122 protein-coding genes, 1 tRNA gene and 1 riboswitch (2 of these 124 cut by a window edge) are annotated in these 115,343 nt (G+C 41.7%); of the genes, 99 read left to right on the top strand and 24 right to left on the bottom strand.

Translation table 11 applies throughout. The features are described from left to right. Positions 1 to 494, top strand: the 3' end of a protein-coding gene (locus NR125_RS05530; RefSeq protein ID WP_019382851.1) for a DEAD/DEAH box helicase. The gene continues 817 nt to the left of window position 1, outside the view; only the last 494 of its 1,311 coding nucleotides appear in the window; the start codon falls outside the window, past its left edge; the stop codon is at positions 492 to 494. Positions 495 to 754: 260 nt separating this feature from the next. Next, positions 755 to 1,648, top strand: a complete 894-nt coding sequence (locus NR125_RS05525) for a deoxyribonuclease IV (RefSeq protein WP_009332979.1) — start codon at positions 755 to 757, stop codon at positions 1,646 to 1,648. Positions 1,649 to 1,718: 70 nt separating this feature from the next. Here NR125_RS05525 and NR125_RS05520 read toward each other — a convergent pair whose 3' ends face one another. Further along, positions 1,719 to 1,973, bottom strand: a complete 255-nt coding sequence (locus NR125_RS05520) for a DUF2624 domain-containing protein (RefSeq protein ID WP_019382849.1) — start codon at positions 1,971 to 1,973, stop codon at positions 1,719 to 1,721. A 159-nt stretch (positions 1,974 to 2,132) separates the two neighbouring features. On the opposite strand from NR125_RS05520, the gene NR125_RS05515 reads away from it, so the two are divergent. The 3 genes from NR125_RS05515 to zur are packed head-to-tail and all read left to right on the top strand — an operon-like array spanning position 2,133 to position 4,226. After that, positions 2,133 to 2,921, top strand: a complete 789-nt coding sequence (locus NR125_RS05515; protein ID WP_071156950.1) for a metal ABC transporter ATP-binding protein — start codon at positions 2,133 to 2,135, stop codon at positions 2,919 to 2,921. Next, positions 2,918 to 3,760, top strand: a complete 843-nt coding sequence (locus tag NR125_RS05510; RefSeq protein WP_256814794.1) for a metal ABC transporter permease — start codon at positions 2,918 to 2,920, stop codon at positions 3,758 to 3,760. Before NR125_RS05515 ends, NR125_RS05510 begins: the two co-directional genes overlap by 4 nt. Positions 3,761 to 3,812: 52 nt before the next feature. Beyond that, entirely contained in the window at positions 3,813 to 4,226 is a 414-nt protein-coding gene (zur, locus tag NR125_RS05505; RefSeq protein WP_009332975.1) for a zinc uptake transcriptional repressor Zur, read from the top strand. A gap of 331 nt (positions 4,227 to 4,557) precedes the next feature. On the opposite strand, the gene NR125_RS05500 is transcribed toward zur, so the two are convergent. Further along, complete coding sequence (locus NR125_RS05500; RefSeq protein WP_034296571.1) at positions 4,558 to 5,133, bottom strand: nucleotidase; 576 nt, start codon at positions 5,131 to 5,133, stop codon at positions 4,558 to 4,560. Positions 5,134 to 5,519: 386 nt separating this feature from the next. On the opposite strand from NR125_RS05500, the gene NR125_RS05495 reads away from it, so the two are divergent. Then, the gene (locus NR125_RS05495) at positions 5,520 to 5,879 is read left to right on the top strand and encodes a hypothetical protein (protein ID WP_157380206.1); all 360 of its coding nucleotides are present in this window, start codon (positions 5,520 to 5,522) and stop codon (positions 5,877 to 5,879) included. A gap of 76 nt (positions 5,880 to 5,955) precedes the next feature. On the opposite strand, the gene ispG is transcribed toward NR125_RS05495, so the two are convergent. From ispG to NR125_RS05480, 3 genes are all read right to left on the bottom strand, one after another. After that, positions 5,956 to 7,068, bottom strand: coding sequence for a flavodoxin-dependent (E)-4-hydroxy-3-methylbut-2-enyl-diphosphate synthase (gene ispG / locus NR125_RS05490; protein WP_180321107.1), 1,113 nt, complete (start codon positions 7,066 to 7,068; stop codon positions 5,956 to 5,958). A gap of 118 nt (positions 7,069 to 7,186) precedes the next feature. Further along, the gene (locus NR125_RS05485; RefSeq protein WP_009332971.1) at positions 7,187 to 7,513 is read right to left on the bottom strand and encodes a hypothetical protein; all 327 of its coding nucleotides are present in this window, start codon (positions 7,511 to 7,513) and stop codon (positions 7,187 to 7,189) included. Between the two features lie 171 nt (positions 7,514 to 7,684). Next, entirely contained in the window at positions 7,685 to 8,455 is a 771-nt protein-coding gene (locus tag NR125_RS05480; RefSeq protein WP_019380398.1) for a DUF1189 domain-containing protein, read from the bottom strand. Between the two features lie 234 nt (positions 8,456 to 8,689). Here NR125_RS05480 and NR125_RS05475 point away from each other — a divergent pair, with 234 nt between their 5' ends. The 10 genes from NR125_RS05475 (at position 8,690) to phoU (ending at position 20,203) form a co-directional block, all read left to right on the top strand. Then, positions 8,690 to 10,321, top strand: coding sequence for a Na/Pi cotransporter family protein (locus NR125_RS05475; protein WP_009332969.1), 1,632 nt, complete (start codon positions 8,690 to 8,692; stop codon positions 10,319 to 10,321). A gap of 152 nt (positions 10,322 to 10,473) precedes the next feature. After that, complete coding sequence (locus tag NR125_RS05470; protein WP_009332968.1) at positions 10,474 to 10,956, top strand: DUF456 domain-containing protein; 483 nt, start codon at positions 10,474 to 10,476, stop codon at positions 10,954 to 10,956. Positions 10,957 to 11,166: 210 nt separating this feature from the next. Further along, positions 11,167 to 11,775, top strand: coding sequence for a superoxide dismutase (locus NR125_RS05465; protein ID WP_009332967.1), 609 nt, complete (start codon positions 11,167 to 11,169; stop codon positions 11,773 to 11,775). A 141-nt stretch (positions 11,776 to 11,916) separates the two neighbouring features. After that, positions 11,917 to 13,134: an MFS transporter gene (locus NR125_RS05460; RefSeq protein ID WP_009332966.1), complete on the top strand. Its 1,218-nt coding sequence runs from the start codon at positions 11,917 to 11,919 to the stop codon at positions 13,132 to 13,134. A gap of 133 nt (positions 13,135 to 13,267) precedes the next feature. Beyond that, positions 13,268 to 15,448 carry a peptidoglycan D,D-transpeptidase FtsI family protein gene (locus tag NR125_RS05455; protein ID WP_009332965.1) on the top strand — a complete coding sequence of 727 codons (2,181 nt, stop codon included), beginning with the start codon at positions 13,268 to 13,270 and terminating at the stop codon, positions 15,446 to 15,448. Between the two features lie 239 nt (positions 15,449 to 15,687). Next, a complete protein-coding gene (locus tag NR125_RS05450) occupies positions 15,688 to 16,656 on the top strand; it encodes a PstS family phosphate ABC transporter substrate-binding protein (protein ID WP_071156954.1) in 969 nt (322 codons plus the stop codon). Between the two features lie 132 nt (positions 16,657 to 16,788). Further along, positions 16,789 to 17,745, top strand: coding sequence for a phosphate ABC transporter permease subunit PstC (gene pstC / locus NR125_RS05445; RefSeq protein WP_009332963.1), 957 nt, complete (start codon positions 16,789 to 16,791; stop codon positions 17,743 to 17,745). Position 17,746: 1 nt separating this feature from the next. Beyond that, a complete protein-coding gene (pstA, locus tag NR125_RS05440; protein ID WP_009332962.1) occupies positions 17,747 to 18,631 on the top strand; it encodes a phosphate ABC transporter permease PstA in 885 nt (294 codons plus the stop codon). An 18-nt stretch (positions 18,632 to 18,649) separates the two neighbouring features. Continuing rightward, entirely contained in the window at positions 18,650 to 19,477 is an 828-nt protein-coding gene (gene pstB / locus NR125_RS05435; RefSeq protein ID WP_071156956.1) for a phosphate ABC transporter ATP-binding protein PstB, read from the top strand. 66 nt (positions 19,478 to 19,543) lie between these two features. Further along, entirely contained in the window at positions 19,544 to 20,203 is a 660-nt protein-coding gene (gene phoU, locus NR125_RS05430) for a phosphate signaling complex protein PhoU (RefSeq protein ID WP_026041601.1), read from the top strand. Positions 20,204 to 20,272: 69 nt separating this feature from the next. Here phoU and NR125_RS05425 read toward each other — a convergent pair whose 3' ends face one another. Beyond that, positions 20,273 to 20,758 carry an MltG/YceG/YrrL family protein gene (locus NR125_RS05425; protein WP_019380401.1) on the bottom strand — a complete coding sequence of 162 codons (486 nt, stop codon included), beginning with the start codon at positions 20,756 to 20,758 and terminating at the stop codon, positions 20,273 to 20,275. Then, entirely contained in the window at positions 20,751 to 21,152 is a 402-nt protein-coding gene (locus tag NR125_RS05420) for a hypothetical protein (RefSeq protein WP_372675454.1), read from the bottom strand. The genes NR125_RS05425 and NR125_RS05420 overlap by 8 nt, the downstream gene beginning before the upstream one ends. Positions 21,153 to 21,466: 314 nt before the next feature. Between NR125_RS05420 and NR125_RS05415 the strand changes: the two genes are divergently transcribed. The 15 genes from NR125_RS05415 to NR125_RS05345 all read left to right on the top strand — a co-directional run bounded on the left by NR125_RS05415 (position 21,467) and on the right by NR125_RS05345 (position 34,975). Beyond that, on the top strand, positions 21,467 to 22,126 hold the full coding sequence (locus NR125_RS05415) for a DUF4912 domain-containing protein (protein WP_071156959.1): 660 nt from the start codon (positions 21,467 to 21,469) through the stop codon (positions 22,124 to 22,126). Then, entirely contained in the window at positions 22,104 to 23,339 is a 1,236-nt protein-coding gene (locus tag NR125_RS05410; protein WP_256814793.1) for a glycosyltransferase family 4 protein, read from the top strand. The genes NR125_RS05415 and NR125_RS05410 overlap by 23 nt, the downstream gene beginning before the upstream one ends. 223 nt (positions 23,340 to 23,562) lie before the next feature. Next, complete coding sequence (locus tag NR125_RS05405; RefSeq protein ID WP_071156963.1) at positions 23,563 to 24,204, top strand: hypothetical protein; 642 nt, start codon at positions 23,563 to 23,565, stop codon at positions 24,202 to 24,204. Between the two features lie 77 nt (positions 24,205 to 24,281). Beyond that, complete coding sequence (gene rpmG / locus NR125_RS05400) at positions 24,282 to 24,431, top strand: 50S ribosomal protein L33 (RefSeq protein WP_009332954.1); 150 nt, start codon at positions 24,282 to 24,284, stop codon at positions 24,429 to 24,431. Between the two features lie 118 nt (positions 24,432 to 24,549). Beyond that, entirely contained in the window at positions 24,550 to 25,125 is a 576-nt protein-coding gene (locus NR125_RS05395; RefSeq protein WP_071156965.1) for a 5-formyltetrahydrofolate cyclo-ligase, read from the top strand. Continuing rightward, positions 25,118 to 25,906, top strand: coding sequence for a DUF92 domain-containing protein (locus NR125_RS05390; protein WP_071156967.1), 789 nt, complete (start codon positions 25,118 to 25,120; stop codon positions 25,904 to 25,906). Before NR125_RS05395 ends, NR125_RS05390 begins: the two co-directional genes overlap by 8 nt. Before the next feature lie 50 nt (positions 25,907 to 25,956). Next, positions 25,957 to 26,907 carry an L-lactate dehydrogenase gene (locus NR125_RS05385; RefSeq protein ID WP_071156969.1) on the top strand — a complete coding sequence of 317 codons (951 nt, stop codon included), beginning with the start codon at positions 25,957 to 25,959 and terminating at the stop codon, positions 26,905 to 26,907. A gap of 93 nt (positions 26,908 to 27,000) precedes the next feature. Beyond that, positions 27,001 to 27,201, top strand: coding sequence for a hypothetical protein (locus NR125_RS05380; RefSeq protein ID WP_009332950.1), 201 nt, complete (start codon positions 27,001 to 27,003; stop codon positions 27,199 to 27,201). 226 nt (positions 27,202 to 27,427) lie between these two features. Then, positions 27,428 to 28,948 (top strand): rhomboid family protein, encoded by a 1,521-nt coding sequence (locus NR125_RS05375; RefSeq protein ID WP_071156971.1) that lies wholly within the window; start codon positions 27,428 to 27,430, stop codon positions 28,946 to 28,948. Between the two features lie 173 nt (positions 28,949 to 29,121). Beyond that, a complete protein-coding gene (locus NR125_RS05370) occupies positions 29,122 to 30,582 on the top strand; it encodes a spore germination protein (protein ID WP_009332948.1) in 1,461 nt (486 codons plus the stop codon). Positions 30,583 to 30,742: 160 nt separating this feature from the next. Then, positions 30,743 to 30,943, top strand: coding sequence for a YqgQ family protein (locus NR125_RS05365; RefSeq protein WP_071156973.1), 201 nt, complete (start codon positions 30,743 to 30,745; stop codon positions 30,941 to 30,943). 19 nt (positions 30,944 to 30,962) lie between these two features. Then, on the top strand, positions 30,963 to 31,925 hold the full coding sequence (locus tag NR125_RS05360) for an ROK family glucokinase (RefSeq protein WP_071156975.1): 963 nt from the start codon (positions 30,963 to 30,965) through the stop codon (positions 31,923 to 31,925). Between the two features lie 143 nt (positions 31,926 to 32,068). Continuing rightward, complete coding sequence (locus tag NR125_RS05355) at positions 32,069 to 33,256, top strand: M14 family metallopeptidase (RefSeq protein WP_071156977.1); 1,188 nt, start codon at positions 32,069 to 32,071, stop codon at positions 33,254 to 33,256. A gap of 224 nt (positions 33,257 to 33,480) precedes the next feature. Continuing rightward, a complete protein-coding gene (locus tag NR125_RS05350; RefSeq protein WP_019380410.1) occupies positions 33,481 to 34,644 on the top strand; it encodes a YqgU-like beta propeller domain-containing protein in 1,164 nt (387 codons plus the stop codon). 16 nt (positions 34,645 to 34,660) lie between these two features. Continuing rightward, the gene (locus tag NR125_RS05345) at positions 34,661 to 34,975 is read left to right on the top strand and encodes an MTH1187 family thiamine-binding protein (protein ID WP_256814792.1); all 315 of its coding nucleotides are present in this window, start codon (positions 34,661 to 34,663) and stop codon (positions 34,973 to 34,975) included. A gap of 98 nt (positions 34,976 to 35,073) precedes the next feature. Here NR125_RS05345 and NR125_RS05340 read toward each other — a convergent pair whose 3' ends face one another. Both NR125_RS05340 and NR125_RS05335 read right to left on the bottom strand, forming a co-directional pair. Further along, a complete protein-coding gene (locus NR125_RS05340) occupies positions 35,074 to 35,247 on the bottom strand; it encodes a DUF2759 domain-containing protein (RefSeq protein ID WP_009332942.1) in 174 nt (57 codons plus the stop codon). 125 nt (positions 35,248 to 35,372) lie between these two features. Further along, positions 35,373 to 35,852, bottom strand: a complete 480-nt coding sequence (locus tag NR125_RS05335; protein WP_009332941.1) for a hypothetical protein — start codon at positions 35,850 to 35,852, stop codon at positions 35,373 to 35,375. 88 nt (positions 35,853 to 35,940) lie between these two features. Between NR125_RS05335 and NR125_RS05330 the strand changes: the two genes are divergently transcribed. Both NR125_RS05330 and NR125_RS05325 read left to right on the top strand, forming a co-directional pair. Beyond that, positions 35,941 to 36,576: an MBL fold metallo-hydrolase gene (locus NR125_RS05330; RefSeq protein ID WP_009332940.1), complete on the top strand. Its 636-nt coding sequence runs from the start codon at positions 35,941 to 35,943 to the stop codon at positions 36,574 to 36,576. A gap of 206 nt (positions 36,577 to 36,782) precedes the next feature. After that, positions 36,783 to 37,844, top strand: a complete 1,062-nt coding sequence (locus NR125_RS05325) for a class I SAM-dependent methyltransferase (protein WP_256814791.1) — start codon at positions 36,783 to 36,785, stop codon at positions 37,842 to 37,844. 45 nt (positions 37,845 to 37,889) lie between these two features. On the opposite strand, the gene NR125_RS05320 is transcribed toward NR125_RS05325, so the two are convergent. Then, a complete protein-coding gene (locus NR125_RS05320) occupies positions 37,890 to 38,135 on the bottom strand; it encodes a DUF2626 domain-containing protein (RefSeq protein WP_009332938.1) in 246 nt (81 codons plus the stop codon). A 150-nt stretch (positions 38,136 to 38,285) separates the two neighbouring features. Further along, positions 38,286 to 38,984, bottom strand: a complete 699-nt coding sequence (locus NR125_RS05315; protein ID WP_071156981.1) for a helix-turn-helix transcriptional regulator — start codon at positions 38,982 to 38,984, stop codon at positions 38,286 to 38,288. A gap of 246 nt (positions 38,985 to 39,230) precedes the next feature. On the opposite strand from NR125_RS05315, the gene NR125_RS05310 reads away from it, so the two are divergent. Beyond that, entirely contained in the window at positions 39,231 to 39,584 is a 354-nt protein-coding gene (locus NR125_RS05310) for a Spx/MgsR family RNA polymerase-binding regulatory protein (protein ID WP_019380414.1), read from the top strand. 253 nt (positions 39,585 to 39,837) lie between these two features. On the opposite strand, the gene NR125_RS05305 is transcribed toward NR125_RS05310, so the two are convergent. Next, positions 39,838 to 39,909 (bottom strand) — tRNA-Gln (locus NR125_RS05305). Positions 39,910 to 40,074: 165 nt separating this feature from the next. On the opposite strand from NR125_RS05305, the gene comGA reads away from it, so the two are divergent. The 9 genes from comGA to NR125_RS05260 all read left to right on the top strand — a co-directional run bounded on the left by comGA (position 40,075) and on the right by NR125_RS05260 (position 44,794). Then, positions 40,075 to 41,127: a competence type IV pilus ATPase ComGA gene (gene comGA / locus NR125_RS05300; protein WP_071157083.1), complete on the top strand. Its 1,053-nt coding sequence runs from the start codon at positions 40,075 to 40,077 to the stop codon at positions 41,125 to 41,127. Then, the gene (gene comGB, locus NR125_RS05295) at positions 41,114 to 42,145 is read left to right on the top strand and encodes a competence type IV pilus assembly protein ComGB (RefSeq protein WP_071156986.1); all 1,032 of its coding nucleotides are present in this window, start codon (positions 41,114 to 41,116) and stop codon (positions 42,143 to 42,145) included. Before comGA ends, comGB begins: the two co-directional genes overlap by 14 nt. Next, complete coding sequence (gene comGC, locus NR125_RS05290; protein WP_009332932.1) at positions 42,145 to 42,468, top strand: competence type IV pilus major pilin ComGC; 324 nt, start codon at positions 42,145 to 42,147, stop codon at positions 42,466 to 42,468. The genes comGB and comGC overlap by 1 nt, the downstream gene beginning before the upstream one ends. Beyond that, positions 42,465 to 42,905 carry a competence type IV pilus minor pilin ComGD gene (comGD, locus tag NR125_RS05285; RefSeq protein ID WP_019380176.1) on the top strand — a complete coding sequence of 147 codons (441 nt, stop codon included), beginning with the start codon at positions 42,465 to 42,467 and terminating at the stop codon, positions 42,903 to 42,905. Before comGC ends, comGD begins: the two co-directional genes overlap by 4 nt. Next, a complete protein-coding gene (locus tag NR125_RS05280; RefSeq protein WP_009332930.1) occupies positions 42,889 to 43,218 on the top strand; it encodes a hypothetical protein in 330 nt (109 codons plus the stop codon). Before comGD ends, NR125_RS05280 begins: the two co-directional genes overlap by 17 nt. Continuing rightward, positions 43,169 to 43,648: a competence type IV pilus minor pilin ComGF gene (comGF, locus tag NR125_RS05275; protein ID WP_226280632.1), complete on the top strand. Its 480-nt coding sequence runs from the start codon at positions 43,169 to 43,171 to the stop codon at positions 43,646 to 43,648. The genes NR125_RS05280 and comGF overlap by 50 nt, the downstream gene beginning before the upstream one ends. Further along, positions 43,638 to 44,021, top strand: coding sequence for a competence type IV pilus minor pilin ComGG (gene comGG, locus NR125_RS05270; protein WP_019380177.1), 384 nt, complete (start codon positions 43,638 to 43,640; stop codon positions 44,019 to 44,021). The genes comGF and comGG overlap by 11 nt, the downstream gene beginning before the upstream one ends. A gap of 12 nt (positions 44,022 to 44,033) precedes the next feature. After that, positions 44,034 to 44,531 (top strand): shikimate kinase, encoded by a 498-nt coding sequence (locus NR125_RS05265; protein WP_009332927.1) that lies wholly within the window; start codon positions 44,034 to 44,036, stop codon positions 44,529 to 44,531. Between the two features lie 77 nt (positions 44,532 to 44,608). Then, on the top strand, positions 44,609 to 44,794 hold the full coding sequence (locus NR125_RS05260; protein WP_009332926.1) for a YqzE family protein: 186 nt from the start codon (positions 44,609 to 44,611) through the stop codon (positions 44,792 to 44,794). A 46-nt stretch (positions 44,795 to 44,840) separates the two neighbouring features. On the opposite strand, the gene NR125_RS05255 is transcribed toward NR125_RS05260, so the two are convergent. Beyond that, positions 44,841 to 45,635, bottom strand: a complete 795-nt coding sequence (locus NR125_RS05255) for a YqhG family protein (RefSeq protein ID WP_009332925.1) — start codon at positions 45,633 to 45,635, stop codon at positions 44,841 to 44,843. Further along, a complete protein-coding gene (locus NR125_RS05250; RefSeq protein WP_071156988.1) occupies positions 45,613 to 47,301 on the bottom strand; it encodes a DEAD/DEAH box helicase in 1,689 nt (562 codons plus the stop codon). The genes NR125_RS05255 and NR125_RS05250 overlap by 23 nt, the downstream gene beginning before the upstream one ends. Positions 47,302 to 47,481: 180 nt before the next feature. Continuing rightward, positions 47,482 to 47,569: riboswitch (glycine riboswitch) on the top strand. A 500-nt stretch (positions 47,570 to 48,069) separates the two neighbouring features. On the opposite strand from NR125_RS05250, the gene gcvT reads away from it, so the two are divergent. Genes gcvT through gcvPB form a run of 3 tightly spaced genes read left to right on the top strand, consistent with a single transcriptional unit; the run spans position 48,070 to position 51,989 of the window. After that, entirely contained in the window at positions 48,070 to 49,173 is a 1,104-nt protein-coding gene (gcvT, locus tag NR125_RS05245) for a glycine cleavage system aminomethyltransferase GcvT (protein ID WP_019380181.1), read from the top strand. Between the two features lie 16 nt (positions 49,174 to 49,189). Beyond that, a complete protein-coding gene (gene gcvPA / locus NR125_RS05240) occupies positions 49,190 to 50,536 on the top strand; it encodes an aminomethyl-transferring glycine dehydrogenase subunit GcvPA (RefSeq protein WP_019380182.1) in 1,347 nt (448 codons plus the stop codon). Then, positions 50,529 to 51,989, top strand: a complete 1,461-nt coding sequence (gcvPB, locus tag NR125_RS05235; protein WP_009332921.1) for an aminomethyl-transferring glycine dehydrogenase subunit GcvPB — start codon at positions 50,529 to 50,531, stop codon at positions 51,987 to 51,989. The genes gcvPA and gcvPB overlap by 8 nt, the downstream gene beginning before the upstream one ends. Before the next feature lie 254 nt (positions 51,990 to 52,243). Here gcvPB and NR125_RS05230 read toward each other — a convergent pair whose 3' ends face one another. After that, on the bottom strand, positions 52,244 to 52,627 hold the full coding sequence (locus tag NR125_RS05230) for a rhodanese-like domain-containing protein (RefSeq protein WP_009332920.1): 384 nt from the start codon (positions 52,625 to 52,627) through the stop codon (positions 52,244 to 52,246). Positions 52,628 to 52,809: 182 nt separating this feature from the next. Between NR125_RS05230 and NR125_RS05225 the strand changes: the two genes are divergently transcribed. From NR125_RS05225 to NR125_RS05210, 4 genes are all read left to right on the top strand, one after another. Then, positions 52,810 to 53,646 (top strand): lipoate--protein ligase family protein, encoded by an 837-nt coding sequence (locus NR125_RS05225; RefSeq protein WP_019380183.1) that lies wholly within the window; start codon positions 52,810 to 52,812, stop codon positions 53,644 to 53,646. Between the two features lie 344 nt (positions 53,647 to 53,990). Then, positions 53,991 to 56,552 carry a vitamin B12-dependent ribonucleotide reductase gene (locus NR125_RS05220; RefSeq protein WP_256814790.1) on the top strand — a complete coding sequence of 854 codons (2,562 nt, stop codon included), beginning with the start codon at positions 53,991 to 53,993 and terminating at the stop codon, positions 56,550 to 56,552. Between the two features lie 147 nt (positions 56,553 to 56,699). Continuing rightward, the gene (splB, locus tag NR125_RS05215) at positions 56,700 to 57,725 is read left to right on the top strand and encodes a spore photoproduct lyase (RefSeq protein ID WP_256814789.1); all 1,026 of its coding nucleotides are present in this window, start codon (positions 56,700 to 56,702) and stop codon (positions 57,723 to 57,725) included. A gap of 105 nt (positions 57,726 to 57,830) precedes the next feature. After that, the gene (locus NR125_RS05210; protein WP_217033148.1) at positions 57,831 to 58,715 is read left to right on the top strand and encodes a patatin-like phospholipase family protein; all 885 of its coding nucleotides are present in this window, start codon (positions 57,831 to 57,833) and stop codon (positions 58,713 to 58,715) included. An 80-nt stretch (positions 58,716 to 58,795) separates the two neighbouring features. Here NR125_RS05210 and NR125_RS05205 read toward each other — a convergent pair whose 3' ends face one another. Next, positions 58,796 to 59,182, bottom strand: coding sequence for an SA1362 family protein (locus NR125_RS05205; RefSeq protein ID WP_372675453.1), 387 nt, complete (start codon positions 59,180 to 59,182; stop codon positions 58,796 to 58,798). Positions 59,183 to 59,599: 417 nt separating this feature from the next. Here NR125_RS05205 and NR125_RS05200 point away from each other — a divergent pair, with 417 nt between their 5' ends. The 4 genes from NR125_RS05200 to efp all read left to right on the top strand — a co-directional run bounded on the left by NR125_RS05200 (position 59,600) and on the right by efp (position 62,433). After that, complete coding sequence (locus tag NR125_RS05200) at positions 59,600 to 60,130, top strand: YqhR family membrane protein (protein ID WP_009332914.1); 531 nt, start codon at positions 59,600 to 59,602, stop codon at positions 60,128 to 60,130. Between the two features lie 210 nt (positions 60,131 to 60,340). Continuing rightward, on the top strand, positions 60,341 to 60,787 hold the full coding sequence (aroQ, locus tag NR125_RS05195; protein ID WP_009332913.1) for a type II 3-dehydroquinate dehydratase: 447 nt from the start codon (positions 60,341 to 60,343) through the stop codon (positions 60,785 to 60,787). Between the two features lies 1 nt (position 60,788). After that, positions 60,789 to 61,850, top strand: coding sequence for a M24 family metallopeptidase (locus NR125_RS05190; protein ID WP_009332912.1), 1,062 nt, complete (start codon positions 60,789 to 60,791; stop codon positions 61,848 to 61,850). Positions 61,851 to 61,875: 25 nt separating this feature from the next. Next, positions 61,876 to 62,433, top strand: a complete 558-nt coding sequence (gene efp / locus NR125_RS05185) for an elongation factor P (protein WP_009332911.1) — start codon at positions 61,876 to 61,878, stop codon at positions 62,431 to 62,433. A gap of 35 nt (positions 62,434 to 62,468) precedes the next feature. On the opposite strand, the gene NR125_RS05180 is transcribed toward efp, so the two are convergent. From NR125_RS05180 to NR125_RS05170, 3 genes are all read right to left on the bottom strand, one after another. Then, complete coding sequence (locus tag NR125_RS05180; RefSeq protein ID WP_009332910.1) at positions 62,469 to 62,636, bottom strand: hypothetical protein; 168 nt, start codon at positions 62,634 to 62,636, stop codon at positions 62,469 to 62,471. A gap of 85 nt (positions 62,637 to 62,721) precedes the next feature. Continuing rightward, entirely contained in the window at positions 62,722 to 63,417 is a 696-nt protein-coding gene (locus tag NR125_RS05175) for an SIMPL domain-containing protein (protein ID WP_256814788.1), read from the bottom strand. 64 nt (positions 63,418 to 63,481) lie between these two features. After that, positions 63,482 to 64,864, bottom strand: coding sequence for an alkaline phosphatase (locus NR125_RS05170; RefSeq protein WP_019380188.1), 1,383 nt, complete (start codon positions 64,862 to 64,864; stop codon positions 63,482 to 63,484). A gap of 191 nt (positions 64,865 to 65,055) precedes the next feature. Between NR125_RS05170 and spoIIIAA the strand changes: the two genes are divergently transcribed. From spoIIIAA to NR125_RS05090, 16 genes are all read left to right on the top strand, one after another. Then, positions 65,056 to 65,979 (top strand): stage III sporulation protein AA, encoded by a 924-nt coding sequence (gene spoIIIAA, locus NR125_RS05165; RefSeq protein WP_019380189.1) that lies wholly within the window; start codon positions 65,056 to 65,058, stop codon positions 65,977 to 65,979. Then, positions 65,980 to 66,495, top strand: coding sequence for a stage III sporulation protein SpoIIIAB (gene spoIIIAB / locus NR125_RS05160; RefSeq protein WP_009332906.1), 516 nt, complete (start codon positions 65,980 to 65,982; stop codon positions 66,493 to 66,495). Positions 66,496 to 66,549: 54 nt separating this feature from the next. Then, complete coding sequence (spoIIIAC, locus tag NR125_RS05155; protein WP_009332905.1) at positions 66,550 to 66,756, top strand: stage III sporulation protein AC; 207 nt, start codon at positions 66,550 to 66,552, stop codon at positions 66,754 to 66,756. A gap of 15 nt (positions 66,757 to 66,771) precedes the next feature. Then, positions 66,772 to 67,161 carry a stage III sporulation protein AD gene (gene spoIIIAD / locus NR125_RS05150; RefSeq protein WP_172581968.1) on the top strand — a complete coding sequence of 130 codons (390 nt, stop codon included), beginning with the start codon at positions 66,772 to 66,774 and terminating at the stop codon, positions 67,159 to 67,161. A gap of 91 nt (positions 67,162 to 67,252) precedes the next feature. Then, positions 67,253 to 68,452: a stage III sporulation protein AE gene (gene spoIIIAE / locus NR125_RS05145; RefSeq protein WP_019380190.1), complete on the top strand. Its 1,200-nt coding sequence runs from the start codon at positions 67,253 to 67,255 to the stop codon at positions 68,450 to 68,452. A 12-nt stretch (positions 68,453 to 68,464) separates the two neighbouring features. Next, a complete protein-coding gene (gene spoIIIAF, locus NR125_RS05140) occupies positions 68,465 to 69,097 on the top strand; it encodes a stage III sporulation protein AF (RefSeq protein ID WP_009332902.1) in 633 nt (210 codons plus the stop codon). Further along, a complete protein-coding gene (gene spoIIIAG, locus NR125_RS05135; RefSeq protein WP_009332901.1) occupies positions 69,090 to 69,758 on the top strand; it encodes a stage III sporulation protein AG in 669 nt (222 codons plus the stop codon). Before spoIIIAF ends, spoIIIAG begins: the two co-directional genes overlap by 8 nt. A 3-nt stretch (positions 69,759 to 69,761) precedes the next feature. Beyond that, positions 69,762 to 70,301: a SpoIIIAH-like family protein gene (locus tag NR125_RS05130; protein WP_009332900.1), complete on the top strand. Its 540-nt coding sequence runs from the start codon at positions 69,762 to 69,764 to the stop codon at positions 70,299 to 70,301. Between the two features lie 378 nt (positions 70,302 to 70,679). Then, complete coding sequence (accB, locus tag NR125_RS05125) at positions 70,680 to 71,186, top strand: acetyl-CoA carboxylase biotin carboxyl carrier protein (protein WP_019380191.1); 507 nt, start codon at positions 70,680 to 70,682, stop codon at positions 71,184 to 71,186. A 13-nt stretch (positions 71,187 to 71,199) separates the two neighbouring features. Then, on the top strand, positions 71,200 to 72,552 hold the full coding sequence (accC, locus tag NR125_RS05120; RefSeq protein ID WP_009332898.1) for an acetyl-CoA carboxylase biotin carboxylase subunit: 1,353 nt from the start codon (positions 71,200 to 71,202) through the stop codon (positions 72,550 to 72,552). Between the two features lie 20 nt (positions 72,553 to 72,572). Then, positions 72,573 to 72,980, top strand: coding sequence for an Asp23/Gls24 family envelope stress response protein (locus tag NR125_RS05115; RefSeq protein WP_009332897.1), 408 nt, complete (start codon positions 72,573 to 72,575; stop codon positions 72,978 to 72,980). Between the two features lie 278 nt (positions 72,981 to 73,258). Beyond that, positions 73,259 to 73,648 (top strand): transcription antitermination factor NusB, encoded by a 390-nt coding sequence (nusB, locus tag NR125_RS05110; protein WP_019380192.1) that lies wholly within the window; start codon positions 73,259 to 73,261, stop codon positions 73,646 to 73,648. A gap of 107 nt (positions 73,649 to 73,755) precedes the next feature. Then, positions 73,756 to 74,631 (top strand): bifunctional methylenetetrahydrofolate dehydrogenase/methenyltetrahydrofolate cyclohydrolase FolD, encoded by an 876-nt coding sequence (gene folD, locus NR125_RS05105; RefSeq protein WP_256814787.1) that lies wholly within the window; start codon positions 73,756 to 73,758, stop codon positions 74,629 to 74,631. A 362-nt stretch (positions 74,632 to 74,993) separates the two neighbouring features. Beyond that, positions 74,994 to 76,334, top strand: coding sequence for an exodeoxyribonuclease VII large subunit (gene xseA / locus NR125_RS05100; protein WP_019380193.1), 1,341 nt, complete (start codon positions 74,994 to 74,996; stop codon positions 76,332 to 76,334). Between the two features lie 5 nt (positions 76,335 to 76,339). After that, the gene (xseB, locus tag NR125_RS05095) at positions 76,340 to 76,573 is read left to right on the top strand and encodes an exodeoxyribonuclease VII small subunit (protein ID WP_009332893.1); all 234 of its coding nucleotides are present in this window, start codon (positions 76,340 to 76,342) and stop codon (positions 76,571 to 76,573) included. Positions 76,574 to 76,575: 2 nt separating this feature from the next. After that, a complete protein-coding gene (locus tag NR125_RS05090; protein WP_009332892.1) occupies positions 76,576 to 77,466 on the top strand; it encodes a polyprenyl synthetase family protein in 891 nt (296 codons plus the stop codon). A gap of 63 nt (positions 77,467 to 77,529) precedes the next feature. On the opposite strand, the gene NR125_RS05085 is transcribed toward NR125_RS05090, so the two are convergent. Then, positions 77,530 to 77,688 (bottom strand): hypothetical protein, encoded by a 159-nt coding sequence (locus NR125_RS05085; protein ID WP_019380195.1) that lies wholly within the window; start codon positions 77,686 to 77,688, stop codon positions 77,530 to 77,532. Between the two features lie 162 nt (positions 77,689 to 77,850). Here NR125_RS05085 and dxs point away from each other — a divergent pair, with 162 nt between their 5' ends. The 6 genes from dxs (at position 77,851) to spo0A (ending at position 86,092) form a co-directional block, all read left to right on the top strand. After that, positions 77,851 to 79,743: a 1-deoxy-D-xylulose-5-phosphate synthase gene (gene dxs, locus NR125_RS05080; RefSeq protein ID WP_009332891.1), complete on the top strand. Its 1,893-nt coding sequence runs from the start codon at positions 77,851 to 77,853 to the stop codon at positions 79,741 to 79,743. Positions 79,744 to 79,746: 3 nt separating this feature from the next. After that, complete coding sequence (locus tag NR125_RS05075; RefSeq protein ID WP_009332890.1) at positions 79,747 to 80,589, top strand: TlyA family RNA methyltransferase; 843 nt, start codon at positions 79,747 to 79,749, stop codon at positions 80,587 to 80,589. A 268-nt stretch (positions 80,590 to 80,857) separates the two neighbouring features. Further along, positions 80,858 to 81,307, top strand: a complete 450-nt coding sequence (gene ahrC, locus NR125_RS05070; RefSeq protein WP_009332889.1) for a transcriptional regulator AhrC/ArgR — start codon at positions 80,858 to 80,860, stop codon at positions 81,305 to 81,307. 474 nt (positions 81,308 to 81,781) lie between these two features. Further along, positions 81,782 to 83,464, top strand: a complete 1,683-nt coding sequence (recN, locus tag NR125_RS05065; protein WP_019380198.1) for a DNA repair protein RecN — start codon at positions 81,782 to 81,784, stop codon at positions 83,462 to 83,464. Positions 83,465 to 83,646: 182 nt separating this feature from the next. After that, complete coding sequence (spoIVB, locus tag NR125_RS05060; protein WP_251175086.1) at positions 83,647 to 84,936, top strand: SpoIVB peptidase; 1,290 nt, start codon at positions 83,647 to 83,649, stop codon at positions 84,934 to 84,936. Positions 84,937 to 85,303: 367 nt separating this feature from the next. Next, on the top strand, positions 85,304 to 86,092 hold the full coding sequence (gene spo0A, locus NR125_RS05055; protein ID WP_019380201.1) for a sporulation transcription factor Spo0A: 789 nt from the start codon (positions 85,304 to 85,306) through the stop codon (positions 86,090 to 86,092). A gap of 132 nt (positions 86,093 to 86,224) precedes the next feature. Here spo0A and NR125_RS05050 read toward each other — a convergent pair whose 3' ends face one another. Beyond that, positions 86,225 to 86,365 carry a YycC family protein gene (locus NR125_RS05050; protein ID WP_009332885.1) on the bottom strand — a complete coding sequence of 47 codons (141 nt, stop codon included), beginning with the start codon at positions 86,363 to 86,365 and terminating at the stop codon, positions 86,225 to 86,227. Between the two features lie 19 nt (positions 86,366 to 86,384). Beyond that, entirely contained in the window at positions 86,385 to 86,621 is a 237-nt protein-coding gene (locus NR125_RS05045; RefSeq protein ID WP_019380202.1) for a DUF2627 domain-containing protein, read from the bottom strand. A 154-nt stretch (positions 86,622 to 86,775) separates the two neighbouring features. On the opposite strand from NR125_RS05045, the gene NR125_RS05040 reads away from it, so the two are divergent. The 17 genes from NR125_RS05040 to NR125_RS04960 all read left to right on the top strand — a co-directional run bounded on the left by NR125_RS05040 (position 86,776) and on the right by NR125_RS04960 (position 107,655). Next, complete coding sequence (locus NR125_RS05040; protein ID WP_019380203.1) at positions 86,776 to 88,842, top strand: sigma-54 interaction domain-containing protein; 2,067 nt, start codon at positions 86,776 to 86,778, stop codon at positions 88,840 to 88,842. A gap of 207 nt (positions 88,843 to 89,049) precedes the next feature. Next, positions 89,050 to 89,952 carry a phosphate butyryltransferase gene (gene yqiS / locus NR125_RS05035; protein ID WP_009332882.1) on the top strand — a complete coding sequence of 301 codons (903 nt, stop codon included), beginning with the start codon at positions 89,050 to 89,052 and terminating at the stop codon, positions 89,950 to 89,952. Between the two features lie 112 nt (positions 89,953 to 90,064). After that, complete coding sequence (gene bcd / locus NR125_RS05030) at positions 90,065 to 91,159, top strand: branched-chain amino acid dehydrogenase (RefSeq protein ID WP_009332881.1); 1,095 nt, start codon at positions 90,065 to 90,067, stop codon at positions 91,157 to 91,159. A gap of 163 nt (positions 91,160 to 91,322) precedes the next feature. Further along, positions 91,323 to 92,432, top strand: coding sequence for a butyrate kinase (gene buk, locus NR125_RS05025; RefSeq protein WP_009332880.1), 1,110 nt, complete (start codon positions 91,323 to 91,325; stop codon positions 92,430 to 92,432). 14 nt (positions 92,433 to 92,446) lie between these two features. Next, entirely contained in the window at positions 92,447 to 93,868 is a 1,422-nt protein-coding gene (gene lpdA, locus NR125_RS05020; protein WP_009332879.1) for a dihydrolipoyl dehydrogenase, read from the top strand. Between the two features lie 79 nt (positions 93,869 to 93,947). After that, complete coding sequence (locus NR125_RS05015) at positions 93,948 to 94,943, top strand: thiamine pyrophosphate-dependent dehydrogenase E1 component subunit alpha (RefSeq protein WP_009332878.1); 996 nt, start codon at positions 93,948 to 93,950, stop codon at positions 94,941 to 94,943. Positions 94,944 to 94,955: 12 nt separating this feature from the next. Beyond that, on the top strand, positions 94,956 to 95,939 hold the full coding sequence (locus NR125_RS05010; RefSeq protein ID WP_019380204.1) for an alpha-ketoacid dehydrogenase subunit beta: 984 nt from the start codon (positions 94,956 to 94,958) through the stop codon (positions 95,937 to 95,939). Between the two features lie 124 nt (positions 95,940 to 96,063). Further along, positions 96,064 to 97,383: a dihydrolipoamide acetyltransferase family protein gene (locus NR125_RS05005; protein WP_019380205.1), complete on the top strand. Its 1,320-nt coding sequence runs from the start codon at positions 96,064 to 96,066 to the stop codon at positions 97,381 to 97,383. Positions 97,384 to 97,582: 199 nt separating this feature from the next. Continuing rightward, on the top strand, positions 97,583 to 99,445 hold the full coding sequence (locus tag NR125_RS05000) for a methylmalonyl-CoA mutase subunit beta (protein WP_256814786.1): 1,863 nt from the start codon (positions 97,583 to 97,585) through the stop codon (positions 99,443 to 99,445). Continuing rightward, positions 99,435 to 101,627 (top strand): methylmalonyl-CoA mutase, encoded by a 2,193-nt coding sequence (gene scpA / locus NR125_RS04995; RefSeq protein ID WP_009332874.1) that lies wholly within the window; start codon positions 99,435 to 99,437, stop codon positions 101,625 to 101,627. The genes NR125_RS05000 and scpA overlap by 11 nt, the downstream gene beginning before the upstream one ends. Next, entirely contained in the window at positions 101,628 to 102,743 is a 1,116-nt protein-coding gene (gene meaB, locus NR125_RS04990) for a methylmalonyl Co-A mutase-associated GTPase MeaB (RefSeq protein ID WP_009332873.1), read from the top strand. A gap of 232 nt (positions 102,744 to 102,975) precedes the next feature. Continuing rightward, on the top strand, positions 102,976 to 103,413 hold the full coding sequence (locus tag NR125_RS04985) for a BrxA/BrxB family bacilliredoxin (protein ID WP_009332872.1): 438 nt from the start codon (positions 102,976 to 102,978) through the stop codon (positions 103,411 to 103,413). Between the two features lie 325 nt (positions 103,414 to 103,738). Next, positions 103,739 to 104,530, top strand: coding sequence for a transporter substrate-binding domain-containing protein (locus tag NR125_RS04980; RefSeq protein WP_009332871.1), 792 nt, complete (start codon positions 103,739 to 103,741; stop codon positions 104,528 to 104,530). Positions 104,531 to 104,627: 97 nt separating this feature from the next. Next, positions 104,628 to 105,287, top strand: a complete 660-nt coding sequence (locus NR125_RS04975) for an amino acid ABC transporter permease (RefSeq protein ID WP_009332870.1) — start codon at positions 104,628 to 104,630, stop codon at positions 105,285 to 105,287. Continuing rightward, on the top strand, positions 105,280 to 106,002 hold the full coding sequence (locus NR125_RS04970) for an amino acid ABC transporter ATP-binding protein (protein WP_009332869.1): 723 nt from the start codon (positions 105,280 to 105,282) through the stop codon (positions 106,000 to 106,002). Before NR125_RS04975 ends, NR125_RS04970 begins: the two co-directional genes overlap by 8 nt. A 117-nt stretch (positions 106,003 to 106,119) precedes the next feature. Beyond that, positions 106,120 to 107,112 (top strand): aromatic acid exporter family protein, encoded by a 993-nt coding sequence (locus tag NR125_RS04965; protein WP_019380207.1) that lies wholly within the window; start codon positions 106,120 to 106,122, stop codon positions 107,110 to 107,112. A 21-nt stretch (positions 107,113 to 107,133) separates the two neighbouring features. Further along, entirely contained in the window at positions 107,134 to 107,655 is a 522-nt protein-coding gene (locus NR125_RS04960; protein WP_256814784.1) for a L,D-transpeptidase, read from the top strand. Between the two features lie 208 nt (positions 107,656 to 107,863). Here NR125_RS04960 and prli42 read toward each other — a convergent pair whose 3' ends face one another. Further along, on the bottom strand, positions 107,864 to 107,959 hold the full coding sequence (gene prli42 / locus NR125_RS04955; protein ID WP_019380208.1) for a stressosome-associated protein Prli42: 96 nt from the start codon (positions 107,957 to 107,959) through the stop codon (positions 107,864 to 107,866). Between the two features lie 179 nt (positions 107,960 to 108,138). Between prli42 and mce the strand changes: the two genes are divergently transcribed. The 6 genes from mce (at position 108,139) to gndA (ending at position 114,902) form a co-directional block, all read left to right on the top strand. Beyond that, positions 108,139 to 108,549, top strand: a complete 411-nt coding sequence (gene mce / locus NR125_RS04950; protein WP_217033201.1) for a methylmalonyl-CoA epimerase — start codon at positions 108,139 to 108,141, stop codon at positions 108,547 to 108,549. Positions 108,550 to 108,552: 3 nt separating this feature from the next. After that, positions 108,553 to 110,103: an acyl-CoA carboxylase subunit beta gene (locus NR125_RS04945; protein WP_009332865.1), complete on the top strand. Its 1,551-nt coding sequence runs from the start codon at positions 108,553 to 108,555 to the stop codon at positions 110,101 to 110,103. 77 nt (positions 110,104 to 110,180) lie between these two features. Continuing rightward, positions 110,181 to 111,293 carry a tripeptidase T gene (locus NR125_RS04940; RefSeq protein WP_009332864.1) on the top strand — a complete coding sequence of 371 codons (1,113 nt, stop codon included), beginning with the start codon at positions 110,181 to 110,183 and terminating at the stop codon, positions 111,291 to 111,293. A gap of 137 nt (positions 111,294 to 111,430) precedes the next feature. Next, a complete protein-coding gene (locus tag NR125_RS04935; RefSeq protein WP_217033203.1) occupies positions 111,431 to 111,907 on the top strand; it encodes a chemotaxis protein CheW in 477 nt (158 codons plus the stop codon). Positions 111,908 to 112,028: 121 nt separating this feature from the next. Then, positions 112,029 to 113,321, top strand: a complete 1,293-nt coding sequence (locus NR125_RS04930; RefSeq protein WP_034296531.1) for a DNA polymerase IV — start codon at positions 112,029 to 112,031, stop codon at positions 113,319 to 113,321. Between the two features lie 171 nt (positions 113,322 to 113,492). Next, the gene (gndA, locus tag NR125_RS04925; protein ID WP_009332861.1) at positions 113,493 to 114,902 is read left to right on the top strand and encodes an NADP-dependent phosphogluconate dehydrogenase; all 1,410 of its coding nucleotides are present in this window, start codon (positions 113,493 to 113,495) and stop codon (positions 114,900 to 114,902) included. Between the two features lie 111 nt (positions 114,903 to 115,013). Here the strand turns inward: gndA and zwf are convergent, their stop codons facing one another. Next, positions 115,014 to 115,343, bottom strand: partial view of a glucose-6-phosphate dehydrogenase gene (gene zwf, locus NR125_RS04920; RefSeq protein WP_019380210.1) — the 3' portion only. 1,173 nt of this gene lie beyond the right edge of the window; the window shows 330 of its 1,503 coding nt (coding positions 1,174–1,503); its start codon lies beyond the right edge, outside the window; its stop codon occupies positions 115,014 to 115,016.

Genomic DNA, 115,343 nt, shown 5'->3' with positions numbered 1-115,343 from the left:
TCGGGCGGATTCACGGAGACCTTAACCCTCGTGAGCGAAAGAAAATGATGAAGCAGATTCTCGACCTTGAGTTTCAATATATTGTGGCAACAGACCTGGCAGCCCGGGGCATTGACATACAGGGAATCAGCCATGTAATCAACTATGAACTTCCGACAGATCTTGATTTTTATATACACCGGGTTGGCCGGACAGCGCGTGCAGGATTCTCGGGAATTGCTGTGACGGTGTATGAGACTTCCGATGAAGATGCATTAAACAGACTTGAAAAAATGGGATTGGAATTCCAGCACAAAGATCTGCAAAAAGGTGAATGGACAGACCTGGATAATCGCAATAAGCGAAAAACAAGACAGAAACAAACAGATGACATTGATAAAAAAGCTGCATCACTAGTGAAAAAACCAAAAAAAGTAAAACCAGGATATAAAAAGAAAATGAAATGGGAAATGGATAAAATTAAAAAACGCGAAAGAAGAATAAAGCGCAAATAAATTTTTGCAAGACTTTTGACCTGCTAACTCGTCTTAACCACTGAGTTGGTTGGGAGCTGATGGGATTTGATTCTTGAAAAGTTAATTCAAGGAAGCTTAGTCAAAGTCCTGCGGGAGGAGAGGGAGTGAGAGACCCTGCAGTCGAATCCGAGAAGGCTCTCATTCCTCCGGAAATCAAAATGCACGCAGTGGAAATCAACGGGCATGGTTTATAAGTAAAACAAATTTTTAAAAGAAATATTAAAGGGAGAGGTATCGTCATGCTGAAAATTGGATCACATGTGTCCATGAGCGGAAAAAAAATGCTTTTAGCAGCAAGTGAAGAAGCTGTTTCATATGGCTCCAATACATTTATGATCTATACAGGAGCCCCGCAAAACACAAGAAGAAAAAAAATCGAAGATCTGAACATTGAGGCCGGGCTGAAGCATATGGCAGAGCACGGGATTGCTGATATCGTTGTACATGCTCCTTATATTATCAATATCGGGAATACTTCAAACCCTTCAACATTTGAATTAGGCGTTAATTTCCTTCGCTCTGAAATCGACCGCACCGAAGCGATTGGTGCTAAGCAGATTGTTCTTCATCCAGGTGCACATGTAGGAGCTGGAACAGAGGCCGGCATCAAACAAATCGTGGAGGGCTTGAATGAAGTCTTAAATGGCGAAGAAAATGTGCAGATCGCACTAGAAACCATGGCCGGAAAAGGTTCGGAGTGCGGGAAATCCTTTGAAGAGCTGGCTATGATTATAGAGGGAGTCAATTATAACAACCATTTATCTGTATGCTTTGATACTTGTCATACGCATGATGCAGGATATGATATTGTAAATGATTTCGATGGTGTATTGGAAGAATTCGATAAGATTATTGGGCTTGACCGCCTGAAAGTGCTCCATATTAATGACAGTAAGAATGAGCGCGGAATGCGTAAAGACCGTCATGCGAATATCGGATTTGGCCACATTGGCTTCAGTGCGTTAAACTACATTGTTCATCATCCTCAATTACAGGATATCCCTAAAATTCTGGAGACTCCTTATGTTGGCGAAGATAAAAACAATAAAAAAGCGCCTTATAAGCAAGAAATTAATATGCTGCGCAGCCAGGAATTCAATGAAAATCTACTAGAAGCCATTACGGCTGGATAACTATAATAAAAAGCTGTGCCCGAGACTGCACAGCTTTTTGCATGAGTAATTAAGTATTATAAGCCAAGTCCTATTTTGTAAATTGCAAAAACAGCCTGTTTACTTCCCTTGCAGTTTCCGGACCCGCAATCCTGGCAATTTCTTTTATTATTTTTGTCCGTTCCCGATCATCAAAGATGTTTACTTGCTTTCCTCTCAAATGGTCTGCAATTTTCTGAGCCTGCGCTTTTGTAATTCTGATGTTGAACTGCTCTCCATATTTTAATAATTCATCTGCTGTAATATTGCTTAGTTTGTGATTAATGATGTTTTCGAATATTTTCATGTTCATCACTCCTCCTCAGTACTTTATGAGTTAAGAATATGAATAGTGACAATAAGTTTTGAAATTCCAATAAATAAGCATGTACCTTTACTTTGAATGCAGGTTCCTGTATACTGTGTTAGTAAATCGTAATGATTCTTAATATGTAAGGTGATAAAAATGGCACAGCCAATTATTGAAATAGATCATGTTTCTTATAGATATGAGAAAGACAATGTCCTGGAGGATATTAATCTGACTATTAATTCAGGAGATTTCCTTGGAATCGTCGGGCCAAATGGTTCGGGAAAATCAACCCTGCTAAAGCTTATCCTGAATTTGCTTAAAGTGCAGAAGGGGAGCGTCAAACTGTTTGGCAATGAAATAAGCCGCTTTAAGGATTGGCAGAACATTGGGTTTGTTTCTCAAAAGGCAAATTCATTTAACACAGGATTCCCGGCAACGGTCTTTGAAGTCGTTTCAAGCGGCCTTACAAAGAAGCTGGGGCTTTTTAAATTTATGGGCAAGGCCGATCAGGCAAAAGTTCTGCATGCTATTGAATCTGTTGGCATGCAAGAGTTTGCCGGACGCAATATAGGCGAGCTTTCAGGCGGGCAGCAGCAGCGGGTTTTCATTGCCCGGGCATTGGTAAGCGATCCAAAATTGCTAATATTGGATGAACCCACAGTAGGTGTAGATGTAAAAAATGTCCAGTCTTTCTACGAGATGCTTGATGATTTAAATAAGAAGCTTGGTATAACTCTATTGCTGGTTACACATGACATTGGCACAATTTCTGATAAAGTCACTCATGTGGCTTGCCTGAATAAGAATTTGCATTTCCATGGAAATACAGCAGAATTTGAAAGCTTAAATATAAATGAAATGTCAGAAATCTACGGGCATGATGTACATGTTCTGACACATAATCATGACCATCATCACCACGATAAAGGAGCAGGCAGATGATTGCAGGAATCCTTCAATATGAATTTTTACAAAATGCTTTTTTAACGGGAATCATCATCGGAATCATTGCTCCTCTACTGGGTGTGTTCATTGTTGTCAGGAGGCTGTCTTTAATTGCCGATGCTTTAAGTCATGTGACACTTGCTGGGATCGCTGCAAGCTTGCTGCTTGAAAAGAAATTTATCGGATTGAGCGGGTTGAATCCGTTATATATGGGGATGGCTTTTTCCGTAGCAGGGTCATTGTTTATTGAAAAACTGAGGGCTGTTTATAAACATTATCAGGAGCTTGCTATTCCTATTATTTTATCTGGAGGCATTGGGCTTGGAGTAATATTTATTTCACTCGCTGACGGGTTCAATACTGATTTATTCAGTTATCTCTTTGGCAGTGTCAGTGCGGTTAGCCGGCTGGATTTATGGACGATTTTAATCATCAGCGTGTTTGTTATTGTACTTGTGGTGCTGCTCTATAAAGAATTGTTTCTGCTGTCATTTGATGAAGAGCATGCCAAGGCATCTGGAATAGCTGCAAAAAGTGTCCACTTCATATTTATTGTCATGGTAGCTTTGGTCATAGCTGCTTCCATGAGAATAGTGGGTATTTTATTGGTTTCATCACTTATGACTTTGCCGGTTGCTGCCAGCATCAGAATCGCAAAAGGATTCAAACAGACGATTTTCCTGTCCATGCTTTTCGGTGAAATTTCAGTTTTAGGCGGGCTGACGATTTCCTACTATATAGATTTAGCTCCAGGCGGAACAATCGTCATGATTGCCGTGTTAATACTGATTGTGACAATCTTGTTTAAAAAAATTGCAGGCCTGAGGCCGGCATAATATAAAGGAATTCTATCCGAAGTTATTTCAGAGCAAACAATGAGGTGAAAGTATGAATGTTGATGAAGCCATGCAGCTTTTAAAGGATAAAGGCTATAAGCATACAGGGAAGAGGGAAGAAATGCTTCAGCTATTTGCTGATAGCGATAAATATTTAACGGCAAAAGATGTTCTGGAAAAAATGAAGGATAATTACCCTGGACTCAGCTTTGATACAATCTACAGAAACTTATCATTATTCGTGAACCTGGATATTTTTGAGATGACAGAGCTATCAGGGGAAAAACACTTCCGCTTTACTTGCTCACATGAACATCATCATCATCACTTTATATGTCTGGATTGCGGCAAAACGAAGGAAATCGAAGTCTGTCCCATGAAGCAGGTACAGGAAAATCTCAAGGGATATGATGTTTCTGGACATAAGTTCGAAATATATGGGAAGTGCCCGGAATGTTTTCAATAAATTAAATAAAAAAGAAGCATGGAGCTATTTATTATAGCCCCATGCTTCTTTTTGTAATCTAGGAAATAAAAAAATATAAAGATGTGAACTTTGTGGAGAAATAATAATCTGCATCCAGCTACAGCGCCTAGCCTCTTGGTTCATAAGCCAAATTACTCCAGAAATCAGAACAAGGAATGCTTCGGCAGCGATACATCGCCCGACCAAAGTAGCTTTGGGAGGTTTCCTGCGTGATTCGTCTTATGCCTGCCGGACTTGCGCAGGATGTGCTGGCTTCAAGGTTCGCCACAGGAGGTGGCGGTTTTTAGTTTGAGTTCATCTGATCAAGGCGCTACCGCTTTTGTTCCTGCAGCCAGTCTTCCACCCATGCATATGCTTCCTTCCAGTTTCTTACTCTAATGACGCCATTGGGAAGGGGTTCCTGGTTATAGGGTGTATCGAATAAGATGACAGGAATTCCACATGCCTCATGAATCATAACTGCATTATCATGTTTGTCTTCAAAAAATATATCCACTTCATATTTTTTTGCTGCTTCGATTTTATCATGGCTCCCGATCAGTTCAATATGATCGAACTCCAATGTGTTCTCTAGAAACCATTCCTCTGTTATTTGCTGAAGGTGAGAACCCCTGGCACTTATAAAATACAATTCATGCTTGCGTTTCCAGTTGGTCAAAGCTTCCTTTGCGCCTTTTGCAATGGGTGATTCTTTGTATATGATGGGCTCATTTTCATAAAACCAATCTGCAAATTGTTCTTCTGAAATCGTCACCAAAGGTGTTAAATCATATTGCTTAATATCATTTAAAGTAATATTCAGATTAAATGCTTCATTTAAATACGGAACCATGGCTTCAGGGCGCGTAACCGTTCCGTCTATATCAATGCCAAAACGCTTCTTCATCATTATGATCTCCTTTAATGCATATATCCCTTATCTTAACAAAAGTCCCGGCCTTGAAAAAGAGTGTTGCCTGAACAGGTATGAAAGTTAAACATTTACATCTTAAAAAGGGCTTATATCGCAAACACTATAAATGCTCCATTAAGCAATACTTTTTAGTAACACAGCAAAGGAAGCGAGGGATCATGATGGCAGACCAAGAGCGCAGTAATGAAGAGTATGACCTTCGATACAGTGAGCGGATTGGCGAAGCAGATCCAGATTATTCTGAAGAAGCTGCTGCAGAAATAGCAGCTCCAGGTATCTACGGCAGATCGCTGGATCGGGATGAGGAAAACGAAACAGCTGCAGTCCATGAAGATTATTCTGAAGAAGCTGCTGCAGAAATAGCAGCTCCAGGTGTCTACGGCAGATCGCTGGATCGGGATGAGGAAAACGAAACAGCTGCAATTCATGCAGATTATTCTGAGGAAACCTCTGCCGAAATAGCAGCGCCTGGTGTCTATAATAGATCAGCGAACAGGGATGAAGAAAATGAAACAGTTGCAGCCGGCAGAGGAGTCGGATATGCTGCCCTGGCACTTTCCATTTTATCTTTGTTTGTGCTGCCGGTTCTTTTTGGAGCAACAGGAATTGTCCTTGGTTTTATCGCACGCCGCAGGGGTTCAGAAAGCCTTGGGGGCTGGGCGATTGCAATAGGGGCTATATCCATTATTGTCGGTATGTTTATTCTGCCGTTTTTTTAGAAAAAGAAAAAAAAGCCTGGCTCCCAAAATTATTTGGTGCCAGGCTTTTTCTATTTCGGAAAGGGACAATATTGCCTTACGGCAGCAGGCTTTCTGCCTGTGCTTTTTCCTCTTCCTGTTTGGCAAAATACTCTTCAGCGATTTTGTCGATTTCAATCTTAAGTTCTTCAACCATTGTCTCTTCTGGAACTTTCCTTACAATCTGGCCTTTACGGAAAAGAAGCCCTTCACCGCGGGCACCTGCAATGCCGATATCAGCTTCCCTGGCTTCACCAGGCCCGTTAACGGCACAGCCTAATACAGCAACTTTAATTGGCGCTTTAATTTTTTGAATATAGTCTTCCACTTCATTTGCAATGCTGATTAAGTCAATCTCGATCCTTCCGCATGTTGGACAGGAAATTAATGTTGCTGCATTGGAAGATAACCCAAACACTTTAAGAAGTTCACGGGCAACCTTTACTTCTTCCACGGGATCTGCGCTAAGTGAAATTCTTAACGTATTTCCAATACCTTTGCTTAAGATTGCACCAAGTCCAGCGGCACTTTTTACAGTACCTGCAAAAAGTGTGCCTGATTCTGTTATACCTAAATGGAGAGGGTAGTCAAATGCTTGTGCTGCTTTCTCATAAGCCTCAATGGCCAAATTAACATCGGATGCTTTCATAGAAACGATGATGTCATGGAAATCAAGGTCTTCTAAAATTTTGATATGATGCAGGGCGCTTTCAACCATACCATCTGCAGTAGGATATCCATATTTCTCAAGGATTCTTTTTTCAAGAGAACCTGCATTTACACCAATGCGGATAGGGATGCCTTTTTCTTTTGCAGCCTTGACCACTGCTTCCACTTTTTCACGTTTACCAATATTTCCAGGATTAATTCGGATTTTATCTGCTCCGCCTTCGATTGCCTTCAATGCTAGCTTGTAGTCAAAGTGGATATCAACAACAAGCGGTATGTTAATTTGTCTTTTAATATCTGCTATGGCATTTGCAGCTCTTTCATCCGGGCAGGCAACACGCACGATTTGACATCCTGCTTCTTCCAGCCTTTTAATTTCAGCTACAGTCGCTTCAACGTCATGTGTTTTCGTAGTGGTCATACTCTGGATGAACAGCTCATTGCTTCCGCCAATTGTTAATGGCCCAACTTTAACAGGCCTTGTTTTAGTGCGATGTATAATTTCACTCAATGGAGATTCGCTCCTTTTTATCTTTTCATATAACAGCTGAGATGTATGCTGTTAGAGAAGGTTCCACTTTATTGTATCAATGAACCGCTGAAATTGACAAGAATGATGATTAGTTGTCCTGAGTATATTTTGGAAATTTATAGGTCGTCCCTGATTTAATGTCTTCAGGCTGCATTCCATTGTTTAATTCCGAGAAGTCTGACACAACCTGGTCTATGGCTACAGGAATGGGACCATCAAGGTTTAGTTCTATAATTGATAGAACTGTTTCTCCAGGATTGACCTTTTTTTCAAAATAGGGTTCACCTGTTTCTGTGGGGAGGGAACTTGCCTCCAATGCTTGCTTTTGTCCAGCGGGCAGTGTGCCATGATTAAGGTCATAAAAGATTACATATATAACTAGGATTGAAAGCAGTACTCCCGCAAGCTTCTTCATACTGGCCAAACCCCCTGCAAATAGCATGTTTACCCAATATGTATGCTTGTCCAAATATGATTAGACCAAAAAAAGTCCTCAATTTGTATTATTCTGCATTAATAACTGCTTTATTTATAAAATTACTCCTCTTTTTAATTGCAAAAATAAAAACGCGCCATTGGCACGTTTTTATTTAGAGCTATGAGATGGGACTTCCTTTATGGACAAGAGGAGGATGATAAGAGAAACAAACCAGTTAATAATCGCTCCGTTTTGCACTGCTGTCTGCAGGGCTGTCATGATAGTAAAGAAAATGGCTGGCAAAGTAATGCTGTAAGCAGACATGCGCCATAAATGACGATACTCCAATTTCTTGGCAAGAGCTTTTTTAATAAACAGACCTGCAAGTGCTAACAGGGAGATCTCGATAAATCGAATGCCCGCTGCAAAAATATAAATGACAATCGCTATTAAGGGAATAATAATCGGCATAAGCGATTCTGCAGATGCAAGGAAGTCTGATAAGTCATTTTTTGTTAGTGTGCCGCTTGTCAGTAATGTATATGGATATGTCTGTTCCTGTCCTTCGGCAAGTATGTAGACTTCATTTTTTAATAAGGCAATCGTATTGCCGCTTTCGGATAAAACAGAAGGGTCTACTGCTCCTGTCGAATCAATAATGATTGTAAAGTTATTTTTATTGAGGGTTACAGGTACTTCCTCCTCTGTGTGAAGCTGTCCTTCTGCAATTTCAAAATCCGGTAAATTACTGTCAATTGTTTCATCAATAGCATTTAAACCATTAATGATTGCCGAACCGGAATAAAACACGGTTGGCAGTGCTGATAGCAGGGTAAGGAAAAACACATACAAAATAGTCTTTCCTATGCCCTGATGACGAAATAAAGCGATATCTTTAGGAGAAAACAAGCTTTTATAAAACTGAAGAAAAATATTCATTTGGACACACCCTTTTTGAGATTCACTATTATATTTTAGCCAAATATCCAGATGTTACAAGTAAACGCGTTTGCAAGGTTTTTTTGGATTTTGTAACAAAAATGTAATATAAGCATGTAATGTTAAGGAATTGTAAATTTAATCCGCAACAGGTTTACATTTCTATAGGTTTCCATTAATAATTGTATGGGGTTTGATGAATCATGTCGAATAAACAGTTATAGGGGTTGGATAATGGTGGAACTTAATGTTCAGCAAATGCTTTTTGAGTTTTTGGGCGGGCTTGGTATTTTCCTTTATGGAATCAAGTTCATGGGTGATGGGCTCCAAAAATCAGCTGGTGACCGGCTGAGGGATTTATTAGATCGCTTTACTACAAATCCAATCATGGGTGTATTGGCGGGTGTTCTTGTCACCATTCTTATACAGAGCAGCTCTGCAACCACTGTTATTACAGTTGGATTAGTATCTGCCGGATTCATGACATTGCGCCAGGCAATAGGTGTTATTATGGGAGCAAATATCGGGACAACGGTAACTGCTTTCATCATCGGAATAGATATCGGGGAATACGCTTTGCCGATCATTGCTTTAGGCTCTATTCTATTGTTTTTCTTTAAAAGCAAAAAAGTTCACAATGCCGGTCAGATTGTATTTGGCTTTGGTGCATTATTCTATGGACTTGAATTAATGAGCGGGGGAATGAAGCCTCTTCGTACATTGGAAGCTTTTCATGACTTGACCGTAAGCATGAGTTCAAATCCAATTCTAGGTGTGGTTGTCGGAACAGTGTTTACTGTTATTGTTCAGAGCTCAAGTGCCACAATCGGTATTCTCCAAGGGCTGTTTTCTGAAGAGCTGATAAACCTGGATGCAGCATTGCCTGTTCTGTTTGGAGACAATATTGGAACGACCATCACAGCTGTTTTAGCCGCTATTGGAGCATCTGTTGCTGCAAGAAGAGCTGCAGCCGTGCATGTATTGTTTAACTTAATTGGTACTACTATCTTCTTGATTTTATTAAAGCCGTTTACATTATTGATTGAAACACTGCAGGGGAAAATGGATTTAAATCCTGAGATGACCATTGCCTTTGCGCATGGAATTTTTAATAGTACTAATACACTTATTCAACTGCCATTTGTAGCCGTGCTGGCATGGATTGTAACGAAGCTTATTCCGGGAGAAGATGCGGTTGCTGAATATAAAGCAAAACATTTGGATCCTGTTTTTATAGAACAATCCCCTTCGATTGCTCTTGGACAAGCTAAAGAAGAAGTGCTTCGCATGGGGGCATTCTCTTTACGGGGACTTGAAGAAACGGTTCAATATTTGAAAACCGGCAATCAAAAACATTCCGAAAGTGCATACCAGTTAGAGGACGCGATCAATAATCTTGACCGCAAAATTACGGATTACCTGATTAAGTTATCTACAAGTTCACTTTCAGCACATGAGTCGAACGAGCACACCGTGCTGATGGATACAGTAAGAGATATTGAGCGTATCGGTGACCATTTCGAAAATGTAATAGAATTGATTGATTATAAACAGGCAAATAAAGTGTCCATTACCGATTCAGCTATGGCTGATTTAGAACAAATGTTCAAATTGACCATTTCTACTGTAAAAGAAGCTCTTCAGGCACTGGACCACAATGATAAAATTGCTGCAGAGCATGTTGTAAAAAAAGAAGAAGAGATAGACAAGATGGAACGAAAGCTTCGCAAACAGCATATTCTTCGCCTGAATGAAGGAGTCTGCTCTGGCCAGGCGGGCATTGTCTATGTAGACATTGTCAGCAACCTTGAGCGTATCGGCGATCACGCGGTGAATATTGCTGAAGCTGTTTTAGGAGAAGAATAAATGGTAAAATAAGCAAGGGGAAATCCCTTGCTTATTTATTTTAAAATTAATAATGTAGAAATTTTGAAGTTAGATAAATGTCTAGCGCAAGCAGCCTGCCCCCTCGAGGTGTGGGCAAAGCGCTTTCATGTTTTCTAGAAAGGGTGCTGATCATGGAGATAATTTATTGGACGCTGATCATTCTGTTATTTATTATCGCTTTTGCGGGCTTGGTTTTTCCGATTATTCCAAGTGTGCTGTTTTTGCTTGGCGGTTTTATCCTGTATGGAATTCTTTTTTCTTTCGAACCTTTTAACTGGCTATTCTGGACGATTCAGGTGCTATTTGTCCTGCTGCTATTTGGTGCAGACTACGTAGCAAATATGATTGGGGTAAAAAAGTATGGCGGATCAAAAGCGGGTGTCTGGGGAAGTACAATCGGCCTACTGGCAGGTCCATTTGTCATCCCTGTATTAGGAATTTTAATTGGGCCTTTTTTGGGAGCGGTCATTGCTGAACTCGCAGTAAATAAGGCCAGTTTCAATGATGCATTGAAGATCGGTTTCGGATCTGTAATCGGTTTTGTCAGCAGTGCAGCAGCCAAAGCGGTGATACAAGGGGTAATGATTATTTATTTTCTAATTGTGGTCCTTTGATGACCCGCTCGGGTGATTTGAATTTAATGGAATAATAAAAACAAATTAGGATATTGTATATATGTAGTAAAGCATTTTGTTTGAAACAAAAAACCAACTTTGGTAATCTTAAACTAAAGACCTTAGAAATATTCTAAAATCAGAATTTTATAAATGATTGGAGTGTTTCAGGGGGCTTAATAAAACAGATACATAGGGAGGAATTTTATTATGGCATTCGAATTACCGCAATTACCTTACGCTTATGATGCATTGGAGCCAAACATCGACAAAGAAACGATGAATATTCATCATACAAAGCATCACAATACTTATGTAACAAACCTTAATAATGCTTTAGAAGGAAACGAAGAGCTTCTTTCTAAAACTGTTGAAGAAGTAGTTTCTAACTTGGATGCCGTACCTGAAGCTGTTCGCACTGCAGTACGCAACAACGGCGGCGGCCATGCAAACCATTCTCTATTCTGGCAGATCATTTCTCCAAATGGCGGCGGTGAGCCTACAGGTGAATTAGCAGACGCTATCAGCAGCAAATTCGGAAGCTATGACAGCTTCAAAGAAGAATTTGCTAAAGCAGCAACAACTCGCTTCGGTTCTGGCTGGGCTTGGCTGGCAGTAAACAATGGCGAATTGGAAGTTACAAGCACCCCTAACCAGGATTCTCCTTTAATGGAAGGTAAGACACCAATCCTTGGGCTTGATGTTTGGGAGCATGCTTATTACTTAAAATATCAAAACCGCCGTCCTGAATACATCAATTCTTTCTGGAATGTTGTTAACTGGGATGAGGTTTCTAAGCGTTACAGCGCTGCAAAGTAATAAATGAAACAGCACGGCAGATTACATCTGCCGTGTTTTTTTGCTCCAAATTCCGGAGGCTTTCCCCTAATTTCTAAATCATTGCATAACCGCACTGTCTTTGTAGGAGACTACCCTTAGAACCAAAGGGGAGTTTTTTTTATGAGCAGATTTAAAAAACTGATCGGTGATGTCGATTTAACCAAAGACTTAACATTGCTTTTATTTATAGGGGGGCTTTATTCTTTAAGTGCTGCCCTTTCAAACACATTTGTTAATATTTATCTCTGGAAGCAGTCTGGTGAGTTCAGCGATCTGGCTTTATATAACCTGGCCATAGTGGTGCTTCAGCCTTTGACGTTTATCCTGGCAGGGAGATGGGCGAAAAAAATTGACCGTGTCATTGTGCTGAGAATCGGCGTGATTTTTTTGGCTCTATTTTATCTGACAGTGCTTTTCATTGGAACGAATGCCTCTAAATTTCTATTGCTTCTCGGGGCTCTGCTGGGAGTCGGGTATGGGTTCTACTGGCTTGCATTCAATGTACTCACTTTTGAAATTACTGAGCCGGAGAATCGCGATTTCTTTAATGGATTCCTTGGAATACTAACATCCGTTGGGGGTATGATTGGACCGATAGCAGCGGGTTTCATTATTTCAAGGATGGAAAAGTTCACGGGCTATTCCGTTATCTTCGGCATCTCCCTGACACTTTTTTCAATAGCGGTATTTTTAAGCTTTTTTCTTAAAAGGCGGCCAGCTGACGGAAGGTATTTATTTGGAAGAATCCTTGCAGAACGAAAAAACAGCATGAACTGGCGTATGATTACAAATGCCCACTTTTTCCAGGGGCTCAGAGAGGGAACCTTTATCTTTGTCATATCAGTATATGTTTTTATTTCAACTGGCAGTGAACTGGCTCTTGGTACATACGGATTGGTCAACTCAAGTATATCTTTTTTGGGGTATTTTCTTGTATCAAGACTTTTAAAGAAGGAATATCGCAAAAGGGCCATTCTTATTGGCGGGTTATTACTGTATGGTGCCATCTTCTTTATCGTTTTTGAGGTTACGTATCAAAAGCTGCTGATGTATGCAGCCACTATTGCTATAGCGTATCCTCTCCTGCTTGTGCCATATATCTCATTAACATATGATGTCATTGGCAGAGGCTGGAAGGCTGCAGAGATGAGAATTGAGTATATCGTTGTAAGGGAAATCTTCTTAAATGCAGGACGTATAGTATCCATTTTAGGTTTTTTAGCTGCCGTATCTTTTTTCAATGAAGAAAAAAGCATCCCTATTCTTCTCTTAATCATTGGGGCCGGGCATTCGGTCATATATTTATTCGTCAGGAAAATACAATTTCAGTCTGCATGAGAGAGAGGAAAATTCTCTCTCTTTTTTTTACCAGTAAAAATATCTCTGTCGAAAAAGGGTTCTTTATAGTATTTATTGTTATTTTCTTTTAGAATGGGGTTATGAGAATTTTTTAAAGGAAGTGTGCGTAATTTTGAATAGGAAGAAAAAGAAGAAGACCCATGTTCCTTTCCGTCTGAATATGCTCTTCTTTGCTGTGTTCTTATTGTTTTCCATGCTGATCCTCAGGCTTGGAATGGTTCAGATAGTTTATGGTGATGATTATAAGCGGGAGATTGAAAGAACGGAAGATGTTACAGTCAACAGCCCGGTGCCGAGAGGAAAGATGTTTGACAGAAATGGCCAGGTGATTGTTGATAATACGCCGCAAAATGCCATCACATTTACTAATAATGGATACAAGCAGGACGAAATGCTTGAGGTGGCAGAAAGGCTGGCCAAGCTAATACACAAAGATACTGAAAAAGTTCAGGAACGAGATAAGAAGGATTACTGGATTATGAAAAATCCTGAAGAGGCTGAAAAAAAGATCTCTAAAAAAGACAAAGAGAAGCTTGAAAAAAAGTATGAAGGCGACCAGAAAGAATTGGACAAAGCCATCTATCAGCTCACATTGGATCGAATTACAGAAGATGAATTAAGCGAATTGACAAAAGATGACCTTGAAGTACTTGCCATCTACAGAGAGTTTACAAGCGGATATGCATTAACACCGCAAATTGTCAAAAATAAAGAAGTCACTCCTGAGGAATTCGCGGTTGTCAGCGAAAATCTTCAAATACTTCAGGGGGTTGATACAACAACCGACTGGGAAAGGTATTATGCCTTCGGAGATACATTAAAATCAGTGCTGGGTAATGTGACAAGCTCTGATGAAGGGCTGCCGGCTGAACAGCTTGAATACTATATGGCCCGTGATTACAGCCGTAATGACCGTGTAGGAAAGAGTTATATTGAGATGCAATACGAAGAGGTGCTTCACGGCCAAAAGGCAAAAGTGAAAAATGTTACAGATAAAGCCGGCAATGTCCTTGAAACGGTACCTATCACTGATGGACAAAGAGGAAAGGACCTTGTGCTTAGCATTGATATGGATCTTCAGAAGGAAGTAGAGAAAATCATTGAAGAGGAACTGCGTGAAGCTAAGGCATCAGCAGGGACTGGATTATTGGACAGAGCATACGTTGTGCTGATGGATCCTCATACCGGAGAGGTTCTTTCAATGGCCGGCAAAAAGATTGTGAAGGATAAAGAGACAGGAAAATCAGTCATGCAGGACGATGCATTGGGCAACATCACTACTACTTATAATGTAGGTTCTGCTGTGAAGGGTGCTACAATTCTTACCGGATATAAAACGGGTGCTATAACTCCAGGGACCGTATTTTACGACCGGCCTTTAAAAATTAAAGGAACACCTGTAAAAAAATCCTGGAGAAATTTTGGCCCTTTAAATGATATCAATGCATTAAAATTTTCTTCCAACGTTTATATGTTTGAAACTGTCATTAAGATTGGCGGGGGCAAATATGAATATGAACAGCCGTTATGGATAGATGATAAAGCTTTTAGTACTGTAAGGGAGTCCTTTGCTCAATTCGGCCTTGGGGTACGGACAGGAATTGATTTGCCTAATGAGCAAACGGGCTTTAAAGGGATGAGTACATTGCCAGGTTTCATGCTTGATCTTTCGATTGGCCAGTATGATACCTATTCCAACATGCAGCTTGCCCAATATGTTTCGGTCATAGCCAATGGCGGAAACAGGATGGAGCCTCATATAGTAAAGGAAATCCGCGAGCCATTAATGGAAAATGATGAACTTGGACCCATTGTCCAGGAAATGGAGCCAAAAGTCCTTAACCGGGTAGAGCTTGAAGATGGCTGGATGGACCGTGTTCAGGAAGGCTTCCGCAAAGTCATGCAGGAGAAAGGCGGAACAGCTTACGGATTGTTTGGCAGTAAGGACTATAAGCCGGCCGGAAAAACCGGTACTGCCGAGGCATTTTATGATGGACCGGAACGCAGCAAGTTTGGCAAAGAGCCGCCGGAAGTGATGAACCTTAGTCTTGTAAGCTATGCGCCGTCTGAAAACCCCGAGGTTGCTATGGCAGTATTAGTTCCATGGGCTTACCAGGGAAGCGTAGACCACGGTGCCAATAAAGAAATTGGAGAGCGTGTCCTTGATGCGTATTTTGATCTTAAAAAGGAACGTCATAAAAAGGGCGATGATAATGAAGAATCTGTTCAAAAAGTGGAAAATATAGATGATGTACTTGAAGGGCAGGAAGATGCCCGCAAAGAAGATGAATGAGCTTTTGAAAAACTGTCTCCTTATAAAAAGGGAGGCAGTTTTTCTTTTTCCTAAATATGAATTGCAAGCAGGCGATAATGGAAAGATAAATTAATGTTATACCTCTTATTCGACATATTTACACAAGAATCGTCCACATTTACAAAAGCTTTACAATCAGTTAAAACAGCGTTAACAGTAAACCCTTATTCTAATACTCGTAGGACAAAACAACCAATTTTCTTAGGGGGAATTCAGGAATGAAACGTCTTAAAAAAATGAGCCTTTTACTAATGCTGGCGGCTTTAATGGCATTCACTGCAGCTTGCGGAGGCGGAGATACAAATGAAGGTGCAAGCGGAAATGGCGAAAAAAGTGAAGAGCTGGAAGGCAGTGTAGTAATAGATGGTTCTGGGACTGTTTATCCATTTATGGCACGCATGGCTGAAAACTATATGGGAGAACAGGAAAATGTCTCTGTAGAAGTTAGCCGCTCCGGAACTTCAGCTGGCTTCAAGAAATTCCTTGCGGAAGACGGAACAGATTTTAACGATGCTTCCCGCCAAATCAAAGATGAAGAGAAAGCTTCTGCTGAAGATCTTGGCATTGATGTACAGGAAATGAAGGTTGCTTTGGATGGCATCACGATTGTCATCAATAAGGAAAATGACTGGGCTACAGAACTTACGCAGCAAGAAGTTGTTGATATCTTCCTTGCAAGTGCAGGAAAGAAAAAATGGTCAGATGTTCGTCCTGAATTCCCGGATGAAGAAATTCAGACATATGGCCCAAATGAAAACCACGGCACTTACGAATTTATGTTTGAGAATATTCTCGAAGAACAGGATCTTCCTGAAAATATCAACTTGCAGCAGGACTACTCAACTTTAGTGGATCTTGTCTCTAAAGATAAAAATGCCATCGGATTCTTTGGCTATGGATACTATGACAGCAACAAAGATAAATTGACTGCAGTAAAAGTAGACTTTGGCAGCGGACCTGTTGAACCATCATTAGATACAATCAAAGAAGACGGAGATTATGCTCCATTTACACGCCCGGTATTCACATACTTGAATACAAATATGGCTAAAGAAAAGCCGCAAGTGCTTGATTATGCTATCTATACAATGGAAAATGCACAGGATGTTGCAGCAGAAACTGGATTTGCTCCATTATCAGATGAAGATATCCAGGCTTCTCTAGATGCTTTGAACGGATTGAAGTAAGTGATTGAAAGTATTGTCATGGGAAGATGAGAAGTTTGCCTTCTCATCTTCTTGTGATGTTCCTTGTTTTTCCTTTGTAGTATGAGCTAAAGAGTACTTCTTTGGATGAGAAGGCTGAAAGGGGTTTTACACTTGGCAAAAAGTGCTGTTCAACACGATAACAAAAAGCTGAATGTACGTGAAATCATTCAGCAAAAGAAAAAATCACGAAGTGTTAATAATTACACTGAAAAATTAATACCAAAGATCTTATTTGGCATAGCCGCAATCTCGGTTTTTACGACTATTGGAATTGTACTTACCTTAATTACGGAAACAATCGCCTTTTTTAAAGACGTTCCTTTTATAGATTTCTTTACAGGCACTGAATTAAAGCCTTTAGGAGAAAATGCTGTCTTTGGTGTTCTTCCCTTACTGACGGGAACAATCATTTCCACACTAATCGCCATGCTTGTTGCGATTCCGGTGGGACTGATGACAGCGATATTTTTAAGTGAATACGCATCTGAAAAAACAAGAAAGGCATTAAAGCCTCTTCTTGAAATCCTGGCAGGTATCCCTACTATTGTCTATGGATTTTTTGCTTTTACATTTGTAACACCTTTACTGAGATCCTTTATTCCAGGACTTGAACCTACGAATATTTTGAGTCCAGGGATTGTAATGGGAATTATGATTATTCCGATGGTAGCATCACTTTCAGAAGATGCGATGAGTTCTGTGCCAAATGCAATGAGGGAAGGTGCCCTTGCATTAGGTGCTACTAAGCTTGAAGTAACCTGGAAAGTAGTTGTTCCGGCAGCTATTTCAGGTATCATTGCTTCTTTTGTGCTCGGTATATCAAGAGCAATCGGGGAAACGATGATCGTAACGATTGCAAGCGGAAGTTCAAAGAACTTTACATTTGACGTAACACAGTCCATGCAGACCATGACTGCTTATATCGTGGAAGTTACAGGAGGGGAAGCGGCAGCTGGAACAACATTATATTATAGTCTTTATGCTGTTGCTATGACATTGTTTGTGTTTACGCTGATTATGAACCTGCTCGCTCAGTATATCTCTCGCAAGTTCAGGGAGGAATATTAATATGAAATATGTGGATTCAGAACAAGTGCATAAAAAGATGGGCAGCCGCCTGCTAGCCAATAACCTTGCTAAAACACTCTTCTTTATGGCCACTTTATTCGGCCTTGTCGTATTAATTGTTTTGATCTATCGGGTTCTTGCTGATGGTTTAGGCTGGATCAACATGGATTTTCTGATGAATCGTTTATCGACGGATCCTGAAAGAGCCGGTATCTGGGGAGCAATTACAGGAACACTATGGCTGATGCTTGTTGTTGCACCTGTCACGATGATTTTAGGAGTAGGCACAGCGATTTATCTTGAAGAATATGCAGCCAAGGGACGCATTTCTTCATTTATTAAAACGAATATCTCCAACCTGGCGGGCGTTCCGTCAGTTGTTTTTGGAATCCTTGGTTTAACTGTTTTTGCAAGAGCATTGGATTTAGGTTCTGTAGTTCTCGCAGGAGGTCTTACGATGGCACTGCTGGTTCTTCCTGTTGTAGTAGTTGCCAGCCAGGAAGCTATTCGTGCAGTTCCTCAATTCTTAAGAGAAGCCTCTTACGGTATGGGAGCGACAAAGTGGCAGACTATTAAAAATGTGGTCCTTCCCGCAGCTCTGCCGGGAATTCTTACGGGTGTCATTCTTGCACTGTCCCGGGCAATCGGGGAAACTGCGCCATTGGTTGTTATCGGTATTCCGGCATTGTTAATTCCCGTTCCTGATGGAATTTTTGATAAATTTACGATTTTGCCGGTTCAGATTTACTATTGGACAATTGACTCTGCCCTTGTAGCGGAATATGCCAACCTGGCAGCTGCAACTATCGTTATATTATTGATTGTATTGTTTGCGATGAATTCAATCGCTATTTTGATCCGCAATAAATTCCAAAAAAGATTTTAGTCCGGGAGGTTTAATAAAATGCCTGTAGTTACAGAAAAAGCCAATCTGAATACTAAAACAGCTAATCTAAACCAAAAAGCAAAAGAGAATAAAAAAGTTGTTTATCATACAAAAGATCTTAACCTTTGGTACGGGGAAGGCCATGCGTTAAAAAATATAAATCTGGCCATTAATGAAAATGAAGTAACGGCCATTATCGGTCCATCCGGATGTGGAAAGTCCACATATATCAAAACCCTGAACCGCATGGTCGAACTTGTTCCTTCTGTGAAGATTTCCGGTGAAATTTTATACCGCGAGCGCAATATTCTTGATAAATCATTTAAAGTGGAGGATTTAAGAACAAGTGTAGGAATGGTTTTCCAAAAGCCTAATCCATTTCCAAAGTCCATTTATGAAAATGTGGCATATGGACCGAAAATACACGGAATCCGTGATAAAAAAATCCTGGATGAAATTGTTGAAAAAAGCTTAAGGGGAGCGGCAATCTGGGATGAAGTAAAAGATCGCCTGAACCAGAATGCGTACGGCTTATCAGGCGGGCAGCAGCAGCGTCTTTGCATTGCACGCTGTCTTGCAATTGAACCGGATGTCATTTTAATGGATGAGCCTACTTCTGCACTTGACCCCATTTCCACTTTAAAGGTAGAGGAGCTAGTGCAGGAGCTTAAGGAAGAATTCAGCATCATTATTGTTACGCATAATATGCAGCAGGCAGCCCGTATTTCTGATAAAACAGCCTTCTTTTTAAATGGTGAAGTAATCGAGTTTGCCGAAACTGATAAGATTTTCTCCACTCCTTCAGATAAGCGGACTGAAGATTATATCACAGGAAGATTCGGCTAATTATTGTGTGCAGGTTTAATGAAAGAATATAATCCATACTTGAATGGATGAAGGGGGATTACCATGATGGCAGTACGTGAAAGGTTTGAATATGATCTGCAGGAGCTTCAAAAGAAACTGATTGAAATTGGCAATTTTGCAGTAGAGGCCCTGCATAGATCGGTTGAAGCGCTTGAAACACAAAATATAGAATTGGCTCTTGAAATCATTGATGACGATAATCAGGCTGATATTTTATATGAGGAAATAAATGATTTAGCCATTCTGCTAATTGCCAAACAGCAGCCTGTGGCCATTGACCTTCGCCGTATCATTGTCGCTATAAAAATCGCAACAGACATTGAACGGATTGCTGACTTTGGAGTGAATATAGCGAAGTCTACTATACGCATTGGGTCAGAACCTCTTATTAAGCCGATTGAACATATAAAAGAAATGTACGAAATCTCTACAGAAATGCTGCGTCTATCCCTGGAGGCTTTCACTGAAGAAGATATTGCAAAGGCAAAAAAAGTTGCCGATATGGATGATCAGGTAGATGACCTATATGGTGAAACAATTAAAGAGCTGCTGCAGATCAACCTGCAGAAACCGGAATATCTCCCTCAGATCACTCAGCTGTCTTTTGTTTGCCGATATTTAGAAAGAGCAGCTGATCATGTAACCAATATCTCAGAACATATTTTTTACCTGGTTAAAGGACGTCAATATGATTTGAATAATTAAATTAGAAAAGCATAAGCGCCTTGCACGCTAATGCTGGACAGTAAAAAAGCTAAAAGGATTCAGCTCCTTTTAGCTTTTTGTTATGATTTTTGCGATTTCTTTATAGCTCATATCAGCGGTCAGTTTAAATGTGCCCAGCTGTATTTTTTTGCTGAACCCGTATTCTTCAAGGTAAATGCCGAAATCTGCTGCCTGATCGATTACATTCGCCTCTTCAAGCTGTGCTGCGATTTCCCCAGGTGTCATGCCGCTCTCAATTGTAAGCTGATAGACTTCCTGTGAACCTTCTTCCGGCTCGGTATCTTTCTCAGCAGGTTCTTCTTTTTCTTCCGTATTCTTATTTGCTGGATCCTCGGATTTAGTCTGCTGCAATAGAGTATATTCTTCCTCTGTTAAAACAGTATAGCCGTTTGCCTGAAGAAATTCTTTCGCACTGCTTACATCAATTTTTCTATTTTCAGACTGATTCGGCTTTATGAAAAAATAGGGTGTACTGAAGGCTATGACAGCTGTAAGGATGCCAAATGCAAATGCCCGGGTATTTCTTTTATTCATAGCCATGACCTCTAAATTTCATTTCTGTTTGAATGGTTCTTACTTCATCAGGAGAGAGTGATGATTGTCTGGCAATTTGCTCTACTGACAATCCTTGCCTGGTAAGCAGCATCACCTGATTTTTTATAATTTCGTGAACTTCCCTTTTCACTAAGGAATGAGCAGAAGACTCTGCAGGGACTTGCTGAATAAATGGTTCTTCACCCACCAGCAGTTCTTCTTCCAATACTTTTAATTTCTTTTTAATCTGATACATTTCCTGAATCTGCTGCATGGACATTTGGTCCATTTCTTCGCGCAGCTCTTTATAAGGATCTTTCAAGAACACTGAAAGAATAAATAGCCCTATAGACAAGATCAATAATGCCAGCATGATTGATTCCAAAAAAGTCACCTCATATTCATTGAACAGAAATATTTTACCATCAAAATTGACAAATTTCGATATGCAATCCATAAACAGGTGAAAATTAAAGATTTTTGTCGCTGGAACTCTGTCGAAATAGCTTCCCGGCATTTTTTAAAAATTTTTTTCTTATTCATTTTCAAGCAGGCATGTGCATTCGCAGGAAGCGACAATTTCCGTTCATTGTAGGCTATCCATATCAGTGATAACATTGGGTTATATAAATAGTCATAAAATTTTGCCTTTCGTCATATATATTCCTTTTTTATTTGCTTATGAAAAAAATCCAAGAGGTGCCGGGTATGATCGATGAAATTATTAAGCTTCGCCGCAGAGGGCTTTCATTTCGCAAAATTGCCAGTGAGCTTGATACAACAGTAGGAAAAGTGCAATATCAATGGACCAAACTTATCCAAAATAAAGCAAAACGCAACAGCGAGGAATCTGCCGTGAATAATATGACAGCTGAAGAAAATGACGTTCCTAAACAAACGAAAGATCAATTGATATTAACACGCTTAACATTTGATAAGGTAAAAGTATTATGGAAATTATCTAATCATAAAGAGAAAATGGCTTCATTTTACTTGGAAGAGCCTGTCTCTTCCAGGAGAAAATCTTTAAGAATATATGATGTTACCGGGATTTATTTTGATGGGGCCAATGCGGTCGCTGATCATGAAGTAATCCTGTCCCATCAATCAGAGTGGATCTTCAAAGGGCTCAAACCTGGCAAGGTGTATTGTGTAGAGCTGGGCATAAAATTGACGGAAACTCATTTTTTCCCATTGCTTCGCTCAGAAGCAATTCATACTTCTGAGGAAATGCCTTATCAAACATCGGGAATAGGCGAAGCTGAGAGGCAGCCTGCTGAATGGACTGTGAATGTGAGTACATACACTTATTATGAATCAATGAGTGAAGGGGAGAAGGTAAAGAATGATGGAAACGGTAACTGCTGAGCGAAATAAAAATACCTGCCATAAAGGTTTGCCTAAGATCCTTCTTCTTACGTGGGAATATCCTCCACATGTTGTAGGCGGCTTATCAAGACATGTGCATGGACTTGCAGGAGGCTTGAAACAGGATTATGAGGTCCATGTTCTGACAGCTAATCCGGGCGATTTTTCCAGCTCTGAACTTAAAGATGGTATCTATATACACCGAGTCAAACCCCTTAATGAAAAAGATCCTAACTTTTTGCATTGGATATTAGGATTGAATTTGGCAATGGAGCAAAAAGCCAATGAACTGACATCTTTCCACCACTTCGAGCTCATCCACGCACATGACTGGCTTGTAGGTGCATGCGGCCTGTCACTAAAGGAGAGGTTACAGTGTCCTTTAATCACGACCATACATGCAACCGAATATGGAAGGAATAATGGGATTTACACAGAATTGCAGAAGTTTATCCATAGAAAAGAAGAGCAGCTGATACTAGGGTCAGATCAGGTTATTGTCTGCAGTGAATATATGAAGGGAGAAGTACTTCAGCAATTTGCTGTCGAAAGCGAGAAAATGTCTGTTATCGCAAATGGAATCAGCAAGGAACCCCAGCTTGATGACCCTGACTCTTTATTGGAGGGGCTGCAGGTAAAAAAAGGAGGCAGGCTGATATTTTCCATTGGGAGGATGGTCAGGGAAAAAGGGTTTGATACCTTGATCGAGGCAGCGCCTATTATTAAAGAAAAGTACCCGGATACTTATATGATTATAGCCGGCAAAGGTCCTATGCTTGAAGCCCACAGAAAAAAAGCGAAAGAACTGAATGTTGACGATGTAATTCGTTTTCCGGGATTTATTAATGATATGCAAAGAGTAGCCCTCTTTCTAAAGTGCGAGTTCGCTGTTTTTCCAAGTCATTATGAGCCATTTGGCATTGTTGCCCTCGAAGCAATGATTGCAGGAAAACCGGCGATAGTATCTAATACTGGCGGGCTAAAGGGAATAGTAAAACATGGATTTTCCGGCTTGTTTATGACTCCTGGAGATCCTGGCAGTTTCGCAGAGCAGGCGTCCGCTCTCCTTGAAGATCCAAAAGCAGCCCTTACAATTGGCAGACAAGGTCAAAAGGTCGCAGAAAGCCTATTCAGCTGGGGACGCATTTCGGAGGAAACAAAAAGAGTATTCCAAGAAACCCTAATCAGCCAGAAGCTTGAAGACCTTGTTTAAAGCTTTTGCAGTATTAGCAGGCTGAAAATTTTTAAGCACTGAGTTTATTGTAGCGGAGGGCACTTGACTCCTGCTCAGAGGAGAGGGAGCGGGAGACCAGGCGAAGCCGAGCAGGCTCTCGTTCCTCCCCGCGAGCATGTGACTGTAGCGGAAATCAACGGGTAAAATATGACAAACCTTTTATTAAGATTCTTAAAAAATATAAAGAAAAAGGTGCATGAAGATGAATACATTAAATTGGATTCAATCTGATGTTTATGAAGAAATGGAGAAAGCGCCGATCGGGAAATTGAAAATGATTCCGGGTTTATGGATAGACGGGAAAACTTACTGGATGGAGAATGGCAGTAATGAGATATTTCCTGATGAAAATATTTCTGTTCAAATTAAGACAGAAAAAATACATTCTAAAATTTCATATTTTAAAAGCTATATCACTAACCATGTGGACGAGCCCAGAAAGATTAAGCTCTTATTGCAGCACAGACATGAGTATTCTTCCCGTGAACATCTCTCCTTCATTTCTCCCGCAGAAAATGTCATCTTTCATTTGGCTGATTCCAAGCTGTTTTTGGTCAATGGACAGCTAAACGGCAGAAAAATGAAAGAGTGTACGATTCAGCCTTACTGGAACGTATACAGTGACCAAATTTGGAACTGCAGAAAGAAAGGGACTTTAAAGTATCATCCTATGGTCCAGGGAAATGCAATAAGCGTCTTCTCGCTTAATGCAGTATTCAATGGCAGAGGGACAATAGAAGGGGGATCATGGATTATTAACGGGGACAGCAAATCAGAAATCCTTCGGTATAACAACCTGCTGATAGGCAGGGTTAAAGAGGGCACTTTTAAAAAAACGTACTAGCATTTCGAATTAAAAAGTGATATTATAGAAAAGTCGTATGAACGAACTAGTTTGAACATAGTTTGGAGGGAAATTACATGCGTGTAAACATTACGTTAGCTTGCACAGAATGTGGAGATCGTAACTATATTTCTAAAAAAAATAAACGAAATAATCCAGATCGTCTTGAGCTTAAAAAATATTGCCCAAGAGATAAGCGTTCGACTACACATCGTGAAACAAAATAAGCGGTAGGATCATTCCTACTGCTTTTTTTGTTGACTTTTTTTATGGGTATACTTCCCTTTTCTGGATAAATCATTGAGGGGATTTGCAGATGTCATCTTCTGTTGGAGGGGGTTTGGTATGGAAATGGATAAAAAAGCGTTTAGAAAGCAAATGCTGGATAGAATGAAGGAATTGAGTAAGCCTGAGTATGAACAGCTATCATATGAAATTGCCCGCAGCCTTTACAGCAGTCCTTTATGGCTTCAGGCTAAAACGATAGGTATAACGGTTTCAAAGCCGCCTGAGGCGGATACGTGGCAGATTATCAGAAAAGCATGGGAAGATGGAAAAAGGGTTGCTGTCCCGAAGTGCATTCCCCAAGCAAAGCAAATGGTGTTTCGTGAACTGAAAAGCTTCATGGAATTGGAGTCTGTGTACTATGGATTATGGGAGCCAAGTCCAGAAAAGACAGAAGAAGTTCTCAGTGAGGAAATCGAAACTTTAATCGTACCCGGGCTGGCATACATGAAAAACGGCTTCCGCCTGGGGGTTGGGGGAGGCTATTATGATCGTTTTCTCGAGCAATATAAAGGAAGAACCGTTTCACTGGCTTTTGAACTGCAGGTCATAAACGGTTTTCCAGTGGAAAACCATGACAAGCCGGTGGAAATGATTATTACCGATCAGCGGGTCTGGGCATCCGGAAATGCTTGAATCTATTGTTATTTTTATTTTTATATTAATCACGGCGCTTGCTGGATATTTTTTTCGATTACTGACCCTTTCAGGCAGTATAGCCGCATTCATTGTAGGTGCGGCAACAGGATGGGGATTTGGCTTTTACGGTCTCCTTGTGCTGGGGTTCTTTTTTGCGAGCTCCAGCTTTTGGTCAAAATTTAAAAGCCATAGAAAAGAGACATTCGAAAAAAAGCATGCAAAAGGGTCAAGAAGGGATTGGCAGCAGGTGGCAGCAAATGGAGGAATTGCAGCTATTGCCAGCATATTCCATCTCCTGATACCATCACCGGTTTGGCTGATAGCATTTCTAATTGGCCTGGCCGCAGCGAACTCGGACACCTGGGCATCAGAAATTGGCTCATTAAGTCAAAAACCTCCCATTTCGTTGAGGACCTGGAAGCCAGCAGAGACGGGAACTTCAGGTGCTGTCAGCATTCTGGGCACAATTGCAGCTTTGTCAGGTTCTTTTACAATAGCACTTCTTTCATTCATGCTGTTCAGCGTTTCACTTTATGAGGTTATGCTGATTGGGATCTTTGGATTTGCGGGAAATCTGATTGATTCCATATTGGGGGCCTTTTTTCAGGCTGAATACAAGTGCCTGGTGTGCAATGAAAGTGTTGAAAAAACCGAACATTGCGGGCAGCCGGCCTCATTGGTAAAAGGCAGGCGTTTTGCAGATAATGACTTTGTTAATTTTTGTTCAGGTTTAGCTTCTGCCTCGGTGGGAATTCTTCTATATATTCTATTGACATAGAGGGACTGAGATGCTGCTGTTCCTTACCTTAAGTGAAAAGGGGAGTTGTTATGAAAAATCGGGTGAACAGAGTCGTGCTGATTGGAACTGGCTTTGTAGGCTCAAGCTATGCCTTTGCACTATTAAATCAAGGTGTTACAGAGGAATTGGTTCTGATTGATTTAAATAAGGATAAATCTGAAGGAGATGCGATGGACTTGAATCATGGCATGCCATTTGCTCCTTCCCCAACATCGATCTGGTTTGGAGATTATTCAGATTGCAAAGAGGCTGATTTGGTTGTCATAACTGCTGGAGCAAATCAAAAGCCTGGAGAGACACGTCTGGATCTTGTGGAAAAAAATGCAAAAATCTTTAAAGGCATTGTGAATCATGTTATGGATAGCGGTTTTGATGGCATTTTCCTGGTTGCGACAAATCCAGTAGATATTCTGACCTATGCAGTCTGGAAATTCTCCGGACTGCCAAAGGAAAGAGTAATCGGATCCGGAACGATATTGGATACAGCCAGATTCAGGTTTCTGCTGGGGGAGTATTTCAAAGTCGATACGCGCAATGTTCATGCATATATTATAGGTGAACACGGGGATACTGAATTGCCTGTATGGAGCCATGCTGATATTGCAGGGAAAAACATTGATGACTGGATAGGGAAAGAAGAGAATTTTAGAAAGGAAGATCTTAATTCGATATTCCTTAATGTCAGAGATGCAGCTTATCAGATTATTGAGCGAAAAGGGGCGACTTATTATGGAATAGCCATGGGCCTGGTCAGACTGACGAAAGCCATCCTTCAGAACGAGAATTCGGTCCTTACGGTGTCAGCTTACTTAGATGGAAAGTATGGTCATGATGATGTTTACATTGGGGTACCTGCTATAGTCAATAGAAACGGCATTCGCGACATTGTTGAACTTGACTTAAACAGCGAAGAGATTGATCAGTTTACCCAATCAGTAAATGTTCTCAAGAAAACGCTGGAACCAATAAGGAAGGATTAGCCAGCTTGCATTGGGCTGCGGATTTTATTTTGTTCTGAAGCATGGATAAAAATTATTTCCTCTTCTCACAATAAGGAAGAGGAGGGATTTTTAATGTCTCGATTACTATCCATATTTATGATAGGGCTTGGTACTTATTTTGCCTATCATAACCGTTATCGATTGATTAATGTTATTTTTGGGAACGTCTTTTTGCGGAAACTGCTAGTCACTTCAGTAATGAGTTTTCCGCTTGTCCGCGACAGGATGATGAGCTCTGTTTTCTCTTCTGGGCAATCGGAAGGGCAGCAATAATGTAAAGAAAAGCTGCAGCGCCTCCCCCCGACACCTCAAGGGGGGAGGCGCTGCAGCTAGACAGTTGTCAACATTCAGGATTTTATTTTTTTAGTAATTAGACCGTAATGGTCTTTTTATTTTGGATAAATATTTAGGTGCTTTTTCTTTTACAAAAGGTTTCTTTTTTGCCTATAGTTAAATAAAGTATTGAAATCATTGCAACATATAGAGAGTGGGGGAAGAATTGGCCGTTCAAGAGGATTATTTATTTTGGAAACTTGCGGATTATTTCATATCTGATCAGGGGTACAGAATGATTCAGCTATCTGGTGATCAGGATGAATTATGGCTTGAAAAGATGGAGCATAAAACGATTAAGGCAATCAGGCTCTTAAAATATAATCTTGACTGGAGCAATTGGCTGCAGCGGGATATCGAAGTTACTGCCCAAAAAGCAGAATCTGTCAGGAAGCAGCTTGGCAAAAGGGAGATGCCGGTATTAAATATCTATGTCACTAAGTACCTGCCTGTAGATGACTATGAATTCCGCATCACAGTCCCCTTCATGCCTGAAAATGCGAAAACCTCTGTCCAAACCCTACTCATTGAGTCCGGCAAACCGGATAGCCTTAGTGCGATTGAGGCCATTTTTGAAAAACCGTTAACGTTTCTGTCCGGAAATTATACGGAAATGGATGTTGATGCACTGAAACATGCCGCTCTTTCTAAAGCAGTAAAAACAGCGAAGAAAGAAAAGGAAATGTTTAATTTTGGGAAGCCCTTCTTTACGTATATATTCATTTTTATTCAAGTTGCTGTTTTTCTAGTTTTGGAAGCAATGGGCGGGAGCACAGATACATCGACTTTAATCAAGTATGGAGCTAAATTCAACCCATTAATTCTTGATGGGGAATGGTGGAGATTTTTGACCCCGATTGTTCTCCATATTGGGCTGCTGCATTTATTAATGAATACACTTGCCTTATTTTATCTAGGTTCGGCAGTAGAACGCGTGTATGGAAATTTAAGGTTCCTATTCATCTATTTGGCTGCAGGTTTTGGCGGGACATTAGCCAGTTTCATTTTTAGTCCTACCCTTTCAGCTGGGGCAAGCGGAGCTATTTTTGGCTGCTTCGGTGCACTTTTATATTTTGGGCTCATTTATCCAAGTCTTTTCTTCCGTACAATAGGATTTAATATACTTGTCGTATTGGGGATCAACCTTGCATTTGGGTTTACCATTCCAGGAATTGATAACGCAGGCCATATCGGCGGGCTGATTGGCGGATTTCTTGCTACTGGCATTGTGCATTTTCCCAAGAAGAAACGGCCATTGCTCCAGTTCCTGTTTTTAGCAGCATCATTCTGTCTGGCGGCTGGATTGTTGAAATATGGTTTCAATGAACCAGGAAGGCTTTTAAATGAACAGACTGCAATGGTGATGGCCCAGGAGCATATTAATGCTGAAGAGTATGAAAAGGCTCGTTCAATGCTTGCTGATTTTGTTAAGGAAGGGAATGCCTCTCCAGAAGCTTATTTTCTGTTATCATATGCGGAAATAAAAGCGGGACAACTGGAAGAAGCAAAAGTGCATCTTCTCCATGTCGTTAAGGAAGAAGCCTCTTTCCACGAAGCACATTATAATCTGGCACTGATCTATTTAGAAGAAGATAACACGGAAAAAGCAAGGCATCATGCTCAAAAAGCCGCTGGTCTTAAATCGGAACAGGAAGAGTATCAAAAGCTATTAAACCAAATAGAATAAAAAAACAGCTGATATTTTACTGAATTTTCAGCTTACTCCCCAGGAAATAATATCTTCATTTCCGGTGAATTTTCATGAATCATGCCAATCATTGGTATGATTTTTTTTTTGCATGTCTATGATGTTGAATAGTATGCAAGGAAAAGAATGGAACAGAATGCTGAGGTGGGATTTTGGAGAAAGTCAGAAGAGAGCCTGTAAAGGTTTCGCTGAAAGAAAATATAGAATATCTTAGAGATGCACTTGGAGTTGAAAAAAGCTTTGATGTGATTCAGCTGGATGTTGAATATGCAGAAAGGGAAATGGCCCTATATCTTGTAGATGGCTTTGTAAAAGATGATATATTGCACTATCTGATGAAAATGCTTGCAGGATTGGATGCTGGTCAGCTGGAAGGGGATACGCTTTCCAGGTTAATAAAAACGTATATACCATATGTTGAGGTTGAAACCACTGATGATCTGAATAAAGTTGTGGATATGGTGCTGGCTGGTCCAACTGCATTAGTCGTGGATGGTGTCGATGAAGTGATTCTCATTGATGCCCGTACATATCCTGTAAGAGGCCCACAGGAGCCTGATATCGAACGTGTTGTCCGCGGTTCAAGGGATGGTTTTGTCGAAACACTCGTCTTTAATACAGCCTTAACGAGGAGAAGAATTAGAGACCGGACACTCCGCATGGAATATATGCAGGTGGGCAGGCGGTCTAAAACAGATGTTGTTGTCAGTTATATTGAAGACATTGCAGATCCTGAAATGGTCCAAAAAGTTAAGGATTCTATTTCTAAGATTGACACTGATGGGTTGCCAATGGCTGAAAAATCAATAGAGGAATTCATTTCTGGCCGGCATTGGAATCCATATCCGATGGTAAGATATACCGAGAGGCCTGATACAGCAGCAACCCATCTTTATGAAGGGCATGTCTGCATCATCGTCGATGGTTCGCCCAGTGTGATTATTACACCGACAACCTTCTGGCATCACCTGCAGCATGCTGAGGAATACCGGAATAAGCCCCTTGTGGGTGCATATTTGCGATTTGTCCGCTTTTTGGCTGTCTGGGCGTCCATTTTTCTTTTGCCTTTATGGTACTTATTTGCTATAGAGCCACAGCTGCTGCCTGATGCATTATCATATATCGGGCCGAATGAAACAGGACAGCTGCCATTAGTCATTCAGTTCCTTATGATAGAGCTCGGTTTGGATATGCTGAGGATGGCTGCAATCCATACTCCATCCGCACTGGCCACTGCACTCGGACTGGTGGCTGCCCTGATGATTGGCCAAGTAGCTGTTGAAGTTGGATTGTTCATTAATGAAGTAATTCTTTATTTAGCAATAGCAGCAATTGGAACTTTTTCAACACCAAGCTATGAAATGAGCCTGGCCAACAGGCTGATAAGAATCGCCCTGCTGATTGCAACAAGTATTTTCCATACTTATGGATATGTAGCTGGCATTATGCTGCTGATAATCATGCTGGCGAGAATGAAATCTTTTGGAGTGCCATACCTGTGGCCATTCATCCCTTTCAATCTGAGAGCATTCAGGGATGTATTGCTCAGATCGCCAATACCATTGAAGAACAGGCGGCCGCGTTTCCTGCATCCCAAAGATCCAGATCGCTAAATGTAAAAAAATCCCTTCCTGGCTGCTGTGCCAGGAAGGGATTTTTTACGTTAGTCCAGGAATCTTATTTATTTCCAGGAGCTTGTCCATCTTGAGAAGGATGGACATTTAGATTATACTTTATTGTGGTATAAACTTATCGATAAAGCAGAGGTACAGAATGAAAACCATTTATGATATACAGCAATTCCTGAAGAAATATGGGACAATTATCTACATAGGGAATCGTGAAGCTGACTTGGAGCTTATGGCTGCGGAATTAAAAGAGCTATATGATTCTCAGCTTATTGATGTGAAAGATTTCCAGAGCAGCATCTTGATTTTACGGACTGAAATTCAGAATCTTAAAGAGAAAAAATAGACAGAAAAGGTGATGGAGTTTGGCAGAGAAATGGCTGGTTGGGGTAGATTTAGGCGGAACAACTACAAAACTTGCTTTTATCAACTATTATGGGGAAATCATTCATAAATGGGAAATTCCCACTGACAATAGTGAAGAAGGAAAAAATATTACGATAAATATAGCTAAAGCCATCGATCATAAATTGGAGGAACTGGATATAAGCAAGGATAAAATCATCGGCATTGGCATGGGGGCTCCAGGTCCTGTAAATCTTGCAACAGGTGTTGTATATAACACTGTTAATTTAGGCTGGAAAGATAATTACCCGCTGAAGGATTTGCTTGAAGTGGAAACATCGCTTCCAGTCATCATTGATAATGATGCTAACTGCGCTGCTCTGGGCGAAATGTGGAAGGGAGCCGGAAATGGCGCTAAAGATCTTGTATGTGTAACACTTGGCACAGGTGTCGGCGGCGGAGTAATTGCCAACGGAGATATTGTGCAGGGAGTCAGCGGAGCTGCAGGTGAAATTGGCCACATTACTTCCGTTCCTTTTGGCGGTGCTCAGTGCAATTGCGGAAAAACGGGCTGCCTTGAAACAATAGCATCAGCTACAGGCATTGTCCGACAGGCTCTTGAAAACCTAAAATCGGGTGGAGAAGGGGTTCTTTCCAATTTATATAGGGAGAATGGGTTTATCACAGCAAAAGATGTTTTCGATTCAGCAAGGAATGGGGATGAAGCATCTCTTCTGGTAGTCAATGAAACAGCTATGCACCTGGGACTGGCATTGGCAAATATAGCAAATACCTTGAATCCGGAAAAAATAGTATTAGGCGGAGGAGTATCCAAAGCAGGTGATGTCCTGCTGAAGCCTGTTATTGAAAACTTCGCTAAATTTGCGTTTCCAGGAGTGAAGGAATCCACCGTCATAGATATTGCCACATTGGGCAATGATGCCGGCGTAATTGGAGCAGCCTGGCTTGCTAAAAATAAATAAATAAATTGAAAAAAGCGCCTGATTGCGTGCAGGTGCTTTTTTCTTTGCCCACTTTCGACACTGCGGATTCAAATTAACACAGGTAAACAGTCATCTTTTTTTCTTTTTCTCATAAAATTGAAATGATGGAAAGGGGGAGAAAGATGAAAGTCAAAGTCCGGTCCGGAGACTCCATCTGGTATTACAGTCAGCTCTTTATGGTGCCAATCAATCTCATTGCTGATTCCAATCCCGGCGTAAATCCTGCATTGCTGCAGATAGGCCAGGAAATTAATATTCCCGGCTTTACACTGCAAAATCATACGGTAAGACCAGGAGACACCTTTTGGAAGCTGAGTACTTCCAGAAACCTCTCTGTAGATGCTCTTCTCCTGGTTAATCAATCCCTTAATCCAAACAGTCTGGCCCCTGGTACAGCCATAAAGCTGCCAAGGCGGGTAATAACTCCCATTGTATCAGGCAGGAGAAGTTATGATTACAAAGCTTTAACAGCCGATATTACCATGCTGTCGGATATTTATCCGTTCATAAAGGTAAATTCAATTGGCCAAAGTGTCCTTGGAAAGCCAATTCAGGAGATACGTCTGGGAAAAGGGAATAAGAAAGTGCAAATTAATGCATCCTTTCATGCAAATGAATGGATTACAACCCCTATATTAATGGCTTTGCTGAACAGCTTTCTCTTATCCATAACAAATGTCCGGCCGATAAGAGGCGTGTCAACAATGCCTTTATATAATTCCGTTGACCTTTCCATAGTGCCAATGGTGAATCCTGATGGAGTAGATCTTGTCTTAAATGGGCCACCTCCAGAACTCAGGGAAGAAGTGATTGCCATAAATAGGGGAAGCACTGATTTCACAGGCTGGAAGGCAAATATTAGGGGTGTGGATTTAAATAATCAGTATCCTGCCAAATGGGATTTTGAAAAAGAGAGAAGTGAACAAAATGCTCCGGCACCAAGAGATTATCTTGGGGAAGCCCCGTTAACAGAACCAGAAGCCATAGCAATGGCGGAACTGGCAAAAGATAATCAATTCGATCGAATGCTTGCCTTCCATACACAAGGAGCAGAATTTTATTGGGGATTCGAGGGATTGGAGCCGCCGGAATCACAGGTACTCGCGCTAGAGTTCGAGCGTGTCAGCGGGTATAAAGCAGTTCAATACATTGATAGTTTTGCGGGTTATAAGGATTGGTTCATACAGGAGTTCCGGAGACCGGGATTCACAATTGAACTTGGAAGAGGCATCAATCCCCTGCCCCTGTCACAATTTGATGATATTTATGAAGAAGTGCTGGGCATTTTTCTTGCATCGCTTTATATGTGAAAAATTAACCTTGAAAATGTTTCTTTATTGTATTTTAGTCAAACAGACATTAAAATAACTATCATACTAACTTCACAAGCCAATAGTTCTATGGTAACCGGCCGCTTTTCCAAATCGAAGACGGAAAAACGGCTTTTTTCTATTAAATACATTAATTCTATTATTTTTGAAACATTTTCATGCCGTTTACGTACTTATATTTAGGGAGATAAGGAGGTGCGGATTTGTTGGACACTCAATCTACATATCAAGGGAAGCTTCTTTTTTTATTTTTTGTTATGATGGTTTCCCTATTTTTAATAACCGGCTGTGAACAGCCGGAAAAAGCAGAGATGCAGCAAAAAAAGAATCAAGAAACAGAAGCCTCTGAACCGTCCGCACCACCTGATAATGCTGAAAATAGGAACGTTAAGCCTATCCGGATTAAAGAAGGGGAATTTCAGGGAGCAAATGGCTGGCTCAGCGATGATAAAATTGTTTACACTGTAAGTGAGGGAACAGCTTCCAGGGTTTTTTCTTATAACCTCTTTTCTGGCGATCAAAATCTTCTCTATGAAAGTTCACATCCGATTGCGTCCGTAACGGTCAGCCCGGCTGGCAAATACATTCTGATTCGAACATCACCAGGAACCTATGAAGGAACTTTAACCGCGATAAAAGCAAATGGGAAAGTTGTTTGGGAGAAAAATATATCTGGCTTTGACTTTGCTGTTGAGTGGAACCCTTATCATGAAGAATCATTATTAATTTCTTCATTTACTGAAGACTGGGACTTTACTTCCTACCATATCGACATTGCAAAAGGTACATCAGAAGAATTAAACCTAAGGGAGCCTTTTGCCAAATGGGGGGATTCAAATCATCTTTTTTTCCTTGATTGGGGCAATGAAAACCCGTCACTTTTTGCACCGCTGGTTAAACAATCTATTGATGGAAATAATGAAACCAAGGTTTTGGCAGACATTTTTCAATTCGATGCTGCCAAAGACAGGCTAATGACCATCACTGTGCCGGCAGATCAGTCAGATCAGGCTATGTATACTTTTATGGATAATGATTTCAGGAAGTTATCTTCAATCTCAGTACCTCATTTGACAAGGTTTTCGGATTGGCTGGTACCGTATTATGACTGGACTCCTCAGGGCATCATAACTTTTCAGCCATTGTATAGCGCTGAAAGTGATATGTATGCAGGGGGATTTCAGCTTATATCCGTTGACAGTGAAACAGGAGATAAGGAAGTGCTTCTGGAAGACATGGAAAATGCGCCGCTCAGCTGCTCACCTAATGGGACAGCCTGTTTAGCGGGTTTTTATCTCGAAGAATTAATAATGCCTGACAAAAGAGAAATCTTTCGGTTAGTAGAACATAACGATAAGTCAAGTTAGATAGAGGGGAAAAGATATGGCTATTGCAGACGTTACTGTTATTCCAATTGGAACGGAAACACCAAGTGCCAGCAGTTATGTGGCAGACATTCAGCGTGTATTAAAAAAGTATGAAGAAAGCGGCAAAATCCGATTTCAGCTGACACCCATGAATACCATTATTGAAGGGGAACTTACTGATTTGTTTGAGGTCATCCAGGCAATGCATGAAGTCCCTTTTGAAAAAGGCCTAATGAGGGTGGCAACTAATATCCGCATTGATGACAGACGTGATGTCAAAAGGAAAATGGAAGAGAAGGTCCGAAGGGTTGAAAGTCAGTTAAATGGCTAAAATAAAAGGGCTCCCCATTGAGGGAAGCCCTTTTATTTTTTTAAAAGTCAAGCATCAGGCGTCATCTGCTAATGCTTAGCAGGCTCGTTGCGCTTTTCTTAGTGAACAGCAGGATATCCACTGTTAATTATGGTCATTACAGAGAACCATCCGAAAACAGCAAGTGTTCCTACAGCAAAAACCAAGCCAAGGAAGTTCTTGTTTTTCAGTGCGCTAAACGCACCAAAAGCTGCAAGAACTGCGACTAATGCAAAAATGATTGGTAGTCCCATTAAAACAGCCCCCTTTATTTCGTGATCAGCAGGCAAAAGCCATATCAAAATCATTCTTCAGGTTATATACCCATTATGTAAAACCCAAGTATATACATTCGTCCTTTATTTTATATTTTTTTCTTCTATTTGTCGAGGTCTAAAAATGACACTTGTATGTCATATGCTTCAGCAATGCCGATTATTAAATCCTTTAAGTGAAGTTCTGAAAAATAAACCAATGGCACTTCTTCTTCTTTTGCGGTAAAGACTAAATGCTCCTGAAATTGATAGACTGCCATCCGGACATCTTCTGCACTGCCCCCGGTTATAGTAAAGGCACTAAGGAGCTCGGTGAACAAGCAGAACCCGCTGTCTGTTTCTATGGCAAAGTCATCAAAAGTTTCTCCCTTTACACCAGATTTTATGTACCAGAGGTTAAAAAATTCTTCGAATAGCCCGGCTTCGACAAGTACACTTCTTGTGAATTCGGCATGAGCCATCTGCTCAAACAGAAACGTGCTCTGCTGAAAATCGAACAGTTCAGTCTCTTTTTTTATTAGATCCATGAATTCGGGCACATCTTGAATAATATAGCTGGCTTCAACACCAAATAGGATTTTCATCTTATTCTCCTTTTGCAGATATAAGGCATTCCATTCTGATATAGTGTAAAATAATAAACAATTAAACCAACACTGGGAGGTGTAAGCAATGGAATGGAATCAGATCCCTCTTGGCCCATTGCAAACAAACTGTTATGTTCTTTCGAATGAAACCAAAGATTGTTTAATCTTCGATCCGGGTGAAGAGAGCGGAAAACTAAGCGGTATTATTGAACAGAAAGGACTAAAACCTCTAGCTGTAATTCTTACTCATGCTCACTTTGATCATATTGGCGCTGTAGACGAAATAAGAGATGCATTTTCTATTCCTGTATACATACATGAAAAAGAAGCAGCATGGCTTCCAGATCCAGCCTTAAACGGATCTCACCTTTTTAAAATAGGCAAGCTGATAAAAGCAAGGCCCGCCGACCATATTATAACAGGGGAACAAGAGTTGAGCATAGGTGAATTTAACTTAAAAATTCTAGAGACACCAGGCCATTCTCCGGGCAGTATTTCACTATATTTTGAAGATGCAGATCTCGTGGTTGCCGGGGATGCTTTATTCAGCGGGAGCATTGGACGCACAGACCTGCCTGGCGGCAATCATCAGCAGCTTCTTGAAAGTATACATAATAAGCTTTTAACATTGCCTGAAGAAACAGAAGTACTCCCTGGACATGGACCGGTAACGACAATTGGGCAGGAAATGGATTCAAACCCCTTCCTGAATGGGTTCTGAATGTAAAATAGAAAAGCCCTTCTCCAATGAGAAGGGCTTTTCTGGGGGATGTTTTATTCATATAAAAAATGGGAGGGGATATAGTTAAGCTACTACATTAACAATATAACAGAGAAAACACTATGTCAATAGTGAAAAAAAGTGATCAAAACAAGATTGCATGGCTGTTTCCAATAAGCTAGAATTTTTGAAAAAAGGGAGTTCTTATGCGGAATTTTTTAATGAATTTTATAGAAAATACTCCTCAGCAAATGATCAGCTATGCTGAATATATCCAGCAGGCCCTGTATCATTCCGAATATGGTTATTATATGAAAAACACACCAAAAATTGGGCCGGCAGGAGATTATATAACAAGCAGCAATATTTCTGATATATATGGAAGGACGATTTCAAAGTGGTTTTTTCAGATGGCAAAGGAGTATAAGCTGCCTTTTCAGGTCTGCGAAATAGGGGGCGGAAATGGGCGTTTCGCCCGAGCCTTTATTGATGAATGGAAGCTTATTGCTGATGAAGAGATTCATTACTGCATTTTTGAAACAAGTCCCTATCACAGAAAGCTGCAGGAGGAACAGATTGTATTTTCTGAAAATATAAGACAAATAGATAGCTGGAATGAAATCACCCCATTTTGCGGCATGATTTTTTCAAATGAGCTGTTTGATGCCTTGCCCGTACATGTGGTTGAAAAAAGGAAGGATCAATTGCATGAAATTATGGTTACCGTAAAAGAAGGGGAGCTTGCAGAGATAGCTGTGCCATTAACAAATGGAGATATTTACTTATTTCTTGAAGAAAGCGGTCTGTCACTTAGCAATGGCCAAAGAATTGAAATTCCTCTGCAAATGGAACAGATGATCAAGAGCTTGTCTGCTGCTCTGGATAAAGGCATTGTACTGACTGCCGATTATGGGTATACAGATGAGGAATGGCAAGAGCCGATGAGAAGGGATGGAAGTCTTAGAGGCTATTACAAGCATTCTTTAATGAATAATGTACTCGAGCACCCTGGAAAGATGGATATAACCAGCCATATCCATTTCGATTCCCTGATCCGCATTGGAGAAAAGGAAGGGATGAACTTCCATTTTAAAATGAGGCAGGACGAATTCTTGCTGTCTGCAGGCATACTACAGGAACTTGAAGATCATTATGATTCTAACCCGTTTTCTCCTATCAGCAAAAGAAACCGGGCAATCAGAAGTCTGATTATGCCTTCAGGTATGAGTTCAGCATTTCACCTGGTTCTTCAGGCTAAGAAAATATGAGAAAAATAAAAAAGCGATGGTTTCATCGCTTTTTTATATCGGCAATTAGTGGCCGCCCGCGCCTGGTGTCATCATAAATGTTGACCAATAAGTGAAGCCTACGAAGAAAACAGTCAAGTATGCTCCAAAAACATAAATATACATACGTTCGGAAAGCTTTAAGTAGCTTAAAAGCAGGAAAAATCCTGTTTGGCCGAAGAAAATCAGGGACGTTGTATACATGTCGCCAAGGTAAAACATAACGGCGAAAATTCCCGTCCAGAAGCCTAATACTCTGTACATACGATCCATATGTATCCCTCCTTTTACCCTTACAAGTCCATCACTACAATATTATAAAGTAAATGCTTAATAAAAGTAAATAATGGTTTCAAAATAGTCCAGAAAAGAGCAGGAAAAACGATATGCTTGTTAAGCTGGTTTTTTCCTGGATCTGTTTTTTTAGTTTCCAACAAATGCCTGATAGGAGCATGCATCACAGCCAGTCAGCATATTTTGCTTTTCCACCAGCTGAGTAGAATGAAACAAACTTTCGAACATACCCTTCAAATATTCATTATGCATATTGCACACAGGCTCTCTGTGGCGGGCTGCAACTTCTTTAAATGGGCAATTATAAATTTGGAAATAGACAATAGTCTTTTCGGCGTTTACATCAAATTCAGGATGAAAACCTGACATATCGGCAGCATGCTTTAGGATGTTTAATTTCTGGTCAAAGGTAAGTTTTTCTGTGCCTGCAAATCTTTTAAGCTCTTGCTGGATCAGTTCTCTGCCAAATTTCTTTCCTGTCGAATACAGTGCCTTTCTGCCTTCTTCACCTAACTCCAGCATTGTCTCCAAGGTTATTTTTGCAAGCAGCTGATAATCCCTGTAAGGAAAATGCAGCTGAATCACGTCATCAGATAACCGATATAAGCGGCTTGGCCTTCCGCCTTTGCCTGTTTTTTTTGTTTCAGATACAAGCATATTGACATCTTCGAGCTTGGATAAATGCAATCTTGCAACATTGGGATGAATGCTGAAATTATCTGCAATCTCCTGTACGGTCACATCTTTATGTCTTTTCGTAATGTATTGATAAATATAATAGCGGGTTGGATCGGATAACACATTAGTTATTTTTAATGTTTGCTCCATTTATTGTCACCTCAAAAGGGTAATTTATTCCCGAGGTCATCAGCTGTCACTTATATGAATGAGCTGGCGCCTTCCTGGCATGCTTCCATTATAATACAGTCGATTTAGGTTAACACTGTAATCACTATAAGTTTAGAAAATGTTCACAAATGAAGTTTAATTACTTATACAAATGTGTATACGTTTATTGTACAAATGATGTACAATTTAAGAAAAATAATATTGAAGTTTGTGAGGAGAAGAGTTATGAGCCAATTGACATTTTTCACATATCCCAGCTGTACTTCCTGCAGAAAGACGAAAAAATGGCTGACAGCCCATTCAATTGATTTTGAAGAAAGGCATCTCTTCAGGGAGACTCCATCATCAAGAGAATTACTAAAAATACTTTCCTTAACAACAAGCGGCCTTGACGAACTGCTCGCTACCCGCAGCCAGACCTATAAAAAACTGGAACAGAACCTTGAGGAATTATCTTTATCAGAAGTGGTGCAAATAGTAATTAAGGAGCCAAAACTGCTGCGGAGGCCCATACTGACAAATGGAGATAAAATTGTCATAGGCTATAATCCGGATGCATTTAAGAATATTGCCAAATAGATTTTATCGCAGTCTAACGGGCAGTAAAATTCCCGTTTCAAGAATCAGAGGAATCAATTGAGGATAAGTGGTGGGCAAAATGCCCGTATAGGCCCGATTGGTTCAACTAACAATCAGTGGGTTATAAAAAAAAACCACTGATTGAAATTTGAAATTTCACTTTATGGGAAATGCGTATAGATTGCGCATTTCCTTTTTTTTGTAGTAAAAAAAGTAAAAAAAGGAAGGAACACCTGGTGTCCTTCCATAATTACTGGGCTAGCAGGATTCGAACCTGCGCATGACGGAGTCAAAGTCCGGTGCCTTACCGCTTGGCTATAGCCCATCAATTCATTTGGTACACTTTTATTATGAAAAGAAAAAAATAATTTATTCACAAATTCGTCAAAAAGATTTGCCGAAATATGGAGGTTATACTCGGGATTAGGCGAATTATTATCTATAACAATTAATAAAGGTGGTGCATAATTAGTTGAGTGTAATTGAAAGAATGGCAGAACGAATTATCAAAGACGCCGTCAGGAGCCATGCTTCCGACATCCACATTATTCCCCGAAGAAAAGACACTCTAATTCAGCTCAGGTTCGGCAGCCAATTGACCCCCAGGCTTTATCTTCCTAAAGAAGAGTGCGACAGACTGATTTCTCATTTTAAATTTACCGCTTCGATGGACATTGGTGAAAAGAGACGGCCGCAAAGCGGTGCCTATTCTCTTGAAGTAGATGGACAAATGATTGGACTGCGTTTTTCAACCCTCCCATCAAGCCACAGCGAAAGCCTCGTTATCAGAATTCTGCCCCAGCAGGAACAAATTCCTTTTTTTCAAATCAGCCTTTTTCCAGACATGATCAGAAAAATGCTGGCATTGCTGAAACATGCTCATGGATTAATTATTTTCACAGGACCAACTGGAAGCGGAAAAACCACAACATTGTATTCTCTGCTGAATGAAACCTCTCATATGTTCCATCGCAATGTGATTACCCTGGAAGATCCGATTGAAAAAGAGAATGACTTGGTCCTTCAAGTTCAAGTCAATGAGAAAGCGGGCGTATCTTATTCCGCAGGCTTGAAAGCAATCCTTCGCCATGACCCCGATATCATTATGGTGGGTGAAATCAGGGATGCGGAAACTGCGAAGATTGCTGTTAGAGCAGCACTTACAGGTCACCTTGTCTTAAGCACGATGCATACTCGGGATGCTCAGGGGGCTGTATATCGTTTAGCTGAGTTTGGGGTGAATATGATGGAAATTGAGCAGACACTAGTGGCTGTCACGGCTCAGCGCCTTGTCGAATTGAATTGCCCTTATTGTGAAGGGGAATGTTCTCCATTCTGCTATGGATACGGCAGGTGGAAAAGGGCAAGTGTGTTTGAGCTTCTTGCAGGAAGAGCGCTTAATGCCTCCATAAAGAAGGCGAGAGGCGAAAGAAGCCTTGTTAAGTATCGCACACTTAAAGAGGTAATAACTAAAGGGATTGCTCTTGGATATATAAAGGAAACTGAGTACAGCAGGTGGGTGCACGATAATGCGGAAACATAAATGGACCATTCAAGAACAGGGCTTGTTTCTGAAAAATACTGGTGAACTGCTGTCCAGAGGGTACCCCTTATCTGAGGCACTGGAATCAATGATGCATCAGCTGCCGCCAAAACGAAAACATGAAATTAGTCAGTGCCTCTCTCAATTGAAAGAAGGATTTCCTTTTTATCAAATCCTTGCAAACATGAACTTTAATAATAATCTGATCGGCTATGTGTTTTTTGCCGAGCAGCATGGCGGCCTTGCTTCTGCATTTCTTGAAGGAAGCGAAATGGTGCTGAGAAAAGGAAAGGACATTGAAAAATTGCAAAAACTGATGACCTATCCTACTTTCCTGATGTTCATTACCGCATTCCTATTTGTTTTCGTTGATAAAGTCCTGCTGCCCCGTTTCTCTTCCTTATTCGTTTCCATGCACCTTAAGCCTAATTTCTTCACAAAAGCCGTTTATTTGTTTGGGGACCTTCTCCCATTATTCATTCTGATTGTACTCTTCGGTTTAGTCACTTTACTTATATACTATTTTTTTAGATTCAGAAACCTTTCCCCTATCCAGCAAAAGATGGTCATAGTAAAAATTCCTGCTGGAGGCCATTTTCTTCGTCTTTACTACACCCATTTCTTTGCTGTACAGCTCAGTCACCTCTTAAACGGCGGCCTATCCATACATGAGGCGCTTAGTCTTTTTGAAAAAAATGATAAGCAGCCTTTTTACAGCGCCCTTGGTGAAGCCGTGAAAATCAAACTCCGTGAGGGGAATAAGCTTGAGGATATACTAATTAGTTATCCTTTTTTTGAAAGGGAGCTGGCCAATATTATCAGACATGGTCAAAAAAATGGCAGGCTGGACCAGGAATTATCTTTTTTCAGCAGGCATTGCCTAAATAAATTGGAGGAAAAGACAGAAAAACTTCTTAAAATGATTCAGCCTATTTTATACATGTTTATCGGTTTTTTAATAGTGTCAATGTATTTGGCAGTTCTGCTGCCTATGTTTCATCTATTGGAGGGATTTTAATGAAATGGCGCACAGTAAATAATGACAAAGGGTTCACGCTCATTGAAATGATGATTGTTTTATTGGTGATTTCCGTACTCTTAATCATCACCATTCCGAATGTAACGAAACACAATTCAAAAATAAACAGCAAGGGATGCGATGCGTTTGTTAAAATGGTGCAGGCCCAGGTTCAGGCATATGAAATTGACAATAAAGAGCTTCCTTCAGGTATACAGGATTTAGTGGATGCCGAATACCTCAATGCTGAAACCACGACTTGTCCAAATGGAGATGCCATTAAGATTTCTGCAGAGGGGAAGGTTGAATCTTCGGGGTTATGATAAAGAACAAAGAAGGCTTTACATTAATAGAAACTCTTTTCGTTTTCAGTATTTTCCTTATAATTGCCACGATTACCTCTATTCTTCTTAAACCGCAATTCCTCTATCTTGAAAAGAGAATGTTCTTTTCCCAATTAAAGTCTGACCTGCTTTATGCCCAGAATTATGCCATCACCCATCAGACAGATGTAGCTATTCAAATTGTTCCCGAGGAGAAAAGGTATTACGCCCAGGTAAAGTTTGCAGCTGATCCTATCTTCAGCAGAGAATATCCTGGAATCATTGAGATTAAGGAGGGTACCATGCCATTGTATTTTCAATACGGGCCAGGGGGAATTACAAATAAATTTGGTACTTTCTATGTCAAAACAGACAATGAGCAATACAAAATTACCTTTTTAATCGGAAGAGGGAGATTTTATGTGGAGAAGGAATGACGGCTTCTTTTTGGCTGAGCTCCTTCTGTCTTTATCGGGGATGCTGCTTGCAGCGGGTGTAATGTTTCCTCTTGTCATTAAGGCTATTGAGCATTCTGAAGAGGTAAAACAGGATTACGAAAGCACACAGCTGCTTTATGAGAGTCTCCAGGAAGCCGCCTCGGAAGGGAGTTATCCTGTGGGGAAGACTATTATAAAAAATCAAACCGTCTATGAAATAGTCCCTATGGAAAACCAAGGATTTATGGAGGTTTGCATAAGATATGAAAACGTACGGGATAGATCGAAAGAAAAGTGTGAAGTATTCCAATAATAAAGGATTTACCATGCTGGAAATGCTGTTTGCGTTTGCAATATTCTTAATGATTGCTTCCTTTTTGCCTGTCAGCATTAATTTCCTCTTTCAGGACTGGAAAATGGAAGCCAGGACACAAAGACTTGAGTGGCATGTATTTATCAATCAGCTGAAAAAAGAGATTAGGCTTGCTGATGCTGCAGAAATATCACCTGTTTCCATTGTATTAACCATAGACGGGAAAAGTGTGATTTATGAAAAATATGGTTCCAATTTGAGGAGGAGAGTGGATATGAAAGGCCATGAAGTTGTCCTGCAAAAACTTGATAGAATAACATTCAGTTCCATTAATGGCGGAGTTGAAATAAATGTATCGGATAGTTTTGATCAGGAGCATTCGGCCTGTCTTTATTACCTGATGAATATGGAGGATATTGATGTACCGTAATCAGGATGGATTTTCTTACCCTCTTACTTTAACAATCATTCTGGCTGCACTCTTTCTCCTTACGATTCAATTAGATCAGTTTATTTCTGAGAAAAGGATAGTGAATCAGGCGGAAACCGTCATAATGCAGGAGTATTACTTACTGTGTTCCTTTAAAAAAACTGAAAAAATGCTGAGCGAAAATATAGACCCTGATAAATCAGGAATTTTTTCGTTTAAAAATGGATCTGTTTCATATGAAATCTCCCCAGTGGCAACAAGCTTAATTCAAATTACCTTCAAAACGAAAATTGGCTCTGATAAGGAAATTTCCGGATATGCTTACTATGACACGGATCTGCAAAAAATGATAAAATGGATTGAAAAAAACTGAGTGGGGATAAAGATGAAGCCAATTTACTTAATCGGATTCATGGGTGCCGGCAAAACAACAATTGGAAAAGAGCTTGCATCCTGCTTAAACCAAGAAGTAATCGATACAGATGAAGAAATAGTTATGCGGGAGAAGAAAAATATTAATGATATTTTTGAAGAGCATGGAGAGGAATACTTCAGAAATCTTGAAACGCTTATATTAAATGAGTTTGACAATAGAGCGGGAATTGTTACTACTGGCGGGGGAATTGTAGTTAAGCCTGAAAACAGAAAAAAGCTGAATGAAAAAGGAATCGTTTTCTTCCTTTATGCTTCGCCGGAAGAAATATTTAAACGGATTGAAAATGATCATTCCAGACCCCTGCTGAAAGGCGATAAAAAAAAGCTGATTCAGGAACTTTATGAAAAAAGGATGCCGCTTTATAAAGAAACCGCCCATGTAGTCATTGATACCACCAATAAAGATAAAGCAGAAATAATTCAGGAAATAATAGATTGTTTAGGGTAAAAACTCGTTGGACATACTTGTAAATATAAATAGCAGGGTGTAATTGCAATATGTGCAGAAAAAGGCAGGTATGACAAATGAAATCCAACGATTATGTAAAGTATCTTACCCAGACAGTAGTAAAATATATAGATCAGCCCAAAGATGAGCGAAAACGGCATAGAATAGAGAAAAAGGACATGAAAGAGCCATTTTTATTCAGGTGGTTTGGCATGTTTTCATATGTTTTCTATTTGGGCATGAGAAGAAAAAAACATAAGTAGATTTCACGCAAAAAACCGGCAATTTCTGCCGGTTTTTTGTGTGCTTTCATACTGCGCTGTCTGTCAGATAGAAGAGGCCTCCATTTATTATAGAGATATTAATCTTTGGCTCATATTGCTCTTGAAGGGCTGCTTTCTCGTTTTCATAGCTTTCGCCCTTTTCTTCTGCATCTTCATAAAAATGTTCAAGAAGGCTGAGATCCTTTTGCCAGCGCTTGCGGGCTTCATCAGCCCATAAATGTTCTTCCTGTTCAATTACGGACTTTATGAAATTAGCTACCCTGAATACACCGCTTCCCGGCATAATGAGCGGTGACAGAGTGAAAGAGTAGTCGGGAATCTTTGGTGTAAGGCTCATGCCAAGCAATCTGTCATGAAAGCTTTCAACCATTTGCCCATTTATTAATTGGAGGCCGATGGATTTAAAGACATCTCTTTTTCGGTCGCATTGATAAGATACACGGACGTTCATTCCCAGCCATGGCCTTAATGGAACCTGCATGCCTGGTGCCTCCCGGTGGTTTTCATATAATCGTATATAGCCTGCCAGGTTCCGGGCAGAATGAAAGATCTGGTGAAGTCTTGGGGAGCCAAAATGAATGACTTCCCCCTTAATATGTGCAGGGGCGAGCTGCTGGTTTGTAATAAGTGTAAGCTGCATTGGGTTAGGAACTCCGCCTGTTTTTTCGAGATAATGCCAGTAAAAGGGGCGATTCATTAATTCCTTATCCAGATCAATCGTCAGCTGTACGGTCATATACCCCGGGCCTTTATCAATTATTTCGCATCCATTTGCGTGAAAATACCTTTCAAGGAATTTATGAATTTCCTGTTGCTGCATTCAGTCCACCTTCTTTCATATCCTCAGCAAATTGAATCATGCTCGTAAGGTTCTCCATTTTGATTCTCATTTCACCTTCAGAAGCAGATCTTCCGAAAATGTCAACAAGGTGATCGTCAATACTTCCAAATTCAAGTTTTGTTAAAATATCATCCAAATCACCTATGACTTTTTCAAAAAGATGTATTTTCTCATATAAAAGCTTCATTACATGTTCTTCGACTGTATCTTTAGTGGCAAAATTATAAATCATGACATCCTTTTCCTGGCCGAGACGATGGATACGTCCTATCCTTTGTTCGAGACGCATTGGATTCCAGGGGAGATCAAAATTAATGATATGATTGCAGAATTGCAGGTTTATCCCTTCTCCTCCTGCTTCTGTTGCAATCAGGACTTGAGCATTCTTTTGGAAAAGCTCCCTCATCCAGTCCTTTTTGCCTCTTTTAAATCCTCCCCTGAACGGCACAGATGTAATCCCATATTGTTTTAAAAACCACTGAAGATACATTTGTGTTGCTCTGTATTCAGTAAAGATTATGACCTTGTCATTTATGTTTTGTATTAATTCCAGAGCTTTTTGAGCTTTGGAATTTTGCTGGACAGCTTCCACTTTTTTAATAAGGTATTGAATTTGTTCCTGAAAAGCTATTGAGGGCTGTTCCTGTCTTTTTAGCATATTCTGAAGGGTGAAATAGACAGCTTCCCTGCTGCTGCACGCCTCTCTTTGCAGGGTCATCACAGAAAATTGGCTCGAACTGACCCAGTCACCTTCACCCCGCAGCTCTGTTACAGCTTCATAAAGCTCGCGCTCAGCCTGCGAGAATTCAATCGGTATTGTTTCCACATGTCTTTTGGTCCATTCAATTCCTGTATCTGCCCTGCGGTTGCGGATCATTACTTTGTTTACGAGTTCTTTTAGATGTGCATCATCGTTTAAAGAACGCGAGTCCTTTTTATAATTCTCATAAAAGGCTGATTCATTGCCCAGATGGCCTGGTTTGAGCAAAGACACAAGGTTGAATATCTCACTTATGCGATTCTGAATAGGTGTCGCTGTTAAAAGGAGGCAAAACTTCTTTTTCAGGTTTTGCACAAACTCATAGTTTTTGGTTTTATTATTTTTAAGCTTATGAGCTTCATCTATAATGATCAGATCATAATCAAGGCTGTAGATAATATCCCGATGGGGATTTCGTTTGGCTGTATCAATGGATGATACCACTACATCGCATTGTTCCCATACATAGCTTTTCCGCTGTGCCACAGCCGGAATAAAAAATTTGCTGTTGAGCTCCATGGCCCATTGTGAAACGAGGGAAGCAGGAACGAGTATAAGGACTTTTTTTACGAGTCCCCTGATCATATATTCCTTTAATATCAAACCAGCTTCAATCGTTTTGCCGAGACCGACCTCATCAGCAAGGATCGCTTTGCCGTTCATGCTTTCAACAACCTGCTTGGCTACTTCCAGCTGATGGGGAAGGGGAGTAAGATTCGGCAGATGCTTTGGAGCCTGCAGGCCTTCAAAATCAGGAATAGTCGTGTGGTTTTCAACCTCAACAGCCAATTTATAAAGCTCCCAATTTCCCCATGGGCCGTCGTCATCAATTCTTTTTAAGAATTCATCCTGCCAGGCAGAATCAAAGCCAATTTGCACTGTCATAAAAACAGCTCCTTTTATCTATATAAAGATATTGCCCAAACCTCGTTAAGGTGGTACGATGTTAATAGCTTTGAAAGTTTTGAAAGTTAACACATTACATTTAGTTAACCGAAATAATGGATTTTTTATTTTTTCTGTTTGGTATAAGTATGACCAACTTGGAAAATTTTATAAATGCGAATGACAACAAGGGGAGAGACTACTTTGTAGCGCCGAAGGAGCAAGCAAAATCTGTGAATCTCTCAGGCAAAAGAACTCTTGTTTGACGCAGCTCTGGAGAGTGCTTTTTAATAAGCCACCCAAGGGGAAAGCCGATTTCGGTAAACTTTCAGGTGCAAGGACAGAGATCTTCTCATATTTGAGGGGATACTCTGTCCTTTTTTATGTTCAACAAGAAATTTTTGAACTTCGAGAACTGTCTAGCTCCATCGCCTACTCCCTCGAGGTCACAAGCTTGTCTTGTTTCGGCTTCTAGGGACTCGGGGTCATAAGCCGTTTCCTTTCAGAAGGAAAAACGCCTTCTTACAGGAACCGTCTTATGCCTGAGGCCCCCAGGATGAGGGTCATGCAGACGTTGCCACAGGACGTGGCGCTCTCAGTCTGCGTTCCTTGAAAGGACAATCGCCTCCACATTTCGAGCAATCCTCCCAAAAAGGCAAAGAACGCCTTTCCGTGAGGCTTGTCTTGTGCTTGTCGGGGGTGGGCAAGGCGCTTCCGCTTTTCTTATGTTCCTGCAACAACTTCAAAAGATTTAAGGGGGACGAGTAAATGTCACAGTTAAAACGCACGCCTTTATTTGAGGTGTACAAAGATTACGGAGCAAAAACCATTGATTTCGGGGGCTGGGACCTTCCTGTTCAATTTTCAAGCATTAAAGAAGAACATGAAGCAGTCCGTACAAAAGCCGGGCTTTTTGATGTATCCCATATGGGTGAAATCGAAGTGAAGGGGACGGATAGCCTTAAATACCTTCAAAAAATGATGACGAACGATATTTCCAAATTAAAGAACTCAGGTGCTCAATATACAGCCATGTGTTATGAGAATGGCGGAACTGTTGATGATTTACTTGTCTATAAAATAGAGGATGATCATTATTTGCTGGTTGTAAATGCTTCCAATATTGAAAAGGACTTCAACTGGCTTCAGGACCATGCTGAAGGGAATGTGGAATTGAAAAACCTTTCTGAAGATATGGCACAGCTTGCGATTCAGGGACCGCTTGCAGAAAAAGTGCTCCAAAAGCTTGCTGGCACGAACCTGTCGGATATCGGATTTTTCAAATTCCAGCAGGATGTAGATCTGAATGGAAAGAAAGCGCTAGTCTCCAGAACAGGTTATACAGGAGAAGACGGATTTGAAGTTTATTGTGATGCCCAGGATGCAGTCGCATTATGGATTGAAATCCTTGAAGCAGGCAAAGAAGAAGGCGTGCTGCCATGCGGGCTTGGCGCAAGGGATACTCTTCGTTTTGAAGCCAACCTGGCACTCTATGGGCAGGAGCTCTCGCCTGAAATCACACCTCTTGAGGCAGGAATCGGCTTTGCTGTAAAAGTCAATAAAGAAGCTGATTTTATCGGCAAAGAAGTGCTTAAGAATCAAAAAGAAAATGGGGTTCCCCGCAAGCTGGCTGGAATTGAAATGATTGACCGCGGCATTCCGCGCCATGGCTATCCTGTATATAAAGGGGAAGAACTGATCGGGGAAGTGACAACAGGAACTCAATCTCCGACATTAAAAAAGAATATTGGCCTTGTTCTTATCAAGAAAGAGCATGCGGAGCCGGGAACTGATTTGGAAGTGGAAATCCGCGGCAAACGACTGAAGGCTAAGATTGCAGCAACACCTTTTTATAAAAGAGAAAAGAACTAACCGGGGGGAGAAAATGATGAAACATCGCTATTTACCGATGACAGAGTCTGACCAGAAAGCAATGCTTGAAAAAATCGGCGTCAGTTCTGTGGAAGAACTATTCAGTGATATTCCCGAAAGTGTAAGATTTAAGGGTGAATATAAAATCAAGCCGGCAAAATCTGAGACAGCCTTACTGAAAGAGCTTACTAAAATGGCTCAGAAAAATGCTGATCTTCGTACAAATACATCTTTCCTTGGTGCGGGTGTTTATGATCATTACATGCCAATCATTGTTGATCATGTGTTATCCCGTTCAGAGTTTTATACTGCCTATACTCCTTACCAGCCAGAAATCTCCCAGGGAGAGCTCCAGGCAATTTTTGAATTCCAGACCATGATCTGTGAGTTAACAGGAATGGATGTTGCCAACTCATCTATGTATGATGGCGGAACAGCACTTGCTGAAGCAGCCATGCTAAGCGCAGGCAGCACACGCCGCAAGAAAATTCTTATCTCAAGCGCCGTTCATCCTGAATCTAAAGAAGTAGTAAAGACATATGCAAAGGGCCAATATATTGAAGTGATTGAAATTCCTCATAAGGACGGCATCACAGATCTTGAAGCTCTAAATGGAATGATTGGCGATGATATCGCAGCTGTCATTGTACAGTATCCTAACTTTTTTGGCAGAGTCGAGCCTTTACAAGAGCTTGAGGAGATTATCCATGCCCATAAATCCATGTTTGTTGTTTCAAGCAACCCGCTTGCTCTTGGCGCACTGACACCTCCTGGTAAATTCGGAGCAGACATTGTAGCAGGAGATGCCCAGGTTTTCGGAATTCCTACAGCTTTCGGAGGCCCGCATTGCGGATATTTTGCCGTTACAACCAAGCTAATGAGAAAAGTGCCGGGCCGTCTTGTCGGACAAACGGTAGACGATCAGGGGCGCCGCGGCTTCGTGCTTACTCTTCAGGCGCGTGAACAGCATATCCGACGCGATAAGGCAACCTCAAATATTTGTTCCAATCAGGCTCTAAACGCACTTGCGGCATCTGTAGCGATGACTGCTCTTGGCAAGAAGGGCGTAAAGGAAATGGCTGCTGCCAATATGCAAAAAGCCCATTATGCGAAACAGCAATTTAAGGCTGCCGGTTTTGAAGTTCCATTCGAAGGCCCTTCATTTAATGAATTTGTCATCAAATTGAATAAGCCTGTTAAAGAAGTAAATCAAAAGCTTCTTGATAAGGGCATTATTGGCGGCTACGATTTGGGCAGAGATTATGCTGACCTGAAAAATCATATGCTTGTTGCTGTAACAGAATTGAGAACGAAGAATGAAATTGATGCATTCGTTAAAGAAATGGGGGATTACCATGCATAAGGAAGATCAGCCACTCATCTTTGAATTAAGCACAGAAGGCCGTATCGGCTACAGCCTGCCTGAAATGGATATTCCAGAAATTGACCTGGGCGAACTTCTTCCCGAAGGCTACCTGCGAGAGGAAGAGCCTGAGCTGCCGGAAGTGTCTGAACTTGATATCATGCGTCATTATACTGCACTTTCAAAACGCAATCATGGCGTTGATTCAGGGTTTTATCCACTGGGCTCCTGCACAATGAAATACAACCCTAAAATCAATGAGAATGTAGCGCGCTTCAATGGTTTTGCCCACTTGCACCCGCTGCAGGATGAAAGCTCTGTTCAAGGTGCTCTGGAACTGATGTATGATCTGCAGGAGCATCTGATTGAAATTACGGGAATGGATGAGGTTACACTTCAGCCAGCTGCAGGAGCACATGGAGAATGGACTGGATTAATGATGATCCGTTCTTATCATGAAGCGAATGGCGATACAAAGCGCACTAAAGTAGTCGTTCCTGACTCTGCCCACGGAACAAATCCTGCATCCGCGACAGTCGCAGGCTTTGAAACAGTAACTGTTAAATCTGATGAAAATGGGCTGGTGGATTTAGAGGATCTAAGAAGAGTGGTTGGCGAGGATACTGCTGCCCTTATGCTGACTAACCCGAATACTTTAGGTTTGTTTGAAGAAAACATTCTTGAAATGGCTGAGATTGTTCACGGCGCCGGCGGGAAGCTATATTATGATGGAGCTAACCTGAATGCTGTACTTTCAAAAGCACGCCCTGGAGATATGGGATTTGACGTGGTTCACCTTAATCTTCATAAAACCTTTACAGGACCGCATGGCGGCGGCGGACCGGGATCAGGGCCAGTCGGGGTAAAAGCGGATCTGATTCCTTTCCTTCCAAAGCCTGTTCTGGTAAAGAACGGTGACCAATATGAATTTGATTATGACCGCCCGCAATCAATCGGCCGTGTAAAGCCATATTACGGAAACTTTGGAATCAATGTCCGGGCTTATACTTATATCCGTACTATGGGGCCAGATGGACTGAAGGCTGTTACGGAAAATGCGGTATTAAACGCAAACTATATGATGAGAAGGCTTGCGCCATTCTTTGACCTGCCATTTGACAGACATTGCAAGCATGAATTCGTTTTAAGCGGCAAGCGCCAAAAGAAACTTGGCGTGCGTACATTGGATATTGCCAAGCGTCTTCTTGACTTTGGCTACCATCCGCCAACCATCTACTTCCCGCTTAACGTGGAAGAGTGTATTATGATTGAGCCGACAGAAACAGAATCAAAAGAAACGCTGGACGCTTTTGTCGACGCCATGATTCAAATAGCTAAAGAAGCTGAGGAAAACCCTGAGATTGTTCAGGAAGCACCTCACACAACAGTAATTGGCCGTCTTGATGAAACAATGGCTGCAAGAAAGCCGGTTCTTCGCTATCAAAAGCAATAAAACGAAAAAGGGTGTCCCTAAGAGGGCACTCTTTTTTTGCGGCTTATAGACTACTTGTGAACTCTGGGAAGGAATAGGGAAATTTGCAGCGATTCCGGGGAAAAGAATCGAAAACCTGGGCATGAAACAAGCTAAACAAGCTAAATGAGAAAAGAACAGCGGTTTTGGCGAATAGATTATATGATTGAACTTAGAAGAGGGGTTTCCAATCAATAGACCCCGTTAAAATAACGGGGTCTTTTTAAATATTGCTATTATTTTTTCGCTTTCACTTTTCCTGTCCATTTTTTAAATCCGCCCTGCAAGTGTGAAAGGTCTTTGTAGCCTTTACGATGCAAAAACTGGGCAGCTCTCGCACTTCTCATGCCGCTTTGGCAATATAAGTAGACTGGCTTGTCCGGACGCAATTCCTTCATGCGCATTTTCATTTGTGAAAGCGGTATATTGCGGGCACCTAAAATATGGCCGTTTTCAAATTCATTTGGTTCACGTACATCGATTAATTGGGCTTTTCTGTAGCCTTCTCTGAACTGGTCTTCCGTAAGCGTTTTAACAATTCGGCGCTGATAAAACCAGGTTATCACGGAATAGGTAATGATTGCACCCAAAATGATAAGAATGAAATAAAGTGTTTCCAATATGTCTTTCTCCTTTCACACATAGGTAAGCCAACTAATATTATATAAGCCTTTCCTAATAGGAGTAAAGGAAATCTGTTAAATTTGTTATGGAAATTCAACTTGCTTTAAATTTCACTGGAATTTTGGTAGACTATTAACCGCAAATGACTAGTTAAAGAATCTGAAAATGAGGGCTACATATGACTAAAGAGGTTTGGCGTTTTATCGATTCAAAAGAGGGGTCACCTTCTTTTAATATGGCTTTGGATGAGGCGTTGCTTGACTGGAACAGTGAGGGCAAAATGCCTCCTGTAATCCGTTTTTACGGCTGGAATCCGGCGACTCTTTCAATCGGCTATTTCCAAAAGGTTGAAAAAGAAATAGATATGGAAGCTGTGAAGCAGCATGGATTGGGATTTGTCCGAAGGCCTACAGGCGGAAGAGGCGTACTTCATGAACATGAACTCACATACAGTGTGATCGTACCTGAAGCCCACCCCGAAATGCCGAATACAGTAACTGAAGCATACAGAGTTATTTCGGAAGGGATTTTAAAAGGTTTTCACGGACTTGGGATGGAAGCTTATTTTGCAGTGCCGAAGACAGCTGAAGAAAGGGACTCTCTGAAAAATCCAAGATCTGCTGTTTGTTTTGATGCCCCCAGCTGGTATGAACTTGTTGTAGAAGGCCGTAAAGTGGCTGGGAGTGCACAAACAAGGCAAAAAGGGGTAATCCTTCAGCATGGTTCCATTTTGCTTGATTTGGATGAAGACAAGCTGTTCAGCTTGTTCAAGTATCCGAATGACAGAGTCAAAGAGAGAATGCAAAAAGCTTTTAAGAATAAAGCTGTTGCTATAAATGAGCTGACAACTGAAAAAATTACCCTGGATCAAGCAAAAGCAGCTTTCAAAAAGGGATTTGAAGAAGGCTTGAATATTGAACTTGAACCTTACAAGCTTACAGATGAAGAAATGGCATATGTACAAAAAATCGCAAAAGAGCGATATGAAAGTGATGACTGGAACTATAAGAGATAAAAGCGGCAATGTCGCTTTTTCTCTTTTTTTAATGAATAATTTTCCAATTGTTGCCCTGTAAAAGTGCAAGCTTCAAAATATGTTAAAATTTATCGTTAATTGTCGGAAATCGGCTATTAACTCTGTTTTTCTTTAAATTTTGGTATATTTTAAGTTTGACAAAATCACTTTTAGTTGAACTAGACACAATATGTAGTGGTGTCGAAAATATTTAGGACACTATATATTGATTTTGGGGTTTGAGGTATGGTAACTTTAGGGTACTCTTTTAAAACAGATAGATTTACCCTATCTGCCAGAATGCTTACACAAATTGATAATTGAATTTAGAAGGAGTTGTAACAATGTCTGTTGCTCTAGGACAAAAAATGAAATTGAACATTGATCGTTTAAACAAGGATATCCGTCTTTTTCCTCAGGTTCACCCTGTAACCCCAGATATGAAAATGACCCACAAAGGTGTTTCCCGCTTAGTTATGCTAGATCGTTACACCTTCAAAGACACCGAGAAAGTGACACTCACAAACGGTGACTTCGTCGTCCTCACAATCAAGGAAGATCCAAAATTTCCGGCACGAGGCTTAGGATTCATCCAGGATATTGACTGGGAAAACAAGACAGCCAAGGTTTTAGTCGAGGAAGACTACAGAGGAGTACTGGATGATCCGGAAGAATCGAGAACAGGCATTATTACAAAGCCTCTTGATGTAATCGAGAAACCCCTTGAAATCTTCTATGAGCAAATCGCCAAGCGTAACGCAACAGGCCTGGCATCTGTTGAGAAAACCGAAGAAAAAAGAAAAGAATGGTTTGAAAAGTTCTATCAGGAATTGAAAAACTTGAATTTCATTCCGGCTGGCCGCGTATTGTATGGAGCGGGTGCCGACACAGATGTTACGTATTTCAATTGCTACGTAATGCCATTCGTACAGGACTCCCGTGAAGGAATTTCCGAGCACCGAAAGCAGGTAATGGAAATCATGAGCCGAGGCGGAGGAGTTGGGACAAACGGTTCAACCCTAAGGCCGCGCAACACACTGGCTAAAGGAGTAAACGGCAAGTCATCGGGTTCAGTATCCTGGCTTGATGATATTGCGAAGCTTACACACCTTGTGGAGCAGGGAGGTTCCCGCAGAGGTGCTCAGATGATTATGCTGGCAGATTGGCACCCGGACATCATCGAATTCATCATCTCGAAAATGCAAAACCCAAGAATTTTACGATTCCTTCTTGAAAATACAAATGATGATACAATAAAAAAATATGCTAAAGAAAAATTAAAATTCACTCCATTTACTGAACAGGAAATAGCCATGTACCAGGGTATTATCAATTACAAGAGCATTCCCGGCTATGGCGGTTTCAGCGATAAAATCATACAGGATGCTGAAGAAAAACTGGCGACTGGCGGTACTTACAGTGTTCATAATTCTGAATTCCTGACCGGGGCAAACATTTCAGTCTGCCTGACAAAAGAATTTATGGATGCAGTTGAAAATGATGCAGAATATGAGCTTCGCTTCCCGGATGTTGAATCATATGATGCTGATACCATGAAAACCTACAACGAAGAATGGCATAAAGTCGGTGACGTCAGAGAATGGGGAAAACTTGGCTATAAAGTCCGTGTTCACCGCAAAATCAAAGCGAAAGAACTTTGGAACCTGATTAATATCTGTGCAACATACTCGGCAGAGCCAGGTATTTTCTTTATTGATAATGCCAATGACATGACCAATGCACAGGCTTACGGACAAAAGGTTGTAGCAACAAATCCGTGTGGCGAACAGCCTCTTGCACCATATTCAGTCTGCAACCTTGCAGCAGTGAACCTTGCAGAAATGGCAGATAAGGAAAATAAGACCGTTAATTTTGAAAAGCTGAAGCGTACTGTTGAAGTGGGAGTACGTATGCAGGACAATGTAATAGATGCTACACCATACTTCCTTGAAGAAAACAAAAAGCAGGCCTTAGGCGAGCGCCGTGTTGGTCTTGGCGTTATGGGGCTTCATGATCTGCTGATCTATTGTGAAACAGAATATGGTTCTGAGGAAGGCAATGTGCTGATTGACAAAGTCTTCGAAACCATTGCAGCAACAGCTTACAGAGCTTCTGTAGAGCTTGCGGAGGAAAAAGGGAGCTTCCCATTCTTAACAGGTGAAAATGCTGAAGAAACAAATCGCCTGCGCAAAGCTTTTACAGAAACAGGCTTCATGCAGAAAATGCCTGAGGATATCCGTGAATCCATTTTACAAAGCGGAATCCGTAATTCACATCTTCTGACTGTTGCACCTACTGGATCCACAGGTACCATGGTTGGAGTATCTACAGGTCTTGAACCATATTTCTCCTTCTCATACTTCAGGAGCGGCCGCTTAGGCAAGTTCATTGAAGTAAAGGCAGATATTGTTCAGGAATATTTAGACCGCAATCCGGATGCAGATCCTAATAATCTGCCTGAATGGTTTGTGGCAGCAATGGATCTGGCTCCTGAAGCCCACGCAGATGTTCAATGTGTTATACAGCGCTGGATCGACAGCTCGATCAGTAAAACAGTAAATGCACCGAAGGGCTACAGTGTTGAACAGGTTGAGCAAGTGTATGAACGCTTATACCGCGGCGGTGCAAAGGGCGGCACTGTCTATGTAGACGGCTCACGCGATTCTCAAGTATTGACGCTGAAAGCTGAAGATAACAGCTTTGAAGATACAGATACAGTTAAAAAAGAAAAATCAAAGCAGCATGTAGTTCTGGTTGATACAATCAGCGACCTGCGTTCAACCGATGTAACAATCGGTTCGGAAGTCGGCAATACATGTCCAGTATGCCGTAAAGGAAAAGTCAAAGAAATCGGCGGCTGCAATACTTGCACAAACTGTAATGCCCAGCTGAAATGCGGTTTATAAAAGAATAATTTAAACGAACCAAGAAGATGGAAATAATTGTTCCATCTTCTTTTTTTGCTGTTGGATTAATTGGTTCATACTACAGACATAGGGTTCTGCTGACATTTTTCCGCTGGCAGGACAAATTGATAAAGTGAGGTATGCCTAATGAAGCCATTTATCCCTCAGCTAGTTTATATAGAACTTCAAGCTCTCGAATATCGCCTAGGAAGAGAGCTAAAGGAAAAATTTGAAAAAATGAACTTGGAAATTAGGGAAACAACATCACATAACCAGGTGAGAAATATTCCCGGTGATAACGAATTGCAAAAGTACCGCAATGCGAAATCCACTTTGGTGGTAGGCATCAGACGAACTCTGAAATTTGATACATCCAAGCCTTCGGCAGAATATGCCATTCCGCTTGCTACAGGCTGCATGGGCCACTGCCACTATTGCTATCTGCAAACCACACTTGGAAGCAAGCCATATATTCGCACGTATGTAAACCTTGAAGAAATCTTTGAGCAGGCCTCTAAATATATGGAGGAGAGAAAGCCGGAGCTTACACGATTTGAAGCTGCATGTACTTCAGACATCGTAGGGATTGATCATTTGACCCATTCTCTGAAAAAAACAATTGAATTTATTGGCCAGACGGAGTATGGCCAGCTCCGCTTTGTCACTAAGTATCATCATGTCGACCATCTGCTTGATGCTAAACATAATGGGAAAACCCGATTTCGATTTAGTGTTAATTCGCGGTTTGTAATAAAAAACTTTGAACCGGGCACTTCCTCTTTCGACGATCGGCTTGAAGCTGCCCGCAAAGTAGCTAATGCCGGCTACCCGCTTGGCTTTATCGTAGCGCCTATTTACATGCATGATGATTGGCGTGAAGGCTATCATGAACTTTTTCAAAGGTTAAGCAAATCGCTCGAAGGCATCAATCTGGAAGGATTAACTTTCGAGTTAATCCAGCACAGATTTACAAAACCAGCCAAAAAGGTAATTGAAAAACGCTACCCGAAAACAAAGCTGGAAATGGATGAAGAAAAACGCAAATATAAGTGGGGAAGATATGGAATAGGCAAGTATGTTTATCCGACTGATGAAGCAAAGGATCTTGAAAATACAATTAGGGGGTATATTCACTCTTATTTTCCAGAAGCAGAAGTGCAATATTTCACCTAAACCTGAGTTTTTGCTTGTCAGCCGTACTATTTTAAAAAGCTCCTGATTAAAGATGTATAAGTAAGAGTTCCTCTATGGGCAAGTACATCGACAGGAGTGGCTTACATGTATATAGATGGGGTTTTTTCAGGAGGAGGCATCAAGGGATTTGCGTTAATCGGTGCTTATGAGGAAGTTCACAAAAGAGGTTTTCGATTTAAGCGGGTTGCGGGAACAAGTGCTGGTTCCATCGTTGCTGCTTTAATTGCTGCCAATTATACAAGTGATGAAATATATCAGCTCGTCGATGAGTTTGATGTAAAAAAGCTTCTTGATGAAAGAAAAACCTTTATTCCCTTCGCAGTCGGAAAATGGCTTAACCTTTATTGGCGGCTGGGATTATATAAAGGATCCGAGCTGGAAACCTGGATTGCTCAAAAGCTGGCTGACAGGGGGATTAGAACCTTTTCAGACCTTCCTCCGCAATCGCTGAGAGTCATAGCATCTGACCTGACAAACGGAAGACTGGTAGTACTGCCCGATGATCTTATAAATTATGGGATTGACCCCGCTTCGTTTTCGGTAGCAAAGGCGATAAGGATGAGCTGCAGTCTCCCGTATTTTTTTGAGCCGGTTAAGCTGAACGCATACAGCAGCTCGAGTGTCATTGTGGATGGCGGGGTTCTAAGCAATTTTCCCATGTGGCTTTTTGATAAGGAAAACGTGAAAAAGACAAGGCCAGTCCTCGGGATAAAGTTAAGCCATAATTTAAGCGAACGGCCGCCGAATAAAATTGACAACGCCATCCAAATGTATGCTGCGCTTTTTGAAACGATGAAGGATGCACATGATGCCAGATACATCTCCAGAAAACATGCACAAAACATTATTTTCATTCCAACGGATGGCGTGCTGACTGCTGAATTTAATATAACCGAGCAGAAGAAGAAAGATCTTCTGGAGCACGGCAGGCAATGTGCGGAGCAATTTTTTTCATCATGGAGCTATTAAAGAGAAAAGCCAGAGCCCGATTCTTGAAGGTTCCCCAGAATTCAGGACTTATCATATAAAAATAAAAAATCGAGCCCGAGTTAAAGGGAGGCTCGATTTTTCTTTTTGCCTTTTTTGCCTTCTATGACTGTCAAGTGTGGAGAAGATTTTTTCTTAGCCTTTTTAATTGAAGTAAGGGAACCTACAGAAGCCTTTCTTCCATTGGCTGAGCCCGTTTCTTTATTGTTAAAGCGCCTTTTTGATTTTTTGGCTGCCTTTATAAAAGCTCGCTGTTCCCGCTTTGAGGGATTAAATCTGTTAAAGCGCTGAAAAAGAAAGTATACAACAGCACCAATGATGACAATGACAGCTATTCTCTGCAAAAAACCGGCAGGATTTGAGATCAGGCTGACGGCAACTCCGATAACAGCTAGCAAAATGAGCCCGGAGACAATATAAAATGTAAATGGTTTTTTCAAGAAAGCCACCTCCCTAAAAGCATGATGAGCAATTTTATAAGCTTTTAAACTATATAAGCTAAAGTTTATCGAAATAATTAATGAAAGTTGTCTTCATATTTTTCTTTTCCTATTTCTTTACAATTTAAACAGCGGAATATATCTTTTAATAAGTATCGGGAATAGATGCATGCTGCCTTTACTTAAATTTATGCTATGCACACAAGTCCCGGAACACACATTACCTCAAATAAGCACAAAATCAAAGGACTGTATCATTAATTATTTTATTCGACCTAAAATCTCATAAAACCTCTATACAACAGGAAATTATATAAAAAATATGGACGATCTTTGCAGGATGGTTAATCCAATCTGCATTTATTTTAAATCTGATGCAATGGAATAAATGCGTGTGGACATAATAGGAAAAGGAGGTGGCGCAAAGTGGCAGAAGAAAAGGAGCGCTTGGAACAGGATCAAAGGGAAAAACCAATGTCTTTTATGGCAATGGTGGTCATTACCGGACTGGTTGGAGGCATTCTTTGGAGCGGCCTGGCCTATCTGGCATACGTGTTTAATTTTACCGAAATTCGCCCTAATGTCATTCTCGAACCCTGGACGATTGGTGCCTGGAAAGAGGGCTGGCTGGGAACATTGATCTCAATTCTCTTTATTGGAGGAATATCAATTGTGGCGGCCTTAATTTATTATGCAGCGCTGCGGAAATTTCAAAGTATTTTCGTGGGGGCTGGCTATGGAGTTGCCCTTTTTTTACTGGTATTTTTTATACTCAACCCAATCTTTCCTGGAATCAGCCCGTTTTGGGATCTTGAGCGGAATACAATTATCACATCGATCTGTTTCTATATATTATTTGGCGTTTTCGTAGGGTATTCCATTTCATATGAAGCCCAAGAAATCAGAGGCAAGACTGAAGATGAAAAAAAGACCCGCACAGATCCGGATTTAACTTGATGAACAAAGCATAATGACGAATGTTTTATCTTTGTGCACGATTGCTGTTAAATGATGAAAAATTATGCGAAAAGCGCTATACATCAGAACTGTATGAAATTTTGCTTTATGATAGAATGTTCTTAATGGGCATTCTTTTTCGATGCTGTCAGGGAAATGACTTGAATAGAAAGAGAGGCCCGTCAGCAACTATGTTAAAGGGGGTTGAACATGGGGAAAATACTCCTGTTAAATGGGCCGAATTTAAATCTGCTCGGCAAAAGGGAACCAGGTGTTTATGGAAAAGAAACGCTTGATCAGCTGGAGCAAAATATGAAAGCATTGGGTGCTTCGTTTGAGACAGAAGTGTCCTGTTTTCAGTCAAATCATGAAGGGGAACTCATTGACAAGCTTCACTCCGCCAATGAAGATGGCACACAGGGTATTATTTTCAATCCCGGGGCATTTACCCATTATAGTTATGCGATCAGGGATGCTGTTGCAGGAATCCAGGTTCCTTTGATCGAAGTACATATTTCTAATGTTCATGCCAGAGAAGAATTCAGGCATACTTCTGTCATTGCACCTGCTGCAATAGGGCAAATAGTTGGCCTGGGCTTTAAAGGATATGAACTTGCTTTTCATGCATTATTGGATATTCAAAAGGGGAGAGGATAAGATGGAGAAAATACAAAAATTACGCGAACGCTTTACAGAGTCTGGGATAGATGGAATGCTGATTACCAGCAGTTACAATCGCCGCTATATGACTGGCTTTACCGGTTCAGCCGGCGTCGTATTAATCAGTGCGGATAAAGCAATCTTCATAACCGATTTCCGCTACACGGAACAGGCAGCTAAACAGTGTGAAGGGTATGAAATTGTAAAGCATACTGGTGCAATTCCTGAAGAAGTTGCCAAACAGGCTGAACAGCTTGGGATCAAAAAGCTTGGCTTTGAAGAGAATCATCTAACTTTTTCTTCCTATAAGGCTTATGAAAAAGCTGTTAACGCTGAACTTGTCCCTGTTTCTGACACAATTGAAAAGTTACGCTTGATAAAGACCGAATCAGAGATTAAGATAATAAAGGTGGCAGCTGACATTGCAGATGCTGCGTTTAAACATATTCTTGATGTCATTCGGCCGGGAATTACTGAACTGGAAGTTTCGAATGAATTAGAATTTTTTATGAGAAAAGCGGGTGCAGTTTCATCATCGTTTGATATCATCGTAGCATCCGGATACCGTTCAGCACTTCCGCATGGAGTCGCCAGTGATAAGGTTATCGAAAAAGGCGATTTTGTCACACTGGACTTCGGCGCTTATTATAAGGGCTATGTTTCAGATATTACCCGCACGGTTGCTGTTGGAGAACCTGAAGATAAGCTGAAAGAAATCTATACAATCGTGCAGGAAGCTCAGGAGCGGGGGATGGAAGGCATCAAACCGGGAATGAGCGGCAAAGAAGCAGATGCCTTAACTCGTGATTATATTTCTGGTAAAGGCTATGGCGAGTATTTTGGCCATTCTACCGGACATGGCATCGGGCTTGAAGTGCATGAAGGGCCTGCATTGTCATTTAAGTCTGATGTTATCCTTGAACCTGGAATGGTTGTAACGGTGGAGCCGGGCATTTACATACCGGGCCTTGGCGGTGTCCGCATTGAGGACGATACAGTCATTACAAAGGATCACAACGAAACGCTTACTCATTCTACTAAAGAATTGATCATTCTTTAATTGTACACAATAGGAGGACAAACTCATGATTTCTGTAAACGATTTTCGTACGGGATTGACGATTGAAGTTGATAACGGCATTTGGCGTGTAATGGATTTCCAGCACGTTAAACCTGGAAAAGGAGCGGCATTTGTACGTTCCAAATTGCGCAACCTCCGTACAGGTGCCATTCAGGAAAAAACCTTCCGCGCAGGTGAAAAAGTAGGGAAGGCACAAATTGATAACCGCAAAATGCAATACCTTTATGCAAATGGAGATCAGCATGTTTTCATGGACAATGAGTCTTATGAGCAAATCGAGCTGCCTGCATCTGCAATTGAGTACGAATTAAAGTTTCTAAAAGAAAACATGGAAGTTGCTATTATGCTTTACCAGGGAGAGTCTCTTGGAATCGAGCTTCCTAACTCTGTTGAACTTACAGTGACTGAAACAGAACCAGGCATTAAAGGGGATACTGCTTCCGGCGGAACGAAACCTGCTACACTTGAAACAGGCCTGACTGTACAAGTTCCTTTCTTTGTCAATGAAGGGGATAAGCTGATCATCAATACAACTGATGGTTCCTACGTGTCTCGTGCATAATTTGAAAAAAAAATCCCGATTTCTCGGGATTTTTTTTATCCTTTATATTTCCTGCCTTCAGCTCCAGGGGATATGTCAGTATCATTGCGATTATTATAATCAGGGTCAGATGCAGGAGCATTTCTGTTATCGCGTGTTCCGCCAAGATAAGCCCTGTCGCCTTTTTTCTGGTATTTTAAAAATTCACCTAAGTTCTCATTCATCCTTAAACCTCATTTCTCTGGGAAGTTACTAAGTGAGACATTATTAGTATTAGCTTTATCCTCAAGATTATAAGACGAAGATCTTTTAACTATAATATGTGAACTCTGCTGTGATTTGGCTTTCTATGTCTATGGTTCCCGGCTGGATAGGTGTACTGACGGCACTTTTCACAAAAGTGGAGGATTGAAACGAAATAGGCTGCTCCATGCCTAAAGTTCCTTCCGCAACGGATAGCGGGGTGCTGATTAATTGTACTCTTAGTGCAGAGGCAATTGTTTCTGCCTTTTTGTAAGCATCCATAACGGCCAGACTTAATGCCTGCCGGTACAATTCAGACTGGTTTTCAGCTTCAAAATGAATTCCTCTGATAGTGTTTGCACCATTATTCACTGCTGTATCCACAACGAGTCCCGTATTTTCTATCTCATCGACAGTAATGCCTAGTATATGCTCGACCCTGTATCCGCGGAAAATTTGCTTGCCATCCACAAAATCGTATTGCGGAAAAATGGTGAAATCGGACGTTTTAATCTGCTGATCTGTTATTCCAATAGCATTAAGAGCCTTTTTGACACTTGAAATGGCAGCTGCATTCTGTTCCTGTGCCTTCAGAAGCTCCTTGTCTTCTGTTAAAACTCCCAGTTTTATGTTAGCCTGGTCAGGCTGTACAGCTAGCTTTCCCTCACCTGAAACCCTTAAAATATTTCTGTTTGATCTGGAATGGCTACCTGTTTGTACAGAATTGCGGACAAAGGGCTGATAATAATACATGAATTTCATTCCCCGCTTTCATTGAGGTATCATTCTAGAATTACGCCGGGGAAAGAGAGAAAATGCTACATAATTAATCCCAGCTGTAATTCATCAGCTGCGCAATTCTCTTTGGGATATCTATATTCTCCATCACTCCTGTAAAAGTTTCGCTTCCATTGCCATAAGCAAATAAAGGGATCATATTGCCTGTATGTCCGCCGGTTGAGCTGAGAGATCTTACTTTATTTGTTAAAATGCCCCCATGATACTTTTCTGCAATCAGGCTTCCTATTTCCCATGCTGCTATATATTGAGGATAAACTTGGCTGTCTGTGGCCATCAGCTTGCCATTAAATGCTTTAATTTCCTGCTCGGTTAAATCAATATTTGCATACTTTTTTAAAACATCCTTCACGCTTTCTGACCGGTAAGTACCTCTGTTTTCACCTTTTGCAAATTGGCTGACCATATACTGCGGCGTCGCCTTGATTTCTTTTAACTGCTGTATATCCAGCGGTTCTGATGCTGATATCCCCATTGTTTCATGATCAGCGGCAACCAATACCAGTGTTTCTTTGTCCTTTTTTGCCCATTCAACTGCATATTTTACAGCTTCATCAAATTCAATGGTTTCTTTCCAGATGCTTGTAATATCGCCTGCGTGAGAAGCATGGTCAATCCTTGCGCCTTCTGCCATAAGAAAAAATCCCTGTTTTCCTTTTGAAAGTACACTGATCGCTTTTTCAGTCATCTCTTTTAAGCTTGGTTCTTTGCTGTTTTTTAGAGGACGGTCCAGTTTAAAGTTCATATATCCATTATTGAACAATCCGAGAAGCTTTCCCCCTTTGGCATTCTGCATTTCCTCCCGATTGGCTGCATAGTCATACCCTTTCAGCCTGGCCTCGTTAATTAAATCCTTCCCATTTTGCTTATCCGGGCCGAAATAGGCTCTCCCGCCTCCCATTAACACATCGACCTCATTATTCAGCTGCTGGCGTGCAATTTCCTCCTGTCCGGACCATCTGTTTGAAACACTTGCTGTAAAGGCGGCAGGTGTTGCATCTGTAATTGTATTGGTAGAGATAACCCCCGCCTTCTTTCCGTTTTTCTTGAATAAATCCAGAATGCTGTCTATTTCCTTGCCATCAGGAGTAACTCCAATCATTTCATTATTCGTCTTTTTTCCAATTGCAAGTGCAGTACCACCGGCAGCTGAGTCTGTAACAAAATTATTGGCAGATTCGGTATGCACCAATGCCGTGTGGGGGAGAGATTCCAGGAACAGCCGCCCATCCTTTCCATATTCCAGTTTTCTTGCAATCTCAATCTGGCCTATTCCCATTCCATCTCCAATCATAAGAATGACATTTTGCGGTCCTTTTGTATTTCCCTGAAGAGCCATTCCTTCTGAAGGGAAGATGCCAAGGACTAAAAGAAGAAAAATAACCAGAATGTAAGTGCATTTAGCTTTCATAAATTGACACCAGCCTTTTTCAATGTTCTTATTGGATTATTTTTTGAAAAAAAGATTTTTTTTACTCAGCAAAAAGCTTGTCCTAAATAATTGTGAAGCTTGCAAATCTAAGTCATATTGTTTTGCCTCAGGCATACATTTTAAATAATGAGAAGCTAGTCCGAAATCAGATGATGAATGGAGGAGCAGACATGGAAACGATTATAGCCTTTTTGCCGAAAAAAATTGCCGAACAAATACAGAGAATCCCTCCGCAAATCTTAGAGGATCTGGAGGAAATCAGGGTCCGTATTTCCAGACCCATTGAGCTGACAGCAAGGGGGATGCCGCATTATCTCCCATATATAGTTGAGTCAGAGGATGCTGTGCATTTGCTGAATAAAATAAGCCATTTTTCCATTTACACACTGGAGGAAGAACTGAAGAGAGGTTATATCACGATTGAAGGCGGCCATAGGGTAGGACTAGCAGGGAAGGTCATTCTTGAACAAGGGAAGGTTAAGGCAATCAGGGATATTTCCTCTTTTAACATAAGAATTGCCAGGGAGAAAATTGGCATTGCCCAGAATCTGATTCCCAGAATTTACAGGGATGGGTGGCTGCATACCATGATTATTGGTCCGCCGCAGACTGGTAAAACCACCTTACTGCGCGACATTGCAAGAATCATTTCATCTGGTGATCCAAATAATGACTTTCCTGCCAGCAAGGTTGGGATTGTGGATGAACGCTCCGAAATAGCAGGATGTGTGAACGGGATTCCGCAAATGACATTTGGGAATAGAATTGATGTCCTTGATGCCTGTCCAAAAGCTGAAGGCATGATGATGATGATTCGTTCCATGAGCCCCGAGGTTCTGGTTGTTGATGAAATTGGCAGGCATGAAGATGCAGAGGCCATAATGGAGGCTGTAAATGCCGGAATAAAGCTGATAATGACTACACATGGGAATTCACTGGAAGAAATTAAGAAGCGCCCCACTTTAAAAGCCATATTGGAAATGGGCATTTTTCAGCGATTTATTGAACTGGGCAGGAAAGAAGGGCCAGGCAGCATTGTGTGCATTAGAAACTCAGACAGTGCGGGATATCCTCATAAAGCGGGCGTGATGTAAATGATGAAGGTTATTGGAGCTGTTTTGATCATCGTTGCTACAACGTGGGCAGGATTTGAAGCTTCGAGGCATCTGACCGAACGGCCGCGCCAGCTTCGCCAGCTTAAATCGGCACTGCAGTCCCTGGAGGCTGAAATTATGTATGGACATACGCCACTTCATGAAGCAGCCAGAAGACTTTCTGCCCAGCTTTCCAAGCCATTATCCTGGTTCTTTGAATCCTTTGCAAAGAAATTGACTGATTCCGAGACGACCGTTAAGGACGCCTGGGAAGAAAGTTTGAAGGAAATATGGAAAATGACGGCTTTTAAACAAGGGGAATTCGAGATTATGAAGCAATTTGGCGAAACACTTGGAAGACATGACCGTCTTTCCCAGCAAAAGCAGATTATGCTGACCCTTTCCCACCTGGAACGTGAAGAAGCAGATGCACATGACAGACAAGTGAAATACGAGAGAATGGTCAAAAGTCTGGGTTTTTTATCTGGATTGCTCTTAATCATTTTACTAATGTAGGAAACGCCGGCAGCCTGAATGCCGGACGCTGATCAGAGCTTAGGGGGAGAAAAGATGGGCCTAGAGGTAGATATCATATTTAAGATTGCAGGTGTCGGAATTGTTGTAGCCTTTTTGCATACTATTCTTGATCAGGTGGGCAAAAAGGAATACGCACAATGGGTGACGCTGTTCGGATTTATATATATCTTGTTCATGGTTGCTTCCATTGTAGATAACCTATTCCAAAAAATAAAATCTGTTTTTTTGTTTCAGGGTTAAAAGGGGGGCTCAGCCATTGAAATTCTGCAGATAGTCGGATTTTCGCTTGTAGCCACTTTCCTGGCGCTGATTGTTAAGGAGCAAAAACCCAATTTTGCTTTTTTGCTGATTGTTTTTGTCGGCTGTGCCATCTTTCTTTTTCTGGTAGACCAAATTTATGCCATTATCCATATGATTGAAAAGATTGCCGTCAATGCAAAGGTGAATATCGTATATGTTGAAACCATTTTAAAGATAATCGGAATAGCCTATATTGCTGAATTTGCAGCCCAGATCACGAAAGATGCAGGTCAGGGGGCCATTGCAGCAAAAATTGAAATGGGCGGGAAAATACTTATCCTCGCCATGGCTATCCCGATCCTTACTGTATTAATCGAAACCATCATTCGCATGATTCCGAGCTAGCTTATGCCGGCCTGCTGAATAGGCTGGGCGCCGGAATGGACAAGCACATATTGCGGGCATTAGACAGGGTCTTTTAAAAGAGGTGAAAAAAATGAAGCAAAGGATGCAGAAAACGTTATGGTTAAGCTTAATTCTATTCTTTTTCCTGGCACCAATTGTACAAGCCTCACCTAAGACCGGCGAAGCAGAGGAAACGATATCCCCCCAGGATTTAGTGGAATCACAGGTGGAGAAGTTAGATCTTAATGAATTGAAAGGGTTTTGGGAAGAAATCACAACAGAGTATGGAGGCTTTTTGCCTGAAAGCCAAAAGGGGAGCCTTTATGAATTTATAAAGGGAGAAAAAGAATTCTCACTAAAAGAGTGGGCTGCCGGCGCAATGAAGTTTGTGTTCCATGAGTTTATTGTAAATGGAAAACTGCTTGGAACCTTAATATTGCTGACGGTATTTAGCATGTTCCTCCAGTCCCTGCAGAATTCATTTGAAAAAAGCACTGTCAGTAAAGCGGCCTATTCAATCGTTTTCATGGTTTTAATAATTATTGCACTGAATAGCTTTCATGTTGCGATCACTTATACACAGGAAACCATTTCAACCATGGTGTCATTCATAATGGCTCTAATACCGCTGCTGCTTGCACTGATTGCTTCTTCGGGAGGTGTGGTATCCGCTGCTTTTTTCCACCCGGTGATTTTATTTCTGATGAATGTCAGCGGACTATTTATCCAGTATATCATCCTTCCACTCTTATTCTTATCCGCTCTGTTAAGCATCGTCAGTACATTGTCAGAGCATTACAAGGTAACCCAGCTTGCCAATCTGCTGCGGAATTGGAGCATAGGACTTCTCGGCATGTTCCTGACAGTCTTTTTAGGAGTCATTTCAGTTCAGGGAGCCTCAGCGGCGGTTACCGATGGAATTACCATACGTACAGCGAAATTTATTACTGGAAATTTCATTCCAGTCATTGGGAGGATGTTTACAGATGCGACCGATACAGTCATTAGCGCTTCGGTGCTATTGAAAAATACTGTTGGGATAGCAGGAGTCGCCATTCTCCTTATTATCGCAGCTTTTCCTGCAATCAAGATTTTAATGATTGCGTTTATATATAAATTCGCGGCTGCCATTTTACAGCCGCTGGGGGGAGGGCCGATCATATCCTGCCTGGATATAATCAGCAAAAGCATCATCTATGTTTTTGCCGCTCTGGCCATCGTCTCCCTGATGTTTTTCCTTAGTATTACGGTTATTATAGCAGCCGGTAATTTGACCATGATGGTCAGGTAGGGAGGGAATGAAGTGGATTTCATAAAAGAATGGGTAACGAACATCATATTATTTGTTCTGCTTGCCACTGTCATAGATATGCTCCTCCCCAATTCAAAGCTTCAGAAATACACAAAAATGGTGACAGGGCTGCTGCTGATTGCGATTATTCTTACACCGATTTTAAGAATTATATCAAGTGATTTTGAAGAGGCTCTTGTTTCAGTGCCAGTTTTTGAGGCATCTGGTGAAAAAAACATGGAAAATTTAATAGAAATGAAGAAAAAAGAAATACAAGCCTCAAGTGATGCATATATTTTAGAACAAATGGCTGTCCAAATGGAAAAGGACGCAGAAGAGGAGTTGATGGAACAGTACGGTCTGGAAATTGCCAACATTGATATTTTAGTAGATGAAAGCAGTGATCAAGCCTTCCCGGATAACCTGCAAAAGGTCATGATCCAACTTAAAGCAGAAGATGCAGAAGCAGAAGCTGTAGAAGTGGTTAAAACAGTGGATATCAATACCGGGGAACCTCTTCCATCCAGCGGACCCGATCATGAAGACACAAAAGGAATCGCTTCTTTTCTCGCACAAAAGTGGAATGTAGACGCAAACTCAATCGAAGTTCTGGCAGAAGGGGGGAATATGGATAAGGATGGATAATGAAAAAGGACCTTTCACGTGGATAAAAAAGATAATTTCCAAAGACGGGCAGTCTGACAAGAAGCCTGGGAAATTCCATTATTTGCTTCTAGTTCTCCTTTTTGGAGCAGCGATCATGCTGATCAGCAATACACTGTTTCAAGAAGACAGCTCCACCGAGGATTTGTCCGTTTTTAAAAATGGGGAAGAAGCGAAGCAGAAAGAAGAGGTGCCGGTATTCGGCCAGCAGAAATCCGGAGGAAATGATACAATCTCCAATTATGAAAAGGCATACGAAGCTCAAATAAAAGAGGCCCTTGATGCAATCGTAGGGGTTGAAGATGCAACAGTTGTGGTAAATGTGGATGCCACAGAGAAGAAAGTCCTTGAAAAAAATAAAACGACCCAAACACAGAAAACCGATGAAACTGATCGGGAAGGCGGCAAAAGGAAGGTTGAGGATCAGTCACAGGAAGAACAGCTTGTGATCGTCCGAAATGGAGAAAAAGAGGTTCCGATTGTCATAGAAACCAAGAAACCTGAAATAAGGGGAGTGCTGGTCGTGGCAAAAGGGGCAGAAAATATACAAGTGAAAAAATGGATTATTGAGGCAGTAACAAGGGCACTCGATGTCCCAAGTCATAGAGTATCCGTAATGCCTAAAAAAACAAAGGGGGAATAATAGATGCTTTTAAAGAAACAAACAGTCTGGCTTTTAACAATGCTAAGTTTGGTGGTTGTATTATCCGTATATTATGTAACATCTCCGGAGCAAAAAGGCAGTGACCTGGCTGCTATGGAAGAGAAGGCAAAGGGTGAAATGGAATCAGTTGAAAGTGAAGATGGCAAGGCGATTATTACAAACACTGCCAGTGATGAAATGTTTGAAACTTTGCGCCTTCAGCTTGACGATGAGCGCAGCCGCATGAAGGAAGACCTTACGTCAGTTCTTGGGCAAACAGATCTTCCGGCTGAAGAAAGAATGAAGGCAAAAGATCAAATTGATGAATTAAATGAAATCGCCCAAAAAGAAGCGATGCTTGAAACATTAATCAGAGCGATGGATTATGAAGATGTACTTGTCCGTGCTGACGGCAAGAAGGTTCAAATTACGGTTAAAGCAAAAGATCATTCAGCTTCTGCTGCAAACAATATCATTCAGGAAGTAAGGAACGAAATTGGACAGCTTGAGGCAGTCGCCGTTGAGTTCCAGGTTGAAAAGTAAATAATATAGAGGGAGCCTGCATAATTCCTGCGGGCTCCCTTTTATAATTTTATTTTATGTTTGGTAACTTTTTCATATAAGTGCATAATATAAAAGTCCTGTTTACTATAGAAATCTGGCTGAATTTCATGTAAAATCCTTAAATATTTCACAAAAAATTAGAAAAATATTAAAATGGAACACAGGATGGATAGAGAAATTATTATCCAGTACATAATAGGATGTTGAAGTTTTATAAGGTCTTATCGTATGATATTAGTATCTAGTCATAATTAAATCATGCAGAACATTCCTGCCGTATGTTCTAATTCTTTGCATCAAAAGGATAAATACGGATTAAAGGGATTGTCATGCAGTGAGAAAACAAGGGGTGCCAAAATGTTAAAAGTACAAGAAATCCGTGAACTGATTAAATTAGTTGATCAGTCAAATATTGATGAATTTGTATATGAGCATGAAGGTTCAAAAATTAAGATGAAGAAAAAGGGCAATGAAGCAGCCGTTGTTCAGCAAGTTCAGCCGGCAGCTGTTCAAGCGATAGCTCCTGCTCCGCAGCCAGTCCAGCCAGCTGCTGTAAAAGTGGAAGAGCCAAAAGCAGAAGCGCCAGCGCAAGTGCCGGCACCACAGGCTGATGCCGCGGAAGATTTACATAAGATTGTTTCACCAATGGTAGGGACCTTTTATCAATCATCTTCACCTGATGCCGATGCTTATGTAAAAGCCGGCTCCAAGGTTACAAAAGATTCCATTGTCTGCATTGTAGAAGCAATGAAGTTATTTAATGAAATTGAAGCAGAAGTTAATGGCGAAATTGTAGAAGTGCTTGTAAAGGATGGCCAGTTAGTAGAATATGGCCAGCCACTATTTTTAGTAAAGCCTGAATAAGGAGCGGTTACAGATGATCAAAAAACTCTTGATTGCCAACAGAGGAGAAATAGCGGTGCGCATCATTAGGGCAGCCCGCGAGATGGGGATAGAATCTGTAGCTGTATTTTCAGAAGCTGACAGGGAAGCACTCCATGTTCAGCTGGCCGATGAGGCTTACTGCATTGGCCCAACAGCGTCAAAGGACAGCTATTTGAATTTCACCAATATAATTAGTGTCGCTAAGCTTACAGGCTGTGACGCGATCCATCCAGGTTATGGATTCCTTGCTGAAAATGCGGACTTTGCTGAACTGTGCAGAGAATGCAATATTATCTTTGTCGGCCCGACTCCAGAAGCCATCAGCAAAATGGGCACAAAGGATATTGCAAGGGAAACCATGAAGGAAGCAGGAGTACCGATTGTTCCTGGCTCCAACGGAATCATAAAGGATACAGAAGATGCTATTCAGCTTGCTGAAAAGATTGAATATCCGGTAATTATTAAAGCGACTGCCGGCGGAGGCGGGAAAGGAATCCGTGTAGCCCGTACTGAGCAAGAGCTTATTAAAGGAATTACGATCACTCAGCAGGAAGCACTAACGGCTTTCGGAAATCCTGGCGTTTATATTGAAAAATATATTGAGGACTTCCGCCATGTGGAGATCCAGGTTCTTGCAGATAATTACGGGAACACCGTTCATCTGGGAGAAAGGGATTGCTCCATTCAAAGGCGTCTGCAAAAGCTGCTGGAGGAAACGCCTTCACCTGCCCTTGACGGGGAAACACGCGAAGAAATGGGAAATGCAGCTGTTAAAGCAGCAAAAGCGGTTGATTATACAGGCGCTGGCACGATAGAATTTATATACGATTATCAAAATCGCAAATTCTATTTCATGGAAATGAACACGCGTATTCAAGTGGAGCATCCAGTTACAGAAATGGTTACAGGGGTCGATTTAATCAAGGAGCAAATTAAGGTTGCTTCAGGTGAAAAGCTTAATTTCACACAGAGTGATGTTACTTTTAGCGGCTGGTCGATCGAATGCAGAATTAATGCGGAAAACCCTGAGAAGAACTTTATGCCATCAGCAGGAAAGATCAATATGTACCTGCCTCCTGGCGGGCTGGGTGTCAGAGTGGACTCTGCTGCCTACCCTGGCTATATGATTCCTCCATATTACGATTCAATGATTGCAAAAGTGATCACTTACGGCAATACTAGAGAAGAAGCCATTTCCCGAATGAAACGGGCATTAAGTGAATTTGTAGTGGAAGGGGTACATACAACAATCCCATTCCACCTCAAGCTCCTAAGCCACGAAAACTTTGTGGAAGGGCAGTTTAATACGAAATTTCTTGAATTGCATGATGTAATGAATTCTTAAAGACTTGTGGAGGTGCTAAAATGAGCGAAAATAATATTCTCGAAATGAGCCCTGAAAATTCTGGCCTTGGCAAGGTGGAAATTGCACCGGAAGTTATTGAGGTTATTGCCGGCATTGCTGCTTCGGAAGTAGAAGGCGTAGCGCAAATGCGCGGAAACTTTGCTACAGGAGTGGTTGAAAGGCTCGGTAAGAAGAACCATGGCAAAGGCGTAAAAGTCGAATTAACAGAAGAAGGCATCAAAGTTGATGTATATTGTCTGATGAAATTCGGCGTCTCCATTCCAAGCGTTGCCCAAAAAATTCAGGATAACATCCGTCAGGCCCTCCTGAATATGACAGCCCTTGACGCCCAGGAAGTAAACATCCACGTAGTAGGAATCATGTTTGAAAACCAAAAGCATGAGGTTGAATACGAACAGGAAATGTAACCCACCATCAAGCCAAAGACATAGAATTCGTCTTTGGCTTTTCTCATGGTTCAGTCTCCTTCATCATTCACTCCTTAAGACGTAATAAAGGAGTTTTTAAAGGGAAAATTAAATTTATAAGTTTCCAGCCTGAAATCATGTTTCTGTCCAAACATAATGCTCTTGTTGTAGTGCGAAGATTCCTTACTTATGCTATTATCTTCTTATGCAATTTTTGGACGTGCAAATGCTCAAAAATGAAAAATTACTATGTTAAGCCATAAAGGGGTTTTATAAAGATGAAGAGAAGAACAGCCAGAGAAAAAGCATTGCAGGCTTTATTTCAAATTGATGTAAGCCAGGCAGAACCGGAGACCGCCATCGAACATGTTTTAGAGGGTGAAAAAAGCGATGAGTACCTAAACAAACTAGTATCGGGTGTCCTGCAGCATAAAGAAACAATTGATGGCAAAATCAAAGGATTTCTTGAAAAATGGACACTGGAGAGGCTTGCTACTGTAGACCGCAATCTTCTGCGCTTATCCGTTTACGAGCTGCTGTATTTAGCGGAGGAAGTCCCGGCCAATGTGGTGCTCGATGAAGCTATTGAAATCGCCAAACTTTACGGTGATGATCAATCAAGCAAGTTTATTAATGGTGTTTTATCAAAGGTAAAAGAAAAGCTTTAAAAATAATAGAGTTCTGACTCATACTGGATGTGCTGGCACTTTTTAGATGCAAGCGAGCCGGCAGTCCTTATCATAGGCGCTTCCGAGTTCCTGATAGGGGGATGAAAATGGCTGCAGAATTAATAGATGGAAAAGAAATTGCAAGAAAGAAACAGGATCATATCGGTTCAGAAGTTCAAAAGCTGAAGGCGGAAGGGATCACGCCAGGCCTGGCCGTTATTTTAGCAGGGAATAATCAGGCATCCAGGACATATGTGAAAAACAAGCAGAAAACATGCGATAAGCTGGGAATGAATTCTATGCTTATTGAACTTCCCGAAAGCGTCAGTGAGCAAGAGCTTATCAGAAAAATCACTGAGTTAAACGAAAGTGAAGATATCCATGGAATCCTTGTCCAGCTTCCGCTCCCAAGCCATATTAATGAAAAAGCCATCATCGAGGCCATATCTCCTGACAAAGATGTAGATGGGTTTCATCCCATAAATATTGGCAGGATGATGACAGCTCAGGATGCATTTATCCCCTGTACTCCCGCAGGGATAATTGAAATGCTGGATAGCATTGGTACAGACATTTCCGGAAAGCATGTAGTGGTTATTGGGAGAAGCAACATTGTAGGAAAGCCCACCGGGCAGCTGTTCCTCAATGAAGACGCTACTGTCACATACTGCCATTCGAAAACGGCTGATTTGAAGGAATATACAAAGCGGGCGGATATACTGGTGGCAGCAGCAGGCAAAGCGAAATTAATCACGAAAGACCACGTTAAAAATGGTGCAATCGTGATAGATGTCGGCATGAATCGAAATGAGGGAGGAAAGCTTTGCGGCGATGTTGATTTCGAGGCAGTGAAGCACAAAGCAGGATTTATTACTCCTGTTCCAGGCGGAGTGGGGCCGATGACAATTACCATGTTAATGCATAATACGCTAAAAGCAGCAAAGCTTTCCATAAGCAAAGTTAAAAGTAATGGCCGCCATTGATGCAAAATCTGTCCATTTCCATTATCCTGTATTTAGGAAACCTGTCATGCAGGAAAAAGCATGCAGGCAGAATGGAAGGACAGTTTTTTTGATAGATAGGAAAGTATAACCTTGAACTTTGATAACTGTCCAGCTTCGCAAGGAAAGCTTCGACAGCTTTATCATCGCACGAATAAAAGCGCTAGCTTTTAGAAGGAGCGCCTACCCCCTCGAGATCATAAGCCGTGCCTCACAAAAAGGCAAAGAACGCCTTTCTATGAGTCGCGTCTTGTGCTTATCAGTGGTGGGCAAGGCGCTTGTGCTTTTCTTGCGTTATTGCTCTGCAGGAGATGCAATGCAGCTTCAGCATAAAGGAGATTGTTATGAAGGAACAGCAGTATCTGACAGTAAACGCACTGACCAAATACATAAAACGAAAATTTGATGCCGACCCTCATCTGCAAAATATTTTGGTTAAGGGGGAAATCTCAAACTTTAAACAGCATTCAAGCGGTCATATGTACTTCACTTTAAAGGATGAGAAAGCCCGAATTTTAGCCGTAATGTTTGCAGGAAATGCGAGGACAATGAAATTCAGGCCGGAAAATGGCATGAAAGTCTTAGTTCGCGGAGCCATATCCGTTTATGAATCCAGCGGGCAATATCAAATATACGTACAGGAAATGCAGCCCGACGGGATAGGAGAACTTTATCTGGCTTATGAACAGCTTAAAGAAAAACTTGAGAAAGAAGGATTCTTTTCACCTGCGCATAAAAAAGATATACCGCGTTATCCAAAAACAGTTGCGATAATCACATCCCCTACTGGAGCTGCAATCAGAGATATTTTGACAACGCTCAAAAGGCGCTATCCAATTGCGAACATACTTATATACCCTGCGCTTGTTCAGGGGAACCAGGCAGCTCCCTCAATTGTGAAAGCGATAACGGAAGCTAATACCTCCAGGGATGCAGATGTCTTAATCATCGGACGGGGCGGAGGCTCCATTGAAGAGCTTTGGGCCTTTAATGAAGAAGCCGTAGCAAGGGCAATATTTAAGTCTGAAATACCTATAATTTCAGCTGTAGGCCATGAAACGGATTTTACAATAGCAGATTTTGTTGCAGATTTAAGGGCCCCAACCCCAACGGGAGCTGCAGAATTGGCTGTTCCGCATATCGATGACTTGACGGAAAGACTTTTCAACAGGCAATCACGGCTGATAAGAGCGATGAAAGAACAAGTTGCACTGCAAAATGAAAGGCTTCTAAGGGTGCAGAAATCATACGCTTTCCGGTACCCGCAAAAATTGTATGAGCAAAAAATGGAACAGCTGGATAAAGTGACCGAACAGCTAATGAGAGGTTCAAGAAGGCTGCACGATTTAAAGCTTGAGCAGGCAGAAACCCTGCAAAAAAGGCTGGTTCGGAGTCATCCAGGGCAGCTGAAGAATCAGGCGAAAGAAAACAATGATCGGCTTCATAAACTTTTAAACAGAACAATGACAAACATCCTGGCTGCAAAAGAAAAGGACTTTGCGAGAGTTATTTCAACCCTCGAGGCGCTCAGTCCGCTAAAAATTATGGATAGGGGCTATAGCCTTGCTTATACAGAAAATGAAACCCTGATAAAGACCGTGTCCCAAGTTAAAGCGGATGATATGATAAAATTGAAGGTGTCTGATGGAAGCATTGAATGCAAGGTAACGGATATTGAGGAGTGAATGGCATGGCGGATGAAAAACAACTTTCATTTGAACAAGCAATGGAAGAACTTGAAGTTATTGTGGAAAAGCTTGAAGAGGGAGATGTTCCCCTTGAAGAGGCTATTAATATTTATAAAAAAGGCATGGAGCTTTCAAAATTATGCCATGATAAGCTTAAAAATGTAGAATCACAGCTTACGGAAATACTGGCGGAGGATGGCCGTAAATCGAACTTTGCCATTCCGGAGGAGGAATAATTTTGCATCAATCCTTAAGTTCTTTCTCTGAACTGCATAAAGAGAAACTGGAAATTCATTTAAAGGATTACGTACATAAATTAAATGCTCCTCCTGAGGTCAAGGAATCAATGCTGTATTCACTTGAAGCCGGAGGAAAGCGGATAAGGCCAATGCTGTTATTTGCTTCATTGGCTGCTTTTGGCGAGGATACGTCGAAAGGGCTGTGGACTGCGGCGGCGATTGAAATGGTCCATACTTATTCGCTCATTCACGATGACTTGCCAAGCATGGATAATGATGACTTAAGAAGAGGCAAACCGACGAACCATAAAGTATTTGGAGAAGCATTCGCCATCCTGGCAGGCGATGCCTTGCTTACATACAGCTTCCAAACAATTGCGGAAACGCCTGACGAATTTGCTTCTGCTGAAACAAAGCTTTCTTTAATTAAAGAGCTGTCGAAAGCTTCCGGTGCTGAGGGGATGGTAGGCGGCCAGGCAGCAGACATTAAAGGGGAAGGCAAGCAGCTGGGCTTAGAGGATCTTGAGTACATCCACGTGCACAAAACGGGCAAACTGCTGGAATGCAGTGTTGTATCAGGAGCAATTTTGGCAAATGCCAGTCAGGAAACAATTCAGGCTCTATCTAAATTTGCCTATCACCTGGGACTGGCTTTTCAAATCAGGGATGATATCCTCGACCTTGAAGGGACAGAGGAGATAATCGGGAAGCCTGTAGGCAGTGATGAATCAAAAGATAAAAGTACTTATCCATCTCTTCTTTCAATGAGCGGGGCGAAAGAGGCGCTTGAAGAACATATCAGATCTGCAAAAGAAAAGCTGAGGGAAACAGGCCTTCAAACAGAGCTGCTCGAAGAAATAACAGATCTAATTGCAAACAGGGATCACTAAATCGGAAGTCAGGGTGCCAAAAATGAATTAGAAAAACGATGGTCTTGCCGCTGTACTTTTGTATCAGCGGCATTTGCTGTTTAATAAAATGATGGTCTTCAATGTGTATATTTTGGTATCATAGGAATTGCTGCTGGAGAAGCTTGCACTTTTTTTCCTGTGGATGCATTGGCCAGCGGAAGAGACACCATCAAGACTAAAGCTGTTTAATATGAAAAGCATTTGGAAAATCTCCTGTAATAAGGTAATCTTAAGATACTATCTTTTAGACAGGCTAGACGCTGTAATAAATAGGCTTGTTTTGTTTAGGCTTATACAAACACTGCCTAACATTACGTAAAAAGAAAACGGATGAATAAGAAACGAAAGTGAGTGGTCCGCAGTATGGATCTGTTATCAATTAAAGACCCTTCCTTTTTAAAAGGGCTCTCGAATAAAGAATTGGAAAGTTTGAGTCAGGATATCCGCACTTTTCTAATAGAAAAGCTTTCAGGCACCGGGGGGCATATTGGGCCTAATCTTGGAGTTGTTGAGCTGACTGTCGCATTGCATAAATGTTTTGACAGTCCGAAGGATAAAATTATTTGGGATGTCGGACATCAGTCTTACGTCCATAAAATTCTTACGGGCCGTGCGTGTCAATTCGATACTTTAAGACAATATAAAGGTCTTTGCGGTTTTCCGAAAATGATTGAAAGCGAGCATGATGTATGGGAAACGGGGCACAGCTCCACTTCTTTATCTGCAGCAATGGGAATGGCTATTGCCAGAGACTTGAAAAAAGAGAACAATTATGTCATTCCAGTAATTGGGGACGGTGCATTAACAGGCGGAATGGCTTTAGAAGCCTTAAACCATATCGGTCATGAAAAAAAGGACATGATTGTCATATTAAATGATAATGAAATGTCAATTGCACCTAATGTTGGTGCTCTTCACAATGTACTTGGAAGGTTAAGGACTGCAGGCAAGTATAATTGGGTGAAAGATGAACTTGAATATTTATTAAAAAAGGTTCCGGCAGTCGGCGGAAAGTTGGCCTCAACTGCTGAAAGACTGAAAGATAGCCTAAAGTATCTGTTTGTGTCAGGCATGTTCTTCGAAGAATTAGGTTTTACCTATTTGGGACCTGTCGATGGGCATAACTATGAAGCCTTATTCGAGAACCTTGCTTATGCTAAGAAAACAGAAGGCCCAGTGCTCCTCCATGTTATAACGAAAAAAGGAAAAGGCTATCACCCTGCAGAAAGCGACCGGGTTGGCACATGGCATGGTACGGGACCTTATAAAATGGAAACAGGCGACTTTTTGAAACCTGCAAGTACACCGCCAGCATGGAGCAAGCTTGTCTCGGAAACCGTCAGGAAGCTTGCGAGAGAAGATGAAAGAATCGTTGCAATTACTCCTGCAATGCCTGTTGGCTCGAAGCTTGAAGGCTTTGCAAGTGAATTTCCGGATCGGATGTACGATGTTGGTATTGCTGAACAGCACGCAGCAACGGTAGCTGCCGGGCTGGCAACCCAAAACATGAAGCCGTTTCTTGCAATTTATTCTACTTTCCTGCAGCGTGCTTATGACCAGGTGGTACACGATATTGCTCGCCAGAACTTGAATGTATTTATCGGAATAGACCGGGCAGGACTTGTGGGTGCAGATGGTGAAACCCATCAGGGTGTATTCGATATTGCGTTTTTAAGGCATTTGCCGAATATGGTATTGATGATGCCAAAAGATGAAAATGAAGGCCAGCATATGGTAAAAACAGCTATAGAATATAATGATGGCCCTATCGCAATGCGTTTCCCGCGCGGAAATGGCATAGGAGTACCTATGGACACAGAACTTAAGCCAATTCCAATTGGAACATGGGAAGTTCTGCTCGATGGCAATGATGGAGCGATTTTAACCTTTGGGACAACCATTCCAATGGCTTTGAAGGCAGCACAAATCCTGGAGAAACAGGGACACTCCATTAAAGTCATTAATGCAAGGTTTATTAAGCCGCTTGATGAAAAGATGCTGCATGAATTGTTCGCAGCCAATATGCCAATTCTCACTATAGAAGAAGCTGTGCTGCAGGGTGGCTTTGGCAGTGCAATTCTTGAATATGCTCACGAACATGGCTTCCATCATGCGGAAATCGACCGTATGGGGATACCTGATAAATTTATTGAGCATGGCAGTGTAAATGAACTATTAGAAGAAATCGGCATGACTTCAGAAGATGTTGTTGAGAGAATGGGAAAACTGGCAAGAAAAAAACAAAAAAGGGCTTAAAAAATGAAAACAAAGAAAGAACGATTAGACGTTTTATTAGTTGAAAGAGGTCTTGCTGAGACAAGAGAAAAAGCGAAAAGAGCCGTTATGGCCGGCCTGGTGTTCAGCAATGAAAGCAGGATGGATAAGCCGGGCGAGAAGGTTAGTGCGGACATTCCGCTTACTTTAAAGGGGAAGGTCATGCCTTATGTCAGCCGGGGAGGCTTGAAGCTTGAGAAAGCTCTAAAAGTTTTTAATTTAGAAATCGAAGGCAAGATCCTCCTTGACATTGGGTCCTCAACCGGGGGCTTCACAGATTGTGCCCTGCAGAATGGCGCCAAATTGTCATATGCATTAGATGTCGGATATAATCAGCTTGCCTGGAAATTAAGGCAGGATGAACGAGTAGTGGTAATGGAAAGGACCAATTTCCGGTATGTAACCCCGGCCGATCTTTCAGCCGGTATGCCTGATTTTGCTTCCATTGATGTTTCGTTCATTTCTCTAAAGCTTATATTGCCTGTATTAAAAACGCTGCTTGTTCCGGGCAGTGACACAGTTGCCCTAGTGAAACCCCAGTTTGAAGCTGGACGGGAACAGGTTGGGAAAAAGGGGATTGTCAGAGATCCTAAAGTACATGAAGCAGTGCTTGATAAAATTATCGGATTTGCACTGAGCCTCGGTTATGATGTCAAGGACGTTTCCTATTCACCCATTACAGGCGGAGACGGCAACATAGAATTTCTCCTCCATCTGTATTGGTCAGGCAGCAGAGAGGAAGGAGAAAACCTTCTTAAAGCCCAGACAGATGAAGTTGTAAAAGAAGCCCACGCCGAACTGAAAACGAAGGTTAAAGAAGAGGAATAGGCTGATGCCTGTTCCTCTTTTTAAAAAGGATATATAATGTCTGCTTCGAGAACTATCCAGCGCAAGCAGCCTGCCCTTCGAAGGTTTCGGGTGGGAATGGCCCTTGCGCTTTTCTTAAAGGAATTTGTCGAGTTTGAACGAATAATAATAAATAATATACGGGAAAAATTGTACTTTATTGAGAAAATCAGCTAACATTAGAGTACAAAATACTTTAAATTAATTTTTTTCTGCCCGCTGTTAAGCGGCTGATTATAGAGGTGAAAAAATGAATAAAGGGCAAAGACATATTAAAATCCGGGAGATTATTACAAATAACGATATTGAAACACAGGATGACCTGGTGGATGAATTGAAAAACGCCGGGTTTAATGTAACTCAGGCGACTGTCTCAAGAGATATTAAAGAGCTTCATCTGGTAAAAGTTCCTTTAATGGACGGAAGATATAAATACAGTCTTCCAGCGGACCAGCGCTTCAATCCGCTGCAAAAGCTTAAACGAAATTTAATGGATGCCTTTGTCAGAGTGGATACTGCAGGACATCTCCTTGTAATGAAGACTCTCCCGGGCAATGCCATGGCTATTGGCGCACTTATTGATAACCTTGACTGGGAAGAGATTCTGGGGACAATCTGCGGGGACGACACATGCCTGATCATATGCAAAACCCCAGAAGATACAGAAGCAATTTCAAACCGTTTTCTTGAAATGCTGTAGATAATTCAAGCTCCGAGCGCCGTCGCTTATGCCGATAGGCTGGTGTTCATCGTGTTTCTTAAAAGATAAGAATGTATGAATACTGAAGTTAGATAACTGCCTAGCTCCAGAGACTGCCCCATCGAGGTCACAAGCTTGTCTAGTTGCGGCTCCTAGAGACTCTCAGATCTAAGCCGTTTCCTTACAGAAGAAACGCCTTCTTACAAGAACCGTCTTATGCCTAAGGCCCGCAGGACAAGGAAGGCTTCGTCAGCATAAACATCGCACGACCGAAAGCGGAAGCTTTTAGGAGTGTACGGGTCATGCAGACGTTGCCATAGGACGTGGCGCTTTTAGTCTGTATTCCTTGAAGGGAAGTCGCCTTCACATTTCAAACAAGCCCCCAAAAAGGCAAAGAACGCCTTTCCGGGAGGCACGTCATGTGCTTGTCGGGGTTGGGCAAGGCGCTTGCGCTTTTCTTAAGAGGTGATATGATTGTTAAACGAAATATCCATACGAAATTTTGCCATAATCGAAGCCCTTTCTGTCTCATTTGAAAAGGGCTTAACTGTTTTAACTGGTGAAACAGGGGCGGGAAAGTCCATCATTATCGATGCCATTCACTTGCTGGCTGGAGGCAGGGGATCTGCAGAATTTGTCCGCCATGGTGAGGATAAGGCTGAAATTGAGGGGCTTTTTATCCTGGATGATCTTAAACATCCTTGCTATAAACGGTCTGCTGAATTTGGGATAGAGATTGAAGATGGAATGATTGTTCTCCGCAGAGATATATCAAAGACAGGAAAAAGCGTCTGCAGAGTGAACGGAAAACTTGTCACTATATCTGTATTGAGAGAAATCGGAAGTTCCCTTATTGATATACATGGCCAGCACGAACATCAGGAATTAATGGATGAAACCTTTCATCTTCCTCTCCTCGATCAGTTTGGGGGATCCAAATTATCCGCTGCTTTAACTGAATACCAGGATATCTACAGGTTATATGAAAACACACTGAAAAAGCTTAAAAATTTAAGTGAGAATGAACAGCAAATGGCGCACCGGCTTGATTTAATTCAATTTCAGCTGGATGAAATTCAATCTGCTCAGCTTAAATTGAACGAAGATGAAGATTTGATTGAAGAAAAAAGAAAGCTTTCCAATTTTGAACGTATTTTTGATTCTCTTCAGTCAGGCTATAATGCTCTTCAAGGAGAACAAAAAGGGCTTGATTGGATCGGAATGGTTATGGGCTATATGAATGATGCCGCGGAACTGGACCCCGCCTATAAAGAAATAGCGGAAAATGTGGCAAACAGTTTTTATTTGCTTGAAGATGCAGCGAGATCACTCCGCAATGAAATGGACTTTATGGAATATGATCCCCAAAGACTTAATGAGATAGAAAGCAGATTGAATGAAATTAATGGGTTGAAAAGAAAATATGGAAAAACGGTTGAAGAAGTGCTGGAATACTCTGCACAGATAGAAGAAGAAATTGAAACCCTACTAAATAAAGAAACCCATATTGATAAGCTGCAAAAGGAAGTTGCTGCCCTGAAAAAAGACCTTCTGGTTGAAGGAGAAGAATTGAGCAAGCTGCGCAGAAAATCTGCCCTTAAACTTACCAAGTTAATTCACAAAGAGCTTAAGGAATTATATATGGAAAAGACAGTCTTTGAGGTCAGATTCTTTTCTGATTCCGAAGTCTTCCTGAAAAACGGAATTGACAGGGCTGAGTTCTACATTTCCACCAATCCGGGAGAACCGCTTAAGCCGCTGTCTAAAATTGCATCAGGCGGTGAATTGTCCCGAATCATGCTTGCTTTAAAGAGCATATTTTCAAAGCATCAGGGTGTCACAAGTATTATTTTCGATGAGGTGGATACAGGCGTGAGCGGCAGGGTTGCACAAGCCATCGCGGAAAAGATTCATCACGTTTCCGTGGATTCACAGGTTCTGTGCATCTCTCATCTTCCTCAGGTTGCGGCCATGGCAGATACTCATTTATTTATTGCTAAAAACACAAAGGATGGGCGGACAAAAACAACAGTAAAACCGCTCACTGAAGATGAGAAAATCAAAGAAATCGGCCGTATGATTTCCGGGGTGGAAATTACTGATTTAACAAAAGAGCATGCGAAAGAGCTGCTGCACCTGGCTAATCAGCTAAAGTAATTTTGATCCATTATAAGGTCTGTTCCCGCCAGCGGCGCTATCAGATCTAATACCTTGAAAAGCTATCCAAAGCAGGATAGCTTTTTTTATGTGAATGGCTGTTATAAATGCCCTCAATGCAGGCAAAATTAAAGATGTAGCCATTTGACGTGGATGGACTAGAAGCGAGGAGAGTGAAAAATTTGACATATGATGTTTTACGCAAAATAATTGGTGGAATTCTCCTTGTTTCATTAATTGCTTTAGGTTTTTCCAAGCCTGTTCAGGAATATTTGCAAGTACCTGCAAATATTACTCTTTTTGAAGGGCAGCAGCTGGACATTGCAAAGGCAGAAGCAGTGTCGGCCGGACTGTCCATAGATAATACAAGTGTTTCACTTAAAGAAGATAACCATTCGATTTCGCTTCATGCAAAAGAAAATGGAAAAAATGAAATGCTTCTCGAACTGGCAGGTTTTCCGATAAAGAAAGTTGATGTTAACATCTTAAAAGATTTTAAAGTTATTCCAGGAGGCCAATCGATTGGGGTTAAACTGAATACAGTAGGCGTGTTAGTAGTTGGACACCATCAGGTTAATACGGCTGAAGGAAAAGCTTCGCCTGGCGAAACGGCCGGCATAAAAATTGGAGATATCATTACAGAAATCAATGGAACGAAAATAGAAAAAATGTCAGATGTTGCTCCCTTTGTTCAAGAAGCTGGCAAAAGCGGCAATCCGCTCCAAATTATCGTAAGCCGTGAAAGCGGAAAGGTGAAAACAGAGCTGACACCCTTGAAAGAAAACGGGGAAGAAACCTATAAGCTTGGATTATATATACGTGACTCTGCAGCAGGTATTGGGACGATGACCTTCTATCACCCGGAATCGAAAAAATATGGAGCACTCGGCCATGTTATTTCCGATATGGATACAAAGAAGCCAATTGTGGTTGAAGACGGGCAAATTGTCCGATCAACTGTTACTTCAATTGAAAAAGGAAGCAATGGCAATCCTGGTGAAAAACTTGCACGATTTTCTTCAGATAAAGAAATAATCGGGAATATTGTCAGAAATAGTCCATTCGGAATATTTGGGGAATTAAACCGGGATATGAAGAACGGAATTTTTGACAAACCGATGCCTATAGCCTTATCTCATCAAGTCAAAGAGGGCGCTGCCCAAATTTTAACTGTGGTCGACAATGACGAAGTACAATTGTTCGATATTGAAATTGTCAGTACGATTCCGCAGAAGTTTCCGGCAACAAAAGGAATGGTCATAAAAGTGACGGATCAGAAGCTGCTTGATAAAACAGGCGGCATAGTCCAGGGGATGAGCGGAAGCCCGATTATCCAGGATGGCAGGATTATTGGAGCAGTGACCCATGTATTTGTAAACGACCCTACTTCAGGATATGGTGTTCATATTGAATGGATGTTAAATGAAGCAGGTATTGATATATATGAAAAAGCTGAAGAAAAAGCATCCTAATACTGAATGGATCTTAAAAAAGGCGGGTTAAACCCGTCTTTTTTTTACTGCTCTTGCAGTGAAAAAACAGGCCGCATTATAGGCTAAACAAAAACTATGAGTAAAATAGTTATGTTAAAATGAAAATAAAGAATTTTCGACAAAGAAACACGGATTGTAAAGAGTATGACGAAATCGGTCGAAAACAGAAGAAAACAAAAGAATAAATGAGGTTTAGTTGGTTTTTTAAGAAAATTTCAAAAAAGTAGAGGAATTTTTGTTGCATTGTCGAATTTCTCATTTAGAATAGAAAATAGATATCAAAAAGAGCATGTTCGAAAATGAACATTTATTAAAGAGACCATAATTGGACCGAGGAGGAAAGTAAGTGAAGAAAATAAAAGTTTGTGTTGTGGATGATAATAGGGAACTGGTCGGGCTTTTAGAGGAATATATATCTTCTCAGGAAGACATGGAAGTTGCCGGTGTGGCACATAATGGACAGGATTGCCTCGAAATATTAGAGCATACACAGCCCGACGTTCTTGTATTGGATATCATCATGCCTCACTTGGATGGACTTGCTGTACTCGAAAAAATGAGAGATTTAAATTTGAAAACACTCCCTAATGTAATCATGCTCACTGCATTCGGACAGGAGGATGTTACCAAGAAGGCAGTGGATTTGGGAGCCTCATACTTTATCCTTAAACCATTTGACATGGACAATTTGGCAAGTCATATACGCCAAGTCAGCGGAAAATCGAATTCATTTCTCCGCAAACCCGCTCAATCTTACCGTCCTCAGGGAGAAGCAAAGCCTAAGAACCTGGATGCCAGCATCACCAGCATCATCCATGAAATTGGCGTTCCTGCCCATATTAAAGGATACTTATATCTCCGTGAAGCCATTTCAATGGTATACAACGATATAGAACTTCTCGGTTCCATTACAAAAGTGCTGTACCCTGATATTGCTAAGAAGTTTAATACTACTGCAAGCCGTGTGGAGCGTGCAATCCGCCATGCGATTGAAGTTGCGTGGAGCCGCGGTAATATTGATTCCATTTCCTCTCTTTTTGGGTATACAGTCAGCATGACAAAAGCAAAGCCAACCAACTCGGAATTCATTGCAATGGTTGCAGATAAGCTGCGTCTGGAGCACAAAGCTTCTTGAAAGGGTAAGGACTTATAACAAAATCATTTATTTTTTATGCTGCGCTCCTTATGGGGCGTTTTTTTATTGTCCTCAAAATTCAGCGGAAACAAAAAAGTTCAGTTTGAAATTTTTCAAACTGAACTTATTAATTTATTTCTTTTCTTCATTCTCAAGCTCCATCATCTTTTGAATCAAAATGTGCTGAGGCATGTGCATGATTTGCTCAAGAGGAAGATTTAGTTTTTCAGCAAGCTTTAATGCTGTTTCCGGTGATAACTGCAGCGGCTTCACTTTTTATCCCCCCACTAACTTATTTGGTTTTAAATCGTTCCTGAACTTTGTTTCTCTTTCGATCGCGATAAAGAATAAATCCTGCGATAAAGCCAAGACCTATGATTAAGAAAAGGAAACCTGAAACAAATTGAAGCCATAAATATGGAAATGGGCTTTGCAGGATGCCAAAGACCATATCTCTCATTAATTTTATCCCATAGACAGCCAATATGCCTGGCAGGAGTAAAATTAATAAAGCAATTAGTCTAATCATAAAAAAATTCCCTTCAAATCGAATTACCTATCGAAATCATAAATCATTAAATAAATTTGTCAAGTACCGCTGCTGTGCTAAAATAAATTCATGAAGAATGTTGCACGGAATAATGTCAAGCGTGCAAGAATTTTCAATGAAAGCAGGTAGAAAAATGCAAACAGTAATGATTGTCGGTGCAGGTAAAGGCGGTACGGCCATCCTTAAAATTATAAAGGAAACGGCTGTTCTGGATGTAAAAGCTATGGTGGACATTAATCCGGGTGCTGAAGGACTTCGGATTGCCAAAGAAAGCGGCATCCCGATTGGCACTGATTGGCGTTATTTTATGGATCAGGATATTGATATCATTATTGAAGTTACCGGAAATGAACAGGTGTTTATCGACATCAGGGAAGCCAGGAGCAAAAATACGGTCCTGATTCCTGGAAGTGTAGCTTTCTTAATCGCGAAATTACTTGAAGAAAAGGAAGAACTGATTTCGAAATTCAGAAATGAAACGTATAAGCATGATTTGATTTTTAATTCGACTGATGACGGTATGATTGTAATCAACAACTTTAGTGAGATTACAGTCTTTAATCGAAGTGCGGAGAGAATGACAGGAATTAAGAGGAAAGACGCTTTAGGGAAAAAAATTAATGAAGTCATTACAGACAGCATGCTTCCCAGAGTTATGGCAACAAGGAGAATTGAAGCGAATCAGGAAATGACTTTGGCAAATGGCCTGAAAATTATTACGACAAGAATACCGATGCTTGGAGAAAATAACGAATTAATGGGTGCGTTTGCTGTTTTTAAGGATATAACAGAAGTAGTCTCGCTTGCGGAAGAAATTACGAATTTGAAAGAGATACAGACAATGCTTCAGGCGATTATTCAATCAAGTGAAGAAGCCATTTCTGTGGTTGATGAAAATGGGAAAGGGATTTTGATCAATCCGGCATATTCGAGGCTAACAGGCCTTGAAGAAGAAAAAGTGATCGGGAAGCCTGCCACAGCTGATATTTCCGAAGGTGAAAGTGTGCATATGAAGGTTCTTCAAACGAGAAGGGCAATGAGAGGTGTGGCCATGAGGGTCGGACCGAAAAGAAAGGATGTTATTGTAAATGTTGCGCCTGTCATTGTTGATGGAAAGTTAAAAGGAAGTGTGGGAGTTATTCACGACGTATCGGAAATTCAGAATCTGAATCGTGAATTAAGCCGGGCAAGACAGATTATCCGTACATTGGAAGCGAAATATTCATTCGAGGATATTATTGGATCATCTGAAGAGATGAAGCTTGCAATTGAACAGGCAAGACTCGGGGCTAAAACTCCAGCTACCGTTTTGCTAAGAGGAGAGTCAGGGACAGGCAAAGAATTGTTCGCCCACGCTATACATAATGCCAGCGACCGAAAATATAACAAGTTTATCAGGGTTAATTGCGCAGCATTATCAGAGTCTCTTCTGGAAAGCGAATTATTTGGTTATGAAGAGGGGGCGTTCTCAGGAGCAAAAAGAGGCGGCAAACGGGGTTTGTTTGAGGAAGCTGATAAAGGCAGTATCTTTCTGGATGAAATTGGCGAGCTGACAGCTAACACTCAGGCGAAACTGCTCAGGGTTCTTCAAGAACATGAAATTACAAGAGTGGGAGGGACCAAGCCCATTTCAATAGATGTTCGAGTTATTGCTGCGACCAATGTGAATTTAGAAAAAGGAATTGCAGACGGCACTTTCAGGGAAGACTTATACTACAGGCTGAATCGAATGCCTATACATATTCCTTCATTAAGACGCAGAAAGGAGGATATTCCTCTTCTATGCAGCAGGCTTATTCAAAAGATCAACCAGGAATATGGACGGAATGTAGAAGGTGTAACAGAACAAGCAGTTAATAAACTAATGGCCTATGATTGGCCGGGAAATGTGAGAGAACTTGATAATATCCTCGGCAGAGCCATTATTTTTATGAATTACAACGAAACAGATATAGAGGAAAGGCATATTCCGGATTTGATAGGTGCCAATAAGCCGTCTCCAAGTGTTGAAACAAGTGAAGGAGCACAAACTAAAACATTAACTCAGCTGGTAGAGCAATATGAGGCAAAAATGATCAGACAAACACTTCACAAGCTGGATGGAAATAAAACCAAGACTGCTAAATCGCTTGGACTCTCTGTCAGGAATCTTTACTATAAATTGGAGAAATACGATATTGCAAAAGATGGCATGCAATAAATTTCACAGTGTGCAATTAATTGCGCACTTTAACTCAGTGAATAAAGCGTTTTCACAGTAATTTTAAGTTGGCACACTTCTTGCAAGTATAATAAACGGATGGACATCAAGAAAAAGGCGCCGGTAATTGTCTAGCACAATCAGCCTGCCCCGCGAGGTGCCGTGGGAGGGCGAGGCGCGCGCTTTTCTAGTAAGGGGGTTGAACAGATGAAATTGGATTCGCTTCTAACGAAAGCAACCCAATATGGTGAGAAAACAGTAGCCGTAGCCGCAGCGGAAGACGAAGAAGTTCTCGAAGCAGTTGCTGAAGCAATTAAGCTGAACTTAGCAAGCTTTTTATTATTTGGGGATCAAGTAAAAATCCGCGAAATCATAAATCGGAACCATAGCGCAGCAGCTGAAAGCCCTAAGCTTGAAATCCTTCATGCAGAATCGCCTGCATATGCTGCAGAATTGGCAGTAAGGGCTGTAAAAGAGCAGAAAGCCAATGTGCTGATGAAGGGAAATATCCCGACGGCAGGTATTTTAAAAGCTGTCTTAAATAAAGAATTCGGCTTAAGAACAGGAAATGTTTTATCACATGTGGCGGTATTTGAGGTTCCAGGTTTTGAACGATTTACGATTGTCACTGATGCAGCAATGAATATTGCACCGGACCTCAATCAAAAAGCACAAATCCTGAAAAATGCAGTTGAAATTGCAAGGAGCATAGGAATAGAAAAGCCTCTTGCAGCCCCGATTGCTGCAGTAGAGGTTGTTAATCCTGCTATGCAGGCAACTCTGGATGCCTCAGCATTAACTCTTATGAACCAAAGGGGCCAGATAAAAGATTGTCTTGTCGACGGTCCCCTGGCTTTGGATAATGCAATTTCTTTTGAAGCGGCTGAACATAAGGGGATCAAAAGTGAAGTTGCCGGACAGGCAGATATTTTATTGGTGCCGACTATAGAAGTTGGGAATACTTTATATAAATCACTTGTCTACTTTGCGAAAGCAAAAGTAGGAGCTGTTATCGCAGGTGCCAAAGCGCCGATCGTTCTTACTTCAAGAGCAGATTCGGCAGAAAGCAAGGTTTATTCCCTTGCTTTAGCGATATGCTCAGCAAAGTAATGGGCTCTGAAAGAAAGAAATTAATTCATTCAGTATTTTATAAATCGTAAATTAAATTTTTTTTAACAAAACGAACATATTACTTTTAAAGAATCCGGGGAGGAATTATAACATGGAAATCTTCAAATACCTAGAAACTTATGATTACGAACAAGTGGTGTTTTGCCAGGACAAACAATCAGGATTAAAAGCTATTATTGCTATTCATGATACCACTTTAGGCCCAGCACTAGGCGGTACACGCATGTGGACTTATGAATCTGAAGAAGCTGCTATTGAGGATGCATTGCGTCTTGCACGCGGCATGACATATAAGAATGCAGCAGCTGGTTTAAATCTTGGAGGCGGTAAAACAGTTATTATCGGCGATCCGCGCAAAGATAAAAACGAAGAAATGTTCCGTGCATTCGGACGCTATATCCAAGGTTTAAATGGACGTTACATTACTGCTGAGGACGTGGGTACTACAGTAGCTGATATGGACCTGATTCATGAGGAAACAGACTATGTAACAGGAATTTCACCTGCGTTCGGCTCTTCCGGCAACCCTTCACCAGTTACAGCTTATGGCGTATACAGAGGTATGAAGGCTGCAGCAAAAGCGGCATTCGGAACTGATTCTCTTGAAGGCAAAACAATTGCTGTTCAAGGTGTTGGAAACGTTGCGTTCAATCTTTGCCGCCATCTGCATGAAGAAGGTGCACAGCTGATTGTTACGGATATTAATAAAGAAGCAGTTCAGCGTGCAGTTGAAGAGTTCGGTGCTAAAGCAGTTGAACCAAATGAAATTTATGGAGTTGAATGTGATATTTATGCTCCTTGTGCTTTAGGTGCGACAGTTAATGATGATACAATCCCGCAGCTGAAAGCAAAAGTAATCGCTGGAGCTGCCAACAACCAGCTTAAAGAAACACGCCACGGTGATTTAATTCATGAGATGGGCATCGTTTATGCTCCTGACTATGTAATTAATGCAGGCGGAGTTATTAATGTTGCGGATGAGCTGTACGGATACAACCGTGAACGAGCAATGAAAAAAGTTGAAACTGTATACAATAATATTGAAAAAGTTATTGAGATTGCTAAAAGGGATGGAATTCCGACATATAAAGCGGCTGACCGCATGGTTGAGGAAAGAATTGAAAGAATGCGTAATTCACGCGGACAATTCCTCCAAAATGGCCATCATATTCTAAGCCGCAGATAAGCTTTAGGGAGGAGTAACTTTCCTGAAATGCAAAGCGCTGAATGGAATATTCAGCGTCTTTGCCTTTAAAAACAGAGTAGAAAAAATGCAGCGGCAGTTAATAGTACCTGAGTAAGAGTATACTTTTACAAGGGAGATTTCCGCTCTTTATGGAGGTTTAAACGTGCTAGAACAAGAACATCGAATTCTCGTCATCAATCCGGGATCCACTTCAACTAAGATTGGAGTTTTCGATAATGAGATCTCTGTCCTGGAGAAGACATTGCGCCATGATGCAGATGTCATTAACTCTTATGAAAGTATTATCGATCAATATGAATTCCGAAAGCAGACCATTCTGGAAACATTGGATCACGAAGGAATCAATATCTCCAAATTAAGTGCAGTGTGCGGCCGCGGGGGGCTGCTGCGACCGATTGAAGGAGGCACATATTCAGTTAATGATGCAATGCTAGAGGATCTTCGTGCCGGTTTTGCTGGTCAGCATGCTTCAAACCTTGGCGGAATACTGGCATATGAGATTGCTTCTGGTTTAAATATTCCTTCGTTCATTGTCGATCCGGTGGTGGTAGATGAATTGGATCCAATTGCCCGAATTTCAGGCTTTTCAATGATAGAAAGAAAAAGTATTTTCCATGCCTTGAATCAGAAAGCTGTTGCCCGGAGAGTAGCCAAAGAACTTGGCAAAAAGTACGGGGAGCTTAACCTAATCGTTACGCATATGGGCGGAGGTATAACTGTAGGTGCTCATAAAAAAGGCAGAGTGGTGGATGTTAATAACGGACTTCATGGAGACGGGCCATTCAGTCCGGAACGGGCAGGTACAGTACCTGCCGGTGATTTGGTGGGACTTTGCTACTCCGGAAGCTTTTATCGTGAAGAAGTGATGAAAAAGCTTGTTGGACAAGGCGGTCTCGTTGGTTACCTGGGAACAAATGATGCAGTAAAGGTTGAAAAGATGATTGAAAGCGGAGATGAGAAAGCAAAGCTTGTCTACTCCGCAATGGCTTATCAGGTGGCTAAGGAAATCGGATCTGCCAGTGCAGTGCTTGGCGGAAAGGTTGATGCCATCATCCTTACAGGGGGTCTTGCCTATGGCAAGGACTTTGTAAACGAAATCAGTGAACGGATTAACTGGATTGCAGATGTCATCGTGCAGCCTGGTGAAAATGAACTGCAGGCACTCGCTGAAGGCGCTCTTCGTGTCCTCCGCGGTGAAGAGACTGAAAAAGAATATCCTGGAAAAAAAGCTGACAAAGCAGCGTTGAAATAGAAGGGGGAAGCAATTTGGCACAGGAATATGATTTGGTGATTTTAGGCGGAGGCACAGGCGGCTATGTAGCTGCCATCCGTGCTTCACAGCTTGGTTTAAAAACGGCAATCGTTGAAAAAGGAAAACTTGGAGGGACTTGCCTTCATAAAGGCTGTATACCAAGCAAGGCTTTATTAAGAAGTGCTGAAGTGTTTGCTACCGCAAAGCACAGTGAAGATTTTGGCGTAGTGACAAGTGATGTATCCATCAATTTCAATAAGGTACAGGAAAGAAAAAATAAAATCGTTGATCAGCTTCATAAAGGTGTTCAGCACTTGATGAAGCAAGGCAAGATTGATGTATTCGAAGGAACAGGCCGCATACTTGGACCATCTATTTTCTCTCCGATGCCGGGCACAATTTCTGTTGAAATGAACAATGGGGACGAAAATGAAATGCTGATCCCTAAAAATGTTATTGTAGCAACTGGATCACGTCCTCGTACTCTGCCAGGATTGGACATTGATGGACAACTTGTAATGACTTCGGATGAGGCTTTAGCTTTGGAAGAAGTGCCAAGCTCCATTATAATTGTTGGCGGTGGAGTCATCGGCATCGAATGGGCATCTATGTTATCAGACTTTGGTGCTGAGGTAACAGTAATCGAATATGCTGACCGCATTATACCTACGGAAGATAAAGAAATTTCAAAAGAAATGCAGCGCCTTATGAAGAAAAAGGGAGTCAAAATTGTAACAGGAGCAAAAGTGCTTCCTGAAACCCTTCAGAAAGGCGACGGAGTTACGATTTCAGCTGAAGTGAAAGGATCTCAGCAGGAATTCTCCGCCGAGAAATTGCTTGTTTCAGTGGGACGTCAGGCAAATACAGAGGGTATTGGCATTGAAAATACTGACATTCAGATAGAAAAGGGATTTATTTTAGCAAATGAATACTTCCAGACAAAGGAATCCCATATTTATGCGATTGGTGACGTCATTGGCGGCCTTCAGCTGGCTCATGTTGCTTCTCATGAAGGAATCGTAGCCGTAGAGCACATTGCCGGCAAGAATCCTTCTCCAATTGACTATAGCCTGGTTTCTAAATGCATTTACAGTTCACCTGAAGCGGCAAGTGTAGGATTAACAGAGGATGAAGCAAAAGAAAAAGGCCATAATGTCAAAACGGGCAAGTTCTCATTCCGGGCAATCGGAAAGGCACTGGTATTTGGTGAATCCGACGGTTTTGTGAAAATTGTGGCAGATAAGGATACCGATGATATCCTGGGTGTCCATATGATAGGCCCGCACGTTACAGACATGATCTCAGAAGCAGGTCTGGCCCGTGTTCTTGATGCAACTCCATGGGAAGTAGCACATACAATCCATCCTCATCCGACGTTATCTGAAGCAATCGGTGAAGCTGCCCTTGCAGTTGATGGAAAAGCTATCCACGGATAAAGTTCCAATTGAATAAACAGAAAAGTCCAGGCTTCTTTTGGGAGCCCGGTGATACATATTAGCTTAGGAGGTTGTATAAATGGCTGAAAACCGACATAAAGATTTAGGTTTAAGTGATGAGAAAGTTCTTGAAATGTATGAGACGATGCTATTAGCTCGCCGTATTGATGAGCGTATGTGGCTTTTAAACCGCGCGGGAAAAATCCCTTTCGTTATTTCTTGCCAGGGACAGGAAGCTGCTCAGGTAGGTGCTGCATTTGCACTTGATCGCGAGAAGGATTATGTCCTGCCATATTATCGCGACATGGGAGTAGTCCTTACGTTCGGCATGACAGCCAAGGAATTAATGCTGTCAGGGTTTGCTAAAGCCGAAGATCCAAATTCAGGCGGCCGCCAAATGCCAGGACATTTTGGTCAAAAGAAAAACCGAATCGTAACGGGCTCTTCACCTGTTACTACACAGGTGCCTCATGCTGTTGGAGTTGCTCTTGGCGGAAAGCTGGAAGGAAAAGATCTGGTAACCTTTGTAACTTTTGGTGAAGGTTCTTCAAACCAGGGGGACTTCCATGAAGGTGCGAACTTTGCAGGTGTTCATAAGCTCCCTGTTATCTTTATGTGTGAGAATAATAAATATGCAATCTCTGTACCGATTGAAAAACAGCTTGCTTGCGAAAACGTATCTGACAGAGCTATCGGCTACGGTATGCCAGGTATAACAGTTGATGGAAACGATCCGCTTGAAGTCTATAAAGCTGTGAAAGAAGCAGCGGACAGAGGCCGCCGCGGAGAAGGGCCGACATTGGTCGAAACCATTTCATACCGTTTAACACCACACTCATCTGATGATGATGACCGAAGCTACCGTGCTCCTGATGAAGTGGCTGAAGCGAAAACAAAAGATCCGATTATTACTTTTGGCGCATACCTGAAAGAAAATGGTGTAATGGATGATGCGATTGAAAAGGAAATTAATGACCGGATTATGAAATTGGTAAACGAAGCAACTGATTATGCTGAAAACGCTCCATATGCAGAAGCGGAATCTGCTTTAAAGCATGTCTATGCTGAACAGTAAGGGGGAGAGAATATGGCTGTAATTTCTTATATCGATGCGGTAACTATGGCAATCCGCGAGGAAATGGAAAGAGATTCAAAGGTATTTGTTTTAGGTGAAGACGTAGGTAAAAAAGGTGGCGTGTTTAAAGCGACACAAGGACTGTATGATAAATTTGGCGAAGACCGTGTAATTGATACTCCGCTTGCTGAATCAGCAATTGCAGGGGTTGGAATCGGTGCAGCGATGTATGGAATGCGCCCGATTGCTGAAATGCAATTTGCCGACTTTATAATGCCGGCGGTTAATCAGATTATTTCTGAGGCAGCACGCATCCGCTATCGTTCCAACAATGACTGGAGCTGTCCGATCGTTGTTCGTGCACCATATGGCGGCGGTGTTCATGGAGCACTATACCATTCCCAATCTGTCGAAGCAGTATTTGCGAATCAGCCGGGACTTAAGATTGTTATGCCTTCTACGCCTTATGATGTTAAGGGATTATTGAAAGCGGCAATCCGTGACGAGGATCCTGTACTGTTCTTTGAGCATAAGCGTGCATATCGCCTGATTAAGGGTGAGGTTCCTGATGATGATTATGTGCTGCCAATCGGAAAAGCGGATGTAAAACGCGAGGGTGAAGATATCACTGTGATCACTTATGGCCTATGCGTTCATTTCGCTCTGCAGGCTGCTGAAAGACTTGCCAAAGATGGCATCTCAGCGCATATCCTTGATTTAAGGACGGTATATCCGTTAGATAAAGAAGCAATTATCGAAGCTGCGACAAAAACAGGAAAAGTGCTTCTTCTTACTGAAGATAATAAAGAAGGCAGCATTATGAGCGAAGTTTCTGCCATTATTGCAGAGAACTGCCTGTTTGAATTGGATGCACCAATCAAACGCGTTGCCGGTCCTGACGTGCCAGCAATGCCTTACGCCCCGACTATGGAAAAATACTTTATGGTTAACCCTGATAAAGTAGAAAAAGCAATGCGCGAATTGGCTGAATTTTAATAAAGGCATTAGTTAATAAAAATGGAAAGAGCAGATGGTGCAGCTTTCCGGCTGGAATTCATACCGGATCAGCTGTACTAGCTGCATGACCCGCAAATGCGGGCAGCTAGAAGGAGGTTACCCAATGGCTATTGAGCAAATTAAAATGCCCCAGCTTGGGGAAAGTGTTACTGAAGGGACAATCAGCAAATGGCTGGTTTCCGTTGGAGATAAAGTAAATAAATATGATCCGCTTGCTGAAGTAATGACTGATAAAGTAAATGCTGAGGTCCCATCCTCTTTCTCTGGTGTAATCAAAGAGTTGGTTGCAGAAGAGGGAGAAACTTATGAAGTTGGCCAGGTTATTCTGACAATTGAAACTGAAGGCGGCGGAGAAGCAGCTCAGGAAGCCCCATCAGAATCTAAAGCAGAGGACAAAGCTGAAGCTGCACCTTCAGGTGTGGCGCCTTCTGCACCAGCGGCACCTATTTCGGCAGATGCTCCAAAAGGAGTCCGCTATTCACCTGCCGTCTTAAAGCTTTCTCAAGAGCATGGCATTGACTTAAACCAGGTGACAGGTACAGGCGGAGGCGGACGCATTACGCGTAAAGACCTTATGAAAATCATTGAGTCCGGAGATATTCCTACAGCGGCAGCTGCTGCATCAGCACCAGCACCGGAAAAGACAGAGGCACCGGCTCCAGCACCTTCCCAGCCTGCACAGAAACAGGCAGCGCCAGCACCTAATGTTCCAGTAATGCCGGGTGATGTTGAAATCCCTGTTACTGGAGTGCGTAAAGCGATTGCAGCCAATATGCTTCGCAGCAAACATGAAGCACCACATGCCTGGACAATGATGGAAGTAGATGTTACAAATCTTGTTGAATACCGTAACAGCATTAAAGGTGAGTTTAAGCAAAAAGAGGGCTTCAACCTTACGTTCTTTGCTTTCTTCGTGAAAGCTGTTGCGCAGGCCCTTAAAGAATTCCCGCAGATTAATTCTATGTGGGCAGGTGATAAGATTATCCAGAAGAAGGATATCAACATCTCCATTGCAGTTGCAACAGATGACGCGTTATTCGTTCCGGTCATCAAAGCAGCTGATGAAAAAACGATTAAGGGTATTGCCCGTGAAATCAATGATCTTGCTTTAAAAGTACGTACAGGTAAATTGACTTCCGCTGAAATGCAGGGTGGAACTTTCACTGTAAATAATACCGGTTCATTCGGGTCTGTCCAGTCAATGGGCATTATCAATTATCCTCAGGCTGCAATTCTTCAGGTTGAATCCATTGTGAAGCGTCCTGTAGTAATGAACAATGGCATGATTGCTGTCCGTGATATGGTTAACCTTTGTATGTCACTCGATCACCGTGTATTAGACGGCCTGGTTTGCGGCCGCTTCCTGCAGCGTGTGAAGGAAATTCTGGAGAACACTTCTAAAGAAAATACAACTATTTATTAGTAATTAAAATTGCCGCTGTCCTGCTTTGGGACAGCGGTTTCTTATTGTTCATTGCTTGTTTCTCTTTTGTATACTAAAATAGGTATATGGAGAATTTAGAATTTTATTATAATTTTCTTGCGGCATTGTTTCTTATAAGAAACGGGTCCGCTGCCGCATGAGGGGAGGGAACGCTGTCAGCTACAAGGACAGCAAATTTATGTCATTAAAGAAAATGATTGAAGAAAAATTCCCGCAGCAGACAAATGAAGATTGGGAACAAAGTGCGGAAAGAACTCTTAAAGGGAAATCCTTAGAAACATTATCACGAAATACATATGAAAACATAAAATTGAAACCGCTTTATTCCAGAGAAGACCTGGAAACAGGTGCATTATCACAGTATCCGGGCTTAGAAGATTTTAGAAGAGGTTCCTATGCAGCCGGATACCTGTCTGAAGAATGGAAGGTTGCACAGAAAATTAGTGCTTCCTCTTCCGAAGAGCTGTCAGATAAACTTCTTGCTGCCATCAAGACAGGGCAGACAGCTCTTGCGTTTGAGCCTGAACAGTTAAAAAATCCAGAGAAGATAAGCCTGTCTGTAGGCGAACTTTATGAAAGGTACCCTTTCAGTGTGGATGCCGGACGAAATCAGCATGTATTAATAGCAGGACTTGGAAAAGTAAAAGAAAGAGAAAAAGTCTCCGGATATGTTGCCGCAGATCCACTTGCTATTGCTGCTGCCGATACATTGAACGACCGCTCAATCGATGAACTATACGAAGCTTTGAATAAAACGATGAGTAATGCAGAAGAAAATCTGCCAAGCCTGAAAACAATCATGGTGAATTCAGCGGTTTATCATAATAGCGGTGCAAATGCCGTCCAGGAACTTGCATTTTCTCTTGCAGCAGGAGTAAATCACCTGCAATATCTTCTTGATAAAGGCAAAGGCCTTGAACAAATATTATCTAAAATGGTCTTTAAGTTTGCTGTTGGCTCAAACTTTTTTATGGAAATTGCCAAGCTGCGTGCTGCAAGAGTATTATGGGGCAAAGTGGCGGAAGCATTCGGAGCTGGGGGTGACAGTAAAAAAATGGTCATTTCAGCAGAGACGTCCTTCTTTACAAAGTCTGCCTATGATTCCTATGTAAATATGCTGAGAGCGGGGAATGAAGCGTTCGCAGCAGTATTGGGAGGAATACAATACCTTCATGTCAGTCCATATAATGATCCGGAAAGAGCCAAATCTCCTTTTTCAGAACGGATTGCCCGCAATACTCAGTTGATTTTAAGGGAAGAGGCGCATTTACTAAAGGTCTCTGATCCAGCAGGCGGCTCCTGGTATATTGAGCATCTGACAAATGAACTGATTTCCAAATCATGGGGACTTTTCCTTGAGATAGAAGAGCTGGGAGGAATGAAGGATGCCCTTCAAACAGGATGGGTTCATGATCAGATTACCCAAATTCTTGAAAAGAAGAAGAAAGATGTTCATACAAGAAAACAAAGTATCATCGGAACGAATATATATGCAAATCTTGATGAAAAGCCGCTTCAGACAGAATTGGAAACCGTCCAGAACAGCAGGAGTGATCTCAAGATTATCCAGCAGGTTCGTCTTTCTGAGTCCTTCGAGGGTTTGCGGAATTTATCTGAAAGATTAAAAGGAAAGGGCATTCGTCCAGAAGCAGGTCTTATCTGTCTGGGAGCATTGAAAGACCATAAGGCGCGTGCTGATTTTATTTCAGGCTTCCTGGCTCCTGGCGGGGTTGATGCAGTTAAAAGCGGTTCGGTATATAATCCTGAAGATGCTGAAGCATTTATTCAAAAAACAAATTGCAGGCATTATTTTATTTGCGGATCAAATGAACTATACGATAGCATAGCTGTACCTTTAATTAAACAATTGAAAGAAACTTTCCCGTCAGCTGAAATCTATTTAGCCGGCCTTCCCGAAGAGAGGAAAAAGGATGAATATCAGAACGCTGGCATCGGCGGATACATTCATGTAAAAAGCGATTGCTATGAAACTCTCTTAAATATGCTGAACGAGATGGAGGCGGCAAGCAATGGCCAATAAACCTGATTTTAAAAGCCTGGATATTCTTGAAGTAAAACAATCAGCCAAAGATGACTGGAAAAGAAAAGCAGAGGAAGAAATCGATTCATCCATTGATCAACTTCTCTTTGAAACAAATGAGCAAATAAATGTAAAGCCTCTGTACACAAATGAAGATCTTAGAGACATGGAGCACCTAAACGATAAGCCTGGACTGCCCCCTTATACAAGAGGGCCATATTCAACCATGTATGTGAACAGGCCATGGACTGTCCGGCAGTATGCCGGTTTTTCTACTGCAGAGGAAAGTAATGCCTTTTACCGGCGTAACCTTGCAATGGGTCAAAAAGGCTTATCAGTCGCTTTCGATCTGGCTACTCATAGAGGCTATGATTCAGATCATCCAAGAGTCGAGGGAGATGTCGGGAAAGCTGGCGTAGCCATTGATTCCATCCTGGATATGAAGATGCTGTTTGATGGGATACCTTTAGATCAAATGTCTGTATCCATGACGATGAATGGAGCGGTATTGCCTGTCATGGCTTTTTATATTGTTACAGCGGAAGAGCAGGGAGTAAGCCAGGAGAAACTTTCTGGAACGATCCAGAATGATATCCTAAAAGAATATATGGTGCGCAACACATATATATATCCTCCGGAAATGTCCATGAAGATCATTGCCGATATTTTTGAATATACTTCAAAATACATGCCTAAGTTCAATAGCATCAGTATTTCTGGCTATCATATGCAGGAAGCGGGGGCTCCTGCTGATATTGAACTTGCCTATACGCTGGCTGATGGTCTCGAATATGTAAGAACCGGCCTTAAAGCTGGAATCGATATCGACTCCTTTGCGCCAAGGCTCTCGTTTTTCTGGGCAATCGGCATGAATTACTTCATGGAAGTGGCAAAAATGCGCGCAGCCCGCTTCATTTGGGCAAAAATGATGAAGACCTTCGAGCCGGATAATCCCAAATCAATGGCGCTTAGAACGCATTCGCAAACTTCCGGCTGGAGCTTAACAGAGCAGGATCCGTTTAATAATGTAACAAGGACTCTCATTGAGGCGCATGCAGCTTCAATGGGCCATACACAATCCCTTCATACTAATGCGCTGGATGAAGCCATTGCATTGCCGACAGACTTTTCTGCCCGTATAGCCAGAAATACGCAGCTGTACCTTCAGGAAGAGACAGGGATCACGAATGTAATTGATCCATGGGGCGGCTCTTATTATGTTGAAGCTTTAACAGATCAGTTAATTAAGCGAGCCTGGGAGCATATTAAAGAAATCGAAAATCTTGGCGGAATGGCCAAAGCGATTGAGACAGGCTTGCCAAAAATGAGAATCGAAGAAGCGGCAGCCAGAAGGCAGGCACAAATTGATTCCGGAAAAGAAACCATTATTGGTGTGAATAAATACCGGCTGGAAAAAGAAGAGCCGATTGATATTCTTGACATTGACAACACGGCTGTCCGATTAAAGCAAATCGAGAAGCTGGAGCAGCTAAAGGCTTCCCGCGACAATGAGAAAGTTGCTGAAGCTTTGGCGGCTATTACAAAAGCTGCAGATACAGGGGAAGGCAATCTTCTTGAGCTAGCAGTAAATGCAGCCAGGGTTCGAGCCACTCTCGGGGAAATTTCTGAAGCGATTGAAAAAGTTGCCAACCGCCATAAAGCAATTATCCGTTCTATCAGCGGCGTGTACAGTTCTGCTTTTTCCAACGAAGAAGAAATTGCAGAAGTAAAGCAGATGACAGATGAATTTCTTGAAAATGAGGGAAGGAGACCGCGGATTCTGATTGCCAAGATGGGGCAGGATGGACATGACAGGGGAGCAAAAGTGATTTCAACAGCCTTTGCCGATCTCGGTTTTGATGTGGATATCGGCCCTCTTTTCCAGACACCGGAAGAAACAGCCATGCAGGCTGTAGAAAATGACGTTCATGTCATTGGGATCAGCTCACTTGCTGCCGGTCATAAGACTCTTCTGCCGCAGCTCGTTGCTGAACTGAAAAAATTGGATAGGGGAGATATTATTGTCGTAATTGGCGGGGTTATCCCTGCGCAGGATTATCAGTATTTATATGAGCATGGAGCATCTGCCATTTTTGGACCGGGCACAGTCATTCCAGTGGCAGCCCAAAAAGTCATCAGGGAGATCTACAGCCGTCTCGGGTATGAGGAAGTGACCCAGTAAATGACTGAGGATAAGAAACCGGAATGGTTTGATGAAGAAAAGGCAGATAATTTTACAAGCATTGTGCGCGGTGGTGTGGATACAGGCGAGCCGGAGCTGAAATTTGAGAAAAAAGGCAGGTTTCAAAAAAAATCTGCCTCCCTCCCTGATCTAAACGTTCTTGAAGAAGGCATTTTGAATGGCAGCAGAGGTCTGCTTGCCAGAGCGATCACTCTGATTGAAAGTAACGCTGAACATCATTTTCGCCATGCACAGGAAATCCTGCACAAACTTTTGCCCCATTCAGGACAATCGCTTAGGATTGGGATAACAGGAGTGCCGGGAGCAGGAAAGAGCACGTTCATTGAATCTTTTGGGACATACTTATGTGATTTAGGGTTAAAAGTAGCGGTGCTTGCGGTCGATCCGAGCTCCAGCTTGAGCGGCGGCAGCATCCTTGGCGATAAAACAAGGATGGAGCAGCTTTCCAGAAATCCCCGGGCATTCATAAGACCTTCACCTTCTGCAGGAAAATTGGGTGGAGTTCACCGGAAAACGAGAGAGACCATGCTGCTGTGTGAAGCGGCAGGCTTTGATGTTATTCTGGTTGAAACAGTTGGTGTGGGACAAAGTGAAGTCATTGTCAGGGACATGGTGGACTTTTTTATGCTATTAACGCTGACAGGGGCTGGCGATGAATTGCAGGGAATGAAAAAAGGCATTATGGAACTGGCTGATGCGGTAATTGTCAACAAAGCCGATGGAAGCAACAAAAAATTAGCGGAGAAAACAAAAGCAGAGTATAACCGTATACTTCACTTTCTCCAGCCTGCTACAAAGGGATGGCAAACCAGAGCCTACACCTGCTCTTCTGTTTTGAACGAGGGCATCCCTGAGATATGGAAAGTGATCAAAACGTTCGAAGATACTGCAAAATCTTCAGGTGTATTTGAGGAAAGAAGAAGACTCCAGACAAAACAATGGATCCATTCCATGATCCTGGATCAGCTTCAATTCAGCTTTTTTTATCATCCTGCCATTAAGCCGCTCCTTCCGAAAATCGAAAATGAGGTTATCTCAGGAAACAGGACGGTTACATCTGCAGTGGAAGAATTGTTTAATGTCTATTCGAAATGAAGCTGTCCTTCAACAGGGCAGCTTTTCCTGAAAAAAAAATGGCCAGTGCCTTGTGGGCACTGGCGAATCTAGGGAGTTTAGGGGTATGGATCTAGCTGTAGTTTTATCTTTCCCCCATAACCCAGATGCTAAACTTTTTTATTCAAAAAAATGACTTGATTGTAAATTTTGTTCTTGTATTGGTATTATGTATATAGTGAAAAAGATTAATCAGCATAAGGAGCGATGATCTATGAATATGGATTTCAATTTATTTATGAATGATGTTGTAAGGCAGGCACGCCAGGAAATCGTGCATGCCGGCTATACAGAATTAACTACACCGGAGGAAGTGGATGAAGCCCTTAATAAAAAAGGCACCACACTTGTAATGGTGAACTCAGTCTGCGGATGTGCAGGCGGAATTGCCCGCCCTGCTGCCATGCATTCTCTGCATTATGATAAGCGCCCTGACCATTTGGTTACTGTATTTGCCGGCCAGGACAAAGAAGCAACCGAAAAAGCAAGATCTTATTTTACCGGCTATCCGCCATCATCACCATCTTTTGCTCTTCTTAAAGACGGAGAATTATGCACGATGATCGAGCGCCATGAAATTGAAGGCCATGAGCCAATGGCTGTTGTTCAAAAACTGCAGGATACCTTTGAGAAATATTGCGAAGAGCTTTAAACAGGAAAAGCGGAAGCGCCTTGCTCGCGAAGGAACGCCACTTCCTCCCAAAAGCTGCCGCTTTCGGTCGTGCGATGTAAAGCTGTCGAAGTATTCCTTTTGGAACTAGATAGTTTTTCGACGTTCAAAGTTTTCTTTTTTATTTCTCCAGTAAAAGTCCCGAATTACGGGACTTTTTTTATGTCCATTTATCTGAATAATTAAACTTCTAATAAATATTTAAAAATCTTATTGCATAAATATAAAAATCTGTTAAAATTCATTTTAGTGAATATTTATTAATAGTTATGCAGAGATTATTCATATTTTATAGGGGGAAACTAAAATGAAAAAAGTCATCATGTTTGCTTTAAGCATACTTTTAGTTGGCGTATTAGCTGCATGCGGCACAAGTGAAGAAGCCAGCACTGGAAGCGGCTCAGGGGAAAACTCAGATAAAAAAGTATTAACTATGGGTACATCAGCTGATTATCCGCCATTTGAATATGTAGATTCCGCAAAAGGGGAAGAAATCATCGGTTTTGATGTGGATTTGGCCAAAGCGATCGCTGAAAAATTGGGTTATGAGATACAAGTGAAGGATATGGACTTTAACGGACTGATTCCTGCATTGGAAACTAACCAGGTCGATTTTGTTCTTTCGGGGATGACACCTACTGAAGAGCGCAAGCAAAACGTTGATTTCAGTGATGTATATTATACAGCCAGTCATATGATCGTTTCGAAAAAAGGAAGCGGAATTGAGTCATTGGAAGATTTGAACGGCAAAACTTTAGGTGTGCAGCTTGCCTCTATTCAGGCTGATAAAGCAGAAGAAATTGGTGAGACAGTTGATATGAAAGTAGAAAACCGCAACCGCATCCCTGAATTAATTCAGGAAATTATGGCAGACCGTTTTGATGCTGCCATGATTGAAGATATTGTTGCAAAAGGATACTTTGAAAAAAATGAAGATCTTGCCGGTTTTACGATCGAAGAAGCTGAAGCGGAGGCAGGTTCTGCCATGGCTTTTCCAAAAGGCAGCGAATTAACTGAGAAATTTAATGCAGAGCTTGTGAAGATGAAAGAAAACGGTGAATTGGAAGACCTGATCGTAAAATGGTTTGATAACAAATAATTCCGCTGGGAATTGGCGTCCAAGGCATATTTTCCTTTGGACGCTTTATTCTTCTTGGAAACTAGTAAACTATTTATAGAGAGAGGATGGAAAGATAGTGAATCTGGATTTTCAGCAGTTCGTTCCCTCCCTTCCATATATACTTAAAGGCATTGGCGTTACGCTACAAATAGTTTCTATGGCAGGCATATTGGGTTTTGTATTAGGCATTATTCTATCATTCTTTAAAATCAGCAGATTTAAAATTCTTGGGTGGATAGCAGATGCCTATACATCCGTTTTTAGAGGAACACCTCTTGTTCTTCAGCTGATGCTCATTTATTATGGATCGCCCCAGCTGATCGGGTATAAAATTGATCCGTCAACAGCTGCCGTCCTGTCATTTGGACTAAACTCAGCTGCCTATATTTCGGAGATTATCCGGGCAGGCATCCTGGCTGTTGATAAGGGCCAAAGTGAAGCGGCCATGGCTTTAGGTGTCCCATATAGGCCGGCCATGATGGATATTATTCTCCCGCAGGCGATGAAAAACATTTTGCCTGCTTTGATGAACGAGTTTATTACCCTTACAAAAGAATCTGCAATCGTAACAGTTATTGGGGTAACAGACGTGATGCGCCGGGCTTACATCGTGGGAGGCGAAAAGTTTTCCTACTTTGAACCAATACTGATTGCCGGGCTTATCTATTACATTATGGTAATGATCCTGACTGTGCTTGGAAAAGGGATTGAAAGGAGAATGAGACGCAGTGATTAAAGTGGAAAATTTGCATAAACATTTCGGTAAACTTGAAGTTCTTAAAGGAATTTCAACCAGTATTCAAGATGGCGAAGTAGTAGCTATTATTGGTCCATCCGGTTCCGGCAAGTCAACATTGCTGCGCTGCATCAATCTCCTGGAAGTGCCTACAGATGGCAGGATCATGATTAACGGGCAGGACATTACGGATAAGGGCACAAACATTATGAAAGTGCGCCAAGATGTGGGAATGGTTTTTCAGCATTTTCATTTATTTCCGCACAAAACGGTTCTTCAAAACCTGACCTATGCACCAATGAAGGTTAAGGGAGTTTCGAAATCGGAAGCTGAGAAAACAGGGCTCGAGCTTTTGGAGAAGGTCGGATTATCGGCCAAAGCCTACGAATATCCAAATCGGTTATCCGGGGGACAGAAGCAAAGGGTTGCGATATCCAGAGCTCTTGCTATGAAACCTGATGTCATGCTGTTTGATGAGCCCACATCCGCTCTTGACCCGGAAATGGTGAAAGAAGTACTGGACGTTATGAAAAATTTAGCCCATACAGGCATGACAATGGCGATTGTTACCCATGAAATGGGATTTGCCCGTGAAGTGGCAGACAGGGTGCTTTTCCTGGATGGCGGCGTGCTTGTAGAGGATTCTTCACCTAAAGAATTTTTTTCTAATCCTAAGAGTGAACGTGCAAGGGATTTCTTGCAAAAAATGCTATAATCGATATATGCTATGGGAGAAGATGGTCAAAAGGATCATCTTCTCTTTCACTTTTCTTAAAACAAACAGCCTTCTTTAAATTTAGGTGCGGGCAAATGAATATAGGAGTTTGACTATATGAAATACAGAATTGGCTACCGGACAATCAAGACTGCCGTGGGAACTTCCATTAGCATCATGATTGCACAGATGCTGCAGCTTGACAATTTTGTCTCTGCAGGAATATTGACTATTTTATGCATAAAAGTAACGAAGAAAAAATCTCTGCGAGCTTCATGGGACCGTTTTTTTGCATGCTTAATGGCAATGGTGTTTTCTTCCTTGTTCTTTGAGGGGATTGCCTATCATCCGCTTGTAATAGGACTGCTGCTTTTGTTTTTTATTCCCGCAGCTGTCATGTTAAGGGCCAGCGATGGTATTGTGACAAGCTCCGTTATTATTCTGCATATTTATTCAGCAGGGGAAGTTTCAAAGGAACTCCTGCTGAATGAGCTGGGCATTATTACTGTCGGAATTGGTGTGGCGCTCATCGCAAACCTCTATATGCCAAGTCTGGAATCGAAGCTTAAGGAGTATAGGCTAGAGATAGAAGATAACTTTAAGATTATCTTTGATGAAATCGTGAAGTATTTGCGTACACATGAAAGCAGCTGGGATGGCAGAGAAATCACTGAAACGATGGAATTAATCGATAAGGCAAAAACATTGGCCTTCAGAGATGTCGAAAACCACTTCCGAAGGAATGATAACTTATATTATCACTATTTTAAAATGAGGGAAAAGCAATTCGAGATTATTGAGCGTGTTCTTCCAAGCGTAACGTCCATAGCCCTGCCTGTTGAACAGGGGGAGATGATTGCTGATTTTATTGAGGAGCTATCGGACCACATTCATCCAGGGAATACGGCCATTCAATTTCTGGATAAATTATACAGAATGAGAGTTTCCTTTGAAAATATGGAGCTCCCCAAGACAAGAGAGGAATTTGAGGCACGGGCTGCGCTGCTTCACTTTGTAAAAGAAATGGAACAGTATTTAATTATAAAAAGCTCTTTTAAAGGATTAAAGGATAGGGAAATGAATCAAGACCGGACAGCAGAAGCAAACTAAGGAAAAGGAATTGGAGCGTGAATGATCATGCTGAAGTTTGCTGCAGCGGCCATCATGTTTTTTTCATTTTCCCCAATCTGGCCATTGGGACCCAACCCGCTGCCCGGAGATCCATTTTTAATTGTCAATAAACAGACAAATGAAGTCGCGTTTATTCATGATCATAAAGTACAAAGTGTAATCACAGCTGCAACCGGGAAAACCGATGATCTTACACCTGAAGGGATGTTCACTGTCACTGTTAAGGCAGCTAATCCTTATTACAGGAAAAAGGATATTAAGGGCGGTGACCCAAGTAATCCACTCGGGACTAGATGGATTGGATTTGACGCAGAGGATACAGATGGAAGGATTTATGGCATTCACGGTACGAACGACCCTGCATCCATCGGCAGGTACGTCTCAAATGGATGCATTAGATTGCAGAATGAAGCAGTCGAGTCGTTATATGAATCTGTACCGGTTGGTACGAAAATTTTAGTTGTCAGCTCCCCAAAAAATTTTGATGAACTTGGAAGAGAGTACGGGGCAATAAAAAAATGATCCTTTGAAATAATAATTAGCTGCATCTGAATGGATGCAGTTTTTTTATGCATTGCAGAGCGTTTAAGAAGTAAAATAAAATGGTATGCATGTTAGGTAAATTGAGAATATGCTGAATAAAAAATAGAACATAAGAAAAATTCATGCCAGAAAAAAAGCTGCCCGGAATTGCCCTCCGCAGCAGCTGAAAAAGTCTACATAATTTCTGTTATAAAAACATCGACATCCCCATAATGAGGGTAGATGCGAGCATTGCAAATATCATTAAATAAACAATCACTTTTGTCATTTTCTTATTTGACATTCTATTCCTCCTCGTCCCAATTCTTACTATTATTTTACTAAGAATCTTCAAATTGAACAACCGCTCAATTTTTAAAAGGATTTTCGACATTTTTAACGAATATTTAAATAATAGACCCAAAATATGCCCGCATTCTGCGGGAAATTGATAAATTCCGACATCCATGAGGAGGAAAACATATGATCAAGAAGGTGGACCATATAGGTATCGCTGTCAGGTCTCTTGATGAAGCGCTTCCATTTTATATTGAAGTGCTTCAGCTTGAATTTCTCGGAATTGAGGAAGTGGACAGCCAAGGAGTAAAGGTTGCTTTTATTAAAGCAGGGGAAACGAAACTTGAGCTGCTTGAGCCGACAAGTGAAGAAAGTCCAATTGCCAAGTTTATAGAGAAGCGAGGCGAAGGTCTTCATCATGTAGCATTAGGTGTTGACAGTATACAGGAACGCATTAATCAAATGAAGGAACAGGGCATCAGGATGCTGCAGGATGAACCGAAGATTGGTGCTGGCGGTGCCCAGGTAGCCTTTATGCACCCGAAATCAACAGGTGGCATATTATATGAATTTTGTGAAAAGAAAGGATTGAAATAAAGCATGGCAGACATCTATGAGAAAATAAATGAGTTATACGACCGCCGCAGGGAAGTCGAACTTGGCGGAGGGGATGAGCGTATACAAAAACAGCATGAAAAAGGGAAGCTGACTGCCCGTGAACGAATCGATTTATTAGTTGACCCGGGCACATTCGTTGAGCTGAATCCATTTATTGAGCACCGCAGCACGGATTTTGGATTGGAAAACCAAAAAGGCCCTGGCGATGGTGTTGTAACTGGCTATGGTAAAGTCAACGGACGTCCTATCTTCTTATTTTCCCAGGACTTTACTGTTTTTGGCGGCGCCCTGGGGGAAATGCATGCAAAAAAAATTGCTAATGTAATGGATTTGGCAGCTGAAAATGGGGCTCCATTTGTAGGCTTGAATGATTCCGGCGGTGCCAGAATTCAGGAAGGTGTTGTTTCCCTTGATGGGTACGGCCATATTTTCTACCGGAATTCCATTTATTCAGGAGTGATTCCGCAGATCTCTGTCATTATGGGGCCATGTGCAGGCGGAGCGGTTTATTCTCCAGCGATCACGGATTTTGTCTTCATGGTGGAAAAGACGAGCCAGATGTTCATAACTGGCCCAAAAGTAATCGAAACGGTTACTGGGGAAAAAATTTCACCGGAGGATTTGGGCGGTGCCCGTGTGCATAACACAATCAGCGGAAACGCACACTTTAGAGGCGAGTCCGAAGAGGAAGTTATTGAGCAGGTACGAAGTCTGTTAAGCTACCTTCCGCAGAATAATGAGGAAAAACCGCCAATGTCAGAACGGGATGAGGACGATGATTACCGTCCGGATCTCACAGACGCCATTCCTTTTGATGCCCTTCGTCCATATGACGTCCGAAAAGTCATTGAACAGGTAGTGGATAAAGATACTTTTATGGAGGTACAGCGTGACTTTGCTAAAAATATTGTAGTCGGGCTTGCCCGAATCAAGGGTGAGACGGTGGGACTTGTCTGCAATCAGCCGAAGGTAATGGCAGGAGGCCTTGATATTGATTCTTCCGATAAGGCTTCAAGGTTTATCCGGTTCTGTGATTCCTTTAATATTCCCCTTATTACATTTGAGGACGTTACAGGCTTTTTCCCAGGTGTTAAACAGGAGCATGGCGGGATCATACGGCATGGCGCAAAGATTCTTTATGCTTACTCAGAAGCAACAGTGCCAAAGCTTACTGTAATTTTAAGAAAAGCATTCGGAGGAGCCTACGTTGCCCTGAACAGTAAATCTATTGGCGCAGATCTTGTATTTGCATGGCCGAATGCGGAAGTAGCTGTAATGGGTCCTCAAGGTGCAGCCAACATTATTTTTGCAAGGGAAATCCAGAATAGTGAAGATCCTGAGGCTACCAGGGCACAAAAAATCGAGGAGTACAGAGAAAAGTTCGCCAATCCATATGTGGCAGCAAGCCGAGGCATGGTGGATGATGTCATCGATCCGCGAGAAACCAGAATCAAGATCATTCAGGCGCTTGAAATGCTGCGAAATAAAAAAGAAAGCAGGCCTCATAAAAAGCATGGAAATATCCCGCTATAATGGATTCCTGATTTGCTGTGCCAAAATATTGGAGTTATACTTGCTTAGTAAGCTTAAATTTGGAGGTTTGTACATAAATGATTAATGAGGAACGGTTATTAAACGAATTTCTGGAACTGGTGCAAATTGATTCTGAAACAAAGTATGAAGCTCAAATTGCAAAAGTGCTGAAGAAAAAATTCAGGGATCTTGGGGTTGAGGTATATGAAGACGATACAACTGCACAGACCGGACACGGTGCAGGCAACCTCATCTGCACTCTTCAGGGAACCAAAGAAGGAACAGATATAATCTATTTCACTTCCCACATGGATACGGTTGTTCCTGGAAAAGGTATTAAACCTTCCATCAAGGACGGCTATGTTGTAACCGATGGAACAACGATCCTGGGTGCCGACGACAAAGCAGGACTTGCCGTTATGCTTGAAGTTGTTAAAGTCCTGAAAGAGCAGAATATTGCTCATGGAACTATCCAGTTCATTATCACAGTTGGGGAAGAATCCGGACTGGTCGGAGCGAAGGTACTCGACCCTTCACTTGTTAAAGCGAAGTTTGGCTACGCACTGGACAGTGACGGCAAAGTCGGAAATATTATCGTTGCCGCCCCGACACAAGCGAAAGTTAAGGCTGCTATTCTAGGGAAAACAGCACATGCCGGTGTAGCCCCTGAGAAAGGCATTTCGGCTATCACTATGGCAGCGAAAGCGATCTCAAGAATGCCTCTGGGCCGCATTGATGAAGAAACAACGGCTAACATTGGCCGTTTTGAAGGCGGACAGCAGACGAATATCGTGTGTGACCATGTTGATATTTTAGCAGAAGCACGTTCATTAATTCCTGAAAAGATGGAACAGCAGGTTGCTAAAATGAAAGAAGCTTTTGAAAGTGCTGCTGAAGAAATGGGGGGCAAAGCTGAAGTGGATGTTCAGGTTATGTACCCTGGCTTTAAATTTGGCGAAGGCGACCATGTCGTTGAAGTGGCCCGAAAAGCGGCTGAAAAGATTGGCCGAAGCTCCGAGCTTCTTCACAGTGGCGGCGGAAGTGATGCGAACGTTATTGCCGGTTTAGGCATACCAACAGTCAACCTTGCTGTTGGCTACGAAGAAATTCATACAACCAATGAGCGCATGCCTATTGAAGAATTAAATAAACTGGCTGAAATGGTCATTGCCATTATCGAAGAAGTCTAAAGTCTAAGCTTAAAGAAAGGGAACCCGAAGCGGTTCTCTTTTTTATATCACTTAATTCTATTAGATCCTCTCTAGTTAGAAAATAATGCCTATGGTATATTAGTTCTATACATAAGAGTTTCCGGGGAGGAAATGGAATGACTGAAAATAATAAAGCTGTCGTTTTCCGGGCAGGAAATGAGGAATATGCCACACCCATTCCCTTTGTTATATCCATTGAGAAAATGGAAGGCATAACACCGATCCCTCATTTGCCCAGTTATGTAAGAGGAATTGTCAAAGTCAGAGGAGAGCTAATTCCTGTTGTTGATTTTGAAGAAATTCTTTACAGCCGGGCACTGTCCGATAGCGGTTCGGCAAGGATGATCGTGCTGCAGACAGAAGAGCTATCATTTGCAGTGCTGGTGACTGAAGCCAAGGAAATTTTAGATATTCCAGCAGACTGCCTGAAACAGCCAGGTTTGATTGCCTATCAAAAAACCAATTATTTTACAGGGGTAGCCAATATCGATCATAGGCTGATTACTATAATCGACCCTGCAAAGCTGGTGGAATCTCTGGAAGGAATAAGGGAAATAAAAGAGTATATGAAAACACAGAAAACAACAGCATAGCGGGCGAATTCAAAAACAGAGGAGCAAGATTCTCTGTTTTTGCTTTTATAATCCTCATAATAAAAGAAAAGAAGAATATCTGCTAAAATAGAAGTGAATGATTTTACAGGGAAGTGCCGGCATGAAGCAAATGTATCCGAAAAACGGGAGAGTTATCCTCCATGTTGATATGAATAGTTTTTATGCTTCGGTTGAGATGGCTTATGATCCCACATTAAAGGGCAAGCCTTTAGCGATCGCAGGCAATCCGGAGGAGAGGCGCGGAATAATCGTGACTTGCAGCTATGAGGCAAGGAGCTTCGGGGTAAAAACCACCATGCCTCTGTGGGAGGCTAAAAAGCTCTGTCCCCAGCTGATTATTATGAAGCCAAATTTTGAGAGATATCGTGCAGCTTCTATGGGAATGTTTGATATATTGCACGAATATTCCACTCTTGTTGAACCTGTATCCATTGATGAAGGATATGTGGACATTACAGACAGCTATGAGTTTGGGAGCCCAATAGAAATTGCTGAGACGATACAGAAGCAGATTTTCCAGCAGCTCGATTTGCCCTGCAGCATCGGTGTTGCTCCCAACAAATTTCTAGCCAAGATGGCTTCTGACATGAAAAAACCAATGGGGATTACAGTTCTTAGAAAAAGAGATGTACCCCATATTTTATGGCCGATGCAAGTGGAAGAAATGCACGGAGTCGGCAAGAAGACCGGGGAAAAGCTGAGAAATCTGAACATCGCCACAATCGGTGAATTGGCAAAAGCGGATGAAATTGTATTAAAAGCAGCCCTGGGGATCAATGGCCCGAGACTGAAACAAAAAGCCAATGGCCAAGATCTTAGGAAAGTTGATCCGGAATCGGCATCCGAATTTAAAAGTGTAGGAAATTCCACCACACTGCCAAGGGATGTTTCGAATCAAAGAGAGCTGCTTCAAGTATTTGAAAAATTGTCTTCACAGGTTTCTTCCAGACTGAAAAGAAAAAAGGTAATGGCGGTTTCTCTGGGGATTACCATTAGGTATAAGGATAGAAAGACCATTACCAGAAGCCGCAAACTGAAGAATCCTATTCAGCAGGATGAAGAAATTTATCGAATGGCAAAGGAGCTTTTTATAAAACATTGGAATGGAAACGCTGTACGGCTGCTGGGCATTACAGGAACAGACCTTGTCGAACCCGATCAGGCAGTTAAACAGCTGGATTTATTCAGTTTTGAAAAAGATGCTAAAAAAGAGCCGTTATTTCAGACAATGGACCTTTTGCGAAAGAAATATGGGGCTAAAATAATTGACAATGCAGGTGCACTTTCGGAAATGAAATTGCCCCGCCCCAAAATCGGCACTGATACCAGCTTTAATAAAGACTTTTTGCAGAGTAGGCCAGGGAAGGGCAGTAAAAAAGATGATATTTCATGAGTTTTTCAGGCGGCTATAAGCTAAACTAAGACAGGAAAGTTGAATAAGAATAGGAATCTTGCTAAAGTAAAGTGGATTCTTTTATTGGATGATGTTCAAATAATCTTAATAAAGATCTTCTTTTTGAACAAGCAATTACACGCTTAAAGGCTGGAAGGGAAGTAATAAAAGATGACGAAATCACAGTTTGGTGTTATCGGCTTAGCCGTAATGGGCAAAAATCTTGCCATGAATATTGAAAGCAGAGGCTACTCTGTATCCGTTTTTAACCGGTCACGCGAAAAAACGGATGAGATGCTTAAGGAAGTCGAAGGAAGAAATTTTAAAGGTACATATACAATTGAGGAGTTTGTTGATTCCCTGGAAAAACCGCGCAAAATCATGCTTATGGTTAAAGCAGGCGGCCCGACAGATGCGACCATTGAGCAGCTAAAGCCTTTATTGGATAAAGGGGATATTTTGATTGATGGCGGAAATACCTTCTTTGTGGACACGCAGCGCCGCAATAAGGAATTAAGCGAGCTGGGCATACACTTCATCGGTACTGGTGTATCCGGCGGTGAAGAAGGCGCATTAAAAGGGCCTTCCATTATGCCTGGCGGCCAAAAAGAAGCCTACGAGCTGGTTGCCCCTATTTTTCAAGATATCGCGGCAAAGGTTAATGGCGAAGCATGCACAACATACATCGGTCCGGATGGGGCAGGCCATTATGTGAAAATGGTCCACAACGGCATTGAATACGGCGATATGCAGCTGATTTCCGAATCTTATTTTCTGTTGAAAAATGTGCTTGGTTTGACTGCTGAAGAGCTTCATGAAGTATTTGCCGATTGGAATAAAGGTGAGCTTGACAGCTATCTTATTGAAATCACCGCTGATATCTTCACGAAAAAAGATGATGAAACCGGCAAGCCGCTGGTAGATGTCATCCTAGACACAGCCGGCCAAAAGGGAACCGGCAAATGGACAAGCCAAAGTGCGCTGGATCTTGGCGTACCGCTTCCAATCATTACTGAATCCGTTTTTGCCCGATTCATCTCTGCCATGAAAGAAGAGCGTGTCAACGCAAGCAAAGTTCTTCGCGGGCCAGCTGCATCGGAATTCACCGGTGATAAAAAAGCCTTTATCGAAAGTGTCCGCAAAGCCCTTTACATGAGCAAAATCTGCTCATACGCACAAGGCTTTGCTCAAATGAGAGCAGCATCCGAAGAATATGGATGGGATCTTAAATACGGCGATATTGCGATGATTTTCCGCGGAGGATGCATTATCCGTGCCCAATTCCTGCAAAAAATTAAGGAAGCATATGACCGTGAGCCTGGTTTAAAGAACCTGCTTCTTGATCCGTATTTCAAGGAAATCGTGGAAAGCTACCAGGATGCTACCCGTGAAATTATCAGTACGGCTGTGAAGAACGGCATCCCTGTACCATGCTTCTCTGCGGCACTGTCCTATTATGACAGCTACCGCACTGAAACTTTGCCTGCAAACCTTCTTCAGGCACAGCGTGATTACTTTGGCGCACACACCTATCAGCGTACAGATAAAGAAGGCATCTTCCATACAAATTGGATGGAGTAATTTAAAAAAACAGCGTTCAAAAGGCGCTGTTTTTTTTGTAATTGCAGGAAGCCGGATCATGGTATCCCCTAAACGAACCCCCCTGCCGTGGCAGGGGGGTTCGAAAATTATTTAACACTGTTCAACATCAAGGTCTGTTACAGGCCACCAGAAGAAACCGTCTTTTTCAAGCATCTGGTCTGCTTCTTTTGGACCCATTGAACCGGATTCATAGTTAGGGAAGCCTGCTTCTTTTGTGTTTTCCCATACGTCGGAAATTTTGTCGACAAAGCTCCAGGAAAGGGCCACTTCATCCCAATGGGTAAAGTTGGTTGCATCTCCGCGCATGCAATCATATAAAAGCCTTTCATAAGCTTCAGGCGTATTCATGTCATCGATGCCTTTGTTGGCAAAATTTAATTTTACCGGTGTGGCTTCCATGTTTTGTCCTGATTTTTGGGC

Source organism: Cytobacillus sp. Bac17 (assembly GCF_024519925.1).
GTDB classification, from domain to species: Bacteria; Bacillota; Bacilli; order Bacillales; family Cytobacillaceae; genus Cytobacillus; species Cytobacillus pseudoceanisediminis.
Note: the sequence above shows the minus strand (reverse complement) of the source record. Positions and strands in the feature narration are given on the sequence as shown.

Bases quoted from the DNA above. Each gene is read 5' to 3' on its own strand.
- NR125_RS05385 (WP_071156969.1), top strand. From the start codon at position 25,957: ATGAAAAATCGGGTGAACAGAGTCGTGCTGATTGGAACTGGCTTTGTA.
- NR125_RS05015 (WP_009332878.1), top strand. From the start codon at position 93,948: ATGGCTGAAAACCGACATAAAGATTTAGGTTTAAGTGATGAGAAAGTT.
- phoU (WP_026041601.1), top strand. From the start codon at position 19,544: ATGGCAGTACGTGAAAGGTTTGAATATGATCTGCAGGAGCTTCAAAAG.
- splB (WP_256814789.1), top strand. From the start codon at position 56,700: ATGAAGCCATTTATCCCTCAGCTAGTTTATATAGAACTTCAAGCTCTC.
- accB (WP_019380191.1), top strand. From the start codon at position 70,680: ATGTTAAAAGTACAAGAAATCCGTGAACTGATTAAATTAGTTGATCAG.
- pstA (WP_009332962.1), top strand. From the start codon at position 17,747: ATGAAATATGTGGATTCAGAACAAGTGCATAAAAAGATGGGCAGCCGC.
- NR125_RS05250 (WP_071156988.1), bottom strand. From the start codon at position 47,301: ATGACAGTGCAAATTGGCTTTGATTCTGCCTGGCAGGATGAATTCTTA.
- gcvT (WP_019380181.1), top strand. From the start codon at position 48,070: ATGTCACAGTTAAAACGCACGCCTTTATTTGAGGTGTACAAAGATTAC.
- NR125_RS05510 (WP_256814794.1), top strand. From the start codon at position 2,918: ATGATTGCAGGAATCCTTCAATATGAATTTTTACAAAATGCTTTTTTA.
- NR125_RS05470 (WP_009332968.1), top strand. From the start codon at position 10,474: ATGGAGATAATTTATTGGACGCTGATCATTCTGTTATTTATTATCGCT.
- comGC (WP_009332932.1), top strand. From the start codon at position 42,145: ATGAAATGGCGCACAGTAAATAATGACAAAGGGTTCACGCTCATTGAA.
- zur (WP_009332975.1), top strand. From the start codon at position 3,813: ATGAATGTTGATGAAGCCATGCAGCTTTTAAAGGATAAAGGCTATAAG.
- comGF (WP_226280632.1), top strand. From the start codon at position 43,169: ATGAAAACGTACGGGATAGATCGAAAGAAAAGTGTGAAGTATTCCAAT.
- NR125_RS05325 (WP_256814791.1), top strand. From the start codon at position 36,783: ATGCGGAATTTTTTAATGAATTTTATAGAAAATACTCCTCAGCAAATG.
- NR125_RS05365 (WP_071156973.1), top strand. From the start codon at position 30,743: ATGAAAACCATTTATGATATACAGCAATTCCTGAAGAAATATGGGACA.
- NR125_RS05310 (WP_019380414.1), top strand. From the start codon at position 39,231: ATGAGCCAATTGACATTTTTCACATATCCCAGCTGTACTTCCTGCAGA.
- spoIIIAC (WP_009332905.1), top strand. From the start codon at position 66,550: ATGGGCCTAGAGGTAGATATCATATTTAAGATTGCAGGTGTCGGAATT.
- NR125_RS04940 (WP_009332864.1), top strand. From the start codon at position 110,181: ATGATTAATGAGGAACGGTTATTAAACGAATTTCTGGAACTGGTGCAA.
- NR125_RS05260 (WP_009332926.1), top strand. From the start codon at position 44,609: ATGAAATCCAACGATTATGTAAAGTATCTTACCCAGACAGTAGTAAAA.
- gcvPB (WP_009332921.1), top strand. From the start codon at position 50,529: ATGCATAAGGAAGATCAGCCACTCATCTTTGAATTAAGCACAGAAGGC.
- NR125_RS05280 (WP_009332930.1), top strand. From the start codon at position 42,889: ATGTGGAGAAGGAATGACGGCTTCTTTTTGGCTGAGCTCCTTCTGTCT.
- comGD (WP_019380176.1), top strand. From the start codon at position 42,465: ATGATAAAGAACAAAGAAGGCTTTACATTAATAGAAACTCTTTTCGTT.
- NR125_RS05320 (WP_009332938.1), bottom strand. From the start codon at position 38,135: ATGGATCGTATGTACAGAGTATTAGGCTTCTGGACGGGAATTTTCGCC.
- nusB (WP_019380192.1), top strand. From the start codon at position 73,259: ATGAAGAGAAGAACAGCCAGAGAAAAAGCATTGCAGGCTTTATTTCAA.
- yqiS (WP_009332882.1), top strand. From the start codon at position 89,050: ATGAAATTGGATTCGCTTCTAACGAAAGCAACCCAATATGGTGAGAAA.
- NR125_RS05525 (WP_009332979.1), top strand. From the start codon at position 755: ATGCTGAAAATTGGATCACATGTGTCCATGAGCGGAAAAAAAATGCTT.
- comGA (WP_071157083.1), top strand. From the start codon at position 40,075: ATGGCAGAACGAATTATCAAAGACGCCGTCAGGAGCCATGCTTCCGAC.
- NR125_RS05220 (WP_256814790.1), top strand. From the start codon at position 53,991: ATGTCTGTTGCTCTAGGACAAAAAATGAAATTGAACATTGATCGTTTA.
- NR125_RS05005 (WP_019380205.1), top strand. From the start codon at position 96,064: ATGGCTATTGAGCAAATTAAAATGCCCCAGCTTGGGGAAAGTGTTACT.
- meaB (WP_009332873.1), top strand. From the start codon at position 101,628: ATGACTGAGGATAAGAAACCGGAATGGTTTGATGAAGAAAAGGCAGAT.
- NR125_RS04960 (WP_256814784.1), top strand. From the start codon at position 107,134: ATGATCATGCTGAAGTTTGCTGCAGCGGCCATCATGTTTTTTTCATTT.
- NR125_RS05425 (WP_019380401.1), bottom strand. From the start codon at position 20,758: ATGAATAAAAGAAATACCCGGGCATTTGCATTTGGCATCCTTACAGCT.
- mce (WP_217033201.1), top strand. From the start codon at position 108,139: ATGATCAAGAAGGTGGACCATATAGGTATCGCTGTCAGGTCTCTTGAT.
- NR125_RS05380 (WP_009332950.1), top strand. From the start codon at position 27,001: ATGTCTCGATTACTATCCATATTTATGATAGGGCTTGGTACTTATTTT.
- NR125_RS04930 (WP_034296531.1), top strand. From the start codon at position 112,029: ATGAAGCAAATGTATCCGAAAAACGGGAGAGTTATCCTCCATGTTGAT.
- NR125_RS05450 (WP_071156954.1), top strand. From the start codon at position 15,688: ATGAAACGTCTTAAAAAAATGAGCCTTTTACTAATGCTGGCGGCTTTA.
- NR125_RS05460 (WP_009332966.1), top strand. From the start codon at position 11,917: ATGAGCAGATTTAAAAAACTGATCGGTGATGTCGATTTAACCAAAGAC.
- NR125_RS05040 (WP_019380203.1), top strand. From the start codon at position 86,776: ATGCAAACAGTAATGATTGTCGGTGCAGGTAAAGGCGGTACGGCCATC.
- NR125_RS05485 (WP_009332971.1), bottom strand. From the start codon at position 7,513: ATGAAGAAGCTTGCGGGAGTACTGCTTTCAATCCTAGTTATATATGTA.
- NR125_RS05180 (WP_009332910.1), bottom strand. From the start codon at position 62,636: ATGAATGAGAACTTAGGTGAATTTTTAAAATACCAGAAAAAAGGCGAC.
- NR125_RS05480 (WP_019380398.1), bottom strand. From the start codon at position 8,455: ATGAATATTTTTCTTCAGTTTTATAAAAGCTTGTTTTCTCCTAAAGAT.
- NR125_RS05265 (WP_009332927.1), top strand. From the start codon at position 44,034: ATGAAGCCAATTTACTTAATCGGATTCATGGGTGCCGGCAAAACAACA.
- NR125_RS05465 (WP_009332967.1), top strand. From the start codon at position 11,167: ATGGCATTCGAATTACCGCAATTACCTTACGCTTATGATGCATTGGAG.
- NR125_RS05390 (WP_071156967.1), top strand. From the start codon at position 25,118: ATGCTTGAATCTATTGTTATTTTTATTTTTATATTAATCACGGCGCTT.
- prli42 (WP_019380208.1), bottom strand. From the start codon at position 107,959: ATGTCAAATAAGAAAATGACAAAAGTGATTGTTTATTTAATGATATTT.
- NR125_RS05085 (WP_019380195.1), bottom strand. From the start codon at position 77,688: ATGCTTTTCATATTAAACAGCTTTAGTCTTGATGGTGTCTCTTCCGCT.
- NR125_RS05355 (WP_071156977.1), top strand. From the start codon at position 32,069: ATGAAAGTCAAAGTCCGGTCCGGAGACTCCATCTGGTATTACAGTCAG.
- NR125_RS05345 (WP_256814792.1), top strand. From the start codon at position 34,661: ATGGCTATTGCAGACGTTACTGTTATTCCAATTGGAACGGAAACACCA.
- NR125_RS05500 (WP_034296571.1), bottom strand. From the start codon at position 5,133: ATGAAGAAGCGTTTTGGCATTGATATAGACGGAACGGTTACGCGCCCT.
- efp (WP_009332911.1), top strand. From the start codon at position 61,876: ATGATTTCTGTAAACGATTTTCGTACGGGATTGACGATTGAAGTTGAT.
- NR125_RS05515 (WP_071156950.1), top strand. From the start codon at position 2,133: ATGGCACAGCCAATTATTGAAATAGATCATGTTTCTTATAGATATGAG.
- NR125_RS04980 (WP_009332871.1), top strand. From the start codon at position 103,739: ATGAAAAAAGTCATCATGTTTGCTTTAAGCATACTTTTAGTTGGCGTA.
- NR125_RS05410 (WP_256814793.1), top strand. From the start codon at position 22,104: ATGATGGAAACGGTAACTGCTGAGCGAAATAAAAATACCTGCCATAAA.
- folD (WP_256814787.1), top strand. From the start codon at position 73,756: ATGGCTGCAGAATTAATAGATGGAAAAGAAATTGCAAGAAAGAAACAG.
- xseA (WP_019380193.1), top strand. From the start codon at position 74,994: ATGAAGGAACAGCAGTATCTGACAGTAAACGCACTGACCAAATACATA.
- NR125_RS05190 (WP_009332912.1), top strand. From the start codon at position 60,789: ATGGAGAAAATACAAAAATTACGCGAACGCTTTACAGAGTCTGGGATA.
- NR125_RS04985 (WP_009332872.1), top strand. From the start codon at position 102,976: ATGAATATGGATTTCAATTTATTTATGAATGATGTTGTAAGGCAGGCA.
- NR125_RS05395 (WP_071156965.1), top strand. From the start codon at position 24,550: ATGGAAATGGATAAAAAAGCGTTTAGAAAGCAAATGCTGGATAGAATG.
- NR125_RS05405 (WP_071156963.1), top strand. From the start codon at position 23,563: ATGAATACATTAAATTGGATTCAATCTGATGTTTATGAAGAAATGGAG.
- rpmG (WP_009332954.1), top strand. From the start codon at position 24,282: ATGCGTGTAAACATTACGTTAGCTTGCACAGAATGTGGAGATCGTAAC.
- NR125_RS05340 (WP_009332942.1), bottom strand. From the start codon at position 35,247: ATGGGACTACCAATCATTTTTGCATTAGTCGCAGTTCTTGCAGCTTTT.
- spoIIIAA (WP_019380189.1), top strand. From the start codon at position 65,056: ATGGAAACGATTATAGCCTTTTTGCCGAAAAAAATTGCCGAACAAATA.
- comGG (WP_019380177.1), top strand. From the start codon at position 43,638: ATGTACCGTAATCAGGATGGATTTTCTTACCCTCTTACTTTAACAATC.
- NR125_RS05010 (WP_019380204.1), top strand. From the start codon at position 94,956: ATGGCTGTAATTTCTTATATCGATGCGGTAACTATGGCAATCCGCGAG.
- NR125_RS05335 (WP_009332941.1), bottom strand. From the start codon at position 35,852: ATGAAAATCCTATTTGGTGTTGAAGCCAGCTATATTATTCAAGATGTG.
- spoIIIAG (WP_009332901.1), top strand. From the start codon at position 69,090: ATGGATAATGAAAAAGGACCTTTCACGTGGATAAAAAAGATAATTTCC.
- xseB (WP_009332893.1), top strand. From the start codon at position 76,340: ATGGCGGATGAAAAACAACTTTCATTTGAACAAGCAATGGAAGAACTT.
- NR125_RS05170 (WP_019380188.1), bottom strand. From the start codon at position 64,864: ATGAAAGCTAAATGCACTTACATTCTGGTTATTTTTCTTCTTTTAGTC.
- NR125_RS05000 (WP_256814786.1), top strand. From the start codon at position 97,583: ATGTCATTAAAGAAAATGATTGAAGAAAAATTCCCGCAGCAGACAAAT.
- NR125_RS05225 (WP_019380183.1), top strand. From the start codon at position 52,810: ATGACTAAAGAGGTTTGGCGTTTTATCGATTCAAAAGAGGGGTCACCT.
- NR125_RS05255 (WP_009332925.1), bottom strand. From the start codon at position 45,635: ATGCAGCAACAGGAAATTCATAAATTCCTTGAAAGGTATTTTCACGCA.
- comGB (WP_071156986.1), top strand. From the start codon at position 41,114: ATGCGGAAACATAAATGGACCATTCAAGAACAGGGCTTGTTTCTGAAA.
- NR125_RS05045 (WP_019380202.1), bottom strand. From the start codon at position 86,621: ATGATTAGACTAATTGCTTTATTAATTTTACTCCTGCCAGGCATATTG.
- NR125_RS05315 (WP_071156981.1), bottom strand. From the start codon at position 38,984: ATGGAGCAAACATTAAAAATAACTAATGTGTTATCCGATCCAACCCGC.
- gndA (WP_009332861.1), top strand. From the start codon at position 113,493: ATGACGAAATCACAGTTTGGTGTTATCGGCTTAGCCGTAATGGGCAAA.
- ahrC (WP_009332889.1), top strand. From the start codon at position 80,858: ATGAATAAAGGGCAAAGACATATTAAAATCCGGGAGATTATTACAAAT.
- pstB (WP_071156956.1), top strand. From the start codon at position 18,650: ATGCCTGTAGTTACAGAAAAAGCCAATCTGAATACTAAAACAGCTAAT.
- NR125_RS04965 (WP_019380207.1), top strand. From the start codon at position 106,120: ATGAAATACAGAATTGGCTACCGGACAATCAAGACTGCCGTGGGAACT.
- NR125_RS05415 (WP_071156959.1), top strand. From the start codon at position 21,467: ATGATCGATGAAATTATTAAGCTTCGCCGCAGAGGGCTTTCATTTCGC.
- NR125_RS05130 (WP_009332900.1), top strand. From the start codon at position 69,762: ATGCTTTTAAAGAAACAAACAGTCTGGCTTTTAACAATGCTAAGTTTG.
- spoIIIAB (WP_009332906.1), top strand. From the start codon at position 65,980: ATGATGAAGGTTATTGGAGCTGTTTTGATCATCGTTGCTACAACGTGG.
- NR125_RS05475 (WP_009332969.1), top strand. From the start codon at position 8,690: ATGGTGGAACTTAATGTTCAGCAAATGCTTTTTGAGTTTTTGGGCGGG.
- NR125_RS05075 (WP_009332890.1), top strand. From the start codon at position 79,747: ATGAAAACAAAGAAAGAACGATTAGACGTTTTATTAGTTGAAAGAGGT.
- bcd (WP_009332881.1), top strand. From the start codon at position 90,065: ATGGAAATCTTCAAATACCTAGAAACTTATGATTACGAACAAGTGGTG.
- aroQ (WP_009332913.1), top strand. From the start codon at position 60,341: ATGGGGAAAATACTCCTGTTAAATGGGCCGAATTTAAATCTGCTCGGC.
- scpA (WP_009332874.1), top strand. From the start codon at position 99,435: ATGGCCAATAAACCTGATTTTAAAAGCCTGGATATTCTTGAAGTAAAA.
- NR125_RS05115 (WP_009332897.1), top strand. From the start codon at position 72,573: ATGAGCGAAAATAATATTCTCGAAATGAGCCCTGAAAATTCTGGCCTT.
- NR125_RS05520 (WP_019382849.1), bottom strand. From the start codon at position 1,973: ATGAAAATATTCGAAAACATCATTAATCACAAACTAAGCAATATTACA.
- NR125_RS05330 (WP_009332940.1), top strand. From the start codon at position 35,941: ATGGAATGGAATCAGATCCCTCTTGGCCCATTGCAAACAAACTGTTAT.
- gcvPA (WP_019380182.1), top strand. From the start codon at position 49,190: ATGAAACATCGCTATTTACCGATGACAGAGTCTGACCAGAAAGCAATG.
- NR125_RS04945 (WP_009332865.1), top strand. From the start codon at position 108,553: ATGGCAGACATCTATGAGAAAATAAATGAGTTATACGACCGCCGCAGG.
- accC (WP_009332898.1), top strand. From the start codon at position 71,200: ATGATCAAAAAACTCTTGATTGCCAACAGAGGAGAAATAGCGGTGCGC.
- NR125_RS04935 (WP_217033203.1), top strand. From the start codon at position 111,431: ATGACTGAAAATAATAAAGCTGTCGTTTTCCGGGCAGGAAATGAGGAA.
- dxs (WP_009332891.1), top strand. From the start codon at position 77,851: ATGGATCTGTTATCAATTAAAGACCCTTCCTTTTTAAAAGGGCTCTCG.
- NR125_RS05175 (WP_256814788.1), bottom strand. From the start codon at position 63,417: ATGAAATTCATGTATTATTATCAGCCCTTTGTCCGCAATTCTGTACAA.
- NR125_RS05210 (WP_217033148.1), top strand. From the start codon at position 57,831: ATGTATATAGATGGGGTTTTTTCAGGAGGAGGCATCAAGGGATTTGCG.
- spoIIIAE (WP_019380190.1), top strand. From the start codon at position 67,253: ATGAAGCAAAGGATGCAGAAAACGTTATGGTTAAGCTTAATTCTATTC.